Source organism: Novosphingobium sp. SG720 (genome assembly GCF_012275365.1).
In the GTDB taxonomy this organism is placed as follows: Bacteria; Pseudomonadota; Alphaproteobacteria; order Sphingomonadales; family Sphingomonadaceae; genus Novosphingobium; species Novosphingobium rhizosphaerae.
The window spans coordinates 1,189,537-1,302,736 of the sequence record NZ_JAAZQN010000001.1; the positions used below are offsets into that span (position 1 = coordinate 1,189,537).

General features: G+C 65.8%; 102 protein-coding genes and 5 tRNA genes (1 of these 107 cut by a window edge). 75 read left to right on the top strand and 32 right to left on the bottom strand.

Going from position 1 to position 113,200, the window contains the following annotated elements; genetic code table 11:
- The 4 genes in view from trpD to FHW94_RS05400 are tightly spaced (at most 10 nt apart) and all read right to left on the bottom strand, a layout consistent with a single transcriptional unit that may run on beyond the window.
- Positions 1-136, bottom strand: the start of a protein-coding gene (trpD, locus tag FHW94_RS05385) for an anthranilate phosphoribosyltransferase (RefSeq protein ID WP_168554678.1). 860 nt of this gene lie to the left of the window's left edge; only the first 136 of its 996 coding nucleotides appear in the window; its start codon is at positions 134-136; the stop codon falls past the left edge of the window.
- A complete protein-coding gene (locus FHW94_RS05390; RefSeq protein ID WP_168554679.1) occupies positions 133-717 on the bottom strand; it encodes an aminodeoxychorismate/anthranilate synthase component II in 585 nt (194 codons plus the stop codon). The genes trpD and FHW94_RS05390 overlap by 4 nt, the downstream gene beginning before the upstream one ends.
- A gap of 10 nt (positions 718-727) precedes the next feature.
- Positions 728-2,275 (bottom strand): anthranilate synthase component I, encoded by a 1,548-nt coding sequence (gene trpE, locus FHW94_RS05395; protein ID WP_168555490.1) that lies wholly within the window; start codon positions 2,273-2,275, stop codon positions 728-730.
- A 4-nt stretch (positions 2,276-2,279) separates the two neighbouring features.
- On the bottom strand, positions 2,280-4,223 hold the full coding sequence (locus FHW94_RS05400; RefSeq protein ID WP_168554680.1) for a peptidylprolyl isomerase: 1,944 nt from the start codon (positions 4,221-4,223) through the stop codon (positions 2,280-2,282).
- A gap of 277 nt (positions 4,224-4,500) precedes the next feature.
- On the opposite strand from FHW94_RS05400, the gene tpiA reads away from it, so the two are divergent.
- The 3 genes from tpiA (at position 4,501) to FHW94_RS05415 (ending at position 7,578) form a co-directional block, all read left to right on the top strand.
- Positions 4,501-5,271 carry a triose-phosphate isomerase gene (gene tpiA / locus FHW94_RS05405; RefSeq protein ID WP_168554681.1) on the top strand — a complete coding sequence of 257 codons (771 nt, stop codon included), beginning with the start codon at positions 4,501-4,503 and terminating at the stop codon, positions 5,269-5,271.
- Positions 5,272-5,346: 75 nt separating this feature from the next.
- Entirely contained in the window at positions 5,347-5,742 is a 396-nt protein-coding gene (gene secG / locus FHW94_RS05410; RefSeq protein ID WP_168554682.1) for a preprotein translocase subunit SecG, read from the top strand.
- A 204-nt stretch (positions 5,743-5,946) separates the two neighbouring features.
- Positions 5,947-7,578, top strand: coding sequence for a CTP synthase (locus tag FHW94_RS05415; RefSeq protein WP_168554683.1), 1,632 nt, complete (start codon positions 5,947-5,949; stop codon positions 7,576-7,578).
- Positions 7,579-7,775: 197 nt separating this feature from the next.
- Here FHW94_RS05415 and FHW94_RS05420 read toward each other — a convergent pair whose 3' ends face one another.
- Complete coding sequence (locus FHW94_RS05420; RefSeq protein WP_168554684.1) at positions 7,776-8,240, bottom strand: Hsp20 family protein; 465 nt, start codon at positions 8,238-8,240, stop codon at positions 7,776-7,778.
- Between the two features lie 170 nt (positions 8,241-8,410).
- On the opposite strand from FHW94_RS05420, the gene grxC reads away from it, so the two are divergent.
- The 4 genes from grxC to FHW94_RS05440 all read left to right on the top strand — a co-directional run bounded on the left by grxC (position 8,411) and on the right by FHW94_RS05440 (position 10,174).
- Positions 8,411-8,686 (top strand): glutaredoxin 3, encoded by a 276-nt coding sequence (grxC, locus tag FHW94_RS05425; protein ID WP_179504576.1) that lies wholly within the window; start codon positions 8,411-8,413, stop codon positions 8,684-8,686.
- A complete protein-coding gene (locus FHW94_RS05430; protein WP_168554686.1) occupies positions 8,683-9,537 on the top strand; it encodes a carbon-nitrogen hydrolase family protein in 855 nt (284 codons plus the stop codon). Before grxC ends, FHW94_RS05430 begins: the two co-directional genes overlap by 4 nt.
- The gene (locus FHW94_RS05435) at positions 9,534-10,043 is read left to right on the top strand and encodes a DUF1178 family protein (protein ID WP_168554687.1); all 510 of its coding nucleotides are present in this window, start codon (positions 9,534-9,536) and stop codon (positions 10,041-10,043) included. Before FHW94_RS05430 ends, FHW94_RS05435 begins: the two co-directional genes overlap by 4 nt.
- 54 nt (positions 10,044-10,097) lie before the next feature.
- A tRNA-Arg gene (locus FHW94_RS05440) sits at positions 10,098-10,174 on the top strand.
- A 101-nt stretch (positions 10,175-10,275) separates the two neighbouring features.
- On the opposite strand, the gene FHW94_RS05445 is transcribed toward FHW94_RS05440, so the two are convergent.
- The 3 genes from FHW94_RS05445 to FHW94_RS05455 all read right to left on the bottom strand — a co-directional run bounded on the left by FHW94_RS05445 (position 10,276) and on the right by FHW94_RS05455 (position 12,926).
- Positions 10,276-11,172 carry a histone deacetylase gene (locus FHW94_RS05445; RefSeq protein WP_168554688.1) on the bottom strand — a complete coding sequence of 299 codons (897 nt, stop codon included), beginning with the start codon at positions 11,170-11,172 and terminating at the stop codon, positions 10,276-10,278.
- A gap of 104 nt (positions 11,173-11,276) precedes the next feature.
- Positions 11,277-11,711, bottom strand: a complete 435-nt coding sequence (locus FHW94_RS05450; RefSeq protein WP_168554689.1) for a GNAT family N-acetyltransferase — start codon at positions 11,709-11,711, stop codon at positions 11,277-11,279.
- A gap of 72 nt (positions 11,712-11,783) precedes the next feature.
- Positions 11,784-12,926 (bottom strand): FAD-dependent monooxygenase, encoded by a 1,143-nt coding sequence (locus tag FHW94_RS05455; protein WP_246865891.1) that lies wholly within the window; start codon positions 12,924-12,926, stop codon positions 11,784-11,786.
- 162 nt (positions 12,927-13,088) lie between these two features.
- Here FHW94_RS05455 and FHW94_RS05460 point away from each other — a divergent pair, with 162 nt between their 5' ends.
- From FHW94_RS05460 to FHW94_RS05470, 3 genes are all read left to right on the top strand, one after another.
- Entirely contained in the window at positions 13,089-15,578 is a 2,490-nt protein-coding gene (locus FHW94_RS05460; RefSeq protein WP_246865892.1) for a TonB-dependent receptor, read from the top strand.
- Between the two features lie 112 nt (positions 15,579-15,690).
- Entirely contained in the window at positions 15,691-16,608 is a 918-nt protein-coding gene (locus FHW94_RS05465) for an NAD-dependent epimerase/dehydratase family protein (protein WP_168554691.1), read from the top strand.
- 45 nt (positions 16,609-16,653) lie between these two features.
- Positions 16,654-17,667, top strand: coding sequence for a LysR family transcriptional regulator (locus FHW94_RS05470; protein WP_168554692.1), 1,014 nt, complete (start codon positions 16,654-16,656; stop codon positions 17,665-17,667).
- Between the two features lie 39 nt (positions 17,668-17,706).
- On the opposite strand, the gene FHW94_RS05475 is transcribed toward FHW94_RS05470, so the two are convergent.
- The gene (locus tag FHW94_RS05475) at positions 17,707-18,171 is read right to left on the bottom strand and encodes a helix-turn-helix domain-containing protein (RefSeq protein ID WP_168554693.1); all 465 of its coding nucleotides are present in this window, start codon (positions 18,169-18,171) and stop codon (positions 17,707-17,709) included.
- A 105-nt stretch (positions 18,172-18,276) separates the two neighbouring features.
- On the opposite strand from FHW94_RS05475, the gene FHW94_RS05480 reads away from it, so the two are divergent.
- The 6 genes from FHW94_RS05480 to FHW94_RS05505 all read left to right on the top strand — a co-directional run bounded on the left by FHW94_RS05480 (position 18,277) and on the right by FHW94_RS05505 (position 24,464).
- Positions 18,277-19,089 (top strand): SDR family oxidoreductase, encoded by an 813-nt coding sequence (locus tag FHW94_RS05480; protein WP_168554694.1) that lies wholly within the window; start codon positions 18,277-18,279, stop codon positions 19,087-19,089.
- A complete protein-coding gene (locus tag FHW94_RS05485) occupies positions 19,086-20,672 on the top strand; it encodes an NAD(P)/FAD-dependent oxidoreductase (RefSeq protein ID WP_168554695.1) in 1,587 nt (528 codons plus the stop codon). The genes FHW94_RS05480 and FHW94_RS05485 overlap by 4 nt, the downstream gene beginning before the upstream one ends.
- A complete protein-coding gene (locus FHW94_RS05490; protein WP_246865893.1) occupies positions 20,669-20,911 on the top strand; it encodes a hypothetical protein in 243 nt (80 codons plus the stop codon). The genes FHW94_RS05485 and FHW94_RS05490 overlap by 4 nt, the downstream gene beginning before the upstream one ends.
- Positions 20,912-21,046: 135 nt before the next feature.
- Positions 21,047-22,084, top strand: coding sequence for a VOC family protein (locus FHW94_RS05495; RefSeq protein WP_168554696.1), 1,038 nt, complete (start codon positions 21,047-21,049; stop codon positions 22,082-22,084).
- A 14-nt stretch (positions 22,085-22,098) separates the two neighbouring features.
- Positions 22,099-23,229 carry an FAD-dependent oxidoreductase gene (locus FHW94_RS05500; protein WP_168554697.1) on the top strand — a complete coding sequence of 377 codons (1,131 nt, stop codon included), beginning with the start codon at positions 22,099-22,101 and terminating at the stop codon, positions 23,227-23,229.
- A gap of 164 nt (positions 23,230-23,393) precedes the next feature.
- Positions 23,394-24,464, top strand: coding sequence for a VOC family protein (locus FHW94_RS05505; RefSeq protein ID WP_246865894.1), 1,071 nt, complete (start codon positions 23,394-23,396; stop codon positions 24,462-24,464).
- 116 nt (positions 24,465-24,580) lie between these two features.
- Here the strand turns inward: FHW94_RS05505 and FHW94_RS05510 are convergent, their stop codons facing one another.
- Entirely contained in the window at positions 24,581-24,988 is a 408-nt protein-coding gene (locus FHW94_RS05510) for a VOC family protein (RefSeq protein WP_168554699.1), read from the bottom strand.
- 5 nt (positions 24,989-24,993) lie between these two features.
- Complete coding sequence (locus tag FHW94_RS05515; protein ID WP_168554700.1) at positions 24,994-26,145, bottom strand: alpha/beta hydrolase; 1,152 nt, start codon at positions 26,143-26,145, stop codon at positions 24,994-24,996.
- A 357-nt stretch (positions 26,146-26,502) separates the two neighbouring features.
- On the opposite strand from FHW94_RS05515, the gene FHW94_RS05520 reads away from it, so the two are divergent.
- The 3 genes from FHW94_RS05520 to FHW94_RS05530 are packed head-to-tail and all read left to right on the top strand — an operon-like array spanning position 26,503 to position 28,753.
- A complete protein-coding gene (locus FHW94_RS05520) occupies positions 26,503-27,459 on the top strand; it encodes a fumarylacetoacetate hydrolase family protein (RefSeq protein WP_168555493.1) in 957 nt (318 codons plus the stop codon).
- A complete protein-coding gene (locus tag FHW94_RS05525) occupies positions 27,456-27,989 on the top strand; it encodes a cupin domain-containing protein (protein WP_168554701.1) in 534 nt (177 codons plus the stop codon). The genes FHW94_RS05520 and FHW94_RS05525 overlap by 4 nt, the downstream gene beginning before the upstream one ends.
- 11 nt (positions 27,990-28,000) lie before the next feature.
- The gene (locus FHW94_RS05530) at positions 28,001-28,753 is read left to right on the top strand and encodes an SDR family oxidoreductase (protein ID WP_168554702.1); all 753 of its coding nucleotides are present in this window, start codon (positions 28,001-28,003) and stop codon (positions 28,751-28,753) included.
- Between the two features lie 4 nt (positions 28,754-28,757).
- Here FHW94_RS05530 and FHW94_RS05535 read toward each other — a convergent pair whose 3' ends face one another.
- From FHW94_RS05535 to FHW94_RS05545, 3 genes are read right to left on the bottom strand one after another with little or no spacing between them, the layout of a single operon-like run.
- Complete coding sequence (locus FHW94_RS05535) at positions 28,758-29,426, bottom strand: hypothetical protein (RefSeq protein WP_168554703.1); 669 nt, start codon at positions 29,424-29,426, stop codon at positions 28,758-28,760.
- Positions 29,420-30,019 carry a TadE/TadG family type IV pilus assembly protein gene (locus FHW94_RS05540; RefSeq protein WP_168554704.1) on the bottom strand — a complete coding sequence of 200 codons (600 nt, stop codon included), beginning with the start codon at positions 30,017-30,019 and terminating at the stop codon, positions 29,420-29,422. The genes FHW94_RS05535 and FHW94_RS05540 overlap by 7 nt, the downstream gene beginning before the upstream one ends.
- Complete coding sequence (locus FHW94_RS05545; protein ID WP_168554705.1) at positions 30,019-32,031, bottom strand: TadE/TadG family type IV pilus assembly protein; 2,013 nt, start codon at positions 32,029-32,031, stop codon at positions 30,019-30,021. The genes FHW94_RS05540 and FHW94_RS05545 overlap by 1 nt, the downstream gene beginning before the upstream one ends.
- A 316-nt stretch (positions 32,032-32,347) precedes the next feature.
- Here FHW94_RS05545 and FHW94_RS05550 point away from each other — a divergent pair, with 316 nt between their 5' ends.
- The 3 genes from FHW94_RS05550 (at position 32,348) to folE (ending at position 35,022) form a co-directional block, all read left to right on the top strand.
- Positions 32,348-32,677, top strand: coding sequence for a septum formation initiator family protein (locus FHW94_RS05550; RefSeq protein ID WP_168554706.1), 330 nt, complete (start codon positions 32,348-32,350; stop codon positions 32,675-32,677).
- 175 nt (positions 32,678-32,852) lie between these two features.
- Positions 32,853-34,349 carry a phospholipase D-like domain-containing protein gene (locus tag FHW94_RS05555; RefSeq protein WP_349237441.1) on the top strand — a complete coding sequence of 499 codons (1,497 nt, stop codon included), beginning with the start codon at positions 32,853-32,855 and terminating at the stop codon, positions 34,347-34,349.
- 46 nt (positions 34,350-34,395) lie between these two features.
- Complete coding sequence (folE, locus tag FHW94_RS05560) at positions 34,396-35,022, top strand: GTP cyclohydrolase I FolE (RefSeq protein WP_168554707.1); 627 nt, start codon at positions 34,396-34,398, stop codon at positions 35,020-35,022.
- A 52-nt stretch (positions 35,023-35,074) separates the two neighbouring features.
- Here folE and FHW94_RS05565 read toward each other — a convergent pair whose 3' ends face one another.
- Positions 35,075-35,554: a peroxiredoxin gene (locus FHW94_RS05565; RefSeq protein ID WP_168554708.1), complete on the bottom strand. Its 480-nt coding sequence runs from the start codon at positions 35,552-35,554 to the stop codon at positions 35,075-35,077.
- Between the two features lie 218 nt (positions 35,555-35,772).
- Here FHW94_RS05565 and FHW94_RS05570 point away from each other — a divergent pair, with 218 nt between their 5' ends.
- The 9 genes from FHW94_RS05570 (at position 35,773) to trxA (ending at position 49,473) form a co-directional block, all read left to right on the top strand.
- Positions 35,773-36,297: an S-adenosyl-L-homocysteine hydrolase gene (locus FHW94_RS05570; RefSeq protein ID WP_168554709.1), complete on the top strand. Its 525-nt coding sequence runs from the start codon at positions 35,773-35,775 to the stop codon at positions 36,295-36,297.
- 145 nt (positions 36,298-36,442) lie between these two features.
- Positions 36,443-37,849, top strand: a complete 1,407-nt coding sequence (ahcY, locus tag FHW94_RS05575; RefSeq protein WP_168554710.1) for an adenosylhomocysteinase — start codon at positions 36,443-36,445, stop codon at positions 37,847-37,849.
- 145 nt (positions 37,850-37,994) lie between these two features.
- Complete coding sequence (locus tag FHW94_RS05580; protein ID WP_168554711.1) at positions 37,995-40,355, top strand: PAS domain-containing sensor histidine kinase; 2,361 nt, start codon at positions 37,995-37,997, stop codon at positions 40,353-40,355.
- Between the two features lie 58 nt (positions 40,356-40,413).
- Positions 40,414-40,860 (top strand): tRNA (adenosine(37)-N6)-threonylcarbamoyltransferase complex ATPase subunit type 1 TsaE, encoded by a 447-nt coding sequence (gene tsaE, locus FHW94_RS05585; RefSeq protein WP_168554712.1) that lies wholly within the window; start codon positions 40,414-40,416, stop codon positions 40,858-40,860.
- Entirely contained in the window at positions 40,857-41,849 is a 993-nt protein-coding gene (locus FHW94_RS05590) for a phosphotransferase (protein WP_168554713.1), read from the top strand. Before tsaE ends, FHW94_RS05590 begins: the two co-directional genes overlap by 4 nt.
- Entirely contained in the window at positions 41,846-42,580 is a 735-nt protein-coding gene (locus FHW94_RS05595) for a nucleotidyltransferase family protein (protein WP_168554714.1), read from the top strand. Before FHW94_RS05590 ends, FHW94_RS05595 begins: the two co-directional genes overlap by 4 nt.
- A gap of 13 nt (positions 42,581-42,593) precedes the next feature.
- On the top strand, positions 42,594-45,602 hold the full coding sequence (gene addB, locus FHW94_RS05600) for a double-strand break repair protein AddB (protein WP_168554715.1): 3,009 nt from the start codon (positions 42,594-42,596) through the stop codon (positions 45,600-45,602).
- Positions 45,572-49,051, top strand: a complete 3,480-nt coding sequence (gene addA, locus FHW94_RS05605) for a double-strand break repair helicase AddA (protein ID WP_168554716.1) — start codon at positions 45,572-45,574, stop codon at positions 49,049-49,051. The genes addB and addA overlap by 31 nt, the downstream gene beginning before the upstream one ends.
- Positions 49,052-49,152: 101 nt before the next feature.
- Positions 49,153-49,473 (top strand): thioredoxin, encoded by a 321-nt coding sequence (gene trxA / locus FHW94_RS05610; RefSeq protein ID WP_168554717.1) that lies wholly within the window; start codon positions 49,153-49,155, stop codon positions 49,471-49,473.
- A 119-nt stretch (positions 49,474-49,592) separates the two neighbouring features.
- Here trxA and FHW94_RS05615 read toward each other — a convergent pair whose 3' ends face one another.
- Genes FHW94_RS05615 through argJ form a run of 3 tightly spaced genes read right to left on the bottom strand, consistent with a single transcriptional unit; the run spans position 49,593 to position 52,236 of the window.
- Positions 49,593-50,402 (bottom strand): inositol monophosphatase family protein, encoded by an 810-nt coding sequence (locus FHW94_RS05615; RefSeq protein WP_168554718.1) that lies wholly within the window; start codon positions 50,400-50,402, stop codon positions 49,593-49,595.
- Positions 50,399-51,004: a glutathione S-transferase gene (locus FHW94_RS05620; protein ID WP_168554719.1), complete on the bottom strand. Its 606-nt coding sequence runs from the start codon at positions 51,002-51,004 to the stop codon at positions 50,399-50,401. The genes FHW94_RS05615 and FHW94_RS05620 overlap by 4 nt, the downstream gene beginning before the upstream one ends.
- Before the next feature lie 5 nt (positions 51,005-51,009).
- Positions 51,010-52,236, bottom strand: coding sequence for a bifunctional glutamate N-acetyltransferase/amino-acid acetyltransferase ArgJ (gene argJ, locus FHW94_RS05625; RefSeq protein WP_168554720.1), 1,227 nt, complete (start codon positions 52,234-52,236; stop codon positions 51,010-51,012).
- A 127-nt stretch (positions 52,237-52,363) separates the two neighbouring features.
- Here argJ and FHW94_RS05630 point away from each other — a divergent pair, with 127 nt between their 5' ends.
- The 4 genes from FHW94_RS05630 to FHW94_RS05645 all read left to right on the top strand — a co-directional run bounded on the left by FHW94_RS05630 (position 52,364) and on the right by FHW94_RS05645 (position 56,460).
- The gene (locus FHW94_RS05630) at positions 52,364-52,981 is read left to right on the top strand and encodes an energy transducer TonB (RefSeq protein WP_168554721.1); all 618 of its coding nucleotides are present in this window, start codon (positions 52,364-52,366) and stop codon (positions 52,979-52,981) included.
- Between the two features lie 65 nt (positions 52,982-53,046).
- Positions 53,047-53,313 (top strand): hypothetical protein, encoded by a 267-nt coding sequence (locus FHW94_RS05635; protein WP_168554722.1) that lies wholly within the window; start codon positions 53,047-53,049, stop codon positions 53,311-53,313.
- 132 nt (positions 53,314-53,445) lie between these two features.
- Positions 53,446-56,178, top strand: a complete 2,733-nt coding sequence (gene secA / locus FHW94_RS05640) for a preprotein translocase subunit SecA (protein ID WP_168554723.1) — start codon at positions 53,446-53,448, stop codon at positions 56,176-56,178.
- An 81-nt stretch (positions 56,179-56,259) separates the two neighbouring features.
- Positions 56,260-56,460 carry a hypothetical protein gene (locus FHW94_RS05645; protein WP_110760943.1) on the top strand — a complete coding sequence of 67 codons (201 nt, stop codon included), beginning with the start codon at positions 56,260-56,262 and terminating at the stop codon, positions 56,458-56,460.
- A 52-nt stretch (positions 56,461-56,512) separates the two neighbouring features.
- Here FHW94_RS05645 and FHW94_RS05650 read toward each other — a convergent pair whose 3' ends face one another.
- Both FHW94_RS05650 and FHW94_RS05655 read right to left on the bottom strand, forming a co-directional pair.
- Complete coding sequence (locus tag FHW94_RS05650; RefSeq protein ID WP_349237442.1) at positions 56,513-58,543, bottom strand: M13 family metallopeptidase; 2,031 nt, start codon at positions 58,541-58,543, stop codon at positions 56,513-56,515.
- Positions 58,544-58,667: 124 nt separating this feature from the next.
- Positions 58,668-59,075 (bottom strand): low affinity iron permease family protein, encoded by a 408-nt coding sequence (locus tag FHW94_RS05655; RefSeq protein ID WP_168554724.1) that lies wholly within the window; start codon positions 59,073-59,075, stop codon positions 58,668-58,670.
- A gap of 513 nt (positions 59,076-59,588) precedes the next feature.
- Between FHW94_RS05655 and FHW94_RS05660 the strand changes: the two genes are divergently transcribed.
- From FHW94_RS05660 to FHW94_RS05705, 10 genes are all read left to right on the top strand, one after another.
- Positions 59,589-62,015, top strand: a complete 2,427-nt coding sequence (locus FHW94_RS05660) for a TonB-dependent receptor (protein ID WP_168554725.1) — start codon at positions 59,589-59,591, stop codon at positions 62,013-62,015.
- A gap of 2 nt (positions 62,016-62,017) precedes the next feature.
- Positions 62,018-63,403: an LLM class flavin-dependent oxidoreductase gene (locus FHW94_RS05665; RefSeq protein ID WP_246865895.1), complete on the top strand. Its 1,386-nt coding sequence runs from the start codon at positions 62,018-62,020 to the stop codon at positions 63,401-63,403.
- A complete protein-coding gene (locus FHW94_RS05670; protein ID WP_168554726.1) occupies positions 63,400-64,839 on the top strand; it encodes an MFS transporter in 1,440 nt (479 codons plus the stop codon). Before FHW94_RS05665 ends, FHW94_RS05670 begins: the two co-directional genes overlap by 4 nt.
- Positions 64,840-65,238: 399 nt before the next feature.
- Entirely contained in the window at positions 65,239-66,204 is a 966-nt protein-coding gene (locus tag FHW94_RS05675) for a TauD/TfdA family dioxygenase (protein WP_168554727.1), read from the top strand.
- 84 nt (positions 66,205-66,288) lie between these two features.
- Positions 66,289-66,963 (top strand): glutathione binding-like protein, encoded by a 675-nt coding sequence (locus FHW94_RS05680; RefSeq protein WP_168554728.1) that lies wholly within the window; start codon positions 66,289-66,291, stop codon positions 66,961-66,963.
- Positions 66,960-67,811, top strand: a complete 852-nt coding sequence (locus FHW94_RS05685; RefSeq protein WP_168554729.1) for a TauD/TfdA family dioxygenase — start codon at positions 66,960-66,962, stop codon at positions 67,809-67,811. The genes FHW94_RS05680 and FHW94_RS05685 overlap by 4 nt, the downstream gene beginning before the upstream one ends.
- Before the next feature lie 142 nt (positions 67,812-67,953).
- Positions 67,954-68,030 (top strand) — tRNA-Pro (locus FHW94_RS05690).
- Positions 68,031-68,149: 119 nt separating this feature from the next.
- On the top strand, positions 68,150-69,115 hold the full coding sequence (gene thyA / locus FHW94_RS05695) for a thymidylate synthase (RefSeq protein WP_168554730.1): 966 nt from the start codon (positions 68,150-68,152) through the stop codon (positions 69,113-69,115).
- A gap of 118 nt (positions 69,116-69,233) precedes the next feature.
- Positions 69,234-69,310, top strand: a tRNA-Asp gene (locus tag FHW94_RS05700).
- 132 nt (positions 69,311-69,442) lie between these two features.
- Positions 69,443-69,519, top strand: a tRNA-Asp gene (locus FHW94_RS05705).
- Between the two features lie 88 nt (positions 69,520-69,607).
- Here FHW94_RS05705 and FHW94_RS23175 read toward each other — a convergent pair.
- The 4 genes from FHW94_RS23175 to FHW94_RS05725 form a co-directional block, all read right to left on the bottom strand.
- A complete protein-coding gene (locus tag FHW94_RS23175) occupies positions 69,608-69,844 on the bottom strand; it encodes a DUF2842 domain-containing protein (RefSeq protein WP_349237443.1) in 237 nt (78 codons plus the stop codon).
- A gap of 1 nt (position 69,845) precedes the next feature.
- Positions 69,846-70,466, bottom strand: a complete 621-nt coding sequence (locus tag FHW94_RS05715) for a 5-formyltetrahydrofolate cyclo-ligase (protein WP_168554732.1) — start codon at positions 70,464-70,466, stop codon at positions 69,846-69,848.
- A gap of 156 nt (positions 70,467-70,622) precedes the next feature.
- Positions 70,623-70,973 (bottom strand): cell division protein ZapA, encoded by a 351-nt coding sequence (locus FHW94_RS05720; RefSeq protein WP_246865896.1) that lies wholly within the window; start codon positions 70,971-70,973, stop codon positions 70,623-70,625.
- A 55-nt stretch (positions 70,974-71,028) separates the two neighbouring features.
- Entirely contained in the window at positions 71,029-71,304 is a 276-nt protein-coding gene (locus tag FHW94_RS05725; RefSeq protein WP_168554733.1) for a hypothetical protein, read from the bottom strand.
- Between the two features lie 248 nt (positions 71,305-71,552).
- On the opposite strand from FHW94_RS05725, the gene tkt reads away from it, so the two are divergent.
- The 4 genes from tkt to FHW94_RS05745 all read left to right on the top strand — a co-directional run bounded on the left by tkt (position 71,553) and on the right by FHW94_RS05745 (position 76,943).
- Entirely contained in the window at positions 71,553-73,520 is a 1,968-nt protein-coding gene (tkt, locus tag FHW94_RS05730) for a transketolase (RefSeq protein ID WP_168554734.1), read from the top strand.
- 68 nt (positions 73,521-73,588) lie between these two features.
- Entirely contained in the window at positions 73,589-74,596 is a 1,008-nt protein-coding gene (gene gap, locus FHW94_RS05735) for a type I glyceraldehyde-3-phosphate dehydrogenase (protein ID WP_168554735.1), read from the top strand.
- A gap of 93 nt (positions 74,597-74,689) precedes the next feature.
- Entirely contained in the window at positions 74,690-75,886 is a 1,197-nt protein-coding gene (locus tag FHW94_RS05740; RefSeq protein WP_168554736.1) for a phosphoglycerate kinase, read from the top strand.
- A gap of 154 nt (positions 75,887-76,040) precedes the next feature.
- Positions 76,041-76,943 (top strand): fructose bisphosphate aldolase, encoded by a 903-nt coding sequence (locus tag FHW94_RS05745; RefSeq protein ID WP_168554737.1) that lies wholly within the window; start codon positions 76,041-76,043, stop codon positions 76,941-76,943.
- Here FHW94_RS05745 and FHW94_RS05750 read toward each other — a convergent pair.
- Positions 76,933-77,295: a hypothetical protein gene (locus tag FHW94_RS05750; RefSeq protein WP_168554738.1), complete on the bottom strand. Its 363-nt coding sequence runs from the start codon at positions 77,293-77,295 to the stop codon at positions 76,933-76,935. The genes FHW94_RS05745 and FHW94_RS05750 overlap by 11 nt on opposite strands.
- 91 nt (positions 77,296-77,386) lie before the next feature.
- Here FHW94_RS05750 and thiE point away from each other — a divergent pair, with 91 nt between their 5' ends.
- The 3 genes from thiE to FHW94_RS05765 all read left to right on the top strand — a co-directional run bounded on the left by thiE (position 77,387) and on the right by FHW94_RS05765 (position 81,362).
- Positions 77,387-78,085, top strand: coding sequence for a thiamine phosphate synthase (gene thiE, locus FHW94_RS05755; RefSeq protein WP_168554739.1), 699 nt, complete (start codon positions 77,387-77,389; stop codon positions 78,083-78,085).
- A gap of 122 nt (positions 78,086-78,207) precedes the next feature.
- On the top strand, positions 78,208-79,317 hold the full coding sequence (locus FHW94_RS05760) for a L,D-transpeptidase (RefSeq protein WP_168554740.1): 1,110 nt from the start codon (positions 78,208-78,210) through the stop codon (positions 79,315-79,317).
- Between the two features lie 83 nt (positions 79,318-79,400).
- Positions 79,401-81,362, top strand: a complete 1,962-nt coding sequence (locus FHW94_RS05765) for an oligopeptide transporter, OPT family (protein WP_349237444.1) — start codon at positions 79,401-79,403, stop codon at positions 81,360-81,362.
- 4 nt (positions 81,363-81,366) lie between these two features.
- Here FHW94_RS05765 and FHW94_RS05770 read toward each other — a convergent pair whose 3' ends face one another.
- The gene (locus tag FHW94_RS05770; RefSeq protein ID WP_168554742.1) at positions 81,367-81,771 is read right to left on the bottom strand and encodes a hypothetical protein; all 405 of its coding nucleotides are present in this window, start codon (positions 81,769-81,771) and stop codon (positions 81,367-81,369) included.
- Between the two features lie 136 nt (positions 81,772-81,907).
- Here FHW94_RS05770 and efp point away from each other — a divergent pair, with 136 nt between their 5' ends.
- From efp to FHW94_RS05835, 13 genes are all read left to right on the top strand, one after another.
- Positions 81,908-82,471: an elongation factor P gene (gene efp, locus FHW94_RS05775; RefSeq protein WP_054131025.1), complete on the top strand. Its 564-nt coding sequence runs from the start codon at positions 81,908-81,910 to the stop codon at positions 82,469-82,471.
- A 4-nt stretch (positions 82,472-82,475) separates the two neighbouring features.
- Entirely contained in the window at positions 82,476-83,294 is an 819-nt protein-coding gene (locus FHW94_RS05780) for an inositol monophosphatase family protein (RefSeq protein ID WP_168554743.1), read from the top strand.
- Positions 83,295-83,397: 103 nt separating this feature from the next.
- Positions 83,398-83,481, top strand: a tRNA-Leu gene (locus FHW94_RS05785).
- A gap of 37 nt (positions 83,482-83,518) precedes the next feature.
- Positions 83,519-85,309 carry a chloride channel protein gene (locus FHW94_RS05790; RefSeq protein ID WP_168554744.1) on the top strand — a complete coding sequence of 597 codons (1,791 nt, stop codon included), beginning with the start codon at positions 83,519-83,521 and terminating at the stop codon, positions 85,307-85,309.
- Positions 85,310-85,367: 58 nt separating this feature from the next.
- On the top strand, positions 85,368-86,735 hold the full coding sequence (gene radA, locus FHW94_RS05795) for a DNA repair protein RadA (RefSeq protein ID WP_168554745.1): 1,368 nt from the start codon (positions 85,368-85,370) through the stop codon (positions 86,733-86,735).
- A gap of 10 nt (positions 86,736-86,745) precedes the next feature.
- Complete coding sequence (locus tag FHW94_RS05800) at positions 86,746-87,360, top strand: CvpA family protein (protein ID WP_168554746.1); 615 nt, start codon at positions 86,746-86,748, stop codon at positions 87,358-87,360.
- Between the two features lie 3 nt (positions 87,361-87,363).
- Positions 87,364-87,795 (top strand): iron-sulfur cluster assembly scaffold protein, encoded by a 432-nt coding sequence (locus FHW94_RS05805; RefSeq protein WP_168554747.1) that lies wholly within the window; start codon positions 87,364-87,366, stop codon positions 87,793-87,795.
- Positions 87,796-87,834: 39 nt separating this feature from the next.
- Positions 87,835-89,442, top strand: a complete 1,608-nt coding sequence (locus FHW94_RS05810) for an MFS transporter (RefSeq protein WP_168554748.1) — start codon at positions 87,835-87,837, stop codon at positions 89,440-89,442.
- Between the two features lie 42 nt (positions 89,443-89,484).
- A complete protein-coding gene (locus FHW94_RS05815; RefSeq protein WP_246865897.1) occupies positions 89,485-90,564 on the top strand; it encodes an alanine racemase in 1,080 nt (359 codons plus the stop codon).
- Positions 90,565-90,654: 90 nt separating this feature from the next.
- Positions 90,655-91,236 (top strand): polyhydroxyalkanoate synthesis repressor PhaR, encoded by a 582-nt coding sequence (gene phaR, locus FHW94_RS05820; RefSeq protein WP_168554749.1) that lies wholly within the window; start codon positions 90,655-90,657, stop codon positions 91,234-91,236.
- Positions 91,237-91,451: 215 nt separating this feature from the next.
- On the top strand, positions 91,452-92,999 hold the full coding sequence (proS, locus tag FHW94_RS05825; protein ID WP_168554750.1) for a proline--tRNA ligase: 1,548 nt from the start codon (positions 91,452-91,454) through the stop codon (positions 92,997-92,999).
- 144 nt (positions 93,000-93,143) lie between these two features.
- Complete coding sequence (locus FHW94_RS05830; RefSeq protein WP_168555499.1) at positions 93,144-94,460, top strand: M28 family peptidase; 1,317 nt, start codon at positions 93,144-93,146, stop codon at positions 94,458-94,460.
- Between the two features lie 29 nt (positions 94,461-94,489).
- Entirely contained in the window at positions 94,490-95,071 is a 582-nt protein-coding gene (locus FHW94_RS05835) for a DUF805 domain-containing protein (RefSeq protein ID WP_168554751.1), read from the top strand.
- Here the strand turns inward: FHW94_RS05835 and FHW94_RS05840 are convergent, their stop codons facing one another.
- Positions 95,072-95,839, bottom strand: a complete 768-nt coding sequence (locus FHW94_RS05840; protein ID WP_168554752.1) for a class I SAM-dependent methyltransferase — start codon at positions 95,837-95,839, stop codon at positions 95,072-95,074.
- A gap of 80 nt (positions 95,840-95,919) precedes the next feature.
- On the opposite strand from FHW94_RS05840, the gene FHW94_RS05845 reads away from it, so the two are divergent.
- Both FHW94_RS05845 and FHW94_RS05850 read left to right on the top strand, forming a co-directional pair.
- Positions 95,920-96,681: a helix-turn-helix transcriptional regulator gene (locus FHW94_RS05845; RefSeq protein WP_168554753.1), complete on the top strand. Its 762-nt coding sequence runs from the start codon at positions 95,920-95,922 to the stop codon at positions 96,679-96,681.
- A gap of 153 nt (positions 96,682-96,834) precedes the next feature.
- Positions 96,835-99,129 (top strand): VacB/RNase II family 3'-5' exoribonuclease, encoded by a 2,295-nt coding sequence (locus FHW94_RS05850; protein ID WP_168554754.1) that lies wholly within the window; start codon positions 96,835-96,837, stop codon positions 99,127-99,129.
- Between the two features lie 118 nt (positions 99,130-99,247).
- Here the strand turns inward: FHW94_RS05850 and FHW94_RS05855 are convergent, their stop codons facing one another.
- The gene (locus tag FHW94_RS05855; RefSeq protein WP_168554755.1) at positions 99,248-99,709 is read right to left on the bottom strand and encodes a universal stress protein; all 462 of its coding nucleotides are present in this window, start codon (positions 99,707-99,709) and stop codon (positions 99,248-99,250) included.
- Between the two features lie 268 nt (positions 99,710-99,977).
- Here FHW94_RS05855 and FHW94_RS05860 point away from each other — a divergent pair, with 268 nt between their 5' ends.
- The 6 genes from FHW94_RS05860 (at position 99,978) to FHW94_RS05885 (ending at position 107,832) form a co-directional block, all read left to right on the top strand.
- Positions 99,978-101,276 (top strand): pyruvate dehydrogenase complex dihydrolipoamide acetyltransferase, encoded by a 1,299-nt coding sequence (locus tag FHW94_RS05860; protein ID WP_168554756.1) that lies wholly within the window; start codon positions 99,978-99,980, stop codon positions 101,274-101,276.
- Positions 101,273-101,647, top strand: a complete 375-nt coding sequence (locus FHW94_RS05865; RefSeq protein WP_168554757.1) for an acyl-CoA thioesterase — start codon at positions 101,273-101,275, stop codon at positions 101,645-101,647. The genes FHW94_RS05860 and FHW94_RS05865 overlap by 4 nt, the downstream gene beginning before the upstream one ends.
- A gap of 12 nt (positions 101,648-101,659) precedes the next feature.
- Entirely contained in the window at positions 101,660-103,072 is a 1,413-nt protein-coding gene (gene lpdA, locus FHW94_RS05870; RefSeq protein ID WP_168554758.1) for a dihydrolipoyl dehydrogenase, read from the top strand.
- Between the two features lie 117 nt (positions 103,073-103,189).
- Positions 103,190-104,359 carry an NAD(P)/FAD-dependent oxidoreductase gene (locus tag FHW94_RS05875; RefSeq protein ID WP_168554759.1) on the top strand — a complete coding sequence of 390 codons (1,170 nt, stop codon included), beginning with the start codon at positions 103,190-103,192 and terminating at the stop codon, positions 104,357-104,359.
- A gap of 180 nt (positions 104,360-104,539) precedes the next feature.
- Positions 104,540-105,994, top strand: a complete 1,455-nt coding sequence (locus FHW94_RS23555) for a M10 family metallopeptidase (protein WP_168554760.1) — start codon at positions 104,540-104,542, stop codon at positions 105,992-105,994.
- A gap of 116 nt (positions 105,995-106,110) precedes the next feature.
- Positions 106,111-107,832, top strand: coding sequence for a M10 family metallopeptidase (locus FHW94_RS05885; RefSeq protein WP_168554761.1), 1,722 nt, complete (start codon positions 106,111-106,113; stop codon positions 107,830-107,832).
- Positions 107,833-107,844: 12 nt separating this feature from the next.
- Here FHW94_RS05885 and FHW94_RS05890 read toward each other — a convergent pair whose 3' ends face one another.
- The gene (locus FHW94_RS05890) at positions 107,845-108,108 is read right to left on the bottom strand and encodes a hypothetical protein (RefSeq protein ID WP_168554762.1); all 264 of its coding nucleotides are present in this window, start codon (positions 108,106-108,108) and stop codon (positions 107,845-107,847) included.
- Here FHW94_RS05890 and FHW94_RS05895 point away from each other — a divergent pair.
- Positions 108,088-110,004, top strand: coding sequence for an FIST N-terminal domain-containing protein (locus FHW94_RS05895; RefSeq protein ID WP_168554763.1), 1,917 nt, complete (start codon positions 108,088-108,090; stop codon positions 110,002-110,004). The genes FHW94_RS05890 and FHW94_RS05895 overlap by 21 nt on opposite strands.
- A 1-nt stretch (position 110,005) precedes the next feature.
- Here the strand turns inward: FHW94_RS05895 and FHW94_RS05900 are convergent, their stop codons facing one another.
- The 3 genes from FHW94_RS05900 to FHW94_RS05910 form a co-directional block, all read right to left on the bottom strand.
- Positions 110,006-110,299 (bottom strand): hypothetical protein, encoded by a 294-nt coding sequence (locus FHW94_RS05900; protein ID WP_168554764.1) that lies wholly within the window; start codon positions 110,297-110,299, stop codon positions 110,006-110,008.
- Between the two features lie 160 nt (positions 110,300-110,459).
- Entirely contained in the window at positions 110,460-111,098 is a 639-nt protein-coding gene (locus FHW94_RS05905; RefSeq protein WP_168554765.1) for a CoA transferase subunit B, read from the bottom strand.
- Entirely contained in the window at positions 111,098-111,808 is a 711-nt protein-coding gene (locus FHW94_RS05910) for a CoA transferase subunit A (protein ID WP_168554766.1), read from the bottom strand. Before FHW94_RS05910 ends, FHW94_RS05905 begins: the two co-directional genes overlap by 1 nt.
- A gap of 106 nt (positions 111,809-111,914) precedes the next feature.
- On the opposite strand from FHW94_RS05910, the gene FHW94_RS05915 reads away from it, so the two are divergent.
- The gene (locus tag FHW94_RS05915) at positions 111,915-112,784 is read left to right on the top strand and encodes a LysR family transcriptional regulator (protein ID WP_168554767.1); all 870 of its coding nucleotides are present in this window, start codon (positions 111,915-111,917) and stop codon (positions 112,782-112,784) included.
- The last annotated feature ends 416 nt before the right edge of the window (positions 112,785-113,200 follow it).

A 113,200-nucleotide genomic window follows, 5' to 3' on the forward strand; every position in this document is an offset into this window, starting at 1 on the left:
CGCCGCGATCGGACAGCGCGACAAGGAAGGCGATGGTGGCATCGTCGTCCACTTTGCCATCGAGAATGGCGGCAAAGGCGGCCTGCGCTTCGTCTTGCGGCAGCGGGGTTTCCGCCACCTGCGGCAGCAGGCTCATGCCGGCATCCGCACGTTCACCCCGCACAGCGCCAGGAAATTGGCAATCAGCGCGTGGCCATGTTCGGTAGCGATGCTTTCGGGATGGAACTGCACGCCATGGATCGGCAGGCTGGCATGGCGAAAGCCCATGGTGTGGCCATCATCCGAGCGCGCATTGACCACCAGGCATTCGGGCACGTCTTCGACCACCAGCGAGTGATAGCGCGTGGCGGTGAACGGCGAGGGCAGCCCGGCAAACACGCCGGTGCCATCGTGGGTAACGGGCGAAGTCTTGCCGTGCATCAGCCCGCCGCGCACGACCTTGCCGCCGAAATATTGCCCGATCGACTGGTGGCCCAGGCACACGCCGAGCAACGGCACGCCCGCCTGCGCCGCCGCGCCGACGAGATCGAGGCTGACGCCCGCCTCGTTGGGCGTGCAGGGGCCGGGCGAGAGCAGGAAGCCCTTGGCGCCGCTGGCCAATGCCTCGGCCGCGGTGAGCGCATCGTTGCGCACCACGTTCACCTGCGCGCCCAGTTCCATCAGGTAGTGGACCAGGTTCCAGGTGAAGCTGTCGTAATTGTCGATGACGAGGATCATGGCCTAATCCCTATTGCCCGAACGCCGGTTCGGCGGCGACGCGGATGGCTTCGCGTGCGGCGGCGAAGAGGGCGCCGGACTTGTGCTCGCATTCGCGCTGTTCGGCCGCCGGGTCGCTGTCGGCGACGATGCCGGCGCCGGCTTGAACATGCATCACGCCATCCTTGAGCACGGCGGTGCGCAGGACGATGCAGCTATCGACCGAGCCATCTGGCGCGAAATAGCCCACGCCGCCGGCATAGGCGCCGCGCGTTTCGGGCTCGAGTTCGGCAATGATCTCGCACGCACGGACCTTGGGCGCGCCGCTGACGGTGCCGGCGGGGAAGCCGGCGAGCAGGGCATCGACCGAGTCGGCGCGCTTGGTATCAAGCTGGCCGACCACGTTGGAGACGATGTGCATCACGTGGCTATAGCGCTCGATCGTGTAGCTTTCGGTGACTTTGACGGTGCCGGCGGCGGCCACGCGGCCCACGTCGTTGCGGCCAAGGTCAAGCAGCATGAGATGCTCGGCGCGTTCCTTGGGATCGGCCAGCAGGCTTTCCTCGTTGGCGCGGTCTTCGGCCGGGGTGGCGCCGCGCGGGCGCGTGCCGGCGATGGGGCGGATGGTCACTTCGCCATCGCGGATACGCACCAGGATTTCCGGGCTGGAGCCGATCAGGGCAAAGCCGGGCAGATCGAGGAAATAGAGGAACGGCGAAGGGTTGATCCGGCGCAGCGCGCGATAGAGCGCCATTGGCGGCAGGGGGAACGGCGCGGTGAAGCGCTGCGCCAGCACGACCTGGAAGATATCGCCGGCAGTGATGTAGTCACGCGCGCGGGCGACCATCTGGCCATAGCGTTCGGGTGCCATCTGCGGTTCGCGCACCAGATCGACCGGCTCAGGCAGGCGCAGATCGGCCGGCAGCGGGCCGTGCAGGCGGGCAAGCGCGGCATCAATCCGGTCGGCCGCGCGGGCCAGCACCACCTCGGGCGTGCCTTCACCGGCCCAGACCGGTGCCACGGCGGTGAGTTCGTCGGTCAGCCGGTCGAACACCAGCAGCACGGTGGGGCGGACGAACAGCATGTCGGGCAATTCGAGCGCGCTTTGTTCGGCACGCGGCAATTTTTCCACCAGGCCGATGGTTTCATAGCCGAAATAGCCCACTAGGCAGGCGAGCGTGGGCGGCAGGCCTTCCGGCACGTCGATCCGGCAGCGTTCGACCAGCGCGCGCAGTTCTGCAAGGCTGTTGCCGGGCAGCGCGGCAAAGGTCTCGCGGTCGGTCTGCCAAGTGGTGTTGACCTCGGCCGCGGGACCAGTGGCGCGGAACACCAGGTCGGGATCGAGCCCGACCAGGCTGTAGCGCCCGCGCACTTCGCCACCTTGCACCGATTCCAGCAGGAAATCGCCGCGTTCGGGCACGAACAGCTTGCGCGCGGCGCTCACCGGGGTTTCGCTGTCGGCAATCAGCTTGCGCCAGACCAGCGCCGGCTTTCCGGCCGCCAGCGCGGCGAGGGCCGCCGCGCTGTTTTCGGGCTGGGCGCCGGTGGGCGGCGCGGGACGCGACAAGGTCTGGGTCATGGTCTTACTGGGCACCGACAAGCTTGGCATTGAGCGCACGCAGCGCGGTTTCATTGCGGGAAACGCCCACGCTCTTGCGGATCGCGAGGCGCAGTTCCTCGGCGAGCTCGCGGCCCATGTCGAGGCCGAACTGCTTGCCCGCCTGGCCCAGGAAGGGATCGCCGGCCGGGATCGTGCCGGGCGTCACGTTCTTGAGCGCGATGACATAGAAGCCGGCCTTGTTCGGCGCTTCGAGCGGCTTGGACGTGCCCTTGGACATGGCGAAGAGCAGCACCAGCGGCGGCGGCAGCTGGCGTCCGCTCTGTTGCATGGCGGCCAGCTGTTCGCGGGTGATGCTCACCGGCTGGGCCGGGGGCAGCGTCACGCCCAGGGCCTTGAGCGCATCGGCCAGCGAAGCACCCTTGGCCATGGCATCAAGCACCTTGGTCGACGCTTCCTTGGCCTTGGCCACGCCCTGTTCGGTGGCGAAATCACGCGCGACCTGGTCCTTGATCTGCGCCAGCGGAGCAGGGGATGCCGGGGTGATCTGGCCAACGTCATAAATCGCGATGCGCTTGCCATCGGCCAGCGGGGTCACCTGGCCTTCGCCTTCGTGTTCCATGGCAAAGGCACCCTGGAGCAGTGCGGCGACATCGGCGGGTGCCTTTTGCCCTGCTTGGCCGAACACGGTGCCATCGGCGGTCAGCGCGGGCGTGGTGGCCAGCGTCAGCCCCTGGGCCTTGGCCACGTCGGCGAGGCCGGTGTGGTTTTCGAATTCTTCTTCCAGGCGGGTCGACAGGTCGAGCAGCGCGGCGTGGCGCTTTTCCACCGTCAGATCGGCCACGATTTCGGACCGGGCCTGCTCCAGCGTCTTGCCGGGCTTCTTGACCACGGCATCGACGCGGATCACGTGCCAGCCAAGGCCGCTCTTTGCCGGGGTGGCGACTTTGCCCTGGGCCGCGGCAAACACGGCATCGGCCACGGCGGCAGACGTCTGCCCAGCTAGCTTGTCACGCGTAAGATCGGCGATCTTGCTGGCGGCAAGGCCCTGGGCACGGGCGGCGGCCTCGATGCTGGTGCCACCGGCCACTTGCGCGGCAAGCGCCTGCGCGGCGGCCTGGGTCGGCACGACGACCTGGGTCACGGTGCGCGTCTCGCTGGGCGCATAACTATCGGCCTTGGCCTTGTAGCGGGCGGCGATATCCGCGTCGCTGGGGGCGGGCACATTGGCCAGCGTGGCTTCGTCGATCACGGCATAGCGCACGGTGCGGCGCTCGGGCTGCTGGTAGCGCGCGGCGTTGGCCTTGTAATAGCCGGCCAGCACGTCATCCGAAGGCTTGTCCTTGCTCGCAAAGGCCAGGCTGGGCAGGAAGGCGATGTCGCCGTCGCGCTTTTCCTTGAGCATGGCGGCATAGCGCGCGGTGGCCGAAGCGGGCAGCGCCGTGCCGACGGAAACCGGCGAGAGCACCTGGCGCACGATCAGGCTTTGCGTGATCGACTTGCGCACGGCCGCGTCGGTCAAGCCGCGCTGGGCCAGGAACGCGCGATAGACCGCATCGCTGAACTTGCCATCCGGGCCCTGGAACGCCGGCTGCTTGGCGATTTCGCTGTCGACCAGGCGGTCGGACACGCCCATGCCAGAGCGCGCGGCCCATTCCTGCAGCGCGGCGCGGTCGGCCAGGCCGGTGAGCGCATCATTGAGCACGCCCTGGGCCAGAAACTGTTTCATCGTCAGCGTCGGGTTCTGCTCCCGTTCCTGATCGAAGGCAGTAGTGATGGTCTTTTCCAGCTCTGCCACGGCCACCTGGCTGCGGCCGACAGTGGCCGCCGCTTCGCCGCCGCCGGTCTGGCCGACGCGAAGGCCGGTCACGTCGGCGCCGGCAAAGGCCAGGGCAAGGAGACCGATGAACACCAGGGCGAAAAGCGCGCCGATGCGGGAATGGATCAGTTTACGAAACAGCGAGAGCATGGGATGCGATCAAATCCGCCATATATCTTGGTTGGCCTGCCTTAGGAGGCTTGCGCCGATCCCGCAATGCCTGTGGCGGGTGCCGGGGCGGGGCGTTTGGCCTGCCCAGCGCACGGCACTTCATCGCGCGGGCCTTGCGCTGGCGGGCCAATTGCAGGCAAGGGGATTGCAAGGAATCGGGATTCTGCAATCCGCCCGCCGGCAGGTGCCGTGCCGGCAGGGGCGGATTTGCCAGCACCCGGTCACGGGGCAAACAGCACGAGGGACAAGGCCTGCCATGGCACAACGACCATACATCGTCGGGAACTGGAAGATGAACGGAAGCCGGGCCATGATGGCCGAGGCCCGCGCAATCGACCGGGCCGCGGCGCGCCATCCCCAGGTGGATATCGCGCTGGCCCCGCCCTTTCCGCTGATCGGCCTGCTGCGCGAAGCGGTGACCGGCATCGGCGTGGGCGGCCAGGATTGCCATACCCAGGCCAAGGGGGCTCACACTGGTGACGTTTCGGCCGCGATGCTGGCCGATATCGGCGCCGACTTCGTGATTCTGGGCCATAGCGAGCGCCGCCGCGACCATGGTGAAAGCGATGCCCTGGTGCGTGCCAAGGCCGATGCCGCCCTGGCCGCCGGGCTGGGCGTGATCATCTGCGTGGGCGAAACCCTGGAAGAACGCGACAGCGGCCGGGCCGAGGCCGTGGTTGCCGGGCAAGTCGATGGCTCGCTGCCGACGGGCGACGCCGCGCTGGAAGCGGCCAATGCCGGCAAGCTCGCCGTCGCCTATGAACCCGTCTGGGCGATCGGCACCGGCCGCGTGGCCGACGTGGAAGACGTGGTGGCGATGCACGCGGCCGTGCGGGCGCGCCTGGTGGCGGCCTATGGCGAGGCCGGCAGCCGCCCGCGCATCCTGTATGGCGGTTCGGTCAACGCCGGGAACGCCGCGGCGCTCCTGGCCGCGCCCGAAGTGGGCGGCGCCCTGGTGGGCGGCGCAAGCCTGACTGCCGATGCCTTTCTGCCGATCGTGGCAGCCGCCGGCGCGGGCGAGGGCTGAGAGTCGGGAAATCGGCCCCTTGCGCAAGGGGCCGGCGCGCCCTAAGTGCGCCGCAACAGTTTCAGGCGGAACCTCATGTCGCTCTTTATCTTCCTCACCGTCATCCAGGCGCTTGTCGCAGCAGCGCTGGTCGGCGTGATTCTCATCCAGAAGTCCGAAGGCGGCGGCCTTGGCGTGGGCGGCAGCCCGGCCGGCTTCATGTCGGCCCGTGGCGCGGCTGATTTCCTCACCCGCATGACCTCGATTCTCGCCGCGCTGTTCGTGGGGCTGAGCATCGTGCTGGCGGCCATGGCGGTGAACACCGGTGGCACGCGCAGCCTCGACACCTCGTTGCAGCGCACGGCCGATCCGCTGGCCGGGCAAAGCCAGCAAGGTGGGGCACAGCAGCCCGCGGCCCCGGCCGCTGATCCTTCGGCGGCGGCCGCTCCGGCTGCACCGGCCGATCCTTTGGGCGGCGCCGCCAAGCAGTAACACCGTGCAAGCATGAAGCCAGGCGTTCCCGCCGCACAGGCGGGGGCGCCGGTTTTGTTTTTGCGCACCCATTTCGTGACGTTCCCCGCGCCCGCAGGTGGCACGGGGACGGCCACGGTTCGTCTCGCGCTTGTGGATTGCCATGCCATTCGGCGTCGGTTCCGCTTGCGCTCCTGTCCCTTCTGACGCTAAGGCCCAACTCCCATGGCGCGGTACATTTTTATCACCGGCGGCGTGGTCTCCTCGCTCGGCAAAGGTCTCATGGCGGCAAGCCTCGCGGCGTTGCTCCAGGCTCGTGGCTATCGGGTGCGGATCCGCAAGTTCGACCCCTATCTCAACGTCGATCCGGGCACGATGAGCCCCTATCAGCACGGCGAAGTCTTCGTGACCGACGATGGCGCCGAGACCGACCTCGACCTTGGGCACTACGAGCGCTTTACCGGGGTTTCGGCCCGCCAGGCCGACAACATCACCTCGGGCCGCATCTATCGCGACATCATCGCCAAGGAGCGCCGCGGCGATTACCTGGGCGCGACCGTGCAGGTGATCCCGCACGTGACCGACGCAATCAAGGACTTCGCCCAGACCGAGACCGAAGACCTCGATTTCGTGCTGTGCGAAATCGGCGGCACGGTGGGCGACATCGAAGGCCTGCCGTTCATCGAGGCGCTGCGCCAGCTGCACAACGAGCTGGACCGCGACCAGACCTGCTTCGTCCACGTCACGCTGGTGCCCTATATCGCGGCGGCGGGCGAGCTTAAGACCAAGCCCACGCAGCACTCCGTGCGCGAGCTGACTGGCCTTGGCATCCAGCCCGACATCCTGCTGTGCCGCTGCGAAAAGCCGCTGCCCGAGGGCGAGCGCGCCAAGATCGCGCAGTTCTGCAACGTGCGCAAATCGGCGGTGATCCCCGCGCTCGACGCCAGCAGCATCTATGCCGTGCCCTTGCAGTACCATGCCGAGGGGCTGGACGCGGAAGTGCTGCGCCACTTCGGCATGACCGCGCCCGAACCGAACCTGGCGGTGTGGGACGATATCGTCGATCGCTACCAGAACCCGGAAGGCGAAGTGACCATCGGCGTGGTCGGCAAGTATGTCGGCCTGCAGGACGCCTACAAGTCGCTCAACGAAGCGCTGGCGCATGGCGGCATGGCCAACCGCGTCAAGGTCAACGTGCGCTGGATCGACGCCGAACTGTTCGAGCGCGAAGACAGCGAGATCGCCGCCCATCTCGAGCCGATGCACGGCATCCTGGTGCCCGGCGGCTTTGGCGAGCGCGGCTCGGAAGGCAAGATCGCCAGCGTGCGCTTTGCCCGTGAGCGCGGCGTGCCGTTCTTCGGCATTTGCCTGGGCATGCAGATGGCCTGCATCGAAGGTGCGCGCAACACGGCCGGGATTGCCGAGGCTTCGTCCACCGAGTTCGGCCCGACCAAGGAGCCGGTGGTGGGCATCATCACCGAATGGATGACCGCCGAAGGCCTGGAAAAGCGCGAGGCTGGCGGCGACCTGGGCGGCACGATGCGGCTCGGCGCCTATGAAGCGCACCTGGCCGGCAACAGCCACGTATCGAGCATCTATGATGCCACCACGATCAGCGAACGCCACCGCCACCGTTATGAAGTGAACGTCGCCTATCGCGATGCGCTGGAGCAGGGCGGCCTGCGCTTTTCCGGCATGTCGCCCGATGGACTGCTGCCCGAGATCGTCGAGCGACCGGACCATCCGTTCTTCATCGGCGTGCAGTTCCATCCCGAACTGAAGAGCCGCCCGTTCGATCCGCACCCGCTGTTCAAGGGCTTCATCGCGGCGGCTGTGAAGCAGGCACGGCTGGTTTGATTTTCTAGATTTGCGTTAGGGTTCGCACCACCCCCTGACCCCCTCCTCTGAAGAGGAGGGGGAGCAAGACAGGAGAAGCCCCATCCTCTTCAGAGGAGGTGGTTGGGGGTGGTGGAACCCTTGCGCCACGCGCGCAGAAAAAAGGGGCGCTGGCCCCATATGGCCAGCGCCCCTTCGTGTGTCAGGCTGTCAGTGGATCAGGCGGCCGCGCTGGCGTCGCCACCGTCTACCACCGAAAGCGCCTTCTGGTTGCCGATCAGCACCTTCTTGGGCTTCATCGCTTCGGGCACTTCACGCACCAGGTCGATGGTCAGAAGGCCATCGGCAAGGTCGGCCGCGCTCACCCGCACGAAATCGGCGAGTTCGAAGCGGCGTTCGAAGCTGCGGTTGGCGATGCCAAGATGCAGGTACTGCTTGTCGGCCAGATCGGCCTTGCTGCCCTTGACCACCAGCAGGTTCTGCTGCGCGGTGATATCGAGTTCCTCCGGCTTGAACCCGGCGACGGCCAGCGTGATGCGATAGGCATCGTCGCCCTGGCGCTCGATATTGAAGGGCGGATAGTTGTCACCAGCATTCGCGCGGGCCTGGCGTTCGAGCAGGTCGAACAGGCGATCGAAGCCCACGGTGGTGCGGCGATAGGGGGTGAAATCGAAACGGTTCATGGCAATATCCTCTTGTCGAGCAATCTGCACGTGCCCCGGCCCGGGAAACTCCGGCGCTGGAGCGGGTTGAAAGTGATGCGCCCGGCTTGCGGCGCGCCTCACGAACAACCATGTGTGGGCTGCGTCGCGCATTTCAAGGCCCCCATTTCACCATTTCAAGCGGAGCGAGCATGAGCCAGAGCCCAACCCCCAAGGTCGAAATCTACACCAAGTGGGGCTGCCCCTATTGCGTGCGTGCCAAGGCCCTGCTCGACGCCAAGGGCGTTGCCTATGAAGAGCATGACGTGACCATGGGCGGCCCGAAGCGCGCCGAAATGCTGGAGCGCGCGCCCGGCGCCGCCACGGTGCCGCAGGTCTTCGTCAACGACCAGGCGCTGGGCGGTTCCGACGATATCCACGCCCTCGATCGCGCCGGCAAGCTCGACGCGCTGCTCGGCCTCGCATGAGCGAAGCGGTAAAAGTCGCCCTGTTGCAGATGACCAGCGGGATCGACCCGCTGGCCAATGCCGCCACCATCGCCGATGCCGTGGCGCGCGCGGCGGGGGAGGGGGCGGCGATGCTGTTTACGCCCGAGATGGCCGGCCTGATCGATCGCGATCGCGCGCGCGCCGCGCCGCATATCGTGCCCGAAGAGGCCAACCCCGTGCTTGCTGCCGCGCGCGAGGCGGCGGCACGCCATGGTATCTGGGTGCACCTTGGCTCGCTGGCGGTGAAGCCCGATGGCGCCGCCGGCGCTTCGGGTGATGGGCGATCGGCCAACCGCGCTTTCGTGATCGACGCGGCTGGTGACATCGCCGCGCGGTACGACAAGATGCACATGTTCGACGTGGACCTCGCCACGGGCGAAAGCTGGCGCGAATCGGCCGCCTATCGACCGGGCGAGGCCGTGGTGACGGTGGCAACGCCGGTGGGGCGGCTGGGCCTGGCGATCTGTTACGATATCCGTTTTCCCGCTCTGTTCGAGGCACTGGGCCAGGCGGGCTGCGATTGCATCGCGATTCCCGCCGCGTTTACCGTGCCCACGGGCAAGGCGCACTGGCACCTGATGCAGCGCGCCCGCGCCGTGGAAGCGAGCGCTTTCGTCATTTCCGCCGCGCAGACCGGCCGGCATGAAGACGGGCGCGAAACCTATGGCCACAGCCTGGTGGTCGATCCGTGGGGCGATGTGGTGCTCGACATGGGGGCCGACGCCGGCCTGGGCTTTGCCAAAATCGATCCGGCGCGCACCGCGGCCGTGCGGCAGCAACTGCCGAGCCTTGCCAACAAGCGGCCCGTGCCCATATCGCACGCGTCATGATTGTCTTCGATCTGCAATGCACCGGCGGCCAGCACCGCTTCGAAGGATGGTTTGCCTCGTCCCGCGACTATGCACAGCAGCAGGAACGCGGGCTGGTTACCTGCCCGGTGTGCGGCAGCGACGACGTGGTCAAGGCAGTGATGGCCCCGGCCGTGGGACGCAAGGGCAATCAGGCGCCCGCCATGCCTACGGCCGCGCCCGCGCAGAGCGCTGCGCCGGGCGGGGCAGCGGCACCAAAGACCGCGCCAGCCGCACCACCCCCATTGCCGCCCGAAGCAGTGGCCATGCTGCGCGCCGTCGCGCTGGCCCAGGCCGAGGCGATCAAGAGTTCGACCTGGGTGGGCGATTCGTTCGCCCAGGATGCCCGCGCCATGCATTATGGCGACAAGGATGTTGCCCCCATCCATGGCCAGGCAACGCCCGAGGAAGCGCGCGATTTGCTGGACGAAGGCATTGCCATCGCGCCGCTGCTGATCCCGGTGGCGCCGCCTGGCGAAGTCAACTGAACCGGGCCAAACGCACATTGCCTTGCCGCCACCACGCCCTTAAGAGAGGCGCGGGCGCCCGTAGCTCAGCAGGATAGAGCACCAGATTCCTAATCTGGGGGCCATGGGTTCGAATCCCGTCGGGCGCACCAACAAAATGCCCGGTCTCGTAGAGGCCGGGTTTTTTGTTGATGGGTCACTGGCAGGATTGGAAGTTCGAGCCGGCGCGCAGCGGCGGCAACCGCTGGCGGGTTCAGCCAATCAGGGCACCGAGAGTGAGAATCGTGCGGGCGTGGCGGCGGGCCACGGCCTGGCGGTCTGCGCCGTAACCGCCGCCCAGCGTGCTGGCGAGGGGGATACCGCGCCGCCAGGCTTGCGAGGCGACGAAGCGGTCGCGCGCGGCAAGGCCTTCGTCGGTGAGGGCAAGGCGGCCCAGGCGGTCGTCCGCATGGGCATCGACGCCCCCCTGGAGCAGGATGAGGTCGGGGGCAAAATCGTCGAGCACCGGCACGAGGGCGCTGTTCAGGGCTTCGAGATAGTCGGCGTCGCCGGTCTGGTCGGGCAGGGCCACGTCGAGCGAGGAGCGCGCCTTGCGGGTGGGGAAGTTCTTTTCGGCGTGGAGCGAGAGGGTAAAGATGTCCTGGCGCCCGGCGGTGAGCATGGCGGTGCCATCGCCCTGGTGCACGTCGAGATCGAGAATCAGGATGCGCGCCACGTCGCCTTCCGCGATCAGCCGGTTGGCGGCCACGGCCAGATCGTTGAACACGCAATATCCCGCGCCGCTCTCGGCCAGGGCATGGTGGCTGCCGCCAGCGCTGTTGGCGGCATAGCCGTGGCGCAAAGCCAGCTTGGCCGCCAGCCAGGTGCCACCGGGCGACAACTGCGACCGGCGCGCGATCGGCGGATCGATGGGGAAGCCGATGCGGCGCTGCTTTTCGGGCGGGACGGCGCAGGCCAGCACTTCCCGGACATAGGCCGGATCGTGCACCGCTTCGAGCCAGGCGGGCGGCATGATCTCCGGCGCGTGGACCGTCATCGGCGTGCCGCTTGCGTGCAGTGCCTGCATCACCAGCGCGTATTTGTCGTGCGCAAAAGTGCCAGGCCGATCGGCATGCACGACATAGCCGGGATGATGGACGACATGCAGCATGCCGGCCGCGTTACCGGCCCTGGTCGCGCGGGTCGAGCCGTCTTGCCCCAGTGGGCAGGCGCCGAACCCAGACCGGCCCACCGCGAGCGCTTTGCATCACACGCTCAGGCAGCAAGGGGTGCCAGCGGTTTCTGCAGGAAAAAGCGGCTTTGCCCGCGCGGGTGGTCTGCCAGGGTGCCGAACACGGCAAAGCCGAGCTTTTCGTAAAAGCCGCGTGCCTGGAAGGCATAGGTATCGAGCCAGATGCCGGCGCACCCGTGCGTGCGGGCAAGGGCTTCGGCCCGCGCCATCAGGGCTTCGCCATGGCCCTGGCCGCGATGGCTTGCGGGCACGGCGAGGAGTTCGATGAACAGCCAGTCGTAGGCGATCTTGCCCCACAGGCCGCCCAGTTCGGCGCCATCGGCATCGGTCAGCAGCAGCGCGACCGGGACGAGGCCGGGGTCGCCCCCTTCGCGCAGGTTATAGGCGCGCAAAGGGGCAAGGATGGCTTCGCGCTGCGCGTCGGTGGGGTGGGCGGCGTGGGTGATAGTAAGCGTCATGGCGCCGTTCTTGGCCGCAAACCGCGCGGGCGGCAACGGACAAGGCTGGCGCCACGAGCGGCGTTGGGCGGTTCAGAACGGCTGGTTGAGCCGGTCGAGCGCGCCTTCCAGGATATGGGCATGCTCGGCCGGGCTGCCATGGGCAAGTTGCAGGCGGCCCACCGCGATCGAGCTGTCGATCACGTCCTGGCAGCGCGGATAGCGGCGTTCCTGATAGGCATGCAGGCCGGCAGCCACGTCTGCCCCGGCGCGGGCGAGTTCCTCGGCCAGGACGATGCCGCTTTCCACCGCCATGCCCGCGCCCGAGGCGAGATGCGGAGTGGTGGCGTGGACGGCATCGCCGAGCAGGACGACGCGACCGGTGTACCACGGGCGCGGCTGGAGCGCGGCGGCAAGCGGGCGATAGTTGATCCAGTCCGCCGGGGTCATCGTATCGCGAATCCAGCCGGCATGGCCGCCGAAATCGGCCAGCAGGGCCTTGAGATCGTCGAACAGTTCCTGCTCGGTACGGAAGGTTTCGCGCTCTTCATGCGCGGTGAGCATCCACATGTAGATGCTGTCGGGGCTGCATGGCGTGATGCCGCAGGGGTTTTCGTGCCCGAGGTAGAATTCGCCCATGTCGAGCGTGGGCGGCTTGCGCATCGAGATGCGCCAGCAGCCCTGGCCGGTGGGCAGGGCGGGAGCCATGTGGGGGAATGCCAGGGTGCGCATGTGCGAGAAAACGCTGTCAGCGCCCACCACCAGGTCATAACGCCCGGCGCTGCCGTCGGAAAACGTGACATCCACGCCATCGCCGCTTTCCGTGAGGTTGCTGACCGTCAGGCCCAGGCGCACCGGGATGGCCAGTTCGCGCACGCGGCCCTGCATGATCTTGTGCAGCACCGGGCGCATGATGCCCCCGGTGGCCGGCAGGCCTTCCTCGATCACCGGCTCGTCCAGATCCTTGATATGCGCGCCGTCAAAGCGGAACAGCCGGGTCTTGTTGGTGATTGCGCCCTGCGCCTTGATCTGGTCGAGCAGCCCCAGGCGGCGATAGGCCCGCAAGGTTGGCCCGGTAATGGTGATGCCCGCGCCATAGACGCGCCATTGCGGGTCCAGGTCGATCAGTTCGACCGACACGCCGCGTTCTGCCAAGGCGATGGCTGCGGCCATGCCGCCGATGCCGCCGCCAACGATCAGCGTCTTGGTGACGCCGGTGATGTTCTCCCGTTCCATGCCGTCATGGCTAGAGCGCAGCGCGAAGGACGCAAATCCGAAGCATGGATAGGCGCCCATCCACACAATCGGTAAGACGGGCCGGCATGATTGCCTTACGTGACGCCCCATGAGGTTTGCCGCGCCAAAGATGCGCGGAAATGCTCCGGGGAGGACTTGTACATGACAAAGATGCGCGCATGCGCCGGCTTTTCGGTTTCCGTTCTGGCTCTGGCCGTGGCTGCAACAGCGGCACGGGCACAGGACGCAGCGCAGCCGGTGGCACCCCAGCAAGCCACGCAGGGCGCCGCGAGCGGCGATACCGGCCTGGGCGAGATCGTGGTGACGGCACAGCGCAAATCGGAAAGCATCCAGAAGGCGGCGATCGCGATCGATGCCGTTTCCGGCAACGACCTGATGCAGCGCGGCGTGACCAACGCCCAGGATATCACCAAGCAGGTTCCAGCGATCAGCGTGACCAATGGCGGCGGATCGAACACCTCGATCTTCCTGCGCGGCGTGGGCAACGTGACCAACAGCTCGTACAACGATCCGGCCGTCACGCCCAGCTATGACGGCGTGGTGCTGGGCCGTGCGGCGGGCGCATTCTCGGCCGCGTTCTACGATCTCCAGCGGGTCGAAGTGCTCAAGGGACCGCAGGGCATTCTCTATGGTCGCAACGCCACGGGCGGTGCCGTCAACATCATCCCGGCGCGCCCGGAACTGGGCAAGAACGGGATGGGCTTCAACCTGTCTTATGGCAATTACGACGCGGTCAACGTCGATGGCCACGTCAACCTGGCGCTGGGCGACAGCACGGCGCTGCGCGTCGCCGGCACCCGCCAATACCACAAGGGCTATAACCGTGATGGTTCGGACGATCTGGATCGCAGCGGGGTGCGTGCGCAACTGCTGTTCGAACCGAGTTCGGATTTCAGCCTGCGCCTGGGCGCGGACTGGACCAAGGTGGGCGGCGTCGGCACGGGCAGCAGCTATGTCGGCTCGTTCGATCCCAGCTACAATTTCATCCCCGCCGGTTTCGATACCAGCGAAGGCCTCAACACCAAGGCCGCCAATGCCTGGCGCCAGCAGCAGCTGGCGGCGCCGGGCTTCGGCTTCCTGAACGCGATGAACCGGCAGCAGTCGATCGACTTCACCTATTGGGGGGTGAATGCAGAGCTGAACTGGAACACCGGCCTGGGCAAGCTGACGATCATTCCGGCCTATCGCAAATCCAGCGGGGAAAGCTATTTCTATGGCCCCGCGTTCAACACTGCCTATGCCAACGAAACCGACAACCAGTTCAGCCTGGAAACCCGCCTGTCGGGAAGCAAGGGCATGGTGGACTATGTGCTGGGCGGGTTCTTCTTTGACGAAAAGATCAAGTCGGTCAGCGAGTACAACCAGGAATTCGTGCTGCCGATCCAGTCATACACGCACAAGACCACGAGCTGGGCGCTGTTCGGCCAGTTGACCGCCCATGTGACCGACCGGCTGCGCCTGGTGGGTGGTGCGCGCTACACGCACGACCACAAGGACATGAACGGGATGATCAACAATTTCATCACGTTCTGCGGCGGTGCCCCCGATGGCGTGGCGCCCGAACTGATCACGCCGCCAGCTTCGTTCGCCTATGGCTGCGCCAGCCCCAGCGCCTTGCCGCGCTACCCCAACCTGCTCAGCACCGGGGCGACGGTCGACTGGCTCAAGTCCAACGGCTGGATCTCGTCCAGCGCCACCGACCAGGCGAACGTGCAACTTTTCGACCTGACCACCGGCAAGGGGCAGATCCTCAAGACCTACAATCCGGTGGTGGCGCAGGGCAGCTATTCGCGCGTGACGTGGAAGGGCGCGGTGGAATTCGACGTGGGGCCGCGCTCGCTGCTCTATGCTTCGGCCGAAAGCGGCTATCGCGCCGGCGGGTTCCAGCTGGCCGAGGGGCGCCCCAGCTACAAGCCGGAATTCATCACGGCCTATACCATCGGTTCCAAGAACCGCTTTTTCGACAATCGCGTCCAGCTGAACCTGGAAGGCTTCCTGTGGAAGTACAAGGACCAGCAGATCACCTATTTCACCTACGATACGTCGGGCACGGTGATCAATTCCAACGAGAATGCCGGCCGTTCGACCATCAAGGGTTTTGACATCGACGCCATGGTGCGCCCGTTTGCCGGCACTACGCTGACCGGCAAGGTGCAATACCTCGATGCCAAGTACAACGACCTGCACCTCTATACCGCCGCCCCGCGCGACAACATCGGTTGCCCTTATACCTATACGGGGGCTTCGGCCGGTGGCGCGCCGGTCAAGGATTTCAACTGCTCGGGCAAGCCGCTGCTGTTTGCGCCCAAGTGGACGGTGAACCTGGGCGCGGAGCAGGTGGTGCCGGTGGGCCAGGAACTGGAACTGGTGGGCAACGTCAACACCGCCTGGCGCGCCGACCAGTGGGGCGCGTTCGAATACCTCGATTTCGAGCACATTCGCGCCTATTGGACCACCGACCTCGCGCTCACCCTGCGCAAGGCCGATGGCGGCTGGTCGCTCGGCGGCTTTGTCAGCAATCTGGAGAACAAGCGCCGGGTGGCAATGCCGCAGCTTTCGCCGATCGGCATGGCCGTTTCGCACTATGGCGCGCCGCGCACCTACGGCGTGCGGTTTTCGGCGAACTTCTGATCCGCAAGGCTGCATCGCATTTCCGGGCGCCGGGGGCCACACTGGCCCACGGCGCCCGTCTACCGTTATCCGTTTGACCGCGTTATCCTTCCGCACGAGGAGTTGCCATCCCATGACCATTCTCATCACCGGTGCCGGTGGCTTCGTTGGCCGCGAAATCGTTGCGCGCTTGCTGGCACAGGGACGGGGCGTGGTGGCCATGGACACCGTGCCCGACGGCATTCCCGCCGGCGCGCGGGTGGTGGCGGGTGACCTGGGCGATGCGGCGGTGCGTGCAGCGGCGCTGGGCGAGGGGGTGAGCGCGATCATTCACCTGGCCACGGTGCCGGGCGGCGCGGCAGAAGCCGATCCGGCCGCTTCGCGGCGGATCAACATCGATGCCATGTACGATCTTCTGCTGGAAGCGACCGCGTTGGGCCGGCCGCGCTTTGTCTATGCCAGCTCGATCGCGGTCTATGGCGATCCGCTGCCCGCGCGGGTGGACGATGCCACGCCGCTCAGCCCCAAGATGATCTATGGCGCGCACAAGGCGATGATGGAGCATGCCGTCGCGCTGTTTGCCAATCGCGGCGCGATCGAGGGCGTGACGGTGCGGCTGCCCGGTATCCTGGCGCGGCCCAAGGGGCCATCGGGCATGAAAAGTGCCTTCATGTCCAACCTGTTCCACGCGCTCAAGGCCGGGGAAGCGTTTGTCTGCCCGGTTTCGGCCGGCGCGACCATCTGGGCGCAATCGGTGGCGGCCTGTGCCGACAATTTCCTGCACGCACTGGCGCTCGATACCGCGCTGCTGCCGCCCACTTATGCCGTGACATTGCCGGCATTGCGGGTGACGATGGGCGATCTGACCGCCGAAGTGGCGCGGCAATGCGGCGTTCGCGCCGATCTGGTCAGCTATGCGCCCGATGCTGCGCTGGAAGCGGCGTTCGGGGCACAGCCGCCGCTGGAAACGCCTGCGGCAGAGCGGGCAGGCTTTGCCCATGACGGTGATATTGCTAGACTGGTGGAAAGCGCGTTGGCGACACTGGCCTGACACAACAAGAAAACGGGCCGCCAACGCCGGGAAGAGGAACAAGCCATGCGTTTCCAACGACTGGATCTCAATCTGCTGGCGGCGCTTGACGTGCTGATGCAGGAAAAGAGCGTGAGCCTGGCGGCCGACCGGCTGTGCCTGTCGCAATCGGCCACGTCGAGCGCCCTGGGCCGCCTGCGCGAGTATTTCGGTGACGAACTGCTGGTGATGAAGGGCCGCTCAATGGTCCTGACCGCGCGGGCTGAGGAACTGATCGAGCCGGTGCGCGCCGTGCTCGACCAGATCCGCACGACCATTGCCATTGCCCCGCCATTCGATCCGGCAACGTCGGATCGGCAAGTGCGGATCATGGCTTCGGACTATTCGACGCAAGTGCTGCTGGCGGGGGCTTTGGCCGAACTGGCCGAGCGGGCGCCGGGCATGCGCTTTGAAATCCAGCCGATGGGAGACAATCCGGTCGACGTGCTGGAGCGCGGGCAGATCGACCTGCTCCTGACCATCGACCTGGCGATCAGCGCCGATCATCCCAGCCAGTTGTTGTTCGAAGACGATTACGTGGTGGTGGGCGACGCGGCCAATCCGGCCCTGCACGGCGAGATGACGCGCGAGCGCTATTTCGAACTGGGCCATGTCACCGCGCGCTTTGGCAAGACGCGCACGCCGGCGTTCGATGACTGGTTCGTGCGGCGGCAAAAGACGCAGCGGCGGATCGAAGTGATCGCGCCATGCTTCCTTTCGCTTCCTGGGCTGGTGGTGGGAACCCGCCGCGTGGCAACGATGCACCGCCGCCTGGCGCGCCAGATGGTCAAGACCCAGCCGCTGGTGATGCGCGAACTGCCGTTCGACATGCCGACCATCCGCGAAGCAGTCCAATGGCACATTTCCAACAACAACGACCGCCCGTTGCGCTGGGTGGTGGAGCAACTGGCTGCTTTCGCCAACGACGGCGAGCAGTGCGACAGCAGCAACGTGGTGCCGATCGCCGAATTGCGCCGCGATGAAATGGCCATGGAATTCCAGCAGAAGCACGGGCACCTGGCGAGCAAGCCAAACGCCTGAGCGGCGAGGGCAGGCGTTCACGCAGGCGCCGCGGTCGCCTCAATCCTCGTCGCGCGTGTCGAACGCGGCGCGCGCGCCCGCAATGGCGGGGCCGCGCGCATTGACCCAGTCGATCAAGGCGCGCACCTGGCCGGCGAGATCGTGGCCCAGCGGCGTGAGCGCATAGGACACGCGCGGTGGCACGTCGGCCGTGACGTGGCGCTCCACAAAGCCATCGCGTTCCAGCGCGCGCAGCTTGAGCGTGAGCACGCGCTGTGAAATCGCCTGCTCTGCTGATAGTTGCGAAAGCGCACGGCGCAAGTCGGCATGGCGCCAGGTGCCGATCATCAGCACTTGCAGGATAAGCGCGGTCCAGCGATCGCCCATCATGGCCATGACCGCACGCGTGGGATCGGATCGCTGCGTGCCGTGGGCGGCCATGTCGGCTGCCAGGGCGATCAGGCCGGGGCGCAACGCGGCGGGAAAACGGGCGGTTTCCACTGTCACCTCAAGATCGCGTCCCATGGCCGGCCCTTCATGCCGGGACGGGCACAAAAATGTGCCTTCTTCCGGTTTGATGCATGACGATTAAGACCATCCCCAACACGACGAGACAAGGGGAGAGAACACGTGTCTGTGGATGCAATCCGCATGGACGGCAAGGTTGCGATCGTCACCGGCGGGGCCGGCGGCATTGGCGCAGCGACGGCCCGCCTGCTCACCGCCCGCGGCGCCCGCGTGGCGATTGCCGACATCGCCTTTGATCGCGTACGCGAACTGGCCGATGCGATCGATGGCGCGCTGGCGATCCACCTCGATCTGGAACGCGAGGACAGCGTGGAGGCGATGATCGCCGACACCGTGAAAGCATTCGGCCGGATCGACGTGCTGCACAACAATGCTGCACTGCTCGGCCCCGATATTGCGCAAAACGACGGCGACGTGGAGCACATGGCCACGGCATTGTGGGACCGCACCTTTGCCGTCAACGTGCGCGGCACGATGATCGGCTGCCGCGCCGCGCTGCCCCACCTGCGCGCCACGCGCGGGAATATCGTCAACACCGTCAGCAACCTGGCGTTGCAGGGCCACATGATCCAGGCCGCCTATTCCAGCAGCAAGGCCGCGATCATCCAGATGACGCGCGCGATTGCCGCCAGCCATGGCGTGCACGGGGTGCGTTGCAACGCGGTGGCGCCGGGCATGACAATGACGCCGGCATTGCGCGAAGCCTTTCCCCCGGCGCTGCGCAAGGTGGTGGAAGACGAAACCCTGCGCGACCGCCTGGGCGCGCCGGAAGACATCGCCGAGGCGGTGGCGTTCCTGGCGAGCGATGCGGCGCGCAACATCACGGGACAGGTGCTGGTGGCCGATGGTGGTGGCGCCAGCCACGTGCCCGGCCTGGCCGGTTTCCGCGCCTTCTTTTCGGGAGAACACGCATGAGCCAATACGACATCGTGGTGATGGGCGGCGGGCATAACGGCCTGACCGCAGCAGCCTACATGGCCAAGGCCGGCAAGAAAGTGCTGGTGCTGGAGAGGAAGCCGCACTTTGGCGGCGGCGTTTCCACGCGTGAGTTGATCCAGCCCGGCTTCTGGCATGACGAGCACTCCAACGTGCACATCATGATCCAGGGCAATCCGATGCTGCGCGAAGACGAACTGGGCCTGCTCGGCCGGTTCGGCCTTGAATACATCTATCCCGAACTGCCGCACGCCTCGATCTGGGAAGATGGCACGATCGTGCGGTCGTGGAAGGATCTTGATCGCACCTGCGAGGAAATCGCCAGCTTCAGCCCGCGCGATGCCGAGGCCTATCGCAAGTTTGCCCGCGCCAGCATGGCAGCCCTGCCCATGTTCATGGGCGGCCTTTATGCCCCGCCGTTCCCGATGGGCGCCTTCGTGGCGATGATGGACCAGTCCGACGAAGGGCGCTTCCTGCTCGATGTGATGAGCCGCAGCGCGCTCGACGTGGTCAACCAGTATTTCGAAAGCGACCTATTGCGCCTGCACATCGTGCGCATGGTCACCGAGAACCTGCAGATGCCCGATGAACTGGGCACCGGGATGGGCGCGTTCCTGATGCCGGGCATCATCCACACCTATGGCTGTTCGATGCCCAAGGGTGGATCGGGCCAGCTCTCCAAGGCCTTGGTGCGCGCGATCGAGCATTTCGGTGGCGAAGTGCGCTGCGGCGTGGAAGTGAAGCGCGTGCTGGTCTCTTCGGGCAAGGCGCTGGGCCTGGAAACCAGCGAGGGCGAAACTTTCATGGCGCGCGACGGGGTGATCGGTGCGATCCACCCGCACGTGCTGCGCAAGTTCGTGGCGGAAACCCCCGAACCCGTGCTGGAGCGCGCCGAGCGGGTGACGCAGTCGACCTTCTCGATCAATCTCACGCATCTCACGCTCAAGGAGCGGCTCAAGCTCAAGGTTGGCAACGACACCAACGCGATGATGACCGAGCTGATGGATTTCTACACCATCCGCGACATGCTGCTGGAATACGACAAGTTGCGCCGGGGTTTGACCGCGCCGCGCCTGATCGCCGGGGGCGACAACACCATTTTCGATCCCAGCCGGGCGCCTGCCGGGGCAGGGGTGTTCTATGGCGTCAACTTTGCGCCCTATGACTTGTTCGATGGCGGCCCGGCCGCCTGGGACGCGCGCAAGGAAGAAGTCGCCGATGCGGCCCTGGCGCAATATCGCAAGTTCTATTCCAACCTGACGGATGACAACATCACCGGTCGCCTGATCCGTTCGCCGATCGATCACGAGCGCGACAGCCCGGCCAGCTTCGTCAAGGGAGACATCCACGGCTGCGCTCCGTTCATGTACCAGTCGGTGGCGCACCGGCCCACGCCCGACCTCGGCTCTTTCCGGGTGCCGGGCATCGAAAGCCTCTATCTGGTGGGGCCTTTCATGCATCCGGGCGGCGGCGTGTTCGGTGCCGGCCGCGCCACGGCGATCCAGATGATGGACGACATGGGGATCGATTACGACAAGGTTTGCGGGAGGGACGTGCAATGAATGCTGCAGTGAACGCCGCCAAGAAGCCGCCGCAGATGCGGGTGCTCGACGCCAGCGACAAGGAGCTGATGACCGTGCGCAAGATCGAGCGCGACGGCAATGCCCTGGTCATTCGCGGCAAGATCTTCGGGGCCATGCCGATGGTGGCCAAGCTGACCCCGGCAGAAGCACGCGCCGCGCTCAGGCTGCTCGATGCGCGCACCATCTGGTTCCTGTTGACCCTGCTGTTCCGCAAATGAGGGATCGGCCGCTGGTATCGATTTTGGTGATGCCAGCGGTCGATTTAATCCATGCGATCGAATTGCGGTGGATCAACAAAACCGCCGCGCCACCTCCGCATCATCCGGTCATGAACCAAAGGGAGATGTGCGGATATGGCGATTACCGGAATTCGGCGGCTGGTGTTCCTGGTCGATGACCTTGAGGCCACGAGCCGCTTTTTCGCAGACTATGGACTGAAGCCACAATCGGCCGATGCCCATGGTGCCCGGTTCGAAGTGCTGAACGGGGCGCAAGTGCATCTCTTGCGCCGGGGGCATCCTGATCTGCCCAAGGGCAGCGTGCAGACCGGCATCGGCGTGCACGAATGCGTGTGGAGCGTGGATACGCCAGAGGCGCTCGCCGCGCTGACCGCCGACCTGGCGCGTGACCACGAGCTGACCGTGGATGCGCAGGGCGTGGTCCATTTCGTCACGCCGTTCGGCCAGGCCATCGGCCTGCAAGCGTGGCAGCCGCGCCCCGTGTTCGGCGCGCCCAGCCCGGCCAACACGCCGGGCCACATCGGCCGGCTCAACCAGCCGCGCAAGTGGCTGGCCCGCGCCTGCCCCAAGCGCATCCACCATTGCGTGTGGACGTTCTCCGATGTGCAGGAAGCGCTGGAATACTATCGCGACCGGCTCGGCTTTCGTCTCACCGACGTCCAGAAGGGCTTTGGCGTCTATATGCGCGCCGACGGCGCCTATGAACATCACAACATCTTCATCGCCAATGCCCATGCCGGGATGCCTGGCTTCGACGGCACGCTGAAGTTTCACCACGCCAATTTCGAAGTGGAAGACATCGACGAGATGATGGTGGGCAAGAACCATCTCGATCGGCTGGGCTATCGCTTCGAGGGCGGATGGGGGCTGGGCCGCCACCGCCTGACCAGCGCGGCGTTCCTCTACCTGCGCGTGCCCGAACTGGGCGGGGAGATGGAATATGGCGCCGATTGCGATTGCGTCGATGACAGCTGGAAAGTGCGGGTGTGGGACGGCGCCTTTGGCACGCTGATCTTCATGCACGATCTGCCGCAGTGGCTGATGGCCGATCCGCGCTGGGACGTGGCCTATGCCACGGCTGAACAGCTGCGTTACCTGCCTGCCGACCCCAAGCCGGTGGCGGCCGAAAACCTGGCCGAAGCGGCCGAATGAGGGAGAGGGGAACCATGGCACAAGCACGGAAGATTTGCGTGATCGGCGGCGGTGTGGCGGGTCTTGCCGTCGCCATCGGCCTGCACCAGCGCGGCATCGCGGTAGAGGTGGCAGAGCGCGACAAGGACTGGCGCGTCTATCACGTGGGCATCATCGTCCAGGCCAATTTCGTTCGCGCGCTCAATGCCCTGGGCGTGGGCGAGGCGGCGATGCAGGCCGGCTATGCCTATCGCGGCGCGCGCTTCCTCGACAGTACGGGCGTGGTCCTGGCCGAACTGCCGGGTGAAACCGCGGTCGATGGCCTGCCGTCGGACCTCGGCCTCACCCGCCCGGCGCTGCACAAGGTCTTGACCGACAAGGTGCGCGAACTGGGCATCCCGGTTAAGCTGGGGGTGACGTTCACATCGATCGAGGACGCCGGCGATCATGTTGACGTGGCGTTCAGCGACGGCAGCACGGGGCGCTATGACCTGGTCATCGGCGCCGATGGCAACTATTCGGCGGTGCGCGGGGTGCTGTGGCCCGAAGCCCGGCCGCAATACACCGGACAGGGCGTGTGGCGCTACAACGTGCCGCGCCCGGCCGGCCTCGAATGGTCCGACATCTATATCGGCGATCCCAGGAACGGCTATAACGGCAAAGCCGGCTATTGCCCGCTTACGCCCACCGAAATGTACATCTTCGCGGTGGTGGAAGAACGCGGCAATCCGCGCTTTGCGCCGGAAACCCTGGCCGATGAACTGCGCAAGCGGCTGGCCGGCTATGGCGGGCTGCTGGGCGAGGCGGCACGGCATGTCACCGATCCCAAGCTGGTGGTCTATCGCCCGCTCGAAGCCTGCATCATGCCCGATCCCTGGTACAAGGGCCGCGTGGTGTTGATCGGCGATGCGGCCCATTCGGCCACGCCGCACCTGGGCCAGGGCGCAGCCATGGCGGTGGAAGACGCGGTCGTGCTGGCCGAGGAACTGGCCGGCAAGGATACCGATGCGGCGCTGCGCGCCTTCATGGACCGCCGTTTCGAGCGGGCCAGGCTGGTCGGCACCTCGTCGATCCAGCTGGGCGAATGGGAAATGCATCCCGAACAGGCCGGCGATCCGGTGGAAGTGACCGACCGCATCCGCCGGAAGCTGGCCGAACCGGTCTGATCCGGGTTGCCCAAAGGTGCGCGCGCTCTTTCCCCGGCCTTCTCTCCCGTCCGGGGCGGGGCGCGCGCCCCCATCTGCAAAACAGATAGCGACCATCCTGTGCAATGCGTTTTCGCGCCGCGCCCCGCGCGATCATAACTCCCCTTCAAATGTGGGGAGAATCCATGACAATTCTGGGTGTCGAAAGCGTGGTGTTCGGGGTGGCGGATGTTGCCGAACACGCCCGGTTCTGGGCCGATTTCGGCCTGAGTGCGGAAAGCACCAGCGCGCAGGAGGTGGTGTTTCGCCTGCCTTCGGGCAGCCGCCTGATCGTGCTGGCGCATGGCGATGCGCGCCTGCCTTCGCCCGATCCGTTTCCGGGAGACGGGCTGAAGGAAACCGTGTGGGGCGTGGATACCCCGGAAAACCTGGAGCGCATTGCGGCGAGCCTGGCGAGTGAAGTGGCGGTAACGCGCGACGCGGATGGCACCGTGCATTGCGTGTGCCCGGATGGCCAGCCGATCGCCCTGCGCGTCTGGGCCAAGCGGCCGGTCGTTTCCGAAGCCAGCCCGGTCAACACGCCGAGCAGCTATCCGCGCTTCAACCAGCACCGCATCTGGCGCCACAAGGCGATTCCCAAGACCATCAACCACGTGGTGTTCTTTTCGCCCGATTATGTCGGCAGCTTCGAATTCTACGAGCGCCACCTGGGCTTCCGCTATGTCGACCACACGCGCGGCACCGGCATCTTTGCCCGCGCCGCCGGCACGTTCGAGCATCACTCGATCTTCTGGGTGAACTGCGACCTGCCGATCGCCCCCGATCACTTCAAGTTCATGCACATCGCCTTTGGCATGGACGATATCGACGAAGTGATGCTGGGCGCCAACCTGATGGAAAAGAAGGGCTGGAAGAACCAGTCGATGAATTCGAGCGGCGGCATCTCGCGCCACCGCATCTCAAGCGCGATCTATTACTATTGCGATATGCCCGGCCATGCGGGCGAGGCTGAATACCACGCCGATACCGATTATCTCGACGACAACTGGGTGCCGCGCGCCTGGGATTTCCGCTTCGGTTCCTTGCTGTGGGCCAACAATGCCCCGCCGATCTTCCGTGGCGACAACATTCCCTGGGACATGCAGTTCGACGCCGACCGCAAGAGCTTCGAACCCTTTCGCAAAAGCAAGCCGGGCAAGTTGCCGGTCACCGGCAAGCTGGCCGAGATCACCCAGGACGACGAGCACGCGATCTGAATTTGGGGGAGGGCGCTTGCCGCCCTCCGACACGGTCAGGGCGAACGGGGCATGGAGATTTTCTCCGGTTCCGTTCGCCCTGAGCTTGCCCAGGCCTCTTGCGCGCCAGTCCCCCGTCAGTCTGCGGCTTCTTCCACGAATTCGATCAGGTTGCCCGCGCAATCGCGAATGAAGCAGCCCTTGCCGAACGCTTCGCGCACCACGAAAGCCACGTCGGCGCCCTTCTGTTCCATTTCCGCAAGAAACACCTCCAGATCAAGCACGCGAAAGGCCACGTGCTTGTTGCCGTGGGTTTTCACGTCACGCGGGGGATGGCGGCGGTCTTCAGGGAGCGGCGCGGCGCCTTCCACTTCGAAAATCTCGAACCGCAGCGGCCCCTTGCGCACCATGGCGGCGTGCGAGCGGGCCGCCTCGATATAGAAGCGGCGCTCAAGCTCGAAACCCAGGACGCGGCCATACCAGGCGATCGCCTCGTCCAGGCTTGGCACGGAAACGCCGCCGTGGTGAAAGGTGAAGTCAGCCATGGCCGTCAACCCATTTCAGCAAACGTCTGCGCGCACCAATCGGCGATGTAGTCGCGCATGCCGGTGCCGTTGTCGGCGCCGCAATGCTCCACTTCGAAATCGGCCTTGGTGAACATGCGCAAGTGGCGCTTGGGGCTGTTGACCGCCTGGTCATAGGAAAGCTGCGCGTTGAACGCCGGGATCTGGCGGTCGTTTTCGCCATGGGTGATCAGGAACGGCACCTTGATCTTCTCTACCTGCCCATCAAGCGTGATCTGGTCGGCATAGTCGAGGAACGCGTCGCGATCGTCGAAGCCGAAGACCCATTGCACGTGGTCCCAATAGTGCGGCACGGGGTTTTCGCCCTCGTTCTTCACGCGCTCGCGCTGGCGCTGGCCCCATACGTGGTTGGCGCCCATCACCGCGCACAGCGCATAGCGGGGATCGTTGGCGGCGATGCGCGGCGCGTGATAGCCGCCGAACGAGAGGCCGAAAATGCCGATCTTGGAATGGATCACGTCGCTGCGCGTAAGCAGGTAATCGAATGCCGGGCTGCCCCAGCGTTCGGCGTCGAACACGGCGGGCAGGTTGCGCTTGCGGATCGCCTCGCCGGTGCCGGGCTGGTCCACGAACAGGGTGTTCATGCCGCGCTCCAGGTTCGACAGCCCATGGCCGGCCATGTTGACCTGTTCCTTCATGGAATCGAGGCCGTTGACCGAAACCAGCGTGGGGCGAGGCGTGCCGCTGCCGTCGTGCACGAAGATCGCGGTATAGGCGGTGCCTTCGTAGGGGATTTCGACCTTGTCGACATGCAGCCCGCGCAAGGCGCTGCCCTTGTGGTACAGGTCCAGGCCCTTGTCATAGGCGGCCCAGCGCGGGGCATAGTCGCGGCTCTGCATGCGTTCGGCAGCCAGGTAATAACCGCTCGCGCGCAAGTACTTGGCCCCGGCTGAAAGGGTGAAACCTTCGGCCAGATCGGCATCGGCATTGTGCGTGACCTGGTCGGCAACGGCGATCCAACTATCGAACAAGAGCGCCGATCCGGCGTCCGCCCCGGCCTTGGCGGCCTCGCGCACCGGGCGGCAGGCCTCGTCGATCTCGCCATGGTTGCCGCCGCATACCAGCGCCAGGTTGGTCGCCAGGTTCCACACATAGTTGCCGGAGAAAGGCTCGAACATCGTTGTCTGTCCTTTGGAAAAATCAGTCTGGGGTGCAGCCGGCATCGCGGATGCGGCCCGCTCCCTTGATCGCGGCGCGCGCTTGGCAGGCGGGAGGCACGGCTTTGCGCGGCAGGCCCGCAACCGGGGCCTTAAGGCCGCACCGGTGCCTGCCGGCACGCATTGTGGGCCGATGGGCCATGTGTGAAATCTCCCTGGCACTGCCGTTTTGCGGCGGTTTGGCATGGGGGGCAGGGCGCGACCATCGCATCTTGTCGATAGCTGCCTATCGACGCAAAGCCGTTGCCCGAAGCGCGGGCGGAAGGCATCACGCTGCCCGACATAATCTGGTTGTGACGATCTGGGAGAATGAACGGCATGCGTCTGGCAACGCTCGATGCGAGCGCGCAAACCGGCAAGCGCGACGGTGTGCTGGTGGTGGTTTCGCCCGATGGCGCGCGCTTTGCGCCAGCGCCCGTGGCCACTTTGCAGGAAGCGCTGGAAAATTGGGGCAGCGTGGGGCCGCGCCTGGCCGCGATTGGGGAATTTCCCGAAGCGCTTGATCCCGCCCGCCTGGCTGCTCCCTTGCCGCGCGCCTGGCAGTGGCTCGATGGCTCGGCCTTTGCCAGCCATGGTGACCTGATGGACAAGGTCTTGGGCGTGGTGCCGGAAAAAACCGGCAAGCCGTTGATGTACCAGGGCGTATCGGACTGGTTCTATGGCCCGAACCAAGACGTGCGTTTCCCCTCCGAAGAATTCGGCATCGATTTCGAGGGTGAGTTCGGGGTGATCGTCGATGCGGTGCCGATGGGCACCAGCGCTGCCGATGCCATGGCCCACATCAAGCTGGTGGTGCAGATCAACGACTGGTCGCTGCGCAAGCTGGCCGGCCCCGAAATGAAGACCGGGTTCGGCTGGGTCCAGGCCAAGCCGCCTTGCACGATGGCGCCCTTTGCCGTCACGCCCGACGAACTGGGCACGGCGTGGCACAACGGCAGGGTCTGCGCCGATCTGCTGGTCGACTGGAACGGCCAGCGCTTTGGCGCGGCGAACGGCGCACCGATGGGGCACGGCTTCCACGAACTGGTGGCCCATGCGGCGGCCACGCGCGATCTGGTGGCCGGCACGGTGATCGGTTCGGGCACCGTATCGAACGAAAACTTCCGCGAAGTGGGCTCGTCGTGCATCGCCGAACGCCGCGGGATCGAGATCGTGGACGAAGGCGCGCCGCGCACCGATTTCATGAAATTCGGCGACAGCGTGCGCATGGAAGGGCGTTTGCCCGATGGGCGCAGCCCGTTTGGCGTGATCGAACAGAAAGTGGTGAAGGCATGAGCGAGGTGATTTCCGACAGCGGGCTGGTCTCTGATAGTGGTTTGCCGGCCGTGCAGCGCGTGGTGACCGGGCACGACGAAAACGGCCGCGCGGTGTTCAAGAGCGAGGACGTGAGCCCGACGAAGATGATCCCGTCGGGCGATGCGGCCATGCTGTTGATCTGGACCACTGCGACCGTGCCGGCCGACAACAACGACGAGACCGATGGCCGCGCGCGCGAAGCCGGGGTCACGCTGGAAGGTGGCTCGGTCATCCGCATCGTCGATATGCTGCCGGGCCAGGCCAGCCCGTTCCACCGCACCAATTCGATCGACTACGGCATCGTGCTGGACGGCGAGATCGAACTGGAACTGGATGATGGCGCCAAGACCACGATCCGCCAGGGCGGCATCATCGTGCAGCGCGGCACCAACCACCTGTGGCGCAACACCAGCGACAAGGTTTGCCGCATCGCGTTCGTGCTGATCGAGGCGCCCGCCTATCTGCACCAAGGCAAGCCGCTGGATGAAGACCGGCCCGAGCACAAGTGAGCGCTGCGCGAGTGAGCGACCCGTTCCGCCTGGATGGCAAGGTGGGGCTGGTGACCGGCTCCACCCGTGGCATCGGCCGCGCCATTGCCGAGGCGATGATCACGGCCGGTGCGCGGGTGACGATTTCCAGCGAGGATGCTGCTGATACTGCAGCCGTGGCGGCGGAACTGGGCATGCCCGGCGTGCCCTGCGATGTGACCGATGCCGCTGCGATCGAGCGCTTGGTGGAAGCCACCGCCGCACCCGATGGCGGGTTGGACATCGTGGTGTGCAACGCCGGGATCACTGGGCGGCCCGGCGGTTTTGCCGATATCGCCATGGACGATTACGACCGGGTGATGGCGATCAACTTGCGCAGCCAGGTGGTGCTGGCCCGCGCCGCGCGGCCGCATCTGCGCGCCGGCGGCAGCCTGGTGCTGATTTCCAGCCTTTCGGCGCTGCGCGGCAATGGCGCGATCAGCGCCTATGCCCTGGCCAAGGCCGGGGTATCGCAACTGGCGCGCAACCTGGCGGTGGAATGGGGGCCGCACGGGCTGCGCTGCAACGCCATCGCCCCTGGCTTCATCGCCACCGAACTGTCGCGCCCCCTGCTGGAAAACCAAGCGTTCATGGCGCGGCGGATGCAGATGACCCCGCTGCGCCGCCCTGGGACGCCTGCCGAAGTGGCCGGCGCGGCGGTGTTCCTGGCATCGTCCGCAGCCGGTTTCATCACCGGGCAGACGCTGGTGGTGGATGGCGGCACGCTGATCACCGACGGCAGTTGAATGCTCAGCAGGTTGCCGCCGTGACCGTGGGCGCCGGGTTGTAGATCTTCGTCAAGTCGCGATCGTCGCGGACATACATGGCCGCTTCCTTGCGGATGACGGTGGTCTTGAAGATCGTGCCGAAGAACAGCGGCTGATATTTGTATGCCACCTCCACGAACATGATCGCATAGGGGCTTTCCACGGTAATGACGTGGCCGGTCTGGCCCATGCCGGCAAACGAGGTGCCCGTGGCGCCCGTGCCTTGCACGCCATAGCGCGAGACATAGGCGGTGTTGCCCCAGCAGCGCTGCCACTGGATCCATTGTCCGCCCGAACTGTTGGTCTGCAGGCTGGAAAGGATCACGCGGCCATTGTCGGCGAAATCGAGATCGCCGACCGAGATGCTGGCGCCGGTGAACACCTGGTTGACATCGTATTCGCGGAACATCGGCGCGCCGCCAACCACCGATTGCTTGGCGCGCGACGCGTTGTCGGCCACCGCGATCGCCAACTGGTTGAGGCGCACGTGGAGGATCGCGAGATTGACCATTTCCATCGATCCCAGCGACAGGACCATCAGGAACGGCAGGCTGACGCCCAGTTCCACCACGGTAACCGCGCTGGTATCGCGGCGCAGGCGTTGCAGCAGGCGCCCGATGGGCATGTGCCGGAGGGACAGGCGCTTCAGCATATCTTGGTGACCGTGCGGGTGGTTTGGGTGGCGAACGGCTGGTTGCGCATGATCGTGCTGGAACTGGCATGCATCGTGGATGGCAGGCCCAGCATCGAGGAAAAGCCGAACAGCGGCGCGTAGCTGACGGTGACGGTGTAGACGACCACGTCGTTGGCGCCGCCCAGGCCGGTCGCGCCCATGTCGGAATCCCACACGCCGTTGCCATTGGCGTCGTTGAAGCATTCGCCCAGGTCGTACTGCCCGTTCTTGTTGGTGTCGGTGAAGTCTTCCGGTTGGCCGACATTGGTGAAATCGGTGTAGTTTTCACGGTTGAATGCGACCGTGGCCCAGGGGATCACATGGTGGATGCGCGCGGTCACCTGGCTGTCGATGGTGCTGGAGGTGGTCTGCGCGCTTTGCATCGACGAGGCGCGCCCGGCAGCGTTGATCGTGCCGACCAGGACTGTCTGCAGATAATAGGACATGCCCAGTTCGATCAGCACCGCCATGATCATCAGCAGCAGCGGTGCGGCCAGGGCGAATTCCAGCGCCGTTACCCCTTGCGCATCGCGCCGCAACCGGCGGGCCATATGCACGAGCGCGCGCCGCATCACTTGTTCAACCGCAAGTCGGCCACCTGGCCGGCGATGTACTGGAACGTGGTGGTCAGCGTCGTGGTGTTCGAGGCGTAGAACGCCTTGTCGGTGGTGGTGGCGCAGCTTTGCATCGGGGTGGTGAGAGTCTGGCCAAAGCCGATTACCCAGATGGTGTAGCCCATGCTCTTGGCCAGGGTGCAGGCGGCGAGGAAGCGGTTGTTGTGATAGTTGACCAGGTTCGCAGCCGTGGTCGACGTCGGCGCGTCACGCCCATCATACTGCGTCACGCCCCAGGCGGTGTAGTTGGCCGGATAGTTTTCCATCGTGCCGTCGGTCATGAAGATGATGTGGCGGCTGACCGAGGGCAGATCGCCCGCGTTGACGTTGCTGGCAAAGATGCCGTTGGGATTGCCCAGCCGCGCGCCCCAGATCATGCCGATGTCGTGATAGGTGCCGCCGTTGGCCACCAGGCTGTTGACGTACGTGTTGAGCCAAGTGGGGACAGTGTTGGGCGCGGTGGTATCGACCGTGGTGAACAGGCTCATCGGCTGGGGGCAATAGCCGGTCTGGTTGGACATCGCCGTCGAGGTGTTGAGCGGCATGGAATAGCCGTTGAGATAGAATTCCAGACTTTCTAGGTAGGGCTTCCACCGCGTGGCATCGTTGGTGGGCGCACTGGTGACGTCCATGTCATAGGCACCGCTGGGAATGGGCGACATCGAGAGCTGGTTGACGGTGTTGCGCTCTTCCAGGCAGCCGCTCCACGTGTAGTTCGTGGTGGTGATATTGCCCACCGTGCCCGTGGCTGAGGTGCCCGTGGCCAGGTCGCGCAGGTTGTAGTAAGGATTGGAAGACGACGGCTGGACCGAAACGTAGCTGGCGCTCGACGCGTTGCTGCCGGTGTAGAGCGTGATCCCCGTGGCCAGCGCGGTGGCGCCAAAACCCTTGAAAGCCGACACGTTGACCGTGCTTTGCGTGTAGCGATAGGACGTGGCGAGATAGCGCGTCTGGTACGTGGTGGTCGTGACCGACTTGTTGCGCACGCAGGTGCCAAGGGCGGACGTGCCGCTGCCCGACTTTTTCGTCCACGAATTATAGGAATAGGTCGTCGTCGTCACATTCGACGGCGCGGTCCCGCTGGTCACCGGCGAACCTGCCGAACCGCTGGGATAAGTGTTGCTGCCATAATTGGTGCAGTTGGCCGACGTGATGTTGGAGCCGTAAGTCTCGGTCGTTACCGTGGGTGACCCGGTGGTGCCGATGTACGTGGGCGACGTGCTGAACTGCACCAGCTTGGTGATATAGGGCGAACTGTCGACGAAATAGCTGCTTGGCATGGCGCCGGATGTCAGCAGGTTCGATGCGTTGACCGTCATGGCATAGGGCACGAAGCCGAAGCGAATGCGCGTGTTGGTCTTGTCGGTCACGGCGGTGGCGACGGTCGTGTAGAACGACTTGATCGCGTTGCGCAGGCCCACGATCTTGGAATCCGAGCCGCTGACGCAATTGCTGCCCGAGGTATTGCAGGCCATCGAACCCGTCGTGTCGAGCACGAACATGACGTCGGCGTTGGCCATCTGCAATTCGGCGCTGCACTGCACGGACAGCGGGATGCTGGTATAGCCCATCAGCTTCATCAGCGTGGTCGGCATCGTCGTGCTGGCCGTGGCCGTGACGTGGCCGGTGGTGTCCGCCGTGCTGGTGAAAACGGCAGTCGAGCTGTCGGTGGCGTTTTCATTGATGTTGAAATTGAACATCTTGTTGGCCTTGGCCTGCTCGGTCGAACCATAGGTTCCCGAAGCCGCCATGGCCTTGCGCCCGGCCAGCACGCCGGCGTCGCAGGCGTTTTGCAGGCTGGTCTTGGTGAGATAGGCGCGCGACATGTCGGTGCCCAGGCCCGCCAGCGTGATCACCATGAACGCCGTGAGCGTCACGATCGCCAAGGCATTGCCGGCGCGATCGGCGGCCAGGCGGCCGAGGAAACCCGGCGCACGGCGTTTGTGGCCTTGGCCGCGAAGGAGTCCCAAGCGTTGACGCAACCACCCGAAACGCATGATCGAAACCCGAACCTTCCGTTGCCGTGGCGCATCCACGCACCACACCCCGGCTCGATCATGCATCGGCAAGTGCTGCCGACCGGTTAATGTCTCGCGAAATTTTCCAACGCATTGCTACGCAGTGGCGCGCGATCGGCAGGCGCCACGGCCGCTGTGGTGGTTAACGCGCCCTCTGCCAACGGCCTGGCGCAGGGATCATACGTATTGGCCGAATTGCCCGCATTTCTGCGGTTTTTCTGCCGCACCGCGCTTGCAATGGGCCGACAAATGTGATTCTCCTTGGATCATGAAGCGGCGTCGCCCCAATCTCAAGTTGCCCCGCAACAGCGTGACGGAGTCCCTGGCTCTGGTGGCGCTGCTGCTGATGGGTGCCTGGGCGGTGGCGGGGCCCAGCGGCCTGCTGGCGTGGAGCGAGAATGCCCACGTGCTGGAACAGCGCCAGCACGAAGTGGCGCAATTGACGGCCGAGCGCGATCGCCTGCAAAACCGCGTCAACCTGCTCGATCCGCGCCATGCCGATCCTGACCTGGTGGGCGAACTGCTGCGGTCGGACCTCAACGTTGCGCATCCCGACGAACTGGTCATTCCGCGCCAGGAAGCCGTGCCGAACCAATAGGTTCAGACCCCGAAAAGAGCGCTGCAACAATCATTTTCGCACTGCGGAACCAGTGGGGCCTCCCGGCGTTTGCGCCGGTATGAATGCATCAGAGGGGCCAAGCGATCCCGCGCCCGGCACGCCACAGTCCGTTCCCGCCGATATGGCCGATGGGGAGGGCAAGGGGGAAGGTAGCGTGGAGGAGGGCGTCTGGCGCTATGCCCGTGCCACGCGCGCCCACGCGGTGGTCGACGCGGCGGATTACTTTGCCCTGATGCGCGATGCGATGCTGGCAGCACGCCAGCGCATCCACCTGATCGGCTGGGATTTCGACACCCGTATCCTGATCGGCGATGGGCGGCGCTGGTGGAACCTGCCGCGCAAGCGCGTGGCGCCGGCCCGGCTGGGCGCCTTCGTGGTGTGGCTGGCCAACCGCCGCAAGGGGTTGGAAGTCCTGGTGCTGAAATGGAATTTCGGCGCGCTCAAGGCCTTGCTGCGTGGATCGATGGTGTTCGACCTGATCCGCTGGTGGCGCCATCCGCGCATCGGCTACAAGCTGGATTCCGCCCATCCGCTGGGGTGCAGCCACCATCAGAAGATCGCCGTCATCGATGATCGCTTTGCCGTGTGCGGCGGGATCGACATGGCCGGCGATCGCTGGGACACGCGCGCCCATCTCGACAATGATCCCCGGCGGCGGCGGCCGGGCGGCAAGCCCTATGGCCCCTGGCACGATTGCACCATGCTGTTGGAAGGGCCGGTGGCCGCCACGCTTGGCGAATTCGGGCGTACGCGCTGGCACCAGGCCGGTGGGCGTGCGCTGGAGCCATGTGCGCCCCAGGCCGAAAGCGCATGGCCCAACGGCATCATCGCGCAGTTCACCGATGTGGAAGTGGGCATCGCCCGCACGCGGTCTCCCTATGGCAACATTGCCGAGGTGCGCGAGGTCGAGGCGCTGTTTTGCCGCCAGATCGCCGCGGCACGCCAGTTCATCTACATCGAAAACCAGTACTTCGCCTCGCGCCGGGTAGCCGAGGCGCTGGCCGCGCGGCTGGAAGCGCCCGAGCCGCCCGAAGTGGTGCTGGTCATGCCCCAGGCCTCGGACGGATGGCTGGAACAGGCGGCGATGGACCTGGCGCGGGTGACGCTGTTCGAAGCGGTGAAAAGCCATGACGTGGCAGACCGCTTTTCGATCTGGCACCCGTTCACCAAGGGTGGCACGCCGATCTACGTGCATGCCAAGCTGATGATCGTGGATGACACCGTGCTGCGCATCGGTTCGGCCAACATGAACAATCGCTCGCTGGGGCTGGACAGCGAGTGCGACGTGTTCATCGATGCTGCGCGGCCCGGCAACGCCCACGCCCAGCCCGCCATCCGCGCGCTGCGGCATTCGTTGTTGGCAGAGCATTGCGGACTGGCGATAGAGCGGGTAGCGGCGGCCTTGGCCGATGCTGGCGGGATGGCCGCGCTGGCGGTTGAGTCGGCCAAGGGAGGCGGGCGGCACTTGCGGCCTTTCGCGCCCCGGCCATTGACCGAGGCCGAACTGGCCCTGGCCGATTCCGAAGCGCTCGATCCCGAGCGGCCCGAGGAGATGCTGGCGTTCTACCGCCGCGGGCGCCTGTGGCGCGGCGGCCTGGGCAGGCGGCTGGCGCATTTTCGGGCGCGGCACGGCGGCGCGGCAAAGCGTTGAGGCCTGGACGAACCAGGGCTGGCCACGAATTGAGGATAGCACGACCATGACCAACCTGCCCGGCTGCGGCCACGACCATGGGGACGACGAAGACACCGCGCGCGGCAAAGTGCCGGTGCCGCCCCACGTGCAAGCGGCCATCCGCACGCTGATCGAATGGGCAGGGGATGATCCCACGCGCGAAGGGCTGATCGACACGCCCAAGCGCGTGGCGCGCGCCTGGCTGGAATATTGCCAGGGCTATACCGAAGACCCGTCGGTGCACCTGACGCGCACTTTTTCGGAAGTGGGCGGCTATGACGAGATCGTGGTGCTCAAGGACATTCCGTTCCAGTCGCACTGCGAGCACCACATGGCGCCGATCACCGGCAAGGCTTCGATCGCCTATCTGCCGCAGAACCGCGTGGTGGGCATTTCCAAGCTGGCGCGGGTGCTGCACGGCTATGCCCGCCGCTTGCAGATCCAGGAGCGGCTGACCGCCGAAGTGGCGCAGTGCATCTGGGACCATCTCCATCCCCAGGGCGTGGCCGTGGTGATCGAGGCGCAGCATGGCTGCATGACCGGGCGCGGCGTGCGCACGCCGGGCGTGGGCATGGTGACGAGCCGGCTGCTGGGCTGCTTCCTGGCAGATTCGCGCAGCCGCAAGGAAGTGATGAGCCTGATGGGCTATTGACGCCCGCCTTGGCGCCGGCCCCTCGCATGGCGAAGGGCCGGTACGCTTTGGATCAAAGCTGTTCGAGCAGGTATTCGGCCGAACTGACCTTGAAATCGCCCGGCGCTTCGACGTGGAGCTGTTCGACCACGCCATCGTTGATGACGGCGGCAAAGCGCTGGCCACGCAGGCCCAGGCCAAAGCCGGTGCCATCCAGGGTAAGACCCAGCGCCTTGGCGAAATCGCCGTTGCCATCGGCCAGCATGGTCACGTCGGGCGAACCGGACGCCTGGCCCCAGGCCTTCATCACGAAGGGATCGTTGACCGCGGTGCAGGCGATCTCGTCGATGCCCTTGGCCTTGAGTTCTTCCGCCTTGTCGACATAGCCAGGCAGGTGGCGGGCCGAGCAGGTGGGCGTGAAGGCGCCCGGCACCGAGAACAGCGCCACGCGCTTGCCCTTGAAATAGTCTGCGGCCTGAACCGCTTCGGGGCCGTCCTGCGTGGCCTTGACCAGCTTCACATCGGGCAGGGTTTCGCCAACCGTGATCGTCATCCCCAAGTTCCTTTCATGTCGCGCGCGCCATCAGGGCGCGGCAGCCACGCGGGATATAGGGGGCGGGCAGGGCCGTGCAACCGCCGCGCACGGCAAGACCGGTGAATTTTAGGGCGTGGTGAATTTCGCTTTACCGCGCCTGTTGAAGGCCGGGTAAAGTCTGCCTGTCAAATCTGCGTATGGGCAAATGGTGTGCGCATACCCAAGGAGTGGGGACCATGAGGTATCTCGCCAAGGGGTGCTGCGCCGCGTTGGCGTTGGCCGCCCAGATTGCCGCCTTTGTCGCCCCGGCTCACGCCGGTGCCTGCTGGACCGAGCGGACGATGCCCGCAGCGGCGCTGCGTCAGCTCGATGTCATGTTGATGGTCGGGTCTTTGCAATGCCGCACCGGCGCCGATGATTATCGTGCCGAATACGATCGCTTCCTGTCGCGCCATCGCGCCTATCTGGGCGGGGCCAACCACCGCATTCTCGACGAGTTTTCTGCGCGCCTGGGGCCGCTTGCGGCGATGGACGCGCTCGATCATGCCAGCGTGCGCATGGCCAACCACTATGGCATCCGCCGTACGTATGGCTGCCATGAACTCAAACTGGTTGCCGCCGCGCTGGCCAATGGCCCGGATGAAGAGCTTGATCATGCGGCCGATGTGCTGGTCGGCCCGGAACTGGAGGATGGCGGGTGCCCTGGTGCCGGCGTGGCCGTGGCCGCTGCCGCGCCGGTGGCGATCCCCGGCAATCGATAAGCGGCACTCGGTAGAAATGCCGATATAAAGACATCTTTATATTAACGTTGCCCTGCGCACAGGGACCCGCTAAGAGCGGCCCATCAGCGGCTTGCCTCCTGGCGGGTCTTTTGCGTGAAAACGCCCATTTATACGGAGATGCCTCGTGGCCAGCGCGCTCGAAGCGAACAAGGACTATGTCATCGCCGATCTCGGCCTGGCCGATTTCGGCCGCGCGGAAATCGCCATTGCCGAAACCGAAATGCCCGGCCTCATGGCGCTGCGGCAGGAATTTGGCGCGGCGCAGCCCTTGAAGGGCGCGCGCATCACCGGCTCGCTGCACATGACGATCCAGACCGCCGTGCTGATCGAGACGCTGGTTGCCCTGGGTGCCGACGTGCGCTGGGCTACCTGCAACATCTTTTCGACGCAGGACCACGCTGCTGCCGCGATCGCCGCTGCCGGCATTCCGGTGTTCGCCGTGAAGGGCGAAAGCCTGGCCGATTACTGGGACTATGTCGGCCGCATCTTTGACTGGGGCGATGACACCGCCAACCTGATCCTGGACGATGGCGGCGATGCCACGATGTTTGCGCTGTGGGGCGCGCGCGTGGAAGCGGGCGAAGACCTGTTCGAGCCCAGCAACGCCGAGGAAATCGAATTCTGCCGTGCGCTCAAGGCCTTCCTCAAGGCAAAGCCCGGCTACCTGACGCAGAGCGTCAAGGCCATCAAGGGCGTTTCGGAAGAAACCACCACCGGCGTGCACCGCCTGTATCAGATCGCCAAGGACGGCAAGCTGCCGTTCCCCGCGATCAACGTGAACGATTCCGTCACCAAGTCGAAGTTCGACAACCTCTATGGCTGCAAGGAATCGCTGGTCGACGCGATCCGCCGCGCCACCGACGTGATGCTCGCCGGCAAGGTCGCCTGCGTCGCCGGCTTTGGCGACGTGGGCAAGGGTTCGGCCGCCTCGCTGCGCAACGGCGGCGCGCGCGTTATGGTCACCGAAGTCGATCCGATCTGCGCGCTGCAGGCGGCGATGGAAGGCTATGAAGTGGTGACGATGGAAGAAGCCGTCACCCGCGCTGACATCTTCGTGACCGCGACCGGCAACGAAGACGTGATCACCGCCGAGCACATGAAGGCGATGAAGCCAATGAGCATCGTGTGCAACATCGGCCACTTCGACAGCGAAATCCAGATTTCGGCCTTGTCGAACTACAAGTGGAATGAAGTGAAGCCGGGCACCGACCTGGTCGAATTCCCCGATGGCAAGCAGATCATCATCCTGGCCAAGGGCCGCCTGGTCAACCTGGGTTGCGCCACCGGCCACCCCAGCTTCGTGATGAGCGCCAGCTTCACCAACCAGACGCTGGCCCAGATCGAGCTGTTCACCAAGAGCGAGCAGTACAAGAACGACGTCTATGTGCTGCCCAAGCACCTGGACGAAAAGGTGGCCGCGCTGCACCTGGAAAAGTTGGGCGTGAAGCTGACCAAGCTGAGCGAAAAGCAGGCGAGCTACATCGGCGTGACCCCGCAGGGGCCGTTCAAGCCGGATCACTATCGCTACTGATCGGCCGATTTGCGGTTTTGGTTGCAAGCGCCCTGCATCCCCAGTGGATGCGGGGCGTTTTGCTGCGCGGTGATTGCGCGGGATCGGGCGAAATTGACGGGCTTCCCGGTTGTATTTCGGCCGGTTGCGGCCTAGCCATGGGGCGATGCTGTCCCATTCGCCCGCTGGTGTTGCCGTGACCGTTGCCGTGGCGCTGCTGCTGGCAGCCTGGACTCTGGCCGCGGGCTGGGCGGTGTTGGCCGCAAGGGCACGCATGGCCCGCGCGCAAGGCGCTGAGCGGCTTGCGCGCAAGCTGACCCGCATGGTCGATGAAGCGCCGGCACTGCCCCTGCTGGTGCGGGCCGATGGGCGGATCGAGGGGGCTTCGCGCCTGGCTGGCTGGATGGGCCTGGACGCGATGCCGGGTTACCTGACCGAGCTGGACGGCGGGGACGAAGGGCGCGGGCTCGATCCCGAAAGCCTGGCCGCGCTGACCGAGGCGGTGCGCCATACCCAGAAGACCGGCGCGCCGCTGTCGCTCTCGGTGGTGCCGCGCGGGGGCGTGACCGCGCTGACCGTGCGCGGCAGCCTGGCCGATCCGCAGATCGCGCCGGGCGGTGCGGCGCTGCTGTGGTTCTTCGACGCGACCGAAAGCGTTGCGGAAATCCGCGCGTTGCGGGCCGAGGCGGAGCAGGCCCATGCCGATTTTTCGGGCCTGGCCGGTCTGATCGAGGCTGCGCCCCTGCCGATGTGGTTTCGCGACGCGGCCATGCGCCTGCGCCTGGTCAACACCGCCTATGTCCGCGCGGTGGGCGCGGCCAGCGCGGCCGAAGTGGTGGACAACGGCATCGAACTGGTCGAGCCGGTGGAGGGCCTGAGCGCCGCGCACATCGCTGCCGATGTCTTTGCCCAGCGCCGTCCGACCGAGCGCGTGGTTTCCGCCACCGTCAACGGCCAGCGCCGCACCCTGCGCGTCAGCGACCTGCCCATCGCGGGCGAGGGGGTGGCCGGCTATGCCGTGGATATCGAGCAGATGGAGGAATTGACCCGCCAATTCCGCCGCTTCCGCGATGCCCAGCGGCAAATGCTCGATACGCTCTCGGCCGCGATTGCGCAGTTCGATGCGGGCCGAAATCTGGTCTTTGCCAACCAGCCGTTCCTGCGCATCTTTGGCATCAGCCCGAACTGGGTGAACGACACGCCGCCCTTCGACCGCGTGCTCGACCGCCTGCGCGATGGCGGAAAACTGCCCGAAGTGCGCGATTTTCCCGAATGGCGGCGCGAGCGGCAGGCCTGGTTCCTGGCGCGCGAACCGCGCGAGGAACCCTGGCACCTGCACGATGGCACGCATCTGCGCGTGGTGGGCCAGCCGATGCCAGATGGCGGGCTGCTGCTGATCTTCGAAGATCAGACCGAGCAGTTGCAGCTTTCGGCTACGCGCGACACCCTGCTGCGCACGCGCACCGCCACGTTCGACAACCTGTTCGAATCGCTCGCCGTGTTCGGGCCGGACAGCCGCCTGCAATTGTGGAACCGCCGCTTCACCCACGATTGGGGCCTGGACGAGGAATTCCTCGGCACCCATCCGCGCGCCGACCTGCTGCTCACGCGGCTGGCCGGATCGCTCAAGCGGCCCGCGCAAGTGGGCACGATCGGGCAGGTGATCCAGGCCGCCACGCTGGAACGCAAGCAGACCAGCGGGCGCCTGGCGCTGGCCGATGGGCGCCATCTGGAATTTGCTGGGGTGCCGCTGCCCGATGGCAACGGCCTTTTGACGGTGCTGGACATCACGGATTCGCAAAAGGCCGAATCCGCGCTGCGCGAACGCAATGCTGCCCTGATCGAGGCAGACGCGGTGAAGACGCGGTTCATCGCCAACATGAGCTATGAATTCCGCAATCCGCTCAACTCCATCGGCGGCTTTGCCGAAATGCTGCAAAGCGGGCTGGCCGGCGAATTGACCCCGCAGGCGCGCGATTATGTCGCCGCGATCCTCTCCTCGGTGGAGCGGCTGGGCGAGCAGATCGAGAACGTGCTCGACCTCTCGCAAAGCGAGGCGGGCATGCTACCGCTGGCGCGCGACCCGGTGGACGTGTTCCCCCTGCTGGCCGACGTGGTGCGCGAGCGGGCCGACAAGATCAGTGCGGCGGGTCTGGCGCTCGATCTGCGGGGCAGCCAGGCGGTGGGCAAAGTGACCGGGGACGTGCGCCGGTTGCGCCGCGTGTTCGGGCAGTTGATCGACAATGCCATTGCCGCCACGCCCACCGGCGGGCGCATCCTGGTCGAATGCACCCGGCGCGCGCACGATCTGCGCGTGGTGATTTCCGACAACGGCCGGGGCATGGATGCCGCCGCGCTCGCCCGGGCGATGGAAGGGCTGAAAATGGCTGCCGATGGCCGCACGGCCGAACGGCGCCAGGGCCTGGGCCTGCCGCTGGTGCGCCAGTTGATCGACGCGCATGGCGGCCAGTTCGAATTGCTGTCCGAACCCGGCGCCGGTACCAGTGCAATCGTGACTTTGCCTTGATTTCTTCGCCACCTGCGGACTTGATCCGGGGGCCCGCTTCTCTTTATCGCCACGCCCGATGACCACCATTCCGCTTCCCGACATTGCCGCCACCCAGGCCCTGGCCACCCGCATCGCCGCGCGATTGCGCCCCGGCGACGTTCTCGCCCTGGAAGGCACGCTGGGCGTGGGCAAGACCACACTGGCGCGCGAACTCCTGCGCGCGCTGGGACACGAGGGCGAGGTGCCATCGCCCAGCTTCACCATCATCGAAACCTATGATCCGCCAGCGGTTCGCCTGCCAGTGGTCCACGCCGATTTCTATCGCCTGGAAGACCCGGCAGAGGCCGAGGAAATCGGGCTGGACGATTATCGCCATGGCGCGGTGCTGATCGCCGAATGGCCCGATCATGCCGGCGGTTTCGGGCACGAGGCCGATTGCCTGACGCTGCGCCTGGAAATCGCGGAAAACGGGCGGCAGGCCATTGTCTTGCCCGGCAAGGGATGGTTAGAGCGGCTGCCATGACCAGCAATCTTCCTGCCGGAATCGATGCGTTCCTGGCCCGTGCGGGCTGGGCAGGCGCCCAAATCGACCCCTTGCCGGGCGATGCCTCGTTCCGCCGCTATTTCCGCGTGCGGCGTGGCGACCAGGCCGCCATGCTGATGCACGCGCCGCCGCCGCAGGAAGACCCGCAGCCATTCCTGCGCGCGGCACGCTGGCTCGACGGCAATGGCCTGCGCGCGCCGCAGATCCTGGCGGAGGAAGCGGGCGAGGGCTGGGTCTTGCTGGAAGACTTTGGCGACACGCGCATGCGCGAATATGTCGATGCCTGGCCGCAGGACGAAGACACCGTCTATCGCGCCGCGATCGACACGCTGGTGCAACTGGCCAAGCTGCCCGCCGGGCCGTTCACCGCCTATGGCATGGCCGAATACTTGCGCGAAGTGCGCCTGTTCATCGATTGGTTCTGCCCGGCGCGCGGCCTCTATGTCGATGGCGCGGGCTGGCAGGCGGCGTGGGAACAAGTGCTGGCGCCCCTGCTGCCGGCGCAGCGCCCCGGCGTGACCGTGCTGCGCGATTATCATGCGGAAAACATCATGCTTCTGGGCGGGCTGGATGCGCAGGGCCTGCTCGATTTCCAGGACGCGTTGACCGGGCATCCGGCCTATGACCTTGTTTCCTTGTTGCAGGACGCGCGGCGCGAGGTTTCGCCCGAACTGGAAGCGCGCATGTTCGATTACTATGTACACAAGGCGCAGCCGCAGGGCGATTTCCTGGCCGACTATGCGCGGCTGGGCGCGCAGCGCAACACCAAGATCGTGGGGATTTTCGTGCGCCTGTGGAAGCGCGACGGCAAGCCGCGCTATCTCGATTACATCCCCCGCGTCTGGGCCATGCTGGAGCGCGATCTGGCGCATCCCGCGCTCGCCCCGGTGGCGGCGTGGTTCGATACCAATATTCCGGCCGACTTGCGCGATCCGGCCGGGCGCCTGGGCGGGAGCTTTGCCGTATGAGCCGCGATCCCCGCAAACCGCTGGTGTCCGACACCGCGATGGTGCTGGCCGCCGGGATCGGCAAGCGCATGCGCCCGCTCACCGTTACCCGGCCCAAGCCGCTGGTGCGCGTGGCGGGCAAGGCGTTGATCGACCACGCGCTCGACAAGCTGGCCGAAGCCGGCGTGACCCGCGCCGTGGTCAACGTGCATTACCTGGCGGACCAGCTGGAAGCCCATGTCCTGGCGCGCGAGGTGCCCAAGGTGCAGGTTTCCGACGAGCGCGAGACGCTGCTGGAAACCGGGGGCGGGCTGGTCAAGGCGCTGCCGCTGATCGACCGTGACACCTTCTTCTGCCTCAACAGCGACAACATCTGGCTTGATGGCCCGCGCAACGCCTTTGCCGCGCTCAGCGATTTCTGGGACGAGAGCCGGATGGACGCGCTGCTGCTGCTGGTCAGCCATGCCCAGGCGTTCAACTACACCGGCATGGGCGATTTCCACATCGACCAGATGGGCGTGATCTCCCGCCGCAAGCCCGCGCGCGTCGCGCCCTATATCTTCACCGGCATCCAGATCGTGTCGCGGCGCCTGCTGCGCGATGCGCCCGAAGGCAGCTTTTCCACCGGCCGCCTGTGGGACCGTGCGATTGCCGAAGGGCGGCTCTATGGCTTGCCGCACACCGGCCTGTGGTATGAAGTGGGGGCGCCCGAGATGATCGCCCCCACGCAAGAAGCGTTGACGCATTTCTGATGGCCAGCATCGGATGACCGCGAAGACCCGGCCCAGCGTTTACAGCATCGCCGCACACCGGGGCTTTGCCGACGCGCTGGTGGCCGGGCTTATCCCTCGCTATCGCGAGGACACGTTCGGATTGGCGCGGCTGACACTGCTGTTGCCCAGCCAGCGTGCGGTGCGGGGCCTTACCGAGGCGTTCATTCGCGCGTCGGGCGGCGGCTTGCTGCTGCCGCGCATGGCGGTGGTGGGCGATCTCGATCTGGACGAGACGCTGGGGGCACTGCTCGATCCGCTGGGTGGCGGGGCAGTGGCGCCGCCGGCCTGCGATCCCGTGTTGCGGCTGTTGCGGATCGCAGAAATCTTGCGCGAGGAATTGGCTGCGCAAGGCATCGAGCGGGGCGAGGCAGGCCTCTTGCGCCAGGCGCGCAGCCTGGCGCAGTCGCTCGATCGGCTGGCGGCGGAGGAAGTGTCGCCCGAGCAGTTGTTGACCATCGACATGCTGCCCGAACTGGCCGAGCACTGGCAAGACAGCCTGCGCCTGTTCGCCCGGGTGCAGGTGCGCTGGCAGTTCGAACTGGACGAGCGCGGGCAGGTGGATGCCCCGGTGCGCCGCAACCTGCTGCTGGCCCATGCCGCGCAGAGCTGGCGTGCCAATCCGCCGCCCGGCCCGGTGATTGCCGCTGGTGTGACCTCCGCCGCGCCGGCGATCGCGCGCTTGCTGCGCACCGTGGCCGATCTGCCGCAAGGCGCGGTGGTGCTGCTCGATCTCGATCTGGCGCTGGAAGCCGAGGTGTGGGATGCGCTGGGCCAGGCCGGTGCCAGCGAGGAGCCGGGCGGCCCACCATTCGGCCGGGGCGACCAGGTCACCCATCCGCAGTATCACTTGAAGCTGTTGCTGCATCGCATGGGCCTGGCGCGCGAGGAAGTGCGGCCGTGGCATCGCGCGGGGATCGCGGCGGCCCCCCCGGCGCGCAGTCGGGCGATTTCCAATCTGTTCCTGCCGCCCGAGGCGAGCACGGCCTGGGTCAAGTTGCCGGCGGCGGACCGGCGTCTTGCCGGCGTGCGCCTGATGCACAGCGCGCATCCCGAAGAAGAGGCGCAGGCGATTGCCGTGCTGGTGCGCGAAGGGCTGGCCGTGCCGGAGCGGCGCGTGGCGGTGGTCACGCCCGATCGCGCCCTGGCGCAGCGCGTGATTGCGCATCTCGGCCGCTGGAACATTGCGGCGGACGATACCGCCGGCCGCCCGCTGCCGCAGACCGTGGCAGGGCGCCTGCTGCTGCAACTCGCGCAGGCCTGGGCCGAACGCGCCGCGCCGGTGGCGCTGCTGGCGCTGTTGGGCCATCCGCTGGTCATGGGGGGGGAGCCGCGTGCGGGCTGGCTGGAACGCGTGCGCCAGCTTGACTTCGTGCTGCGCGGGCCGCGACTGGGGCCAGGGCTGGAGCCGATCCGCGATGCGGTGCGCGCGAAGGAAAAGCGCTTTCCCGGTCTTTCCGCCTGGTGGGACGAGGTGGAACTGTTGCTCGCCCCGCTGCTGGCCGGGCACGATGCCCTGCCGCTGGCCGCCACGCTCACTTTGCTGGCCGAGATGGCCGAGGCGTTGTGTGGGTCGGCGCTCTGGGCCAATGCCGATGGCCGCTGCCTGGCGCAGTTCGTGGAACAATGGCGCGATGCGGCAGCGCAGGCCGGAGAGCAGACAGGCGGCTTCCCGGTCGATCCCGCGCAAGTGCCCGCCCTGCTGCGCGACGCGATGGACGAGGTTTCGGTGCGCCCGCCTTATGGCGGCCATCCGCGCCTGGCGATCTATGGCCTGCTCGAAGCACGGATGAGCCGGGCGGACCTGGTGATCTGCGCCGGCATGACCGAGGGGACATGGCCCGCCGCGCCTGCGCCCGATCCGCTGCTGGCGCCAGCGGTCTTGCGCACATTGGGCATTCCCGGCGCCGATTTCCGCATTGGTCTGGCTGCGCACGACCTCGCCGCCATGCTCGGCGCGCCCGAAGTGGTCTTGAGCTTTGCCGAGCGTGATGCGGCGGGGCCGGCGATCCCCTCGCGCTTTCTGTTGCGCATCCGCGCGATGCTGGGCGAAGAGGGCGTGGCGTGGGAGCGCGAGGCGGTGAACCTGGCCCAGGCGCTCGACGCCGCGCCCCAGGCACCCGCCTATCCGCGCCCGCGGCCGATGCCATCGCCGCAGCAGCGCCGGGTGGACATTGCCGTGACCGCGCTCGACCGCCTGCGGTCAGACCCCTATCAGTTCTATGCCTCCGCCATCCTGGGCCTCAGAAGGCTCGACCCACCCGACGCCGATCCCACCCCTGCGTGGCGCGGTACGGCGGTGCACGTCATTCTGGAAGAGTGGCACCAGGCCGGCGCGCCGCCGGGTGAACTGGTGCCGCTGGCCGAGCGCAAGCTGGCCGAAATGAGCGCGCACCCGTTCATGCGCAGCCTGTGGCGTCCGCGCCTGACTGCCGCGCTGGCCTGGATCGAGGCGGAGCAGGAGCGCTTGCTCGACGAAGGCCGCGCGGTCGCCGCGTTCGAATGCTGGGGCGATACGACCGTCGATGGCATCCGCATTTTCGGCCGCGCCGACCGGATCGACCGCTTGCCCGATGGCACGCTGGCCGTGGTCGATTACAAGACCGGCACGCCGCCATCGGGGCGCATGGTGCAGGAAGGCTTTGCCCTGCAACTGGGGCTGATCGGCCTGATCGCGCAAGCCGGTGGCTTCAAGGACAAGCAGGGCCGCGTGACCGTGGAGGGCGAGCCGACCAGGTTCGAATACTGGTCCCTGGCGCGCAACCGCGAGCGCGGCTTTGGCTATTGCGAGGAGCCGATCCTGGAGGGGCGCAAGAAATCGGGCATCCCGCGCGAGGATTTCCTGCCCGAAACCCGCCGCTTCCTGGCCGAGGCAATTGCCCGCTGGATTCTGGGCAACGAACCTTTCGTCGCGCGGCTGAACCCTGATCTGCCCAGCTATGCCGATTACGACCAGTTGATGCGGCTGGAAGAATGGCAGGGCCGGGGAGGGAACGCCGAGTGAGCAAGGTCTATCCCCTGCAAGGCAACCAGGCCCGCGCCGTGGCGCCGCACCGCACGGTGTGGCTCAGCGCCTCGGCCGGCACGGGCAAGACCCAGGTGCTCTCGGCACGCGTGCTGCGGCTCTTGCTGCAGGACGGGGTGGAGCCGGAAAACATCCTGTGCCTGACCTTTACCAAGGCGGGCGCCGCGGAAATGGCCACCCGCGTCAACGATGTCTTGGCGCGCTGGGTGCGGCTCGATGATCTGGCGCTGTTCCGCGAACTGGAGGCGATCGGCGCCGACGGCCGGCCCGAAACGCTGGAGCGGGCGCGCAGCCGCTTTGCCGCCGTGCTCGATTGCCCGGGCGGGGGCCTGCGGATCGAGACGATCCACGCCTTTTCGCAATGGCTGCTGTCGGCCTTTCCGGTGGAATCCGGCCTTCTGCCCGGCACCCGCGCGATGGAAGACCGCGACCGCGAGCTGCTGGTGCGCGAAGTTCTGGCGCAGATGCTGGTGGAGGCTGAGGAAAGCGGCGAGGAACGCCTGCTCGATGCCCTGGCCGACATGGCGCTGCGCATGGACCAAGGCGCGGTCATCGGCTTCCTGCTGCGCTGCGCCAAGGCGATCGACCTGTGGCAGGAGCCCGGCGCCTGGCGCCCGCCGCTGCGCCCGCGCATCAACCAGCTGCTGGGCTTGGCCGCCGATGAAGACGGCAGCGGCGTGGCCGAACTCTGTGCCGACGACGCGTTCGATATCGCCTCTGTCCGCCGCTGCATGGCCGCCAACGCGGCCTGGAATACCAAGAGCGGCATCGATGCCGCCAACATGATGGGCGATTGGCTGGCGGCCAACCCGCAGGCGCGCCTCGCCGGACTGGACGACTTTGCCAAGCTGTTCATGACCGCCAAGGGCGAGGCCAAATCCACCCGCAATCTCGACAAGCACGAGCCGGCCTATGGCGAATACCAGGCCCGCGTGATCGCCGGGCTTGCCGCCGTGCGCGACCGCATCGCGCTGGTGAACCTTGCCGCGCTGCTCGATCCCGCGCTCACCGTGGGGCGCCGCTTTGCCTTGGCCTGGGAAGCCGCCAAGGCGCGCGAAGGCTTCATCGATTTCGACGACCAGATCCGCACCGCCGCCGCGCTGCTCACCGAGCGGACCACGGCGGACTGGATCCGCTACAAGCTGGACCGCCGGTTCGACCATGTGCTGGTGGACGAAGCGCAGGACACCAACGAGGCGCAATGGCGCATCGTGCTCGACGGACTGGTGCAGGACTTTTTCTCCGGCCAGGGGCAAAGCCAGCGCGACCCGCGCACGCTGTTCGTGGTGGGCGATTACAAGCAGGCGATTTTCCGCTTCCAGGGCACCAGCCCCGAAAACTTTGCCAAGGCGCGAGGCCGCGTGCAGCGCGAACTGGCCGGCCTTGCCCAGGCGATGGACGAGCCGGAGCGCGAACTGCTCTCGCTGGGGCTGGGGCAATCCTATCGCACCGCCATGCCGATCCTGGCGTTTGTCGATCGCGCGATTGCGGCCATCGGCCCCGATCGCTTTGGCCTGCCCGAAGCGCCCGAACCCCATGTGGGCGACATGCGCCCCGGCCTGGTGCGGCTGTGGCGCCCGGTGGGCGATCTTTCGGGAGCCGAGGACGATCTGCCCGAAGCCGGCGACGAGGGCGGCGAGAACTGGCTGTCGCGCCCCGATCGCGACCTGGCCGACCGGCTGGCGCGGCAGGTGCGCGAATGGCTCGATACCGGCTTCCCGTTGCACAAGGGCAAGCCGCGCAATGCCAGCGCCGGCGACGTGATGATCCTGGTGCGCAAGCGCAAGGATCTGGCTGGGCTGATCGTTGCGCGGCTGCATGCGCGCGGGGTGCCGGTGGCCGGGGTGGACCGCTTGCGCCTGGGCGCGCCGCTGGCGGTGAAGGACCTGATGGCGGCCCTGCGCTTCTGCGCGCAGCCGCTCGATGACTTGAACCTGGCCAACCTGCTGGTTTCCCCGCTGATCGGATGGAGCCAGGAAGACCTGCTGGCGCGCGGCTACCGCAAGGATGGCGTGCGGCTGTGGACGCACTTGCTGCACAACCGGGAGCCGGGCACCGTGCAGACGGTGGAGCAATTGCTCGACCTGTTGCGCCGCGCCGATTTCGAGCCGCCGGCGCAATTGCTGCACTGGCTGCTGGTGGGGCCCTGGGCCGCGCGGTTCAAGCTGGTGGCGCGGCTGGGGCGCGAGGCGAACGACCCGATCGATGAACTGCTCAATGCCGCCATGGCCTATGCGAGCGGGCAGGTGCCGAGCCTGGTGGGCTTCCTGCAATGGTTCGACAGCGGCGATGGCGAGTTGAAGCGCGAGGCGGGGCAGGCCGCCGATCTGGTGCGGGTGATGACCGTGCACGGATCGAAAGGCCTGCAAGCGCCCATCGTGATCCTGGCCGATGCTGCCGACGATCCCGATGCGTCGATGGCGCGCGGGGCCGAACTGGTGGAACAGGGACCCGGCCAGCGCGCGCGCGCGGTGCCGCTGCCGGCCTTGCGCAAGGAAGAAAAAGGCGCGCCGATCCGCGCGGCGGAGGAAAAGGCGGCGCTGGAAGAGCGGGCCGAGCATTGGCGCCTGCTTTATGTGGCGCTCACCCGTGCGGAAGAGGCGCTGTTCATTGCCGGGGCCTGGCCGCCCTCGTGCAAGGAATTGCCGGCCGACAGCTGGTATGCGCGGCTGGCGCCGCTGTTTGGCGAAGAGGAAGGCTGGACGCCCGACGCGATCTGGAATGGCGCGCGCGATATCGGCGCGCTGGGGGCGCCGGTGGCCGATGCCGGGCGGGCCGCGCAAACCGTGGCTTTGCCGTTGCTGCCGCCATGGCTGACCACGGCGATCGGACCCGAACCGCGTCCGCCGCGCCCGCTGGCGCCGTCCTCTCTGGGCGAGGACGAGGCCCCTGATCCGCCGACACGGCCCGGACCTGGCGCGATGCAGGCGGCGCGACGCGGCACCCTGATTCACAAGCTGATCGAGCGATTGCCCGCCGTGGCGCATGGCGAACGCGCGGAAGCCGCGCTGGCCTGGCTGGCACGGCAAGGGGCGGAATTCGATGTCGCCGCGCACGAAGAGATGTTGCGCGCCGCGCTGGCCGTGCTCGACCATCCCGATTGGCAGGCCGTGTTCGGCCCTGGCTCGCTGGCCGAGGTGCCGCTGGCTGCGGTGGTGGAAGGGCGCGTGGTTTCCGGCACGATCGACCGCTTGCTGATCACGCCTACCCAAGTGCTGATCGTGGATTTCAAGACAGCGCGGCGCCCGCCGGAGTCATTGGCCCAGGTGCCGTTGGCCTATCTGCGCCAGATGGCCGCCTATGCCGCCGCGCTCGCCGCGATCCACCCCGATCGCGCGGTGGAAGCCGCGCTGCTTTATACCCACGCGCCGCACCTGATCGCCATTCCGCCGCAGGTTCTGGCGCTGCACCGCCCGCAGCCGGCATAGCTTTGCAAGGGACCAGCGCAGCAAACCTTTCGCGCCTTGCCGGTTGCCAAGCCGCCTGCGCATCCTAGATACCGTCTCAACTGATCAACGGAGTTTCGTTCATGTCCACCAAAGCCGTCACCGACGCCAGCTTCTCTGCCGAAGTCCTCCAGTCCGACAAGCCCGTGCTGGTGGATTTCTGGGCCGACTGGTGTGGCCCGTGCAAGATGATCGCCCCGGCGCTGGAAGAGATCGCCGAGGAACTGGGTGACAAGGTGACCATCGCGAAGGTGGACATCATGGAAAACACCAACACTGCCAGCGATTTCGGCGTGCAGTCGATCCCGCTGCTGATCCTGTTCAAGGATGGCAAGCCAGTCGCGCAGAAGCTGGGCGCCGCGCCCAAGAGCCAGCTCAAGGGTTGGCTGGAAAGCGTTCTGTAAGAGGCTTGTGGCGCGCGCTTGCGCCCTTCGACAGGCTCAGGGCGAACGGAAGTGGGGAAGATTACCTCAAAATCCCGTTCGGGCTGAGCTTGTCGAAGCCCCTTGCAGTCAAGCGCACGTTACAAGCCCGCAAGCCGCTCCGCCATGGCATCGAACAAGGCCGGGCTGCTGGCCGCGACCAGGCCTTTTTGCCCCACCTGATCGACGCGATAGGGCCGGCCATCGGGCCGTGCAGCCTTGCCGCCGGCTTCGTTGACGAACAAGACGCCGGCCGCATGATCCCACGCGAGCGTGCGCTCGAAAATCGAGACATCGTTTACGCCGAGCACCAGGCGGGGGTATTGTTCCGCGGCGCAGCGCGGGATATCTACTACGCTATAGTGCGGCAGGATGTGCTGGCGCATTGCCTCGCGCTGGGCCATGTCCATGAAGACGGTGGAAATCGCGGCCACGGGCGGCACTTGCCCGGTGGCCTGCGCGCGCACCGGCGTGCCGTTCACAAAGGCGCCACGCCCTTTTTGCGCGGTGCAGAGGCGGCCTGACAGCACATCGTAGATCCAGCCCGCCACGCATTCGCCATGTTCGGCGAGCGCGATCAGCACGCCGAACGGCGGCTTGCCGGCGGCGAAATTGTTGGTGCCGTCCAGCGGATCGATGATCCAGCACAGCCCATCGCCCAGCCGGTCGAGCAAGGCGGGATCGGCATGGGCGGCTTCTTCCCCCACGATCGTCGCCTCCGGCAGCAGGTGCGCCAGGCCTTCGCTCAGCAGCCGTTCGGCGTGGGTGTCGGCTACGGTCACCACGTCGTCGGCGGCCTTGGCGGTCACGTCGTCATCGGCCAGTTGGCGATAGCGCGGGGCAATGGCTTCCTGCGCCACGCGGGCGATCAGGGTGCCCACGGCGGCGTCAAGCTCTGCGGTCCAGCTCATGTGAATGGAACCGCCGCGATTTCCTGAAAGCCGGGGCGGGTGCGCAGGCGATCCATCCAGGCTTCCACGTGGGGCAGCGCAGGCCGTTCGATCGGTAGGCTGAACCACGTGTGGGCATATGTGCCCATCGGAATGTCGGCCACGCCGAATGCCTCGCCGGATAGGAACGGCTGCCGGGCCAATTGCGCGTCCAGCATGGCCATGAGATCAGCGCAGGCAGCGGCAGACTTGGCCACCACCGGATCGTTGCCATCCTTGCCGCCGCGCACGCAGCCCAGGAACGCGTCGCGCTGGGCATCGGCATAGAGGAATTGCCAGTCCATCCACTGGTCCCCCTGCGCGCGTGCCGCCGGATCGGCAGGCCAAAGCTGCGGGGCATGGGCGGCAAACAGATAGCGCAGGATCGCGTTGGATTCCCACACCACCACGCCGTCATCCTCGATCATCGGCACCAGGCGATTGGGATTTTTGGCCAGGTAGTCGCTCGAATAGCCGAACGACCCGCCCATATCGCGGCGCTCGAAATCCAGGCCGCACTCACGCGCGCCCCAGACTACCTTCTTTACGTTGTGCGAATTGATCCGCCCCCAGATGACCAGCATGGCGTTCAGCTCCGGTAGTCGGCGTTGATCGAGATGTAGCCATGCGTCAGATCGCAGGTCCACACCGTGGCGCGGCCCTGGCCAAGGCCCAGGTCCACCTCGATGGAAATTTCGCGGCCCTTGAGATGCGCCGCCACCGGCGCTTCGTCATAGTCGGCCAGCGGCTGGCCGTCCCTGGCCGCCCAGGTGCCGCCAAAGCCGATCGACAGGCGGTCGCGGTCGGCCGGTTCACCGGCCTTGCCCACGGCCATGACCACGCGGCCCCAGTTGGCGTCTTCCCCCGCGATCGCGGTCTTCACCAGCGGCGAATTGGCAATGGCCAGGCCCACGCGGCGCGCGCTTTCGTCCGAAACCGCGCCGGAAACGGCCACGGCGATGAATTTCTGCGCGCCTTCGCCATCCTTGACCACCAGATGCGCAAGGTCGCGGCACACTTGCTCCAGCGCGGCAGCAAAGGCTTCGCCGCCCACGCTATCCAGGCTGGTCAGTGGCGCGTTGCCCGCCTTGCCGGTGGCAAAGGCCAGCACGGTGTCGCTGGTGGATGTGTCGCTATCGACCGTGATGCACGAGAACGTGCGCTTGTTCGCGGCCGACAGGCATTCCTGCAGGAATGCGGGCGAAACCGCTGCATCGGTAAAGACATAGCCCAGCATCGTCGCCATGTCGGGCGCGATCATGCCCGAACCCTTGATGATCGCGCTGAGCGTCACGGTCTTGTCGCCCACGATGGCCGTGGCGGTGGCGCCCTTGGCAAAAGTATCGGTGGTGCCGATGGTATTTGCCGCCTCTTGCCAGGTGCAGGGCGGGGCCAGCAGCGCGGCCTCGATCCCCGCGCGGGCCTTGTCCTTGGGCAGGGGCACGCCGATCACGCCGGTGGAGGAGACGAAGACCGCTTCGCGCGCGCAGCCCAGATGCGCGGAAACCTGGTCCATGATTGCTTCGACCGCCTCGCGTCCGCGATAGCCGGTGAAGGCATTGGAATTGCCGGCGTTGACCACCAGCGCGCGCGCCGTCCCTTGCGCCACGTTCTGCCGGCCCAGTTCCACTTCGGAAGAGCAGCACACGTTGCGGGTGAACACGCCGGCCACGGCCGTGCCTTCGTCCAGCTCCACATAAGTGAGGTCGCAGCGACCCCAGTCCTTGTACCCGGCGCGGGCCACGCGCGGGGTGACGCCGGCAATCGCGGGCAGGGCGGGGAAGGGCGAGGCGAGCGGGGAAACGGCGTCTGACATGGCCGCGTTCCCTAGCGATTCGGCTGCGCCGCGTCCATGGCTCAGCTTGCGCCAAAGCGGTGGTGCGCATGGTTGACCCTGGCGCGGGCAATCGGCATCACCGGGAGCGGTAAGAGGGGGAGCACCAATGACTTTTGCACCGCGCAACCTTGCCTGGCTGGGCCTGACGGCGGGATGCGCCATGGCAGCGCCGGCGGTGGCCCGCGCGCCGGCGATCGTTCCGGCTCACCCGCTCGGCAATCCGGGCGATTGGGTGACTCCGAACGACTATCCCGCTCGCGCCTTGCGCAATGGCGAAAACGGAACCGTGGGATTCGCGCTCAGCTACGATGCCCAAGGCAAAGTCACGGCGTGCGAAGTCACCGCCAGCAGTGGATCGGCCGATCTTGACGAGGTCACCTGCCAATCGCTGATGGCCCGCGCCGGCTTCAAGCCGGGCACGAAAGGCGGCAAGCCCGAGGGGGGCGTCTATCGCAGCTCGGTGCGCTGGCAAATCCCCGAAGACGCCGACGATGTGCCCGTGCCGGGCAGCATATCGTTATCCTACACGATCAACGCCGATGGCCATGTCTCGGATTGCGTGGGCATCGATGAAAAGGGCGTGCAAAATCCGATTCCGGCGGGCAGCGGTCCGCCGGCCTGCGCCAGTGGCGCGTTGTTGAAGCCGGCGAAGGACGCCAGCGGCAAGCCGGTGAGCAAGCGCGTGACGCTGATTTTCACCACCAAGGTGGACGACGTACCCTGAGCTTTGCGCGCAAATCTGCGGATTGCGCTTTACGCGCGGCGAGCCGTTCCCTATCTCCCGTCGTAATGCGCTTTCTGCTCGTCCTGTTTGCCCTGCTCAGCGGCCTTTCGCTGCCCGAGGTGGCCAATGCCACCACGCGCACCGAAGTGGCCGGTGCCGCGCAGGCCGGATTGGCCGTGGCCCCGGTGGCCGCGCATTGCGTGGTGCAGGCCGCCCGCGTGCGTGCCGCGCGTCCGGCTTTCGATGTGGCGCAACACGCTGCATCCGCCCCGCTGGCGCCGCTGGTGCTGGCCCACGTAGCGACCCTGCGCTGCGACCGCGCGCGCGAATAAGCGCCGCATTGCCCGCTTTTTGCCGGGCACCAATCCGTGATTTTCGCGTTGCCGGCCCCATGCACGCATGCTGCGCGCGGCACAAGCCAGGCCCCTTTGGCCACACCCATTTGCACAACAGGAAACACCGCCATGTTCGGCGCCCTTGCCAAGTCCATTTTCGGTTCGTCCAACGATCGCTATGTCAAGTCGCTCGACAAGCAGGTGAAGAAGATCGCCGCTTTCGAGGCCGAGATGCAGGCGATGAGCGATGAGCAGCTTGCCGCCCAGACGGTGAAGTTCCGCGCCGCGCTCGAAGCGGGCGCCAGCCTTGACGATCTGCTGCCCGAAGCCTTTGCCACCGTGCGCGAAGCATCGGTGCGGACCATGGGCATGCGCCATTTCGACGTGCAGATGATCGGCGGCATGGTGCTGCACCGGGGCGAGATCGCCGAAATGCGCACCGGCGAGGGCAAGACCCTGGTGGCGACGCTGGCGGTCTATCTCAACGCACTGGAAAGCAAGGGCGTTCACGTGGTGACCGTGAACGACTACCTGGCTAAGCGTGACGCCGAAACGATGGGCGTGCTTTACAAGTTCCTGGGCCTGACCGTGGGCGTGATCGTGCCCAACCTCAACGAGTACGAGCGGCGCCAGGCCTATGAAGCCGACATTACGTATGCCACCAACAATGAGTTGGGCTTCGATTACCTGCGCGACAACATGAAGCACGAACGCTCGCAGATGGTGCAGCGTCCCTTCAATTACGCCATCGTCGACGAAGTGGACTCGATCCTGATCGACGAGGCGCGCACGCCGCTGATCATCTCGGGTCCCACCGACGACAAGAGCGATCTCTATCTCTCGGTCGATGCGGTGGTGAAGACCATCGATCCCAAGCACTACGAAGCCGACGAGAAGACCAAGAGCATCACCCTGACCGAAGACGGCGTGGAATGGGTGGAGCGCGCGCTGGAGGATGCCGGGCTGCTGGTCGGCACCAACCTCTATGACATGGAAAACACCATGGTGGTCCACCACTTGGACCAGGCGCTGAAGGCCAATGTCATGTTCAAGCGTGACATCGACTACATCGTCAAGGACGGCAAGGTGGTGATCATCGACGAGTTCACCGGCCGCATGATGGATGGCCGGCGCTGGTCCAACGGCTTGCACCAGGCGGTGGAAGCCAAGGAAGGCGTGCGGATCGAGCCTGAAAACCAGACCATGGCCTCGATCACGTTCCAGAACTACTTCCGCATGTATCCCAAGCTTTCGGGGATGACCGGGACGGCCGCGACCGAGGCGACCGAGTTCTTCGAAATCTACAAGATGAACGTGGTGACCATTCCCACCAACGTGCCGGTCATGCGCATCGACGAGGAAGACGAGTTCTACAAGAACACCACCGACAAGTTTGCCGCCATCGCACGCCTGATCCGCGAAAAGAACGAGATCGGCCAGCCCGTGCTGGTCGGCACCGTGTCGATCGAGAAGTCGGAACTGCTGAGCGAGTTTCTCAACCGCGAGGGGGTCAAGCACGCGGTGCTCAACGCCCGCTTCCACGAGATGGAAGCCCACATCGTGGCCCAGGCCGGCCGCCTGGGCGCGGTGACCATCGCCACCAACATGGCCGGCCGCGGGACCGACATCAAGCTGGGCGGCAACCTCGAATTCCGCATCGACGATGAACTGCGCGATGTGCCCGAAGGGCCCGAGCGCGATGCCGCGATCGCCCGCATGTCGGCCGAGATCGAGGCGGAGAAGGCGCAGGTGCTGGCTGCCGGCGGCCTGTGCGTGATCGGCACGGAACGGCACGAAAGCCGCCGCATCGACAACCAGCTGCGCGGCCGTTCGGGCCGCCAGGGTGACCCGGGCCTGTCGAAGTTCTACCTGTGCCTGGAAGACGATCTGCTGCGCATCTTCGGGCCGGACACGCTGTTTTCGCGCATGATGAATTCCAACCTGGCCGATGGCGAGGCGATCGGATCGAAGTGGCTGTCCAAGGCCATCGAGACCGCACAGAAGAAGGTTGAGGCGCGCAACTACGACATCCGCAAGCAGGTCGTCGAATACGACGACGTTATGAACGACCAGCGCAAGGTGATCTACGAGCAGCGCGCCGACATCATGGATGCCGACGCGGTGGACGACGTGGTGGTGGACATGCGCCACGACACGATCAATGCCATGGTCGGCGATGCCTGCCCGCCGGGGTCCTATCCCGAGCAGTGGAACGTGGCCGGCCTCAAGGAACGCGTGGCCGACGTGCTGGGCCTGACCCCGCCGATCGACGATTGGCTGGAAGAAGACGCGGTGGAAGCGGAATTGATCAGCGAGCGCCTGATCGCGCTGGCCGATGCGCACATGGCCGCCAAGCTCGACACCGTGGACCGTGCTTCGTGGGGTAACCTCGAAAAGTCGATCCTGCTCGAGCGGCTTGACCACCATTGGAAGGAGCACTTGGCCACGCTCGACGCGCTGCGCCAGGTGGTGTTCCTGCGTGCCTATGCACAAAAGACCCCGATCAACGAATACAAGCAGGAAGCCTTCGGCCTGTTTGAAAAGATGCTCGACGCGATCCGCGAGGACGTGACCCGCATCCTGATGATCAGCGAAATCCGCATGCAGCCGATGGAAGATTTCCAGCTGCCCGAACTGCCCGATTTCCTCACCAGCCACATCGATCCGTTCACCGGCGAAAACGACGCGCAACCGCAAGTGCCGGGCGCCGCGGCAATGCTCGGCGCCCTGGGCGGGGCGCAGGCGAGCGCGCCGGTGGCGGCGGGCGAAGACCCATATGCCGGGCAGGGCATCAGCCGCAACGCCCCGTGCCCCTGCGGCTCGGGCCAGAAGTACAAGCACTGCCACGGGCTCGCGGCCTGATCGCCAGCCCTGCCGACTATTCCAGCCCCGGCCAGCCCACGCGCCGGCCGGGGCTTTCTATTGCAATCCAAGGAGCCCGTTGTGGACAAGACTATCAAGCTCACGCTGAGCGAGGATGAAGGCGAAATGATCGTGGACGCGCTGGAGGTGGACCTGGAAGGCTACCTTGAATCCGCCAAGGAAGCGCGCGGCAACAACAACCGGGCCGACGTGGAAACCTTCACCGAAGCGGCCGAGCGCATCAGCAAGCTGATCGCCAAGATCCGCGCCAAGCTGGACTGATCACCCACAAAAAAGCCCCCTCCTGAAGAGGGGGCTTTCTTTTTCCGTCAGTTCACCACAGCTTGGCGCGCTTGTCGGCGGGGATGTACATCGCATCACCCGGCTTGACGCCAAAGGCCTGGTACCATGCCTCGATATTGGGCAGCGGGCCCAGGATGCGGAAGCGGGCCGGGCTGTGCGGGTCGGTCGTCACCTGGTTGCGCAGTGCATCCATGCGCTGGTTGGCGCGCCAGGCCTGGGCGAACGAGAGGAAGAAGCGCTGGTCGCCGGTCAGCCCGCCGATCACCGGCGCAGGCTTGCCGCGCAGCGACTTGTGATACGCGTCGAGCGCCACCTGCAAGCCGGCAAGATCGGCGATGTTTTCGCCCATGGTCAGCTTGGGATTGATGAACGCGCCAGGCGCGGCTTCGAACCGCGCATATTCGTCGCCAAACACTTTCGCTTCGGCTTCGAACCGCTGCGCATCCTGCGGCGTCCACCAATCGGCGATGGCGCCCTTGGCGTCGATCTTGCGGCCCTGGTCGTCAAAGCTGTGGCTGATTTCGTGGCCGATGATCGCGCCCGTTGCGCCATAGTTTACCGCGTCATCCGCGCGCGGATCGAACAGCGGCGGCTGCAGGATGCCGGCCGGAAACACGATCTGCAGCTTGGCCCCGCCGTTGTAGGCGTTCACCGTCTGCGGGTTCATGCCCCATTTCTTGCGATCGACCGGCTTGCCCAGGTCTTCCTTGGCATAATCGGCGTTGAAGCGGGCCGCGCGCACGACATTGCCGTAAAGATCATCGGGCTTGATCGTCAGCGCCGAATAGTCGCGCCACTTGTCGGGATAGCCCACCATCACGTCGATCCGCGCCAGCTTGGCCAGCGCGGCCTGCTTGGTTGGCTCGCTCATCCACGGATTGGCCTGGATACGGGTTTCGAAGGCGGCGCGCAGATTGGCCACCAGCGCCTGCATCCGCGCCTTCGATTGGGGCGGGAAATACTTGGCGACATAAGCCTGGCCGGCTGCTTCGCCCAATTGGCTGTTGACCAGTTCCAGCCCGCGCTTCCACCGGGGCTTGATCTGGGCAACGCCGGTCAAGGTGCGGGAGAAGGCAAAGCGGCTGTCGACCATCGCCTTGGTGAGGAAGGGCGAGGCCTGGTCGGCGACATGGAATGCCTGCCACAGCTTGAGCGTTTCGAGCGGGGTTTGCGCATAGAGCGCGGCAATGTCGCGGATCGCGGTGTTTTCGCGCACGATGATGCGCGGTTGCGGGGCAACGCCCGCGCCGTCGAAATAGGCTGCCCAGTCCAGCCCCGGCGCATAGCCGGCAAGCTGCGCCGACGACATCGGGTTGTTGGTGGCGCTGCGATCGCGGCGGCGGGCAATATCCCAGCTCAGCGTGGCGATCTGGGTTTCGAACGCCATGATCTTGCTGGCCGCATCGGCGGGCTGGGGTACGCCCAGGGTTTGCAGGGTGCGGGTGATATAGGCGACATAGGCTTCGCGCTGCGGCGCGAATGCGGGCTTGAGGTAATAGTCCCGCTCGGGCAGGCCCAGGCCGCCCTGGCCGAGTGAAAGGACATTGAGCCCGGCATTGGCCGTATCGGGCCCCACGCCATAATCGATCATGCTGATGCCGAAGGTGCCTTGGGCCGCGCCCATATAGCGGGCAAAGGCGGCCTTGTCGGGCTGGGCCATCACTTTGGCCACATCGGCCTGAAGCGGCGCGATCCCGCGCTGTTCGACCGCGGCTTCATTCATGAAGCTGGCATAGAGCGCGCCGACCTGGCTGTCTGCTGGCATGCCGGCCACCAGGTCTTTCATCTGGGCCTGCACCTGCTCGTCGATCAGGGCCAGCGTGCCGATGTTGGGCCGATCATCCGGGATCGGCGTGCGCGCTTTCCATTTGCCGTTGGCATACGTGTCGAAATCGTCGCCCGGCTTGACCGAAAGATCGCGGCCGGAAAGATCGACACCCCACCCACCGATTGCTCCCTTCGCCACCGGGGCGGCGGCGGGCCTGGCTGCGGGCGCCGCCAGTGCCGGCTGCAGCGCTGCCACCATGGCCGTGGAAGCGAGAACCATTATCCGCAATGTCACAGTGCCATTATCCTTGCTCTATCCGCATGTTGCAGCCAACCTAGCCCAAGGCGGTTTCATCTGAAAGTGTCTGATGGTGTCGATGCCATTGAAATAAGGGCAGGTCTTCGCAATCACCACCGCTTCATCGGCGGCGCAGCAGCACTTCCACGCTCTGTTCCACGCTGGCCTGCTTGGTGTCGCAGCCGCTTTCCTGTTCCAGCGCGGTGCGGATATCGGAAATCTTGCTGTCGGACAGGTGCTCGATCCCGATGAAATCGCCGCGTGCGCCGTCCAGCGCGCGGATCAGTTCGTCCAGCTTGGCCTGCATCGCCGCCGCATCGCGGTTCTGGGCGTTCTGGATCACGAAGACCATCAGGAACGTGACGATGGTGGTGCCGGTGTTGATCACCAGCTGCCAGGTGTCGGACCAGGCGAAGATGGGTCCCGATATGGCCCAGACGAGAATGATCAGGGTGGCCAGGGCAAAACTCGCCGGTTGGCCGGCCAGCGCAGAGATGCGGTTGGCAAATGCGGTAAAGAGCCGGTCCATGGCGCAGGTTCTTTCTGAAAGGATTGCTGTTTTGTGTCTGAACCGCCGGGCAAAGGCGGTGGTTCCCGAAAGGGCAGGGAACCGGTTCCAGCAACCAGGCTTTTGGTGCGCCCAAGAATTGCTTTGCCACGCGAACCTATCACGGTTGCTTGACGGTCAAAACTCTATCAAATAAATAGAGATCAAGACGCAGCGGGCTGGCCCCACGCTGTGCCGGCCCGCGAGGGCCGCGTCGTGGGCCCGCGGCTTTTGATCGGGAAGCAGCTTGCTCCGCGTTACCAACGGCTAAAGCGCGCGAACGCTGGGGCGACATCGCCAGGCTTCGTGTTCCCCGCTGTTTCAGGGGTTATACGATGCAATGCCAATCATAAGATCATAACAAGCGCCGCACGCCCCGCACCCTGCCAGGGAAGGGCCCGCGCGCAAACCCACATCCAGATTTTCCAATGGCTGCGCGGCGTTGCCGTGCGCGGCACGCTTGCTTGCGCGGCCTGTCCATGAGGGACCTGTTTCATGTCGATTTCGTTTGCCACCCGCCCGGCCACGGGCCTGGGCGCGCTGCTGCTTGCCTCCACCGCGCTCGCGCTGCCCGGCCTTGCCCACGCGGCTGATAGCGCCGCGTCCGCCGCAGCCGAACAGGCGCCCGCGCCCACGGCTGACCCTGCCAGCCCCGATGTGACCGACGCCAGCGCCATCACCGTCACGGCGCGTCACCGCGAGGAAAAGCTGCAGAACGTGCCGCTGGCCATTTCCGCGATTTCGGGTGCTGAACTGACCACCAAGCGGATCGAGCGGGTCAGCGAGTTCGCCCTGCGCGTGCCCAATTTCAGCGCGCTGCAACAGAACACCCGCGTCTCGGGCCTCTACATCCGTGGCCTGGGCGGCAATGCCAGCAACGATGGCGCCGAAGGCGGCGTGGGCCTGATCGTCGACAACGTGTTCTTCACCCACGTCGGCTTTTCCTGGCTCGATTTCGTCGATCTGGAAAACATCCAGGTGGTGCGCGGGCCGCAGGGCACGCTGCTGGGCAAGAACACCACGATCGGCGCGGTGATCGTCCAGACCGCCAAGCCCAAGTTCGAACCGTCCTATACCCTCCAGGCCACCTACGGGAATTACGATGCGGTGCAGGTGCGCGCCAACGCCACCGGGCCGATCATCGCCGACAAGCTGGCCTATCGCCTGACCTTTGCCGAAAGCAAGGGCGGCGGCTGGAACACCAACGCCTACAATGGCGCCAAGCTGCTCGACAACAATCGCTGGTCAGTGCGCGGGCAACTGCTGTTCACGCCCACGTCCAACTTCTCCTCGCGCCTGATTGCCGAGCATTACGAGACGAACGAATACAACAACTTCTATCCGCCGGTGGCAGACGTTACGCAGAACCTGAACCTGAACGGCACGGTCAATTCGGCGCGCACCGGCAGCTGGACGGCCAAGCTGGCGCGGTTTGGCTACACCCCCAATCTCAATGGCCCCTACAACGCCAATCTCAACAACCAGGACCGCCTGGTGGCCAACACCGATGGCGTTTCGAACGAGATCAACTGGGATCTGGGTGGCGTCAACCTGACCGGCGTGACCGCGTGGCGCCGGCTCTATTTCCGCCCCTACAACGACAGCGACTATAGCCCGCTGGACATTTATCGTGCGGGCTATGACGTTGACGTCAATCAGTATTCGCAGGAAATCCGGCTGGCCTCGGACAAGGGCAGCACGATCGACTGGCAGGTGGGCGCCTATTACCTGCACGAAAAGCTTCGCAGCAACCTGCGCACGATCTTCGGGTCCGATGCTTCCACCTTCTTCCTCGCCTCGGGCGTGCCGTCCTCCTACCTCAACGGGCTGGAATACGATCGCGACGGGCACCTGACGATCGACAGCATCGCCGGGTTCGGCCAGGTGACCGCGCACGTGACCTCCACGTTCTCGATCACCGGCGGCGTGCGCTATAACTGGGAAAAGAAGCAGGTGAACGTCGCCGGCTATGCCCTCAACGTCAGCAGCCTCAATCCCGCAGGCGCCACCTTGCGCACGGCCTTGCTCAATAATCTGGGCGGCACCACGGGCGCAGCGGCAGGCGCCTATACGCTCGACAACGAAGTCAGCCGTGGCTCGGTCGCCTGGCTGATCAACCCGGCCTGGCAGATCACGCCGGGCGTGCTGCTCTACGCTTCGGCTAGCCATGGCGAGAAGTCGGGCGCGGCCAACACGTCGGCCACGGCGGCCCAGGCGGCGCTGGTGATCACCCGTCCGGAAAAGTCCACCGATTTCGAGGCCGGCATCAAGACCAGCCTGGCCGGCGGCAAGGCGACGATCAACCTCAACTTCTACAACAACACCATCACCGATTATCAGGGCACCCGCGTTGACCAGACCAACGCCTCGTTCGGGACTTACCTTGCCAATGTGGGCAAGGTGCGCCTGCGCGGTTTCGAGCTGGAAACCACCTATCGCCCGGTGCCGGCCTTGGGCCTGAATGCCAACGTCGCCTATAACGACGCGAAATACCTCGATTATGCCGATGCCCCGGCACCGCTGGAATTCCAGGTGGCCAATGGCGGCGCGGCCGTCCCGCTTTCGCTCACCGGCTACCAGGTGGCCGGCGCGGCCAAGTGGACGGTGCAGGGCGGGATCGATCTCGACCAGCCGATCGGGGGCGAGTGGAACCTCACCGGCTATGCCAACACCAGCTGGAAAAGCCGGATCGCTTATATCAATCCGCGCTCGATCTATGGCTGGCAGGCCCCCGTCGCGATCACCAACGTCGGGCTGGGCCTGCGCACGCAGGACAACCGCTGGCAGCTGCAGGCCTGGGCCAAGAACGTGACCAACGAACGCTATGCGGTGTCCTATGGCGCGGCGAGCGCCTCGGCCCCGGTGATCGAGGTCTATGGCAACCCCCGCACGTTCGGCGGCACCATCACGCGGACGTTCTGATCATGAGCCAGGAAACCGTGGCGGAACAGCCGGCGGGGCGCCGCATGAAACTGGGCGCGTTCCTGTTCGGCGTGGGGCACCATGCCGCCGCCTGGCGGCATCCCGATGTCGATCCGCGCGCGCCGTTCCGTTTCGAATATTGGCGCGATCTGGCCCAGAAGGCCGAACGCGCCAAGTTCGACGCGGTGTTCCTGGCCGACAACGTGGCGCTGTTCGGCACCACGCCCGAGGCGATCAGCTATACCCCGCCGGTCTATACCGGCGAGCCGCTGACCCTGCTTTCGGCGCTGGCCACCCACACCAGCCACATCGGCCTGATCGCCACGGTTTCCACCACCTATATGCCGCCCTACCATGTGGCGCGCAAATTCGCCGCGCTCGACCAGCTTTCAGGCGGTCGGGCGGGGTGGAACCTCGTCACGTCGGGCAGCGACGCCGAAGCGGCCAATTTCGGGCTGGACCACCAGCTGGCCCATGACGCCCGCTATGCGATCGCGGCCGAGCACGTAGAGGTCGTCAAGCGGCTGTGGGACAGCTTTGCCGACGATGCGATCCTGGCGGACAAGGCCAGCGGGCGGTTCTACGATCCCGCGCGGCTGCGCCGGGTGGACCACGTGGGCGATCACTTCCGCGTGGCGGGTCCGCTGCAGACCGGGCGCCCGCCGCAGGGCCATCCTGTCATCGTGCAGGCCGGATCGTCCGAAGATGGCCAGGCCCTGGCCGCCGCGACGGCCGAAGTGGTCTTCACCGCGCAACAGAGCCGGGCCGCGGCGCGCGCCTTTGCCCAGGGGCTGAAAGACAAGGCGCAGGCGCTGGGCAGGCCGCGCGACAGCCTGGTGGTGATGCCGGGCGTGACCATCTACGTTGCCCCCACGCGCGAAGAAGCCGAAGCCAAGTTGGCCCGGCTGCATGCGTTCGTCGATGTGGCCGGCGCGCTCGCCTCGATCCGCACCTTCCTCGATTGGGACCTGACGACGGTCGATCTCGACGCGCCGCGGCCACCGCCGCCTTTCACCCAAGGATGGCAGAGCCGGCAGAAACTGTTTTACGACCTCGCAGTGGAGCAGGGCCTTTCGGTTCGCCAGCTCGTCTCGCGCATGTCGGCGGCGCGCGGGCACCTGGTCCTGGTGGGCACGCCAGCAGAGATCGTCGACGAATTGCAGGCCTGGTTCGAGGACGGCGCCGCCGACGGGTTCAACATCCTGGCGCCGATCTTCCCGCACGGCCTGGATGACGTGATCGAGCTGGTTCTCCCCGAACTGCGCCGGCGCGGCCTGTTCCGCACCGAATATGAAGGCTCGACCTTGCGCGCAAACCTGGGCCTGGCCCGGCCCGATGCCGGGTTTGCTGCGCCGCTTTCCCCCGAAACAAAGGAACTTGTGGCATGAGCACGCTTGCCCTCTATGCCGCCGGCCGCGCTCCGGCTGCCGCTGCGCCAGCCAGGCTCGGTCCGGCGCGGCTGATCGCCTTTTCCAGCCTGGGCATGCCGCTCGCGGCCGTGGAAGTGCCGCTCAGCACGTATGTCCCGCCGCTCTATGCCAGCGCGTTCGGTTTTTCGCTGGGCACGGTGGGCGTGATTTTCCTGCTTGCGCGGCTGTGGGACGCGGTGATCGATCCGGCCATCGGGCTGCTGTCCGATCGCACGCGCAGCCGCTGGGGGCGTCGCCGCCCATGGATCGCGGGCGGCGCGGCGATCTTTGCGCTTGGCGCGGTGCCGGTGTTCCTGCCGCCGGCCTGGTTTGGGCCTTTGGCGCTCTCGGCCGCGCTGTTCGTGCTCTATCTCGGTTATTCGATGATGGCCACGCCACTGGCCGCCTGGATGGGGGAGCTTTCGGGCGCCTATCATGAGCGCACCCGCATCACCACTTATGGCCAGGCGCTGACTTGCGTGGCGCTCTTGCTGGCCCTGGTCCTGCCCAGCCTGCTGGTCACCCGGCTGGCCGGGCAGCCGCGGCTGGAACTGGCGGCGATGGGCGCGATGGTCTTTGCCCTGCTGCTGTTCACGCTGCCGCTCGGCATTCGCGCCTTGCCTGAGCCCCCGCCGCCGGCCGGCGTGCAGGAGCCGGTGCGGGTGTGGCACACGCTGCGCCTGGTGTTTGGCGAAGGCATGCTGCTGCGCGTGCTGGCGTCGAACTTTTCGGTACGCCTGGCGCAAGGGGTGCGCACCGCGCTCTTCGTGTTCTTCATCAGCTTTTACATCGGCAAGCCGGCCTGGGCCCCGGGCCTGTTTCTGCTGCAATACGTGTTCGGCATCTTTGCCTGCCCGCTGTGGCTGGCGATCGGCCGCCGCGTGGGCAAGGAGCGCGCCGCGGTTGCCGGCGAACTGACGCAAGTGGCGATCAACCTGGCCTTGCTGGCGCTCGCCCCCGGATCGGTCGCGCTGCTCCTCGTGCTCACCATCGCCCAGGGCCTGGCGCAGGGATCGGGCAATCTCATGCTGCGTTCGATCGTGGCGGACGTGGCCGATTACCATCGCCTGCGCACCGGGGACGATCGCATCGGCCTGTTCTTTTCGGTCTTCTCGCTATCCGACAAGGCCGGCGTGGCGCTTGCCATCGGGGTGGCGCTGCCGCTGGCCGCCTGGATCGGCTTCGATCCGCGCGGCACCAATCCGCCCGCCGTGCTCGAGCATCTCAAGTGGCTGTTCGCGCTGGGCCCGGCCCTGGGGCACATCCTGTCGGCGGCAGTGATCAACGGCTTTCCGCTCGACGAGCGCCGCCATGGCGATGTTCGCCGCCAACTGGCCGCGCGCGATGCCGCCGGCCTGGTTTCCGATGCCAGCCGCGATCGCTGGCTGGCGCAAGCCGATCGCGCTGCGGATTGATAATTCCGCTTGGGGGCGGCCACGCAAATCTTGTTCTCGCTCGCCTTGCATGGAAAATGTCAATTGATAGAGTAGAGATAGTTCGCAAACGCCTTTTCCCCGGCCAGGAAAAGGGGGCCTCACCGCCCGAACCGGCTCGCGGCATTTGATGGGAAGCAGCTTGCTCCGCGTGATCAACCGCTAAAGCGCGCGAATGCTGGGGCGACATCGCCAGGCTTCGTGATCCCTCCACCAAGTCGAGGTGATACGATGCACAAGACCAATCGAATGTGTTGATCCGCATGCGCTTTTTGCAGCGCTGCCGAATCTGCCCGATCTCTGTTTCCCGATCGTTGTCCCATGTTTGCGCGCACCGGCTCGATGCCGGCTGATGCCGCCCGCTTCACAAGGAACCTGCCCATGGCCACCATCGTTGCCAGCTATCCCAATGCCAAGGATCCGTCCTCGCCGCTCGATATTCGCTCCGTGGGTGGCCGCATCGGCGCCGAAATCCACGGGCTGGCGCTGTCGGGCGATCTCGACGCCGGCACCGTCCAGGCCATCGAGGCCGCACTCGTGCGGCACAAGGTCTTGTTCTTCCGCGGCCAGCAGCATCTCGACAATGCCGAGCACGAGGCGCTGACCGCCCTGTTCGGCGATCCGGTGGCCCATCCCACCGTGCCCGTCGCCGAAGGCTCGAAGTACCTGCTCGAACTCGACAGCAAGGAAGGCTACGCCGCTTCCTCGTGGCACACCGACGTCACGTTCCTGGCCGCCTATCCCAAGGCTTCGATCCTGCGCGGCATCACCATTCCCGAGGCGGGCGGCGACACGCTGTGGGCCAATGGCGAAACCGCCTATGAAGGCCTGCCCGAACCGTTGCGCCAGTTGGTCAACAACCTCTGGGCGGTGCACAGCAACGATTACGACTATGCCGCCACCCTCGCCGCAGCGGGGGTTTCCGAAACGGCGCAGGAAACCGCCAAGGAGCGCACGCTCTACCACAAGTCGGTCTTCGCCTCGACGGTCTACGAAACCGAACATCCGGTGGTGCGTGTCCACCCCGTCAGCGGGCAGCGCAGCCTGCTGCTGGGCCATTTCGTCAAGCGCTTCGTGGGCTTGAGCGAGGCGGATTCGGCGCGTCTGTTCAACATCCTGCAGGATCACATCACCAAGCCGGAAAACACCGTGCGCTGGCGCTGGCAGCCTGGCGACGTGGCCTTCTGGGACAACCGCAGCACGCAGCACCGCGCGATCGCCGATTTCGGCCTGCAGCGCCGGACATTGCGCCGTGCCACGGTTGCTGGCGACGTGCCGGTGGGCATCGACGGGCGCCAGAGCCGCACCACGCGCCAGGAACGCGCCGCCAGCGGCCAGCCGGCCTAAGGCGCGCCAGCGTTTGATCGATCGGCGGGGAGGGGGCTTGGCGGCCCGCTCCCCGCTCGTGCATTTTCAGGGATACCCGTTTCGATGCAATTGCTTGCCTCGCCTGGCGCAACCAGCCTGCCGGCCCATGTGATCATCCGCGAACTCGATCTGCCGGTGGCGGTCCAACTGTTGCGGTTGGGGCCGGGAGGTGATGACCTTGCCGCGCGCACCCCTTACGGCCGCATCCCCGCCCTGGTGCTCGACGATGGCACGGTGATTGGCGAAAATTCGGCGATCCTGCCGTTCCTGGCCGATCAGCGGCCCGGCACCAGCCTGTTCGCGCCCGCCGGCAGTGTGGAGCGCGCGCTGATCCAGTCGTGGATCGGCTATATCAACAGCGAGATCCACGGCGCCACGCAGCGCGTGGGCAATCGTCCGCATCTCTATTCCGACGATCCGGCCGCACATGAGGGTATCCGCCTGGCTGCGCGGCGCCGCCTGCGCGAGGCATACCAGCCGATCGAGGATCATCTCGCCCAGGCCGACTGGCTGGTGGGCGGTCGGTTCACCATTGCCGATGCCTATCTGGGCGTCTTTGCCAGCTATGTCCCGCATTTTGGCCCGGCGCTGGCCGATCTTCCCGCCCTGTCGGCTTTTTCCGCCCGGTTCGAGGCGCTGCCCGCCGTTCAGGCAGCGCGCGCAGTCGAAGGCCCCCTGCCGTTCCGTCCTGGCGCCGCCGCGCCGCAACCTACCGTTTCCAACGAGGTGACCGCATGACACTCGAAATTCGCAAGCATGGGCGCGTCGGCGCCGAAATCCTGGGCGTCGATCTCGCCAGCCCGCTGCCAGAGACCGATCTTGCCGCAATCCGCGCCGCCTTTGCCGATCATGGCGTGATCTTCTTCCGCGATCAGCAGATCACCGAGGAGCAGCACATCGCCTTTGCGCAGAGTTGGGGCCCGATCAACATCAACCGCTTTTTTGCCGCCCATCCGCGCTATCCCGAAATCGCGCTGGTGGTGAAAGAGCCCGATCAGCAACACAACATCGGCGGCGGCTGGCACACCGACCATTCCTATGACTTTGCCCCGGCGCTCGGTTCGATCCTGGTGGCGCGCGAATTGCCGCCGCAGGGCGGGGCGACCGCGTTTGCCTCGATGACCGCGGCCTATGATGGCTTGCCGCCGGCGCTCAAGGCGCAAGTCGATGAACTCCAGGCGGTCCATTCCGCCCGCCACGTGTTCGGCAGCAAGGCGGCAGCCTATGAATCATTGCAGGACACGCGCAGCGATGGCCGCATCGGCAATGCCACTGCGGCCGACGTGCTGGATGATCCGGTGCACCCGGTGGTGATCACCCATCCGCTCAGCGGCAAGCGCGCGCTCTATGTAAACCCCAGTTTCACGGTGCGCGTGCTGGGCCTCTCGGACGAAGCCTCCGCCGATCTGCTGGCCACGCTCTATGAGCATGCCAAGCGGCCTGAATTCCAGGAAGACTTCCACTGGCGCCCCGGCTCGATCGCGTTCTGGGACAACCGGTCCACCTGGCACTATGCCTACAACGACTACCACGGCCACCGCCGCGAAATGCACCGCATCACCATTGAAGGCGTATCTTTGTCTTGACGGGAACGGGCTAAGATGTTGATTTCCAAAAGATTCACTCAAACTGTTGATAAGTTTTTGAATGAAGGCTTGCGCACCCGAAATCGCCCGCATATAGGGCGGCCCTGCCCAGCGGGGACGGCCTAGCCCGAACCGCTCCGGTCGGGGAGTAGCTCAGCCTGGTAGAGCACTGTCTTCGGGAGGCAGGGGCCGGAGGTTCGAATCCTCTCTCCCCGACCACTTATTCTTCCTGTTATGCAGGGCGATGAAAAAGCCGGCGCCATGCCGGCTTTTTTCGTTTCCAGCATCGTATCGCGCCCCGATTTGACCTTTGCGCTGGCGCACCTAAGGCTGAGGCTATGACCAGCCTGACCGAATCCCGCACCGACCACTTTGAATGGCAATACCTTGACCTGATGCGCCAGATCTGGACGCAGGGGGACGAGCGCATGGATCGCACTGGCGTTGGCACCCGCGCGGTGTTCGGGGCGCAGTTGCGGTTCGATCTGTCGGATGGGCGGGTGCCGCTGCTGTCGACCAAGCGGGTGTTCTGGAAAACCGCCACGCGCGAATTCCTGTGGTTCCTGACCGGCGACACCAATATTCGCGCGTTGTGCGCGCAAGGGGTGGAAATCTGGACCGACTGGCCGCTCGATCGCTATCGCCGTGAAACGGGCGAGGCGATCAGCAGGGCCGATTTTTCGGCACGGGTCGTGGCCGATGCCGCTTTTGCCGCGCAATGGGGCGATCTTGGCCCCGTCTATGGCAAGCAATGGGTCGATTGGCCGGTCTATGAGCCGGTGGGGCAGAACGGGGACGGGGGCGTGCTCTATCGCCGCCGCGACCAGGGCGTGAACCAGGTGGCAGACGTGGTCGATAGCCTGCGCAGCAATCCGGGCAGCCGGCGCCACATCGTGGAAGGGTGGAACGTGGCCGAGCTGGACGCGATGGCGCTGCCGCCGTGTCACAAGACCTATCAGTTCCATGTATCGGGCAATCGCCTGTCTTGCGTGCTCTATCAGCGCAGCTGCGACGTGGTGCTGGGCCTGCCTTTCAACCTGTGGGGCGCGGCGCTGTTCGTGCACATGCTGGCCCAGCAGTGCGATCTGGAGGCGGGCGAGCTCGTGTGGATGGGCGGAGATACCCACCTCTATCTCAACCATGCCGACCTGATCTCGGCGCAGTTGCAGCGCGTGCCCAGTGGTGAAGCGCCGCGGCTGGTGATCCGGCGCCGGCCCGAATCGATCTTTGCCTATGCGATCGAGGATTTCGCCGTGGAAGGCTATCATCCCCAGGGTCACCTGGCCGCGCCAGTGGCGGTTTGATCGCCCGATGTTTGTTGGCGCAGGCGTAAATTTCCACAGCTTGCTGCGAAAATTCTGCATGACCCTTTGTTGACACCCGCCGCCGCCCGGCATAGAGGCGCCTCACCCCAAGGGAACTGCGGGTGTAGCTCAGTTGGTTAGAGTGCCGGCCTGTCACGCCGGAGGTCGCGGGTTCGAGCCCCGTCACTCGCGCCATTCCCTTGGGTAAGGTATTGTTGGTCAATGAAAACCTTGCTCGAACAAGGTTTTATCGCCAGGGCCGGAAGCGGCAGTTTGGCAGTTGACAGGCAAGACCGGGCGCCTTAGAGGCGCAAACCCCAAGGGTACGCGGGTGTAGCTCAGTTGGTTAGAGTGCCGGCCTGTCACGCCGGAGGTCGCGGGTTCGAGCCCCGTCACTCGCGCCACTTGGTGGTTTTAAAAAGGCTTCCTGCGGGAAGCCTTTTTTGTTTGCGGTGTCCGTATTTGCGCTGCGTTAGGCGGTGTGCCTGGGGCTCAGCCCCAGCGGCCGGTTTCCATCCAGATCAGCAAGCGGCGCAGCGGCAGCAGCCATGCCGTGCCCAGCACCAGATAGAGCGGCACTTGCGCCAGCACCGGTAAGCCGCCGATGCGATCGCCCAGGCTCATCACAATGGCGCCATAGATCGCCAGCGCCGCCAGCAGCGCCAGGATACCCACCGGCTTGCGCCAAGTGGGCGGCGGCGGCGGGTTGAAGTGGGGGCGGCGCTCCACCTCAAAATGGCCCGTAAAGGCGCGTGGGCGTGACCACGGCGCGCAGGGGAATATCATGCGCTTGCCGGGGCAGCTCGTCCACGCACTGTGCGTCCCAGGCCATGCCGATCGGCACGGCGTCTGGATGGGCTTCAAGCCAGCGATCGTAATGGCCGCCACCCTGGCCCAGCCGCTGTCCTTGTGCGGTGAAGCCCACCAGCGGCACGAACAGCACATCGGGCTTGATTTCCGGCGCATCGGCGGCCGGTTGTCGCACGCCCCACGGATCGGGTTCCAGCACTTCATCGAGCGGGGGCACCAGCCACTGGCGAAACTGCATCGGTGCGGCCCGATCGGCAAACCAGGGCAGGGCGACGGCATGGCCGGCTTCATGGAAAAACGTGGCATAGCTCGCGGCGGGCGCTTCCCACGGGCTGGCGTTGTACAGCGCGATGGTGGAGGCGGGGGGTACCAGCGCGAGCAGCGGCGCGGGCGGGCGGCGAAACAGCAGCGCGCGCGTGCGCGGATCGAGCGCTTCCACATGGGCGCGGCGGCGCGCGCGCAGATCCTGGCGCAGCGCCTGCTTGGCGGCAATGGCTGCGCCGTCTTGGTCCGGGTATGGAGGGGGTGACGGGCCCACCATGGGTCGTTCTCCGGGAAAATCCTCTGACGCCTCAACGTCAGGTGGGGACCATGTGCCTGTGCCAGGGCCCAGGTAGGGACAGCCCCCTTGGATTTGCTTATAGCCTCAGGGATGTTTCATGCGGCGCGTGCCGGGCAGAACCCGTCACTGCGCAATCTAGGCATTCGTGGCGTCGGGCTCAAGGGGTGGCGCCAGTTTATGCGCCAGGTTTTCCACCCGCTCTGCCAACCGCGCCACGCGGGCGACCAGTTCGGGCGAGGGCGCCGCGGGCGGTGCCGGTTGTGGCGCCGGCGCTGGGCGGCTGTGCGCCTCGTGCAGTTCGTCGGCCAGCATGAGCGAGGCGAACAGCAGCATGCGCGCTTCGCCCTGGGTGGCGACGTTGCCCATGCGCCGCACGCGATCGTCGATCATGCGGCCAAGCATTTCCACGTGGGCCTCTTCGCCCGCAGCCACGGAAATGGTGAGCGACCGGCCACCAATCGTCAGAGTCACATTGGTCATCTGCATGGTCGTCGTCGTTCCCCCTGGCCTCTGGCCTTGGTGCTGCTGCCGCGCGTACCGGTTATTGCGGCAGGCTGGACAGCAACAGGTCCAGCTGCTGCAATTCCTCGGTCACGCGTTCGCGCAGCTTGCGGTGGCGCGATTTGAGCTCGGTGAGTTCGGCCTGGGCGGCCCGTTCTTCCTGCGCAGTGGCGGTGCCCTGTGCATCGGCCTGCTGACGCGCCACGACCTCTTCCAGCCGCGTCAGCGCCAGTTCCACCCGTTCGATCGCTGAAAAGAGATCGCCGTTTTCAACTGGCGCAGTGCCGTCTGCCGAATTGCCGTCCAAGATTGCCATGATTCTTGCGGTATCACACTGGCCGTTGGCTGCAAGTTCCCCTGTGTATAGATCAGGGTGCATAGATCGGGCCTACATGCGGTCTTGGCCGCAGATTGCGCTGTCAAACGCGGCTACCTGGCGTACCGGGCGATTTGTTCGGCCCCTTGTGCTTGACGCTGGCAAGCCGGGGAACCAAAGAGGCCGCGATTTCCCCGAATCAGACGCGCCCGTGCGCCGGGCGTGTGAGTAAGGACACCAACCCGAATATGACAAGCGATCCGACCGCGCTGGCACCCATGGCCAACGCGATCCGTGCGCTGGCGATGGACGCGGTCCAGGCAGCGGAATCCGGCCATCCTGGCATGCCGATGGGCATGGCAGACGTTGCCACGGTGTTGTGGTCGCGCTTTTTGAAGTTCGATCCCACCGCGCCCAAGTGGGCCGATCGCGATCGCTTCGTGCTGTCGGCGGGCCATGGCTCGATGCTGCTTTATGCGCTGCTCCACCTGTCGGGCTATCAACAGCCGACGATGGATGACATCCGCAATTTCCGCCAGCTCAACAGCCCTTGCGCCGGCCATCCGGAAAACTTCCTGCTGCCCGGCGTGGAATGCACCACCGGGCCGCTGGGCCAGGGCTTTGCCATGGCCGTGGGTATGGCGATGGCCGAACGCCACCTCAATGCCCAGTTCGGCGACGACCTGGTCGATCACCGCACCTGGGTGGTGGCCGGCGATGGCTGCCTGATGGAAGGCATCAACCACGAAGCGGTGGGCCTGGCCGGCACGCTGGGCCTTGGGCGCCTGGTCGTGTTGTGGGACAACAACAAGATCACCATCGACGGGGATACTTCGCTCTCGACCAGCGAAGATATCCTCGCCCGCTACCGCGCCAGCGGCTGGCACACCGAAGATTGCGACGGCCACGATTTCGCCGATATCGAGCGCGCGATTGCCGCCGCCATGGCCGACGATCGCCCCTCGCTCATCTCGTGCCGCACGGTGATCGGCAAGGGCGCGCCCAACAAGCAGGGCGGCCACAACGTCCACGGCGCGCCGCTGGGCAAGGACGAGATTGCCGCCGCGCGCGAATATCTCGGCTGGACGGCCGCGCCGTTCGAAATCCCCGCAGACATCCTCAGCCATTGGCGCGCCACGGGCGACGCTGGCCGCGATCTGCGCGCCGAATGGGAAGGGCGCCTGGCTGCCAACCCGCAAGGCACCGAACTGATGCGCCGCATGGCGGGCGAACTGCCCTCGGGCGAGGAAGCCGGCCTGGCCTTTGGCGAATGGCTGGGCAAGACCCAGAACATCGCCTCGCGCAAGGCGTCGGAACTCGCGCTTGAAGTGCTCACCCCGTTGGTGCCCGAAATGGTCGGCGGCTCGGCCGACCTGACCGGTTCCAACAACACCAAGACCAAGGCCACCACGCCGTTCGGCCCGGCCGACTATGCCGGCCGCTATGTCTATTACGGCATTCGCGAATTCGGCATGGCTGCGGCGATGAACGGCATGGCCTTGCATGGCGGGATTATCCCGTACGGCGGCACCTTCCTGGTCTTTGCCGACTACTGCCGCAATGCGATCCGCATGTCTGCGCTCCAGCATGCGCGGGTGATCTATGTGCTCACGCACGATTCCATCGGCCTGGGCGAGGATGGCCCCACGCACCAGCCGATCGAAACGGTGATGAGCCTGCGCATGATCCCCAATCTCCAGGTGTTCCGCCCGGCCGATGCGGTGGAAACCGCCGAATGCTGGAACCTGGCGCTGGCTTCGCCCACGACGCCGTCCGTCCTGGCGCTCACCCGCCAGAACCTGCCGCAGCTGCGCCACGATGGTGCGATGCTCAGCGCACAGGGCGCCTATCGCCTGGTTGCCGCCAGTGCCGCGCGCAAGGTCGTGCTGCTGGCCACCGGTTCGGAAGTGTCCATTGCGGTTGACGTGGCCAAGGCGCTGGAAGACAAGGGCATCGGCGCCGACGTCGTGTCGATGCCAAGCTGGGAACTGTTCGAAGCTCAGGACGAAGCCTACAAGGCAGACCTGATCCCGGCCGACGTGCTCAAGGTCTCGATCGAGGCGGGCACCACGTTCGGCTGGCAGAAGTATGTCGGCGATGGCCTGGCCATCGGCATCGACAGCTTCGGCGCTTCGGCCCCGGCCCCGGTGCTTTACGATCACTTCGGCCTGACCGCGGCCAAGATCGTGCCGCAAGTTCTCGAACGGCTCGGGTAATCGCCCGGGCCGCTCGGCCTCTCATCATGCCAATCCATTCGGTGTCTTCAATTCGAAGGAGTAAGACCATGGCGACCAAGGTTGCAATCAACGGTTTCGGGCGTATCGGCCGCAATGTGGCGCGTGCCATTCTCGAACGGCCCGACTGTGGCCTGGAACTGGTCGCCATCAACGACCTGGCCAGCGCCAAGGCCAATGCCCTGCTGTTCAAGCGTGACAGCGTGCATGGCGCCTATCCGGGCACTGTCGAAGTGGACGGCAACGACCTGGTGATCGACGGCAAGCGCATCAAGGTGACGGCCGAGCGTGACCCGGCCAAGCTGCCGCACGCCGAATTCGGCATCGACATCGCGCTCGAATGCACCGGCTTCTTCACCGATCGTGAAGGCGGCCTCAAGCACATCGAAGCCGGCGCCAAGCGCGTGCTGATCTCGGCCCCGGCCAAGAACGTCGATCTCACCGTCGTGTTCGGCGTGAACCACGACAAGCTGACCGCCGATCACCTGATCGTGTCGAATGCTTCGTGCACCACCAACTGCCTGGCGCCGTTTGCCAAGGTGCTCAACGATGCCATCGGCATCGAACGTGGCCTGATGACCACGGTGCACAGCTACACCAACGACCAAAAGATCCTGGACCAGATCCACTCCGACCCGCGCCGTTCGCGCGCCGCGGCGATGAGCATGATCCCCACCACCACCGGTGCCGCGCGCGCCGTGGGCGAAGTGCTGCCCGAACTCAAGGGCAAGCTCGATGGTTCGGCCATCCGCGTGCCGACCCCCAACGTCTCGGTGGTGGACCTCACGTTCCAGCCCAAGCGCGATACGACCAAGGAAGAAGTCAACGCGCTGCTCAAGGCAGCGGCCGAAGGCCCGCTCAAGGGCGTGCTGGCCTATAGCGAAGAACCGCTGGTCTCGATCGACTACAACCACGATGCCCATTCCTCGACCGTCGACAGCCTGGAAACGGCCGTGATCGATGGCAAGCTGGTGCGCGTGCTTTCGTGGTACGACAACGAATGGGGCTTCTCCAACCGCATGGTCGATACGGCCGGCGCGATGGGCAAGCTGATCTAATCGCCTGAAATGCGAAGGCCCGGCCCCGCGCGTCTGCTTTGAGAGCAGCGGCGGGTGCCGGGCCTTTTCCTTGTGGAACAGGGGTATAGCGCCATGACTTTCAAGACTCTCGATGATCTGGGCGATGTCGCCGGCAAGGCCGTGCTGGTGCGCGAGGATCTCAACGTGCCGATGGCCGACGGCCAGGTGACCGACGATACCCGCCTGCGCGCAGCTGTGCCGACGCTGACCGAACTGGCCGACAAGGGCGCCAAGGTGCTGATCCTGGCCCACTTCGGCCGCCCCAAGGGTGAACGCAGCGAAGCCAACTCGCTCCGCCAGGTCGTGCCCGCGCTGAGCCACGTGCTGGGCCGCCCGGTCGCTTTTATAGACGATTGCGCCGGCGAAGCGGCGGCTGCTGCGGTGGCTGCGCTCGACAACGGCACCATCGCCGTCCTGGAAAACACCCGCTTCCACAAGGGCGAGGAAAAGAACGACCCCGATCTGGTCGCGGCGATCGCCACGCTGGGCCAGGTCTATGTCAACGATGCCTTCTCGGCCGCGCACCGCGCCCATGCTTCCACCGAAGGCCTGGCCAAGGCCCTGCCGGCCTATGCCGGGCGCGCCATGCAGGCCGAACTCGAAGCGCTGGAAAAGGCGCTGGGCAAGCCGGTGAAGCCGGTCGCCGCCGTGGTTGGCGGGGCGAAGGTTTCGACCAAGCTCGACGTGCTCAAGCATCTGGTGTCCAAGGTCGATCACCTGATCATCGGTGGCGGCATGGCCAACACGTTCCTGGCCGCGCGCGGCGTGGACGTGGGCAAGTCGCTGTGCGAGCACGACCTGACCGGAACTGCCGAGGAAATCCTCGACAATGCCGACAAGGCCGGCTGCACCGTGCACCTGCCCTATGATGTCGTGCTGTCCAAGGAATTCGCGGCCAATCCGCCCAGCCTGCGCACCGCCAACGTGCACGAGGTGGGCGCCGACGAAATGATCCTCGACGTCGGCCCGGCAGCGGTCGAAGCGCTGGGCGACGTGCTCAAGACCTGCCGCACGCTGGTGTGGAACGGGCCGCTCGGCGCGTTCGAGATTGCCCCGTTCGATGCCGCCACGGTGGCCCTGGCCAAGACCGCAGCCGCGCTCACCAAGGAAGGCTCGCTGGTGTCGGTGGCCGGTGGCGGGGATACCGTCGCGGCGCTCAACCACGCTGGCGTGGCGGCAGATTTCTCTTATATCTCAACTGCTGGCGGCGCTTTCCTCGAATGGATGGAAGGCAAGGAACTGCCCGGCGTGGCCGCCCTGGAAGCCTGATCGCAACTTTTTTGCAGGCGCGTGTTGCAGTGCAGCGCGCGCCTGTTTATTGCGTGGATGTGCATAGGTATGCGCGGCCAGATTCGCCACCTGCCAGATAGCCCTTTCCACGGCGGCGCCTTGGCGTTGCTCACCCAGATCCACAGGACCGATCATGAACCACGCTGAAATGACCGAAAAGATGGCTGCCGGACATGGCTTTATCGCCGCGCTGGACCAGAGCGGCGGTTCGACGCCCAAGGCGCTCAAGGGCTATGGCGTGGAAGAAAGCGCCTATTCCAACGACGAGGAAATGTTCGGGCTGATCCACGAGATGCGCAGCCGCATCATTCGTTCGGCCGTGTTCAACGGCGACAAGGTGATCGGCGCGATCCTGTTCGAACGCACCATGGATGGCACGGTTGATGGCAAGCCCGTTCCCACCGCGCTGATCGAAAAGGGCGTGGTGCCGTTCATCAAGGTGGACAAGGGCCTGGAAGACGAAGCCAATGGCGTCCAGCTGATGAAGCCGTTGCCCGAGCTTGACGCGCTGGTGGCGCGGTCAAAGGCGCTGGGCGTGTTCGGCACCAAGGAACGCTCGGTGATCCACTCGGCCAATGCCGAGGGCATTGCCGCCGTGGTCAAGCAGCAGTTCGAGGTGGGCCTGCAGATCCTGGCCGGCGGCCTGATGCCGATCATCGAGCCTGAAGTGAACATCAAGAGCGAAACGCGCGAAGCCTGCGACACCATCCTGCGCGACGAGATCCTCAAGGCGCTCGATGCCCTGCCCGAAGGCACCCGCGTGATGCTCAAGCTGTCGCTGCCCAAGGTTCCGGGCACGTTCGATGCGCTGGTCGATCATCCGGCAGTCCTGCGCGTGGTCGCACTGTCGGGTGGCTATGCCCGTCCGGAAGCCTGCGTCGAACTGTCCAAGAACCGCGGCATCATCGCCAGCTTCAGCCGCGCGCTGCTCGAAGACCTGCGTTATCAGATGAGCGAAGCGGAATTCGACGCGGCGCTCGGTGGCGCTATCGACGAAATCTTTGCCGGCTCGACCCAGAAGCTGGTTACGGCCTGACCGCACTGAAATGAAACCGCCATGCGCCCGGCAGGATCCGCCTGTCGGTGCGCTTGGCGGGATCGGCGCTGTCCAGCACCACGCCCGCAGCGTCGGGCTTGCCCAGTTCCAGATTGCGCATGTCGCGTCCCACGCGCGCTTGCACGATCAGCCGGCCAGCCACGATGCAGCGGGCGTTTTCCGGGCAGCGACTGTCTTCCACCACGGCCAGCGGGCGCACGGTCAGCGCACCGACGCGCGTGGTTTCGCCCAGCCGCGCCATGCCATCGCTGCGCGGCTCCTGCGGCAGCGTGGCACAGGCGCCAATCGCGATCAGCGATAGCAGCGGCAAAAGCGGGGGCAGGGTCCTCATGGACCATGCAATGCGCTGCAACAGACGCGGTTCCCGGCCGTTTTGGCGCAAAAAGTGGACGCGCAAGGGCGAAACGGTTAGGGGCGGCGCCATGACCGACCTTGCCAGCCAGCTTTACCTGATTTCGCCGCTCGACGTGGGCGGCACCTTTGCCGATCGCCTGGCCCGTGCGCTCGACGGCGGGCCGGTGGCGGCGTTCCAGTTCCGCGTCAAGGATGTGGACGAGCACACGGCCGCCAAGCTTGCCGATCCGCTCCAGCGCATTTGCGCGGATCGCGACGTGGCGTTCATCGTCAACGATTCGATCAGCCTGGCCAAGCGTCTTGGCGCCGATGGCGTGCACCTGGGGCAGGACGATGGCAGCGCGGCCGACGCGCGCCAACGCCTGGGGCGCGACGTGCAGATCGGCGTGACGTGCAACAACAGCCGCCACCTGGCGATGGAAGCGGGCGAGGCGGGCGCCGATTACGTGGCGTTCGGCGCGTTTTTTCCCAGTGGCACCAAGGAAACCAAGCACCGCGCCGCGCCCGAACTGCTCGCCTGGTGGTCGGCCGTGTTCGAATTGCCCTGTGTTGCCATCGGCGGGATCACCCAGGAAAATTGCGCCCCGCTGGTAACCGCCGGCGCCGATTTCCTGGCCGTGAGCGGGGCAGTTTGGGCCAATGCCCAGGGGCTTGACGAAGCCGCCGCGGTGGCGGCTTTCGCACGCGCGATCGGCGATGCGCCGCCGCGCAGCACCGAAGGCCTGGGCGACGTTCGCGCGGATGACGCCGACGTCGAGGCGGACTGACCTGCGCGACCGCGTTTGCGCGGGAACCTGGGAACCATCGCGGAACGTGTTGATTGTGGCGTGGCAATGCCGCGCCACGCCTGCCGTCCTGCGGCCTGACTGACCCCTTGCACGGAGACCCGATGACACGCGAACGCCGGCTTGCCGCTTCCGCCTTGATTTCCCTCGCTGCCCTGGCCCTTGCCACTTCTGCCTGCAACCGTTCCGCGCCCGATACCGCGTCCAGCGACGCAGCGAGCGCCACAGCCGCGCTGCCCGGCGCCGACAGCATGGCGTCGAACGATGCCGGCCCCGGCGAGGCGGCGGGCATGCACGACGATCGGCCTCGTCCCGAAATGCAGGCCCAGGTCCTGCTCGAACGGGCCGGCTTTGCACCCAGCGTGATCGACGGCACGATCAACCCATCCACGCGCAACGCCCTGCGCGCGTTCCAGCAGGCCAATGACCTGCCCCAGACCGGGTTGCTCGACGATGCCACGCGCGCGATCCTGTCGCGCCAAAGCAATGTCCCCGCCACGCGCATGGTGACCATTCCGGCCAGCTTTGCCGCGGGCCCCTTTGCCCCGTTGCCGCACGATCCCGCCGCCCAGGCCAAGCTGCCCGCGCTTGGCTATGCCAGCCTCGATGAAAAGCTCGCGGAGCGGTTCCACACCACGCCCGAAGTGCTCCATGCGCTCAACCCCGGCGCGCCGCCGTTTGCCGCCGGGGCCAAGCTGCGCGTGCCCAATGTCGGGGCCGACGCGATCGATCCTGCACAAGTGGCCGATCCTGCCTGGCGCCAGACCCTGGCCGATCTTGGCGTGGGCACCGATGAACCGCATGCCGCCCGTATCGTGGTGAGCCGCAAGGCCGGCACGCTTTCGGTATATGATGGGCAGGGCGCGCTGGTCGCGCTGTTCACCGTCACCACCGGATCGGCGCACGATCCGCTGCCGCTGGGCAACTGGAAGATCTACGGTGTCGATCACAATCCCAAGTATCATTTCAATCCCGACTTGTTCTGGGACGTTTCCGATAAAAAGCCCGATGCCCTGTTGCCGTCTGGCCCCAACAGCCCGGTGGGCGTGGTGTGGATCGATCTGTCCAAGCCGCACTATGGCATCCACGGAACGCCCGAGCCGGCGATGATCGGCCACACCGAAAGCCATGGCTGTGTGCGCCTGACCAATTGGAACGCCGCGCGCCTGGCGCAGATGGTGAGCCAGGAAACCAAGGTGGAATTCGTTGCCTGAGCCTTGGGCCTGATCTTCCTTTTGCCGCCGCGCCGTGCCACACCGCGCGGTGGAGCCAGGTTGGCGGCAAGAAGGATGCAATGGTGGCAAGCGGTAGCAATCCCAGCGAATTGACGGCGCGCGAACTAACCTGGCGCGGTGTGGCGCTGGGCGCGGCGCTGACGGTGATCTTCACCGCGGCCAATGTCTATCTGGGCCTGCGTATCGGCCTTACGTTTGCCACCTCGATCCCCGCGGCGGTGATTTCCATGGCGATCCTGCGCCTCTTGCCGGGATCGACCATCCAGGAAAACAACATCGTTCAGACCATCGCCAGCTCGGCCGGCACGCTTTCGGCGATCGTCTTCGTGCTGCCGGGCCTGGTCATGGTGGGCTGGTGGACCGGGTTTCCCTATTGGCAATCGGTGGCGGTCATCGCCATCGGCGGCATTCTGGGGGTGATGTATTCGGTCCCGCTGCGCCGCGCGCTGGTGACCGGGTCAGACCTGCCCTATCCCGAAGGCGTCGCGGCGGCCGAAGTGCTCAAGGTGGGTGCGGGCGAGGGCGGCACCGAGGAAAACCGGCGCGGGCTGGCCGCGGTTGCCACCGGCACCGGGCTGTCCGTCGCTTATCCGCTGCTCGCCAAGCTGGGCCTGGTGGCCGAGGAAGCGAGCGGCGTGTTTCGCTTTGCCGGCGGCGCAACCACCGCGGGCGGCGGCCTTTCGCTGGCGCTGATCGGGGTGGGGCACCTGGTGGGCCTGGCCGTGGGCCTGGCAATCTTGACCGGCGTGATCATCGGCTTTGGCGTGCTGCTGCCGATCTACACTGCCGGCGGTCCGCCCGCAGGCACCGAACTGGCCGATTTCGTTTCGACCGTGTTTCGCGCCAAGATACGCTTCATCGGCGCCGGCACGATCGGCGTTGCCGCGATCTGGACTTTGCTGCGCGTGATCGGGCCGATCGTGCGGGGCATCGCCGGGGCGCTGGCGGCCAGCCGTGCCCGCGCGGCCGATGGCTATGCCGGCTTGGCGCTGACCGAGCGCGACCTGCCGATCGGGCTGGTTGGCGGCACCATCCTCGTGCTGATGGCGCCGATCGCCCTGCTGCTCGCCAATTTCGCCAGCAGCGGCCCCGTGGCCGAGCATCTGGGTACCACGCTGCTGGCAGCGGTAGCCTATGTCCTGGTGGCAGGTGTCGTGATCGCTTCGGTCTGCGGCTATATGGCCGGCCTGATCGGCGCTTCGAACAGCCCGATCTCGGGCGTGGGCATCCTTGCCGCGCTGGGCATTGCGCTTGTCCTGCTCGCGCTGTTCGGGCACCTGGCCGATCCCGCCGCAGGCAAGGCGCTGGTCGCGTTCGCACTGTTCGTCACCGCGCTGGTGTTTGGCGTGGCAACCATTTCCAACGACAACTTGCAAGACCTCAAGACCGGCGAACTCGTCGGCGCTACGCCTTGGCGGCAGCAGGTGGCGCTGGTGCTGGGCGTAGTATTCGGCGCGGTGGTGATCCCGCCGATCCTGACGCTGCTCAACGGTACGTTCGGCTTTGTCGGCGCGCCCGGTGCTGGCCCCAATGCGCTGGCCGCGCCCCAGGCCGCGCTGATTTCCGCGATTATCCAGGGCGTGCTGGGCCAGGGGCTCGATTGGAACCTCATCGCGCTCGGTGCGGCGATCGGCGCAGGCGCCATTGCCATCGACGAGGGTTTGCGCGCCACCGGCCGGGGCTCGTTGCCGCCGCTCGCCGTTGGCATGGGCATGTACCTGCCGATGCCCACCACCCTGCCGGTGGTGCTGGGCGCCGTGCTGGGCCATCTCTACAACCGCTGGGCCATGCGGCAGGCCGATCCTGCGCTGGCCGAGCGCATGGGCGTGCTGACTGCAACGGGCCTGATCGTGGGCGACGGGCTGTTCAACATTGCCTTTGCCGCCATCGTTGCCGGCAGCGGCAAGGCCGATGTGATGACCGTGCTGGCCAGCAATCCCTGGGCCATGCCGCTCGGGCTTGTCCTGTTCGGCGCTATCGTGGCCTTTGCCTATGCCCGCATGGCGCGGGGCGGGCGGGCCTGAACGCTCAGTTGGCGCCGTTCACCGTGGCTTCGGGTGCGTCGGCAAAGCCGCCACTGGCCGCGCCCTTGCGGGAACAGCGCACGCCCGTGCGCTTGCCATGGGCATCGAGCTGCAGGACCGTGTTGGGCCCTTGCGCTTCGTAGCTGTGCCCGTTGAGCGGGCCGGAAGTGAACACCATGGCCTTGCCCAGCAGCAGATAGGTGCCGCCGCCCTTGCCATCGGGCGTGCGATAGCTGGAATCGGGCGTGATGCGAAAACCTTCGCCCGGCACCTGGCGCGGCTGGGCCGCGGCGTCACCGGGGTATTCGCAGGTCCAGTGGCCATTGTGCAAGGTGCCAAGGTCGCCGCCGGGAGCGGCGCTGGCCGGGGTGGGGGCCAGCGATGCGGCCAGCATCAGGGTCATGGCCATGAGGGGGGCCGCCAGGGAAGCATTGCAAGCGCGCAGGGTCATGGCCGCAGGGGCTAGCATGCAACAGCGGCTTGAAGCAATCGGCCACCTCGGCTAAGGCGCGGCCTTTCCTACTTTGGTCAGGGCTCTTTCCATCATGAAGATCAGCGGCGTGGACATCCGTCCGGGCAACATCCTGGAATACGAAAAAGGCATCTGGAAAGTTGCCAAGACCCAGCACACCCAGCCCGGCAAGGGCGGCGCGTTCATGCAGGTCGAAATGAAGAACCTGATCGATGGCCGCAAGACCAACGTGCGCTTCCGCAGCGCCGACACGGTCGAGCGCGTGCGCCTCGATACCAAGGACTTCCAGTTCCTTTATGCCGAAGGCGAAGACCTGGTGTTCATGGACGTGGAAACCTACGACCAGATCACGCTGCCGAGCGATCTTCTGGGTGACGCCGCCGCGTTCCTCCAGGACGGCATGACCGTCCTGCTCGAAATGTACGACGAGCGCCCGATCTCCGTCGAACTGCCCGAAACCGTGGAAGCCACCATCGTCGAAGCCGATGCCGTGGTGAAGGGCCAGACCGCCTCTTCGTCCTACAAGCCGGCCGTGCTCGACAACGGCGTGCGCATCCTGGTGCCGCCGCACATCGAAAGCGGCACGCGCATCGTGGTGGACGTCTACGAGCGTTCCTACGTCGGCAAGGCGGGCTGATCCCATGGCGATTTCCGGTCTAGTCCGGGTGATGGAGCGTGCCGCGCGCAAGGCCGGCACGCGTCTGCGCCGCGATTTCGGCGAAGTCGAACACCTTCAGGTCAGCCGCAAGGGCCCGGCCGACTTCGTTTCGAAGGCGGACCAGGCTTCGGAACGCACGATCTACGAAGAACTGCGCGCCGCGCGCCCCGACTGGGGCTTCGTGATGGAAGAAGAAGGCGTTGTGGAAGGTGATCCCACCAAGCCGCGCTGGATCATCGATCCGCTCGATGGCACCACCAACTTCCTCCACGGCATCCCGCATTTCGCCATCTCGATCGCGGTGCAGGAAGCCGCCGCCGATGGTTCGGGTTGGGGCGACGTGATCGCCGGCATCGTCTACCAGCCGATGACCGACGAAAGCTTCTGGGCCGAAAAGTCCCGTGGCGCCTGGCTGCAGGATCGCCGCCTGCGCGTTTCGGCGCGCCGCAATCTCGATGATTCGGTCATTGCCACCGGCATTCCGTTCCTTGGCTATGGCGACATGGGCGAATGGACGCGGGTCTATCACGAAATCGGCATGCGCGTGGCCGGCATCCGCCGCTTCGGCGCCGCTTCGCTCGATCTCGCCTGGGTGGCGGCGGGCCGTTACGACGGGTTCTGGGAAAGCAATCTCAAGCCCTGGGACACGGCGGCCGGGTGCCTGCTCGTGCGCGAGGCGGGCGGCTTCGTTTCGGACTATCGCGGCCGTTCGCAGCCGATCTGCGATGAAACCGTGCTGGCCGCCAACGATGCGCTGCATTCGCGCCTGCACAAGCTGGTCGCCACCGCGCTCAAGAACTAAGGCCGGTGGCCACGCCGGCAAGGTGTGGATTTCCAACCGATCCGGTGTGTGCCGGGTTGAACCTTTTTGCCGGGGCCGCTAAAGCGCCCCGGCAAGCTGCAGTGCCCCTGTGGTGGAATGGTAGACGCGACCGACTCAAAATCGGTTGTCGAAAGACGTGCCCGTTCGAGTCGGGCCAGGGGCACCATTCCTTCCGGCCGAGTCCGACGATTGCGGGTTGACCGATGCCCCACTCCGGCCTTTTCCCACCCCGTCGCGGCTTTGCCCAGGCATTCACAACGCTGCTGATCAAGCTGGTCGTGCGCCTGCGCCGCCTGCTGCGCGAGCGCGAGGCGGCGTTCATCGTGCTCGCGGCGCTGGCTGGCGCGCTTGCCGGTCTTTCCACCAACGCGCTTGGTTTCCTTGCTCATGCGATGCAGCAGGTGTTCTATGGCCTGGAAGGCAACCGGCTGAGCGCGCTGGGCGAAATCCGCCATCCCTGGCGCCTGATGGCGCTGCCGCTGGGCGGGTTGGTGCTGGCGCTGTGGGCGCGCTGGCTGCGTCGGCGCAATCGCCCGCTGATCGACGTGGTAGAGGCCAATGCCCTGCATGGCGGGCGCATTCCGCCGGCCGATAACCTCATCATCGCCGGGCAGACGGTAATTTCCAACGGCGTAGGTGCTTCTGTGGGGCTGGAGGCAGCCTATGCCCAGATGGGCGGCGGCATGGCCAGCGTGCTGGGCCAGGCGATGAAGTTGCGCCGCAACGACTTGCGCACGCTGGTGGGCGCCGGGGCGGGTGCCGCCGTGGGGGCGGCGTTCAACGCCCCGCTGGCCGGGGCGTTCTATGCGTTTGAAATCGTCATCGGCTCGTTCGTGCCGGGGGCCGTGGCGCCGGTGATGGCTGCGGCCCTGGCGGCGGCGGGCATGTCGCGCCTGATGGGCAGCGAACCTTGGCTCATCGCCACCACCGCGGTGGGGCGCAGCCTCACGATCGAACATTACCTGGCCTATGGCGTGCTCGGCGTGGTCGCGGCCATGGTCGGCATCATGGTCATGCGCCTGGTTACGGCGGCGGAGCTGGCGCTGGGCCGCTTCAAGTGGCTGGCGCGCTGGCGCCCGATCCTGGGCGGATTGCTGCTCATCCCCCTGGCCTTGGTCACGCCGCAGTCGCTTTCGGCCGGGCACGGCGCCTTGCATCTCAATCTTGCGCTGCGGCCAGGTCTGGATTTCCTCGCCGTGGTGCTGTTGGCCAAAGTCGCCGCCTGCGTCGTCGCGCTGTCGAGCGGCTTTCGCGGCGGGTTGTTCTTCGCCTCGCTGTTCCTTGGTTCGGTGGTGGGGCAGGCCTTTTCGATCATCGCCGGGCAGCTTTTCCCCGGCCTCGCGCTCGATCCCACCGACGCGGCGCTTGTCGGCATGGCCGCGCTCAGCGTCTCGATCGTCGGCGGGCCGATGACGCTGGCCATGCTCATGCTCGAAATCACGCACGATTTCGCGCTGATGGGCGTGGTGCTGACCGCCGCGCTGGTTTCGGGCACGCTCACCCGCGAAGTGTTCGGCTATTCCTTCTCCACCTGGCGCCTCCACGTGCGCGGCAGCAACATTCGCGGGCCGCGCGACATCGGCTGGATGCTCAATCTTTCGGCCGGGCGGATCATGCGGCGCGATTGGGTTTCGATGCCCGAAGACCTGACCGTGGCCGAGTTCCGCACCCGCATGCCGCTCGGCTCGGCCAGCAAGGCGGTGCTCGTGGACGAGGCGGGCCATTATCGCGGGATCATGGCCACCGCTTCGGCCTACCGCCCTGATCTGACGCCCGAAACCCGGCTTCATGCGCTGGCAACGCTCACCGGCCTGACCCTTTCGCCAGCGGCCGATATCAAGGCCGTGCTCGCCCTGTTCGATGAACACGCCGCCGATGAAATCGCCGTGGTCGATGGCGTGGGCGTGGTGCAGGGCGTGATCACCGAACGCCACGCCCGCCGCCGCTATCTTGAGGAAGTCGAAGCGGCCCAGCGCTCGACGTTCAGCGAATGATGCCATATCGGCGTTACAGGCTGCTTGCGTTCCCGCTCTGTTCGCGTTAGCGCGGGGCATGGCCAAGCCCAAACGTCGTTATGTCTGCCAGGCCTGTGGCAGTGTCTCTCCGCGCTGGCAGGGGCAATGCCCCGATTGCGCCGAATGGAACACCCTGGCCGAAGAAGCGCCGCAGACGGTGTTTTCGGCCAAGCACGACCTGTCGAGTGGCGGGCGCGCGGTGCAGTTCGTTTCGCTCGATAGCCCCGTGGCCCTGCCGCAGCGGCGCAAGACCGGCCTTGCCGAATTCGATCGCGCGCTGGGCGGTGGGCTGGTGCCTGGCTCGGCCATCCTGATGGGCGGTGATCCCGGCATCGGTAAATCGACGCTGCTGTTGCAGACGGCCGCCTGCATCGCCAACGCGGGTGGTCTCGTGGTCTATATCAGCGGCGAAGAAGCGTCGGACCAGATCCGCCTGCGCGCCGATCGCCTGGGGCTGGGCAAGGCGCCGATCCGCCTCGCGTCCACCACGTCGGTGCGCGATATTCTCACCACGCTGGGCAGCATGGAGCCGCCCGCGCTGCTGGTGATCGATTCGATCCAGACGATGCATTCCGACCAGATCGAGGGCGCGCCCGGCACGGTGAGCCAGGTGCGCGGCTGCGCGTTCGAACTCATCCGCTATGCCAAGGAAAACGGCGTCGCGCTGGTCTTGGTCGGCCATGTCACCAAGGATGGCTCGATCGCCGGGCCGCGCGTGCTCGAACACATGGTCGACGTGGTGATGAGCTTCGAGGGCGAGCGCAGCCACCAGTACCGCATCCTGCGCGCGATCAAGAACCGCTTTGGCGCGGTGGACGAAATCGGCGTGTTCGCCATGGCTGGCGCCGGGCTGGAAGAAGTGGGCAACCCTTCGCTCCTGTTCCTCTCTGGCCGGGAAGAGCCGGTGCCGGGCAGCGCGGTGTTCCCCGCACTGGAAGGCACGCGGCCGGTGCTGGTGGAAATCCAGGCGCTCACCGTGCGCCTGGCCAGCGGGGCCACGCCGCGCCGCGCGGTGGTCGGATGGGATTCCGGGCGCCTGGCCATGTTGCTCGCCGTGCTCGAATCGCGGTGCGGCCTCAGCTTTTCCTCGGCCGAAGTCTATTTGAACGTGGCCGGCGGCTATCGCCTGACCGATCCCGCCGCCGATCTCGCCGTGGCCGCCGCGCTGGTTTCGGCACTGGCCGATCGCCCGCTGGCGGCGGGCTCCGCCTGGTTCGGCGAAGTGTCGCTGGCCGGCGAGGTGCGCCCTGTCGCCCATGCCGGCGTGCGCCTGCGCGAAGCGGCCAAGCTGGGCTTCAAGCAGTTGCACGGGCCCGACGGAGCAGGGGAAAAGGTGGAAGGCTTGCGCTATTCGCCGATCCGACTGCTGCCAAATCTCGTTGACCGGGTGATGAGCGGAGCCTAATCGGCAGGGAATGACCGGCTTCGATTATGTTGTCTTTCTGGTCGTCGCGGTCGGCGCGATCGGCGGTTTCTTTCGCGGCTTCGTGGAGGAAGTGCTCTCGCTTGCGGCGTGGTGCATCGTGCTGGTTGCCGTGCACTATGGCCTGGAGCCCTTGACGGCTGCGCTCAAGCCGCATCTCAAGACCGATACCGGCGCTGGCGTTCTTGCCTATGCCCTGCTGATGATCGTGCCCTGGGGCCTCATGCGCCTCATCGCGCGCAGGATGGGTGCGGCCAGCCGCGATTCGATGCTCGGGCCGATCGACCGGTTGCTCGGCTTCGGTTTCGGCGCGGTGAAGGGCGCCATTCTCATGGTCCTGGGCTTTGCCTTGGTTGTCTTTGCCTATGATGTGGTCTGGGGCGTAAAGGGCCGGCCGGAATGGATCACGGAGGCGCGCACGTACCCCTTCCTCAACGCGGCGAGCGAGGAACTCGTTTCGGTGATTGCCGAGCGGCGCGCCGCAGCGGCCGAGGCAGCCGACGACGATGCCGCCAATGCCGATGGGGATGCCCCGGCGCCCAAGCCCACCGCCCCGCACAAGAAGGCGCACCACCGCAAGCATCCCGCCACCAGCACGGCGGATTGATCGATGTCGGCCGCCGTTCTCTATACGCCCGAAGTGCTGGCCGCTGCCATGGGGCTGGCCCAATGGCCCTGGGACGAGAGCTTGCCCCTGGTGGGAGAGGCGCGCTCGCGCGCATGCGGCAGCACGCTCAGCCTCGGCCTGGCGCTGGATGGGGAAGGGCGCATCGTCCGGCTCGGCCTGCGCCCGCATGCCTGCGCGGTGGGCCAGGCGGCAGCCCATATCTTCGCAACGGCCGCGCAAGGCCGGACCCAGGCCGACGTGGCGGCCGTCCGTGCGGCCTTGTCGGCCTGGCTGGCGGGCGAGGGGGACGAGCCCGACTGGCCGGGCCTGGCGTTGCTGCGCAAGGCAAAGGACTATCCCGCCCGCCATGGCGCCATTCTCCTGGCATGGGATGCCGCACTGGCAGCGCTGGCGGAGCCGGCCAAGGCAGGCTAAGGCTGTCCCCGATAACGAACGCCGGGGGAATTTCACGTCATGAACACCACGCACGCGGAACCGACCGCGGCCGATATCCGGCTGGTCATCGCCGCCAGTAGCGCCGGCACCGTGTTCGAATGGTATGACTTCTTCATCTACGGCACGTTGGGCACGATCCTGTCCAAGGCCTTCTTTCCCACGGGCAATGCCACGCTGGAATTGCTGCTGTTCTGGCTGGTGTTTGCCGTTGGCTTCGGTTTCCGACCGCTGGGCGCGGTGCTGTTCGGCTTCCTGGGCGATCGGCTGGGGCGCAAGTACACGTTCCTTGCCACGGTCGCGCTGATGGGCGTGGCCACGGCCGGCGTGGGCCTGGTGCCCTCGGCGGCCAGCATCGGTTATGCCGCCCCCGCGCTCGTCATCGTGCTGCGCGTGGCGCAGGGGCTGGCGCTGGGCGGCGAATATGGCGGCGCGGCGGTCTATGTGGCCGAACACTGCGCGCCCGCGCGGCGCGGGTTTTTCACCAGCTTCATCCAGGCCGGCGTGGTCGGGGGCTTCATCCTCAGCCTGGTGGTGGTGCTCACCTGCAAGGCCGCCTTTGGGCCGGAACTGTGGGCGGCCTGGGCCTGGCGCGTGCCTTTCGTGCTCAGCCTGGTGCTGCTGGCGATTTCGCTCTGGATGCGCCTCAAGCTGTCGGAAAGCCCGGTGTTCCAGGCGATGAAGGCCGAAAACGAGCTGGCCGGCAATCCTTTCGTGGAAAGCCTGACCGCGCCGGGCAACAAGAAGCGGCTGTTCGTCGCGCTGTTCGGCATCGCCGCAGGGCTGACCGTGATCTGGTACACCGCCATGTTCAGCAGCCTCACGTTCCTGAAAACGGCGATGCGCATGAACGACACCGCGGCCGAGATCATCGTCGGGATCGCGGCGCTGTTCGGCGTCGCCACGTTCCTGCTCTTCGGGCACCTGTCCGACAAGGTGGGCCGCAAGGTCCCGATCGTGTGGGGCTATGTCGCCACGCTGGTGCTGCTGTTCCCGCTCTATTGGGGCATCGGCGCGCTGGCCAATCCGCATCTCGCTCGCCAGGCGCGCGAATTGCCGGTCGTCGTTTCCGGGCCCGATTGCCATTTCGATGCCTTTGCCACCGATCAGGCCAACCCGTGCGCCAAGCTGCTGTCCGACCTGACCGCCACCGGCGTGCCCTATCGCCTCGAACGTGCGCCCACGCTTACGCTTCATGCCGGGGCGGCGCGCCTGCCGCTCGAAGCCTATCCCTGGGCAGACAAGAAGGTGCGGGGCAAGGCGCTGGAAGCGCTCCTGGCCAAGGCCGGCTATGATCTGGCGCGGATCACGCCAACGCCCGGCAGGGCGGCGCTCGTGGTGCTGGTGCTGGTCGGGCTCATGGCGCTGTCCGGTGCCACGTATGGCCCGGTGGCGGCCGTGTTGTGCGAGATGTTCCCCCCGCGCATCCGCTATTCCTCGCTGTCCATTCCCTATCACATCGGCACCGGCTATTTCGGGGGCTTCCTGCCGTTTCTTTCCACACTGATCATCGCCAAGACGGGCGATCCCTATGCCGGCTTGTGGTACACCTGGGTTGTCGTGCTGGTGGCGCTCGTGGTTTCTGCCTGGGGCCTCAAAAGTGGGCTGCCGCAAGACGAAGTGGGCTGACCGGCCGCCTTTGCCATCTACGGAATCGATTTCGCCTTGTCCTTGCCTGACCCCTCCTTTGCTCGTCCCGTTGCCGCTTTCGCACCCTTGCCGCCAGCCGCGCTGCGGCTTGCTCTCGATGCCACGGCCCTGGCTGCCAACTGGCGCGCGCTTGATCGCATGAGCGGCGCGGCCAGCGCGGGCGCGGCGGTCAAGGCCGATGCCTATGGCCTGGGGGCCGCGCGCGTCGTTCCCGTGCTTGCGCAGGCGGGCTGCCGCGATTGGTTCGTGGCGCATTGGGGCGAAGTTCCCGACGTGCTGGCCCACGTGCCGCCCGCGTCGATCCATGTGCTGCACGGCCCGATGAACGCGGCTGACGTCGCCTATGCGCAGGCAACCGGGGTGACCCCGGTGCTCAATTCGCTGGCCCAGGTGCGCCGCTGGCGCGAGGCCGGGGGCGGGCGGTGCGACCTGATGGTCGATACCGGCATCAACCGGCTGGGCCTGCCGCTGGCCGATCTGGGCGATCCCGCGCTTGCCGGTCTCGATATCGACTGCTGCATTTCGCATCTTGCCAGTGCGGACGAGGACGTTGCGCAAAATGCGCAGCAACTGGCGCGGTTCCAGGCGGTGTGCGCCCAGATTCCGGCCCAGCGTTACAGCCTGGCCAACAGCGCCGGCATCGCGCTGGGCGCGCGCTGGCACGCCGATGTCACGCGGCCGGGCATTGCGCTTTACGGCGGCATTGTGCGCAGCGAACTGGCCGGCGTGATCGCGCAGGTTGCCCACCCGCAGGCCGCCGTGATTCAGCGACGCCAACTCCAGCCCGGCGATCTGGTGGGCTACAATGCCACGTTTACCGCCGACCGGCCGATTTGCGCCGCCGTGGTGGCGCTCGGCTATGCCGACGGGTACTTGCGCACCTGGTCGGGCAAGGGTGAATTTCGCTGGCGGGGCAGCACCTTGCCGGTGATTGGCCGCGTCTCGATGGATATGACCATTGTGGACGCAACAAGTGCACCCGATCTGGCCGAGGGCGATTGGCTGGACGTTGCCTATGATCTGCCAGAGGCTGCGAAAATCAGTGGCTTGTCCCAATATGAGCTGCTCACCCTGCTCGGACGGCGATTTTTGCGCGATTGAGGCATGCTTGCGTCTTGATTAACTCATATTGCGCCGCACATACTGCATCTGCTAATCGTATGTGACATTCCCAGCGGGGGTCCGATAAAAATGGCAAATCAGGCTAAGGACGGCGATACCGTCATCATCAAGAAATACGCCAACCGCCGTCTCTACAACACGCGGACATCCAGCTACATCACGCTCGACCACCTCGCGCAGATGGTGAAGGAAAACGTCGAGTTCAAAGTGATCGACGCCAAGAGCGGCGCGGATCTGACCCATTCGATCCTCACCCAGATCATCATGGAAGAGGAAGCGACGGGCGAGCAGATGCTGCCCACCAACTTCCTGCGCCAGCTCATCGCCATGTACGGCAATTCGATGCAGGCGCTGCTGCCCGGCTATCTGGAAGCCTCGATGGAGCATTTCCGCGAGAACCAGAACAAGCTGCGCAAGGCGATCGAGGATTCGATCGGCTCCAATCCGCTGGCCCAGATCGCCCAGCGCAACATGGAAATGTTCAAGGCCGCCGCCGCCGCCTTTGTGCCCGGTGCCACGGTGTCCGGCTCCACGGGGCGCGAAGACGACAAGCCGGCGAGCAGCAGCCCCGCCGGCAGCGACAGCGAGCTTTCGGAACTGCGCAAGCAGATGGCCGAGATGCAGAAGAAGCTGGAGCAACTGGGCAAGTAAGCACTTATTTGGAAAATGCGCGAATGCGCATTTTCCATGCGGCACCGGCCCGCTCCCCCACCCGACCTCCCAACGATAGTACCCTACGGGAGGTCGGGTGGGGGAGCGGGTCGGTGCCGCAAATCCGGCAAGCCCGGATTCCAAGCCGCTAAATTTCCCGGTGCGCGTGCATTGGGGCGTTGCCCCGATCCGCCGCACCGGCTAACCGGCAGGGCATGAACCAGCCCAAGATCAAGCACGCGCTGCCGATCACGCGCGACGAAGACTTTGCCCAGTGGTATCAGGCGGTGATCGCCGAGGCCGAGCTTGCCGAGGAATCCGGCGTGCGCGGCTGCATGGTGATCAAGCCTTGGGGCTATGGCATCTGGGAACGCATCCAGAAGCTGATGGACGCGCGCATCAAGGAAGCGGGCGTCGACAACTGCTATTTCCCGCTGTTCATCCCGCTGTCGTACTTCGCCAAGGAAGCCGACCACGTGGAGGGCTTTGCCAAGGAAATGGCCGTGGTCACGCACCATCGCCTGGTGGCCGATCCCAAGGGCGGGCTGATGCCCGATCCCGAAGCCAAGCTGGAAGAGCCGCTGGTGGTGCGTCCCACGTCGGAAACGGTGATCGGCGCGGCCATGGCGCGGTGGATCCAGTCGTGGCGCGATCTGCCGCTCTTGACCAACCAATGGGCCAATGTCGTGCGCTGGGAAATGCGCACCCGCATGTTCCTGCGCACCAGCGAATTCCTTTGGCAGGAAGGCCACACCGCCCATGCGGACGAGGCCGACGCCATGACCGAAACCCTGCGCGCGCTGGAAATGTACCGCAGTTTTGCGCAGGACGTGCTGGCCATGCCGGTGATCGCCGGGCCCAAGCCCGAAAACGAACGCTTCCCCGGCGCGGTCGAAACCTTTTCGATCGAAGCGATGATGCAGGATGGCAAGGCGCTCCAGGCCGGCACCTCGCATTATCTCGGCACCACGTTCTCGCAGGCCGCCGGCATCCGCTATCAGGACAAGGAAGGCCAGCAGGCGTTGTGCCACACCACCTCGTGGGGCGTGTCCACCCGCCTGATCGGCGGCGTGATCATGACGCACGGCGATGACGATGGCCTGCGCACCCCGCCGCAAGTGGCGCCGCACCAGATCGTGATCCTGCCGATGCTGCGCGACAACGATGGCGACGAAGCGCTGCTCGCCTATTGCGAAGACCTGCGCAAGGCGCTGGCCAGCCAGAGTGCGTTCGACGAAAAGGTCCGCGTGCTGCTCGACAAGCGGCCCGGCAAGGCCACGGCCAAGCGCTGGGCCTGGGTCAAGAAGGGCGTGCCGCTGATCCTGGAAATCGGCGGGCGCGATGCGGAAAACGGCCAGGTTTCGGCCGTGCGCCGCGACCGCCTGTGGCGCGAGGATGGCAAGGTCAATTTCGTCGGCCAAGCCAAGGAAGATTTCGTCGCCTCGGCCGTCGCCGAACTGGAAGCGATCCAGGCCGCGCTGTTTGCGCAAGCGGCCGCCCGCCGCGACGCGCAGATCGAACGCGGCGTGACCGATCTCGATGGCCTGGCGGCCTATTTTGCCGAAGACCGCAAGTTCCCCGGCTGGGTGGAACTGGGCTGGTCGCGCCCCACGGGCGAGGCGCTGGACAAAGTGGTGGAGCGGTTGAAGGCGCTCAAACTCACCATCCGCAACACCCCGCTCGATGCCCCGGCGCCCACCGGTATCTGCCCGTTCACGGGCGAACCGGCGGTTGAAACGATCTATATCGCCCGGGCTTATTGATCGGGTTATAAAATTGCCTCCCCCAGCCCCTCCCGCTTGCGGGAGGGGAGCCAGAGAAGAAAGCCCCCTCCCGCTTGCGGAAGGGGGTTGGGGGAGGGCATGTTCCCCCTTACCTCGCGCAATATATCGTTTACCCTGCGCGACATGACCCGCGCTCTTCTTGCCCTCCCGCTCTTGGCCCTGGCCCTGCCGCTCCACGCCCAGGAAGTCTCCCCACAGCGCCTCAAGGCCGACGTGGAAACCCTGGTCGGCTTCGGCACGCGGCACACCATGTCTTCGCCCACCGATCCCAAGCGCGGCATCGGCGCGGCGCGCGCCTGGGCCAAGGCGCAGTTCGAGGCGAGCAGCGCCGCCTGCGGCCAGTGCCTCGCCATCGTTACCCCCGAAACCACCGTCACCGGCGAACGCCTGCCCACGCCGACCAGGATCGTCGATGTCGTCGCGATCCAGCGCGGCAGCGAGCGCCCCAACGAAGTGGTGATCGTGGCCGGCCATATCGACAGCCGCGTCAGCGACGTGATGAACGCCACGGCCGATGCCCCCGGCGCCAACGACGATGGCTCGGGCACGGCGCTGGTGCTCGAAGCCGCTCGCGTGCTGTCAAAGCGAAAGTTTCCCACCACCATCGTCTATGCCGTGCTCAGCGGGGAAGAGCAGGGCCTCTATGGCGGCAAGTTGTTGGCCGAATATGCCAAGGCGCAAGGCTGGACAGTAAAAGCCATGTTCAACAACGACATCGTCGGCAATTCGCGCGGGTCTGACGGGCTGGTGGACGATACCCACGTGCGGGTGTTTTCCGAAGGCCCGCGCGGCGATGGCGATGCCGCGCTCGCCCGCGCGCAACGCGCCATCGGCGGGGAGAACGACAGCCCCTCGCGCAATTTGTCGCGCTGGCTGGCGGGCCTGTCCGATCCGGTCCGGACGGGCCTCGCCGTCCGCCAGGTCTGGCGCGCCGATCGCATGGGCCGGGGCGGCGATCACTTGCCGTTCGAGGCGCTGGGTTATCCCGCCGTGCGCTTTTCCGTCGCGGTGGAGAATTACGACCGCCAGCATCAGGATCTGCGCACCGAACAGGGCCGCGCTTATGGCGATACGATCGATGCCATGGACTTTGCCTACCTCGCCAAAGTGACGCGGCTCAACGTCGCCGGCCTTGCCGCGCTCGCCCGTGCGCCGCTGCCGCCAGTCGCCACGGTGAAAGCCGCGGTGCAAACTTTCACCGAGGTATCGTGGAAACCGGTGCCCGGCGCGGTGCGCTATGCCCTGTGGCAGCGCCGCACCGACGCACCGGGCTGGCCGGTCAAGCCCGTGCTGCAAACCACGCAGACCCAGGTAACTCTGCCCGGCGTGCGCGGCGATGACTGGTTCTTCGGCGTCAGCGCGATTGCCGCCGATGGCAGCGCAAGCCCGGTGGCCTCGGCCGTGCCGGGCGGCGGTTTCGAGCCGCAGGAACAACGCTGAATTGCGATAACCAGCCTTGGGAGAAGCCCATGCTTCACGCCATCAAACACGGATTGCGCAATCTCTTCAACCTCAAAGGCCGCGATGCGCGCCAGACGTTCTGGTATTACGCCTTGTTCCTGTTGCTGTTGCGCTGGATCGCCGGCACGCTCGCTGCCGTGCCGCTGATGCGCAGCACGATGACCACTGCGTTCGATGCGACGCGCAACAGTGCCGATCCCGATGCCACGGCCACCGCGGTCCAGGCGAATATCACCGCGGCCTTGCCCCACCTCATGGTGCTGGGCATCGTCATCGGGTTGATCTCCATGGCAATGCTGGTGGCCAGCCTCGTCCGCCGGCTGCACGATGCCAACCTTTCGGGCTGGTTCGTGCTGCTGCCCGGCGTGCCCTATCTGCTCGCCCTGGCAGCGGCGCCCTCGCAGGTTGCCCACACGATGGAGGTCATGCAGCGGGGCGCACATCAGCCGGGCGTGATGCTGCACGAAACCAACTGGTCGGTTGCCGCGTTGGGCTGGCTGGCCTTTGCGCTGTTGGTTGCACTGGCGGCGCGCCCGTCCACGCTCGGCGCCAATCGCTATGGCCCGCAGCCGTTGGACGGGCAGGTTTGATCAGGCCGCCTCTGCCTCGATCAGCAAGGTGTCGATGGTAAAGCTGCCATCGGCCTCGATCGCGAAGTGGTCCTGCACTTCGCGCGGAGCCTGGCTCTGAAGCTGGCGAATGGCGGTGGCCAGATCGGGCGGAGTGCCCATCCGCGCCGTCCATTGCGCAAAGTCCATGCGCAGGCGCCCCGGCGTGATCGCGGAAATCGCAAAGCCGGCCTGGCCCAGCGCGACGGTCCATTCGGCCAGGCTGTAATCGCGAACATGGCTCGCATCGCGCAGCAATTCCACCGCTTGCAGATGCGTGTCGCACAGCGCGCTGGCCGGCGCCACCACATCGGCAAACAGGGCCAGGCCGCGCGGTTGGCACACCCGCCGCGCCTGGGCCAGCCCGCGCGCCAGGCTGTTCCAGTGATGCGCGGAAAAGCGGCTGGCCACGGCATCGGCATGGCCATCGGCAAAGGGCAGCGTCTCGGCTGCACTCACGCAAGTAACCACGTTGGCCAAGGCGCGCCGCGCGCTTTCCGCCTCCACCGCCGCCAGCATGCGGGGCGAAAGATCGGTGGCGATCACCTCGCCACAGTGGGGCGCGGCGACATAGGCCACATGGCCGCCGCCGGTACCGATGTCGATCAGCTTCGCCGGGCGTCGCGCGGCCAGGGTCTCTCCCATGCGCAAGAGATCGGCGCCCTGGGCGTGAACGGCACTGGAAACATAGGCGGCGGCGCGGCTGCCGAACTGGGCATCGGCGTGATCATCGTGGCTGGGTCGGGTCATGGTCGTTCCTTTCGCGTCTCCGTGTGAACCGCGATTTACCCTGTTACAAGATTGGCACTTATCCTGTTATAAGCACTTCCATGACCGACACGAGACAGGAACTGGGCCGCTTCCTGCGCGCCTCGCGCGAACGCTGCCCGGCCGAAGGCAGCGGCCGGCGCCGCACCCCCGGCTTGCGACGCGAGGAACTGGCCATTCGCGCCGGCATCAGCACCACCTGGCTCGCCTGGCTGGAGCAGGGGCGCGAGGCGAACCCTTCACCGCACGCCCTCGCGCGCCTCGCCCGCGCGCTGGCGCTGTCGGTGGCAGAGCGTGCCTATCTGTTCGAGCTGGCGGGCCGGCTCGATCCCGAAGCGCCCATGGCGACAACGCTGGAAGAAGCGCCGGATTCGGTGCGCGTCCTGGTGGAATTCGCGCCGGGGCCGGCATACGGCCTCGATCGCACCTGGCGCGCCACCTGCTGGAATGCCGGGGCAGAGCGGTTGTTTCCCGGCTGGCTGGACGACATGGGGGAGCGCAACCTCTTGCGCTACATGTTCCTGCGGGCCGAAGCGCGGGCCATGCTGCCCGATTGGCACGAACGCGCGCGCCGCCTGATCGCCGAATTCCGCGCCGATCATGCCGGCCGCCATGCCGATCCGGTGAGCGAGCGGATCGTGGCCGACCTGCGCGTGGAAAGTCCTGATTTCGCCAGTCTGTGGGACGAGCAGGTGGTGCAGGGCCGGGAAGGCGGCCTGCGCCGCTTCGACCACCCGTGGGATGGGCATCTGGCCTTCCGCCAATTCACCTGGATTCCCGCCGATCGTCCCGATTGCAAGGTCGTCGTCCTGCATCCCGCCTAGAGCATTTCAAGGCAGGTGGAATCACCTGCCGACTCGGAAAATGCGGCAAATCAGAAGGCTGGAGCGCCGGCTTTGGCGCAGTCAAAGCCGATCGCGCTCCAAGCGCGCTGTGCAAGGTTGCGCTTTTTCGCCCAAGCGCCCACATGCGAGAAGATGGTCAAGACCAAATTTCCCCAGGGACTCCCTTCGCGCCAGCAGGTGCTCGATTTCATCGCCCAGAGCACGGAAGCGGCCGGCAAGCGCGAGATTGCCAAGGCTTTCGGCCTCAAGGGCACCGAGAAGATCGCGCTCAAGGCGCTTTTGAAAGACATGGCCGAAGAAGGCCTGATCGACGGCAACCGCACCGCGTTTCATGCCATGGGCGGCGTGCCCAAGGTGACCGTGCTGCGCGTGGTGGAAATCGACGAGGGCCATGTTCTGGCCATTCCCGATTCCTGGCAGCCCGATGACGCGAGCCCGCCGCCGCGCCTGCGCGTGATCGAGCCCAAGGGCAAGGCGCGCGATCGCCAGGCGGCGCTCAAGCCCGGTGACCGCGTGCTGGCGCGGACCGAGGAAGTGGGCGGCCCCGGCTCCGGCAAGTGGTTGGCCCACCCGATGAAGAAACTGCCGCAGCAAAGCGAGCAGGTCATGGGCGTGGTCGAGCTTGATGGCGTGGGCAAGGGCTGGCTCGCCCCCATCGACAAGCGCGAGCGCCATGCCGCGCCGATTTCCGATCTCGGGGGGGCGGAGGCGGGCCAATTGGTGCTGGCTGAACCGGCAGGCCGCTCGCCCCGTTCGGGCATGCGCGTCACCGCCGTACTGGGCGATCCGCTGGCGCCGCGCGCGTTCAGCCTGATCGCGATCCACAAGCACGGCATTCCCATGGCCTTCGCGCTCGAAGCACTGGACGAGGCCCAAGTTTCTGCCAAGCTGCCGCTCAGCCAGGATCGCCGCGAAGACTTGCGTGCCCTGCCGATCGTGGCGATCGACCCCAGCGACGCGCGCGACCACGACGATGCGATCTGGGCCGAGCCCGATGGCGAGGGCGGTTTCCGTGCGCTGGTCGCCATCGCCGACGTTAGCTTCTACGTGCGTCCCGGCGGGCAATTGGACCGCGATGCCCGCAAGCGCGGCAATTCGGTCTATTTCCCCGATCGCGTCGTGCCGATGCTGCCCGAAGTCTTGAGCGCCGATGTCTGCTCGCTCAAATCCGGCGCGGATCGTGCGGCCATGGCCTGCCACCTGCACATTGCCGCCGATGGGCGGATCACCGATTTCCGCTTCACCCGCGCGCTGGTGCGCATCCACGAAGTGATCGCCTATGAAGAGGCGCAGGCCCGCATCGACGAGGATCGGGCCGAGCCGCACCTGCAAAACCTGTGGGCCGCGTGGCGCCTGTTGGAAAAGGCGCGCTCGGATCGCAATCCGCTCGAACTCGAACTGCCCGAACGCCGCGTGATGCTCGACGAGGCGGGCCGCATCGCCCAGATCGCGCTGCGCGAGCGGCTCGACGCGCACCGTGTGGTCGAAGACTTCATGATCGCCGCCAACGTCGCGGCGGCCAAGGCGCTGGAAGCCAAGACTGCCCCGGTGGTCTATCGCATTCACGAGCCGCCGAGCCGGGAAAAGCTGCTGGCGCTCAAGGACTATCTCGCCACGTTCGATCGCAAGCTCTCGCTCGGCCAAGTGATCACGCCGGGCCTGTTCAACCGCATGCTCAAGGACGTGACCGACGAGGCGGAAAAGGCGCTGGTGATGGAAGCCGTGCTGCGCAGCCAGACCCAGGCCTTTTACGGCCCGCGCAACGCCGGCCACTTTGGCCTGGCGCTCGGCTCCTACGCGCACTTCACCTCGCCGATCCGCCGCTATGCCGACTTGCTCGTGCACCGCGCGCTGGTCGATGCCTATGGCCTGGAGCAGCCGCGCCCGGAAAGCCACGCCATTCCCGCCACATCCGGCCTGTCTGACCGTGATCGCGGCGATCTGGCCCGTGTGTCCGACGCGATCAGCGCCGCCGAACGCCGCGCGATGGAGGCCGAGCGCGAGACGATCGACCGCTATGTGGCGGCCTGGCTCTCCACCCGCGTGGGCGAAGTGTTCGACACGCGCATCACCGGCGTGCAGAAGTTCGGCCTGTTCGCCACGATCCTGGGGCTGGGCGGCGATGGCCTGGTGCCGGTGTCCACCCTGGGCGCCGAACGCTTCAACTATGACGAGAAGGCCCAGCGCCTGGTGGGCGAACTGAGTGGCGAGGAATTCGCCATGGGCATGATCATCAAGCTGCGCCTGGCCGAAGCCAACCCGCTCACTGGCGCATTGAAGTTCGAGCCGGTGGACGTGGCCGAGGGCATCCAGCGGATCGAGCGGCGCGGCAGCAAGCTGGACGTGAAGCCCAAGTTCCGCGGCAAGCACATGGTCGGCCAGCGCGGCCGCCCCGGCAACATCCGCCACCAGGGCAAGCGGCGCTAACCCCCTCCGACGGCCTGCGGCCGCCACCTCCCCCGGTGGGGGAGGATCTGGGTTGAATGATCCTCCCCCGCCGGGGGAGGTGGCAGGCCGAAGGCCTGACGGAGGGGGGCAGACCCCCTCAACTCACCGCGTCGATCGCCTCGTCGTCCACCCCGCCCGGCACGATCATCAGCACGCAGGGCAGGGTGCCGGCGGCCGCAGCAAAGTGGGCGATCAACGGCCCGGAATTGTCTTCCGCCGCGCCCAGCACGAGGGCAGACACTTCCGGATGTTCCTTGAGGTATTCGCGAACCACTTGCGGTCCGTTGCCCTGGCGTACGCTGATCAGCGGGGCCAGGCCGGATTCGCTCGCCAGGCTGCCGGCCGCGGCCGTGGCCAAGACTTCGGCGCGGTCGTGCGCTTCCTGCTCGATCGTGGCCTGGACCCCGGCAAAGGCGACGAATTCCTGGCGCGGCACCAGCGCCAGGATATGCACCCCGCCGCCCGTGCGCACCGCGCGCCTTGCAGCAAAGCGCAGCGCGCGGGCCGCTTCCTCGGTCTCGTCCATGATCACCAGATAGATGCGCTGCTGGTCTGGCATGTCGCTGGTCCGCCCCCCGTTTCGTGGCAAGTGGTACCGCGAATGCGCGGTTCTGGCAAATAGGCGAGGTGCACACCCATGGCAGTATACGTAAACTGCCTGCTTAAAAATCATGCCCCGTGCATGTCGCTAGAGGCTTGACCGAAGGTGCAAGGCTGGTGAAATGAGGTGGTGAAACGAAAATTCGATTTAACCCGAATTTTTGCCAAAAAACCAGTTTAGCAAACCGAATTGACACTTTTGTCAGCAAGGACACGGAAAACAGCCCATGCCCATCGCGATCAAGATGCCCGCCCTGTCCCCGACGATGGAAGAGGGCACGCTGGCCCGCTGGCTCGTCAAGGTTGGTGACAAGGTTGCCTCTGGCGACATCATGGCCGAAATCGAAACCGACAAGGCCACCATGGAATTCGAAGCCGTCGATGAAGGCACGATCGTGTCGATCGACGTGGCCGAAGGCAGCGAAGGCGTGAAAGTCGGCACCGTGATCGCCACGATCGCTGGTGAAGACGAAGATGCCAGCGCCCCGGCGCCCGCTGCTGCTGCGCCCGCGCCGGCCAAGGCTGCCGAAGCGGCACCGGCCCCCGCGGCCAGCGCGCCTGCTCCGGCTCCCGTTGCGGCCGCCGCTGCGCCGGCCGCCAAGGGTGACCGCGTGATCGCCACCCCGCTGGCCAAGCGCATCGCCGCCGAAAAGGGCATCGACCTGGCCAGCGTGAAGGGCAGCGGCCCCAACGGCCGCGTGACCAAGGCCGATGTGCTCGGCGCCAAGCCCGGTGCTGCCACCCCGGCGCCTGCCGCCGCTGCACCGGCTGCCGCGCCTGCTGCCGCCCCGGCGCCGGCGGCTGCACCCACCCCGGCTGCGGTGCCCGATTTCGGCATTCCTTACGAAGCGCAAAAGCTCAACAACGTGCGCAAGACCATCGCGCGCCGCCTCACCGAAGCCAAGCAGACCATCCCGCACATCTACCTTACCGTCGACGTGCGCCTCGATGCCCTGCTCAAGCTGCGCAGCCAGTTGAACGCCGCGCTCGAAGCGCAGGGCGTCAAGCTCTCGGTCAACGACCTCTTGATCAAGGCGCTGGCCAAGGCCCTGGTGCAGGTGCCCAAGTGCAACGTCAGCTTTGCCGGCGATGAACTGCGCAGCTTCACCCGCGTCGATGTGTCGGTGGCCGTGGCCGCGCCTTCGGGCCTGATCACGCCGATCATCAAGGATGCCGGGGCCAAGTCGATCTCGGCCATCGCCACCGAAATGAAGGCGCTGGCCGGCAAGGCCCGCGAAGGCAAGCTGCAGCCGCACGAATTCCAGGGCGGCACCGCTTCGCTGTCCAACCTCGGCATGTTCGGCATCAAGCAGTTCGAAGCCGTGATCAACCCGCCGCAGGGCATGATCCTGGCCGTGGGCGCGGGCGAACAGCGCCCCTACATCGTCGATGGCGCGCTGGGCGTGGCCACGGTGATGAGCGCCACGGGCAGCTTTGACCACCGCGCGATCGACGGGGCTGACGGCGCCGAACTGATGCAGGCCTTCAAGCAGATCGTGGAAAACCCGCTGGCGCTGGTGGCATGAGCGTCCAAAGCCGCGAACCGGCCATCCGCGTCACGGCCATGCCCGCCGATTGCAACGCCTATGGCGATATCTTCGGCGGCTGGTTGATGTCGTTGATGGACAATGCCGCCGGCCTGATCGCCGCCCGCCGCTGTCGCGGCCGGGCGGTGACCATCGCGCTCGATGGCATGCAGTTCGTCCAGCCGGTCAAGGTGGGGGACGAGGTTTCGGTCTATGGCGAGATCGAGAAGACCGGGCGCACCTCGATGACCATCGCCATCGAGGCATGGCGGCGCGAGCGGCACCGCGAGCAAGCCTCGATGGTCACCCAGGCCAAGTTCACGTTTGTTGCCGTTGACGGCACCGGCCGGCCCCGCCCGGTTGACGAATAAGGAGAATTCCAAGTGGCTGATCAATATGACGTGATCGTCCTCGGTTCGGGCCCCGGCGGCTATGTGGCGGCGATCCGCGCCGCGCAGCTGGGCCTCAAGACCGCGATTGTAGAGCGCGAGCTGCTCGGTGGCATCTGCCTCAACTGGGGCTGCATTCCCACCAAGGCGCTGCTGCGCTCGGCCGAAGTCTTCAACAACATGAAGCACGCGGCCAGCTATGGCCTGGCGGCGGACAATATCCGCGCCGACCTGGAAGCGGTGGTCAAGCGTTCGCGCGGCGTGGCCAAGCAGCTCAACCAGGGCGTGACCCACCTGATGAAGAAGAACAAGATCACCGTGCACATGGGCACGGGCGTCTTGAAAAGCGCTACCAGCGTGGAAGTGACCGGCGAGAAGGGCACCGAAACGATTTCGGCCAAGCACGTCATCGTCGCCACCGGCGCGCGCGCGCGTGACCTGCCCTTCGCCAAGGCCGACGGCAACCGCGTGTGGACCTATCGCCACGCGATGACGCCAAAGGAACTGCCAGCTAAGCTGCTGGTCATCGGCTCGGGCGCGATCGGCATCGAATTTGCCAGCTTCTACAATGATATGGGCGCCGAAGTCACTGTCGTTGAGATGATGGATCGCGTCGTGCCGGTGGAAGATGCCGATGTTTCGGCCTTCCTCGAAAAGGCGCTGACCAAGCAGGGTTTCAAGATCCTGACCGGCGCGGGCGTGGAAAGCCTGGCGGTGGGCGCCAATGGCGTGAAGGCCAAGATCAAGGCCAAGGACGGCAAGGTGGTGGAAGGCGATTACAGCCACGTGATCGTGGCCGTCGGCATCGTTCCCAACACCGAGAACATCGGCCTGGAAGCACTGGGCGTGAAGGCGGAGCGCGGCATCATTGCCATCGACGGCTATGGCCGCACCAATGTGAAGGGCCTGTGGGCCATCGGCGACGTGACGCCCGGCCCATGGCTGGCGCACAAGGCCAGCCATGAAGGCGTGATCGCCGCCGAAGCGATTGCCGCCGAACTGGGCAACAAGGACGTGCATCCGCACCCGATGGACCGCGCCAACATCCCGGGTTGCACATATTGCCACCCGCAGATCGCCAGCGTGGGCCTGACCGAGGCCAAGGCCAAGGAAGCCGGCTACACCGTGAAGGCGGGCACGTTCCCGTTCATCGGCAATGGCAAGGCCATCGCGCTGGGTGAGCCCGAAGGCTTCATCAAGACGGTGTTCGATGCCAAGACCGGCGAACTGCTGGGCGCACACATGATCGGTGCCGAAGTCACGGAAATGATCCAGGGCTTCGTCGTGGGCAAGACGCTGGAAACCACCGAGGCCGAACTGATGCACACGGTCTTCGCGCACCCGACGATGAGCGAAGCCATGCACGAATCCGTCCTCGCCGCCTACGGCCGCGCGCTGCACATCTAAGCGCCAACCAAAGCCCCCTCCCGCGTGCGGGAGGGGTTGGGGGAGGGCATGTTCCCAACAGAACGCCGCCCTCCCCACCCCTTGCCAAACCCCGGCCAATCCCCCACGGCCCCAGCCATGACGCACGACGTGATCATCCTGGGTGCCGGGGCTGCCGGCCTGTTCTGCGCGGCCACCGCGGCCGCGCGCGGGCGCCGTGTCCTGGTGCTCGATCACGCCGAAAAGCCGGGCAAGAAGATCCTGATTTCCGGCGGCGGGCGCTGCAATTTCACCAACCTGCACACCGCGCCCGACCGCTATCTTTCCGAAAACCCCCATTTCGCCCGCTCGGCGCTCAGCCGCTATACCCCGGCCGATTTCATCGCGCTGGTCGATGCCCATGGCATTGCCTGGCATGAAAAGACCCTGGGCCAGTTGTTCTGCGATGGCTCTGCGCGCCAGATCGTGGACATGCTGCTGGATGAATGCGCCAAGGGCGGCGCGCAGGTGCGCTGCAACAGCCCGATCCGCGCAGTGCGCCACGCCGATGGGCTGTTCCAGGTAGAGGCCGGGGAGGGCACCTTCGCCGCCCCCTCGCTGGTCATCGCCACGGGTGGCCCGGCCATTCCCAAGATCGGCGCGACCGGCTTTGCCTATGACCTGGCGCGGCAATTCGGCCTCAAGGTGGTGCAGCCGCGCCCGGCGCTGGTGCCGCTCACCCTGCCTGGCGAAGCGGCGCTGTTCCGCGAACTGTCGGGCATTGCCGCCCCGGTCGAGGCGGCCTGCGGAAAGGCCCGCTTTGCCGAAGCCGCGCTGTTCACCCATCGCGGCCTGTCCGGCCCGGCGATCCTCCAGGTTTCGTCCTATTGGCAGCGCGGCGAGGCGGTGCGCATCGATTTCCTGCCCGGCCGCACAGGCGATTGGCTGCTCGATGCCAAGCGCCAGCGCCCCCGCGCTGCCCTGCGCAGCGTGCTGGCAGAAGCGCTGCCCGAACGCCTGGCCACGGCCCTGGCCGAACAGATCGGCCTTTCCGCCGAAATGGGCAACTTGCCCGACAAGGCCCTGCGCGCCGCACAGGCACGGCTGCGCGCGTGGGAATTCATGCCCAATGGCAGCGAGGGCTTCGCCAAGGCCGAAGTGACCGCCGGCGGCATCAGCACGGCCGAACTTTCCCAAGCCACGATGGAAGCGCGCAAGGTGCCGGGCCTCTTTGCCATCGGCGAGGCGGTGGATGTCACCGGATGGCTGGGCGGCTATAACTTCCAGTGGGCCTGGGCCAGTGGCCACGCCGCCGGAATGGCCGCCTGATAGGCATAAGCCCGTATATCCCGGCCGCGTAACCGGCAAGATATTGCCGGATAACGGCGGGATAACGCCGGCTGGGTGCAAGTACCTGCCCTTAAAAATACCCGGTATTGAGGGTCTATATGGCCTGTTTGCCTTGGAAAGCCCGAAAGCGGGCGTTGCACGATCAAGGACAACACGCCCATGCCCAGCTATACCGACGCTTCGGTCGTTTCGACCTACAGTCTCACCGGCAGCAAGTATTTTGACTCGTTGCTTTATTCCAAGCCGGGCTTTCGGTCCAAGTGGTCAACCATGGTCGATGGCAAGACCGCCATTACCTACAGCTTCCCCTGGCTGGACGGTGTGTCCAGCAAGTTTGCCGGCAGCTATGGCACCGAACCGACCGCTGCTACGCATGGGGCGATGCCCAGCGGGCAGATCGCCAATATCCAGGCCGCGTTCCAGGCCTGGGCCAATGTTGCCAACATCACCTTCACCCAGGTGAGTGAAACCGACGCGGGCACCGTGGGCGATATCCGTATTGCGCAATCGTCCAGCGTCACGGGGCAATACTGGGGCTATTGCAAGATCGTGTCCAACGGCGCAGCCAACGCCCACGGCGATATCTGGATTTCCCCCACGTATGGCAGCGGCTCGTTTGCCGTGGGCACCTACAACTACATGGCGATGATGCACGAGATCGGCCACGCGCTGGGCCTGGATCACCCGTTCGAAGGCAACAAGATCCCTTCGGGTTTTGACGTGCGCAGCTACACGATCATGTCTTACACCGATCCCAAGAATGTGTGGTGGTACAACAGCAGTTCGGGGCAGACCGAATACCTGATCAAGTCGCCGATGGTCTATGATATCGCCGCGATCCAATCGATCTATGGCGCCAACACCGGATATAATGCTGGTGACACCACGTATACCTATTCGGCAACGGCCCCATTCTTTGCCGCGATCTGGGATGGCGCCGGCAACGACACGATCGATATCAGCGGCTTTTCCAAGGGCTGCCGTATCGATCTGCACGCCGGCACTTATTCCACCCTGGTGTTCGACAATCTGCAAACGCTGACCAACAACCTGGGCATCGCGTTCAATTGCACGATCGAAAACGCCACCGGCGGCAGCGGGGCAGACAAGCTGGTCGGCAACGACATTGCCAATGTGCTCAACGGGCGCGAGGGCGACGATACGCTGACCGGCAATGGCGGCAACGACACGCTCAATGGCGGCGCGGGCAAAGACGCCCTGCAGGGCGGCAACGACAATGACACGCTGATCGGTGCGGCCGGGCAAGATACCTTGACCGGCGGCGCCGGGGCCGATGCCTTCGTTTTTACCGCCATTTCCGACTTTGCCGGACTGACCATCACGACCTGCGATGCAATCACCGATTTCAGCAAGACTCAGAAGGACGTGATCAAGCTCAACCAGATCGATGCAATCAGCAGCACCGACAGCGTGGACGATCCGTTCACCTTCATCGGCACCGCCGCTTTCCACCGGGTTGCGGGCGAATTGCGCTATTCTACCGCTGGCAACATCACCACCATCCAGGGCGATGTGAACGGCGATGGCGTGGCCGATTTCTGGCTCAAGGTGGCGGGCAAGGTTGCCTTCGCCGCCACCGATTTCGTTCTCTGACAGGCTTAGTGCCGGGGTGGAGGCGCCCTCACGCCTCCACTTTGAACCTGTCGCTCGTCCCGTAACGCTGGCTGTCCGCCTAACAAGGCGGGCCATAGCTTATCGGGAACGCGCGCGTGGCAACCTATACCCAGGCATCGGCGGTCAAGACCTACAAACTCACTTCGGATTCGCGTTTCAACGCCTTGCTCCAGGCAGATCCGGCCTATCGCATGGCCTGGTCCACCGTGTCGGGCGGGAAGACGGTGGTATCGTACAGCTTCATCTGGGGCGGGGGCGTGGCGTCACAATTCGCCACCGGCTATGGCACGGAAATGACCGCGGCCACGGTCGGCGCGCTGCCATCTGGCGAATACGCCAACGTGGCGCTGGCGTTTCAGCAGTGGGCCAACGTCGCCAATCTCACGTTCAAGCAGGTGACGGAAACTGCCGCAGGCGCCGTGGGCGATATTCGCCTGGGCCTGTCCTCCCGCGTCGGGGATTCCTGGGGCTATACCAAGGTCAACGCCAATGGCACTGCCAACAGCCATGGCGATATCTGGATCAACCCACTCTATGGCAAGGATTCCTACGCCGTAAACACCTATAACTTCACTGCCCTGATGCACGAGATCGGCCATGCCCTGGGCCTGGCGCATCCTTCGGAAGGGAACATTATCCCGGCCGGCTACGATTATCGCAACTACACGATCATGTCCTACAACGATCCCTATGGCGTCTATGCCTACAATGCCGCCAAAGAGGATTTCGACTACATCATCCAGACGCCGATGGTCTATGATATCGCCGCGATCCAGGCGATCTACGGCGCCAACATGAGCTATCATGCGGGCGACAACAAATACGTCTATTCGCCGGACAGCCCGTTCTACGCCGCGATCTGGGACGCGGGCGGCAACGACCTGATCGACTTGCGCAAGTTCAAGCTCGATTGCTGGGTCGATCTTCACCCTGGCGCCTATTCCACCCTGAGTTTCACCAATGTCAGCGTGTCCAACAACCTGGGCATCGCCTACAACGTGACGATCGAGGATTGCTATGGCGGCGCGGGCAACGACACGCTGGTGGGGAACGAGGCGAACAACCGCCTCTATGGCTATGCCGGCAACGATCGCATCTATGGCTATGGAGGCAACGACAAATTGTCGGGCGGCAAGGGGGACGATATCCTCTCGGGCGGCGATGGCAACGACACGTTCCTGGCCGGCGACGATTTCGGCAACGATCGCTATGTCGGCGGGCCGGGGCTCGATCTGGTCACCTATGCCGGGGCCACGGCCGGGATCAGCGTCAATCTTGCCACCGGGATCGGGGATGGCACGGCCGCCGGGCTGGGCAAGGACACCATATCGGGCGTGGAACGCGTCACCGGATCAGCGCACGACGATACGCTTGCCGGTGACGCCAACGACAACATCCTGTCCGGCAATGGCGGCAACGATACCATCAGCGGCATGGGCGGCGCCGATACCTTGCGTGGCGGATCGGGGCAGGACGTGCTGACCGGCGGCGCCGGCGCCGATCGCTTCGTGTTCGAACGCGTGCTGGAATTTGCCGGCACCACCGCCGGCGCGTGCGACGTGATCACCGATTTCAAGCATGCCGAGGGCGACACGATCATCCTCTCGCCGATCGACGCCAACACCCTGACCAGCGCCGACGATGCCTTTGCCTTCATCGGCACGGCCGCGTTCCACCACGTTGCGGGCGAACTGCGCTATGCCATTACCGGCGGCAACACACTGATCACGGGCGATGTTAACGGCGATGGCGTGGCAGATTTCGCCCTGCTTCTGTCTGGCAGTGTCACCTTGGTGAAAGGCGATTTCGTGCTCTAGACGCCGATACGACTAAGCACTTTCCACCGGCACGCCCAACGCTTTGTTGGCCATGACAGGTCTAACCTGCCGTGAAGATGCCCGGAGAATATGATGTTTGGTTTGCGCAAAGCGTTCGGTGGCGATCAGCATGGCGGAAAGCCCATCCGGACCAGTGCATCGGCTCTCAACCTGCTGCCCCAGCCTGAAGAACCGCAACCCGACCCCCTCGCTGCCATTGCGCAGCCATCGATGCGCGTTGTGCGCAGCAACAGCATGCTGCACGGGATCGGCCATGAAACCTTTCGCTTTGGCGATGCGGCGGCAGGCCTGGTCATGGCCTATGTTTCTCCCCACGTCGATTTCCAGACGGTGGTGCAGCGATTGCGCCCGTTCTGCGCGCCCGCGCGGGTGGTAGCCGTTACCACGGCTGGCGAATTGTGTGGCGATGGGCAGGGGCCACTCTATTGCCCGGCCGACGGCACGTGGGACAACGTGGTGGTCCAAGTCTTCGGGCCAGACTTGTTCGCCGCCACCAGCATTCACGCCGTCCCGCTCGCCAATGAAGATATCCGCGCCGGTGTAGCGCGCAAGGTGCAGGACGAGCGGGTTGGCGAAATCGCCGGGCATCTTTCGCGCCTGTCCGTGCCCTTTCCCGTGCGCCACGATGATACCCTGGCGCTCACTTTGATCGACGGGCTTTCGGCCAGCGAAAACTTCTTCATGGAGGCGGTCTATCGCTGCGGCCGCTTTCCTTGCGTATTCATCGGCGGTTCGGCGGGCGGCAAGCTGGATTTCAAGGCCACCTGGCTGTTCGATGGCGAACGCTTCCTGCAAGACCACGCCGTGATCGTCTTTGCCAAAATGCGTCCGGACGCGGCCTTCGGCATCTTCAAGACGCAGAACTTCGTCGATACGGGTCGTAGCCTGATCATCATGGAAGCCTCTGCCGAAACGCGCAAAGTCACTTCGGTGGTAGAGCCCGGCTCGGTGGAGATCATGCCCGTGGTCGATGCCCTGTGCACGATGATGGGCTGCCAGCCGCACGATCTGGAACGGCGCCTGGCCGGGCACACTTTCGCGATACGCATGAACGACCAGTTGTTCGTGCGCTCGGTATCCGGCATCAATGTGGCCGCTGGCGAAGTGCATTTCTATTGCGATATCAACCCTGGTGACGAACTCCACTTGGTGGCCGCCACCGATTTTGCCGGTCAGACGCGGCGCGATCTCGAAGCGTTCCTGCGCGGCAAGCCGCATCCTGTGGGCGTACTCCTCAACGATTGCATCCTGCGCCGCCTGGGCAATGGGCCACAGCTCGGCGCGCTCGATGGGCTGTGGGGGGATGTGCCGGCGGCCGGCTTTTCCACTTTTGGCGAACTGCTGGGCATCAACGTCAACCAGACATTGACCGCCGTGGTGTTTTTCAAACCCACGCCGGGAGCGCCGATGGCAGAGCCCTTCGTAGAAAACTTCACCATCCACTATGCCCAGTTCGCGCGCTATTTCGTGGAGACGCGGCTCAACCAGCAGCGCCTGATCAACGGCTTGCGCCAGCAATTGCTAGGCCGCCTCACCGATTTCGTGATGAAGTCTGCGCGCCTGGCGCACGAATTGGACCAGGTCGCCAGCAGCACCGACGACGTGCGCCGCAATGTGGAGGCGATGCGCAGCGATATTGAGCAGCGGCTGACCGGGCTGGCGCACAGCGACGGGGAAGGGGTGCTCGACAACGAATTCGGCCACGTGGCCCAGGCCATGACGCAACTGCGGGAGATCGTCGAAGTGATCGACAAGATCAACATGCAGACCAACCTGCTCTCGCTCAACGCCGGGATCGAGGCGGCGCGGGCCGGAGAGGCCGGCCGCGCCTTTGCCATCGTCGCCAACGAAGTGCGCAGCCTGGCCAAGATGACCCGTACGACCCTGGATCAAAGCCGGGAATCGCTGGGCCAGGTCGATAGCTCGATGACGCGCCTGGGCGGCCACGTGGCAGAAACCGAAGCCAAGCTGGGCAACGCGCGCAGCGGGTTCGATGTGATTACCAGCAGCCTGGGCACGCTGTTCGCTTCGTTCTCGCGCATTGGCGATCTGCTCGGCTCGGTGGAGCAGATGGCCCGCCAGCAGACCAGCATGATGAGCCAGGTGGAAATGGAAATCGAGCGCTTGCGCCGCGTTGAAGGGCAGGGATGAATCAGATGTGGCGCAATACCGCGGTGGTCACCACGCGCGCTTCATGCCGGCTGGCGCGCAGCAGCGGGTGCGGGTCCATCCGCGCATAGAGGCCACCGGGCGGTGCGTATTGCGCGGCGTGCCCGGTCCATTGCATGGCCACCGCGCGCAGTTCGGGCACGATCACCATTTTGACCACGGCCAGCGTGGCCATCCACAGCGGAATCGATAGCAGGGTGGACCAGGCAAGGCACACTGCGGCCCTGCGGGGGCGGATCGCTCTGCGGAAGCGGGGGATGTTGACGTTCCAGACCATGACCAATCCCGATATTCAGCACTGGTCCCCGCGCCGATGGCTAAGCCCGCGCGCCTGACAGCTGGATGAATGTCCAAATTTTCATGTTCGGCCAAGGGCCGATGGACATTCAATCCTAGCGGCGTCGCCGCCCGCATGAACGGGCGGCGCGCGCATGCGGTCAGGCGGTCACGTAATGGGCCGTGGTCTTGGCCGCCACGTCCTCGGCGGTCACGCCCGGCGCCAGTTCCACCAGATGGAACGGGCTGTCGTGGTCGGGCCGCTGGAACACGGCAAGGTCGGTGATTACCATGTCCACCACGTTCTTGCCGGTCAGCGGCAGGGTGCATTCGGGAATGAACTTGGAACTGCCGTCCTTGGCGCAATGCTCCATCACCACGATGATGCGCTTCACGCCGGCCACGAGGTCCATGGCGCCACCCATGCCTTTGATCATCTTGCCTGGCACCATCCAGTTGGCGATGTCGCCGTCTTGCGAGACTTCCATCGCGCCCAGCACGGTGAGGTCGATGTGCCCGCCGCGGATCATGGCAAAGCTTTGCGCACTGTCGAAATAGGCGGTCTGCGGCAATTGGCTGATCGTCTGCTTGCCGGCGTTGATCAGGTCGGCGTCCACTTCGTCGTCAAAGGGGAAGGGGCCGATGCCCAGCATCCCGTTTTCCGATTGCAGCGTCACTTCCATGCCGGCGGGAATGTGATTGGCCACCAGCGTGGGAATGCCGATGCCCAGGTTCACATAGAAACCGTCTTGCAGTTCGCGCGCCGCGCGGGCGGCCATTTCATCACGAGTCCAGGGCATCAGGCGTTCTCCCGCGCACGGGTGGTGCGGAATTCGATCTTCTTGTCATAAGGCGCGCCCAGCACCAGCCGCTGGACATAGACGCCGGGCAGGTGGATGCCATCGGGATCGAGGCTGCCGGTCGGCACGATCTCTTCCACTTCCACCACGCAGACTTTGCCGCAGGTCGCGGCCGGCACGTTGAAATTGCGCGCGGTCTTGCGGAACACCACGTTGCCGCTCTCGTCGGCCTTCCATGCCTTCACCAGTGCCAGGTCGGCAAAGATCCCGCGTTCCAGGATATAGTCCTGCCCGTCGAAGGTCTTCACTTCCTTGCCTTCCGCCACCAGCGTGCCCACGCCCGTCTTGGTGTAGAAGCCGGGAATGCCAGCACCCCCGGCGCGCATGCGCTCGGCCAGCGTGCCCTGGGGACAGAATTCCACTTCCAGCTCGCCCGAAAGGTACTGGCGCTCGAATTCCTTGTTCTCGCCCACATAGGACGAGATCATCTTCTTCACCTGGCGCGTGCGCAGCAGCTTGCCGATGCCCTCGTTGTCGATCCCCGCGTTGTTGCTGGCAAAGGTCAGCCCCGTCACGCCGGATTCGCGCACCGCATCGATCAGCCGCTCAGGAATGCCGCAAAGGCCAAAGCCCCCGCAGGCGATCAGCAGGTCATCGCGCAGCAGCCCGTCCAGCGCGGCTGTGGCAGAGGGATAGATCTTGTTGGCCATCGGCACCTCTCCATTGATCGGAAGGGAATAGCCAAAACGATCCATCGAAACCAGCGATACGTTCTTATCTTTTATGATAAGAGGCGGATATGTTACATTGGCGTCCATGAAGCGCTTGGCCATCTATCATCTAGAAACCCTGCTGTGGATTGCCCGCCTGGGCACGTTCCGCGCCGCGGCCGAGCGGCTCAACACCACGCAGCCCGCCATTTCCGCCCGCGTGAAAGAGATCGAGGAGCAACTGGGCGTGGACCTGTTCCGCCGCGAAGGGCGCAACATGGTGCTCACCGCGCGGGGGCGGGCCTTGGTCGCCGATTTCGAGCCGCTCTGGGCCGGCTTCGAACGCGCGCTGTTCAAGGCGAGCGACTTTGCCGGCGCCACCGGCATCGTGCGCCTGGGCACCGGAGAAATCGCCGCCGCTTCTTGCCTTGCCACGTTCGTCGCGGCGGTGGAGCGGGACTTGCCCGGCGTCACCCTGGAAATCGAGGTGGACCTTACCGCCCGCATGCTCCAGCAATTGCTCGCCGGCACCAGCGACATGGTGTTCCTCGCCGGCCCGGTCGCCAGCCCCGGCGTACGCACCACCAGCTTGGGCAGCGTCGGCCTCGTCTGGGCCGCCAGCCAGGCCACTGCGCAGGCAGGCGGCTTCAAGCAACCGCTGCCCGTCTGGTCGATCCCTGAACACTCCCCCATCCACGGGATCATGCGCGAGTCCCTGGCCCAACACGGCATCACGCCCCCGGTCATCCGCACCTGCAACAACGTGCGCGCCCTGGTCGAAATCATCCGCGAAGGCACCGGTGCCGCGCTGCTTCCCGAAACGATGGTGCGCGGCGAGTTGGCGAGCGGAGCGCTGGTCTCGGTGCTGCCGGCGCCGAAGCGCCAGTTGCGCTTTGAGGCGGCGATTAGGAGTGCGGAGCGCGATCCACTGATTCTGGAACTGTTCCGCCGGGTCGGTGGGTTGCGGATCGACTAGCGCCCAACATTCCCTCCCCCAGCCCCTCCCGCAAGCGGGAGGGGAGCCGAAAAGAACAACCCAAAATTCCCCTCCCGCCTGCGGGAGGGGTTAGGGGAGGGCATGTGCGCAGCGCGCGAGGGAAGGTCCGGCAACGGCACAAAAAAATGGCCGACCTCCCACCTATGGGGCATGGTAATTAAGTATGCTGTCCCCGGAATTCGGGTTGGGTTGAGACCGGGAGCATTACTTCGCCGCTTTAGAACCCCAGATTCCACCGAGACGCTTTGGAAGAAAGAATTTCGGGACAAAATACCACCATATTGTCCATAACATGCAATCAATAATGGAAGGAGAGTAGAAAATATTCACCAATATGGGATTGTCTGCGAATCGCAGGTAATCGCCAATAATTTCTGCTGGAATGCTTTAAAATA

Excerpts from the sequence above, each read along its gene's own strand:
- FHW94_RS05685 (WP_168554729.1), top strand. The coding sequence starts at position 66,960 with ATGACACTCGAAATTCGCAAGCATGGGCGCGTCGGCGCCGAAATCCTG.
- FHW94_RS05595 (WP_168554714.1), top strand. The coding sequence starts at position 41,846 with ATGAGCCGCGATCCCCGCAAACCGCTGGTGTCCGACACCGCGATGGTG.
- FHW94_RS05465 (WP_168554691.1), top strand. The coding sequence starts at position 15,691 with ATGACCATTCTCATCACCGGTGCCGGTGGCTTCGTTGGCCGCGAAATC.
- FHW94_RS05620 (WP_168554719.1), bottom strand. The coding sequence starts at position 51,004 with ATGCTGGTCATCTGGGGGCGGATCAATTCGCACAACGTAAAGAAGGTA.
- FHW94_RS05415 (WP_168554683.1), top strand. The coding sequence starts at position 5,947 with ATGGCGCGGTACATTTTTATCACCGGCGGCGTGGTCTCCTCGCTCGGC.
- tsaE (WP_168554712.1), top strand. The coding sequence starts at position 40,414 with ATGACCACCATTCCGCTTCCCGACATTGCCGCCACCCAGGCCCTGGCC.
- FHW94_RS05630 (WP_168554721.1), top strand. The coding sequence starts at position 52,364 with ATGACTTTTGCACCGCGCAACCTTGCCTGGCTGGGCCTGACGGCGGGA.
- thyA (WP_168554730.1), top strand. The coding sequence starts at position 68,150 with ATGACCAGCCTGACCGAATCCCGCACCGACCACTTTGAATGGCAATAC.
- FHW94_RS05540 (WP_168554704.1), bottom strand. The coding sequence starts at position 30,019 with ATGCGGCGCGCGCTCGTGCATATGGCCCGCCGGTTGCGGCGCGATGCG.
- FHW94_RS05510 (WP_168554699.1), bottom strand. The coding sequence starts at position 24,988 with ATGGCTGACTTCACCTTTCACCACGGCGGCGTTTCCGTGCCAAGCCTG.
- FHW94_RS05520 (WP_168555493.1), top strand. The coding sequence starts at position 26,503 with ATGCGTCTGGCAACGCTCGATGCGAGCGCGCAAACCGGCAAGCGCGAC.
- FHW94_RS05420 (WP_168554684.1), bottom strand. The coding sequence starts at position 8,240 with ATGAACCGTTTCGATTTCACCCCCTATCGCCGCACCACCGTGGGCTTC.
- FHW94_RS05890 (WP_168554762.1), bottom strand. The coding sequence starts at position 108,108 with ATGGCCGATCCCGTGCAGCATGCTGTTGCTGCGCACAACGCGCATCGA.
- FHW94_RS05720 (WP_246865896.1), bottom strand. The coding sequence starts at position 70,973 with ATGCAGATGACCAATGTGACTCTGACGATTGGTGGCCGGTCGCTCACC.
- addA (WP_168554716.1), top strand. The coding sequence starts at position 45,572 with ATGGCAGGGCCGGGGAGGGAACGCCGAGTGAGCAAGGTCTATCCCCTG.
- FHW94_RS05515 (WP_168554700.1), bottom strand. The coding sequence starts at position 26,145 with ATGTTCGAGCCTTTCTCCGGCAACTATGTGTGGAACCTGGCGACCAAC.
- FHW94_RS05635 (WP_168554722.1), top strand. The coding sequence starts at position 53,047 with ATGCGCTTTCTGCTCGTCCTGTTTGCCCTGCTCAGCGGCCTTTCGCTG.
- phaR (WP_168554749.1), top strand. The coding sequence starts at position 90,655 with ATGGCAAATCAGGCTAAGGACGGCGATACCGTCATCATCAAGAAATAC.
- FHW94_RS05750 (WP_168554738.1), bottom strand. The coding sequence starts at position 77,295 with ATGAGGACCCTGCCCCCGCTTTTGCCGCTGCTATCGCTGATCGCGATT.
- tkt (WP_168554734.1), top strand. The coding sequence starts at position 71,553 with ATGACAAGCGATCCGACCGCGCTGGCACCCATGGCCAACGCGATCCGT.
- FHW94_RS05495 (WP_168554696.1), top strand. The coding sequence starts at position 21,047 with ATGGCGATTACCGGAATTCGGCGGCTGGTGTTCCTGGTCGATGACCTT.
- FHW94_RS05915 (WP_168554767.1), top strand. The coding sequence starts at position 111,915 with ATGAAGCGCTTGGCCATCTATCATCTAGAAACCCTGCTGTGGATTGCC.
- FHW94_RS05680 (WP_168554728.1), top strand. The coding sequence starts at position 66,289 with ATGCAATTGCTTGCCTCGCCTGGCGCAACCAGCCTGCCGGCCCATGTG.
- FHW94_RS05565 (WP_168554708.1), bottom strand. The coding sequence starts at position 35,554 with ATGACGATCACGGTTGGCGAAACCCTGCCCGATGTGAAGCTGGTCAAG.
- FHW94_RS05715 (WP_168554732.1), bottom strand. The coding sequence starts at position 70,466 with ATGGTGGGCCCGTCACCCCCTCCATACCCGGACCAAGACGGCGCAGCC.
- FHW94_RS05500 (WP_168554697.1), top strand. The coding sequence starts at position 22,099 with ATGGCACAAGCACGGAAGATTTGCGTGATCGGCGGCGGTGTGGCGGGT.
- FHW94_RS05900 (WP_168554764.1), bottom strand. The coding sequence starts at position 110,299 with ATGGTCTGGAACGTCAACATCCCCCGCTTCCGCAGAGCGATCCGCCCC.
- FHW94_RS05845 (WP_168554753.1), top strand. The coding sequence starts at position 95,920 with ATGACCGACACGAGACAGGAACTGGGCCGCTTCCTGCGCGCCTCGCGC.
- FHW94_RS05390 (WP_168554679.1), bottom strand. The coding sequence starts at position 717 with ATGATCCTCGTCATCGACAATTACGACAGCTTCACCTGGAACCTGGTC.
- thiE (WP_168554739.1), top strand. The coding sequence starts at position 77,387 with ATGACCGACCTTGCCAGCCAGCTTTACCTGATTTCGCCGCTCGACGTG.
- secA (WP_168554723.1), top strand. The coding sequence starts at position 53,446 with ATGTTCGGCGCCCTTGCCAAGTCCATTTTCGGTTCGTCCAACGATCGC.
- FHW94_RS05805 (WP_168554747.1), top strand. The coding sequence starts at position 87,364 with ATGTCGGCCGCCGTTCTCTATACGCCCGAAGTGCTGGCCGCTGCCATG.
- FHW94_RS05400 (WP_168554680.1), bottom strand. The coding sequence starts at position 4,223 with ATGCTCTCGCTGTTTCGTAAACTGATCCATTCCCGCATCGGCGCGCTT.
- efp (WP_054131025.1), top strand. The coding sequence starts at position 81,908 with ATGAAGATCAGCGGCGTGGACATCCGTCCGGGCAACATCCTGGAATAC.
- FHW94_RS05460 (WP_246865892.1), top strand. The coding sequence starts at position 13,089 with ATGACAAAGATGCGCGCATGCGCCGGCTTTTCGGTTTCCGTTCTGGCT.
- FHW94_RS05590 (WP_168554713.1), top strand. The coding sequence starts at position 40,857 with ATGACCAGCAATCTTCCTGCCGGAATCGATGCGTTCCTGGCCCGTGCG.
- FHW94_RS05790 (WP_168554744.1), top strand. The coding sequence starts at position 83,519 with ATGCCCCACTCCGGCCTTTTCCCACCCCGTCGCGGCTTTGCCCAGGCA.
- FHW94_RS05435 (WP_168554687.1), top strand. The coding sequence starts at position 9,534 with ATGATTGTCTTCGATCTGCAATGCACCGGCGGCCAGCACCGCTTCGAA.
- FHW94_RS05760 (WP_168554740.1), top strand. The coding sequence starts at position 78,208 with ATGACACGCGAACGCCGGCTTGCCGCTTCCGCCTTGATTTCCCTCGCT.
- FHW94_RS05835 (WP_168554751.1), top strand. The coding sequence starts at position 94,490 with ATGCTTCACGCCATCAAACACGGATTGCGCAATCTCTTCAACCTCAAA.
- FHW94_RS05615 (WP_168554718.1), bottom strand. The coding sequence starts at position 50,402 with ATGAGCTGGACCGCAGAGCTTGACGCCGCCGTGGGCACCCTGATCGCC.
- FHW94_RS05665 (WP_246865895.1), top strand. The coding sequence starts at position 62,018 with ATGAGCCAGGAAACCGTGGCGGAACAGCCGGCGGGGCGCCGCATGAAA.
- FHW94_RS23555 (WP_168554760.1), top strand. The coding sequence starts at position 104,540 with ATGCCCAGCTATACCGACGCTTCGGTCGTTTCGACCTACAGTCTCACC.
- FHW94_RS05860 (WP_168554756.1), top strand. The coding sequence starts at position 99,978 with ATGCCCATCGCGATCAAGATGCCCGCCCTGTCCCCGACGATGGAAGAG.
- FHW94_RS05525 (WP_168554701.1), top strand. The coding sequence starts at position 27,456 with ATGAGCGAGGTGATTTCCGACAGCGGGCTGGTCTCTGATAGTGGTTTG.
- FHW94_RS05535 (WP_168554703.1), bottom strand. The coding sequence starts at position 29,426 with ATGCTGAAGCGCCTGTCCCTCCGGCACATGCCCATCGGGCGCCTGCTG.
- folE (WP_168554707.1), top strand. The coding sequence starts at position 34,396 with ATGACCAACCTGCCCGGCTGCGGCCACGACCATGGGGACGACGAAGAC.
- FHW94_RS05745 (WP_168554737.1), top strand. The coding sequence starts at position 76,041 with ATGAACCACGCTGAAATGACCGAAAAGATGGCTGCCGGACATGGCTTT.
- FHW94_RS05450 (WP_168554689.1), bottom strand. The coding sequence starts at position 11,711 with ATGACGCTTACTATCACCCACGCCGCCCACCCCACCGACGCGCAGCGC.
- FHW94_RS05550 (WP_168554706.1), top strand. The coding sequence starts at position 32,348 with ATGAAGCGGCGTCGCCCCAATCTCAAGTTGCCCCGCAACAGCGTGACG.
- trxA (WP_168554717.1), top strand. The coding sequence starts at position 49,153 with ATGTCCACCAAAGCCGTCACCGACGCCAGCTTCTCTGCCGAAGTCCTC.
- FHW94_RS05740 (WP_168554736.1), top strand. The coding sequence starts at position 74,690 with ATGACTTTCAAGACTCTCGATGATCTGGGCGATGTCGCCGGCAAGGCC.
- tpiA (WP_168554681.1), top strand. The coding sequence starts at position 4,501 with ATGGCACAACGACCATACATCGTCGGGAACTGGAAGATGAACGGAAGC.
- FHW94_RS05445 (WP_168554688.1), bottom strand. The coding sequence starts at position 11,172 with ATGCTGCATGTCGTCCATCATCCCGGCTATGTCGTGCATGCCGATCGG.
- grxC (WP_179504576.1), top strand. The coding sequence starts at position 8,411 with ATGAGCCAGAGCCCAACCCCCAAGGTCGAAATCTACACCAAGTGGGGC.
- FHW94_RS05800 (WP_168554746.1), top strand. The coding sequence starts at position 86,746 with ATGACCGGCTTCGATTATGTTGTCTTTCTGGTCGTCGCGGTCGGCGCG.
- FHW94_RS05455 (WP_246865891.1), bottom strand. The coding sequence starts at position 12,926 with ATGGAACGGGAGAACATCACCGGCGTCACCAAGACGCTGATCGTTGGC.
- FHW94_RS05855 (WP_168554755.1), bottom strand. The coding sequence starts at position 99,709 with ATGCCAGACCAGCAGCGCATCTATCTGGTGATCATGGACGAGACCGAG.
- trpE (WP_168555490.1), bottom strand. The coding sequence starts at position 2,275 with ATGACCCAGACCTTGTCGCGTCCCGCGCCGCCCACCGGCGCCCAGCCC.
- FHW94_RS05660 (WP_168554725.1), top strand. The coding sequence starts at position 59,589 with ATGTCGATTTCGTTTGCCACCCGCCCGGCCACGGGCCTGGGCGCGCTG.
- FHW94_RS05505 (WP_246865894.1), top strand. The coding sequence starts at position 23,394 with ATGACAATTCTGGGTGTCGAAAGCGTGGTGTTCGGGGTGGCGGATGTT.
- gap (WP_168554735.1), top strand. The coding sequence starts at position 73,589 with ATGGCGACCAAGGTTGCAATCAACGGTTTCGGGCGTATCGGCCGCAAT.
- proS (WP_168554750.1), top strand. The coding sequence starts at position 91,452 with ATGAACCAGCCCAAGATCAAGCACGCGCTGCCGATCACGCGCGACGAA.
- FHW94_RS05470 (WP_168554692.1), top strand. The coding sequence starts at position 16,654 with ATGCGTTTCCAACGACTGGATCTCAATCTGCTGGCGGCGCTTGACGTG.
- FHW94_RS05810 (WP_168554748.1), top strand. The coding sequence starts at position 87,835 with ATGAACACCACGCACGCGGAACCGACCGCGGCCGATATCCGGCTGGTC.
- addB (WP_168554715.1), top strand. The coding sequence starts at position 42,594 with ATGACCGCGAAGACCCGGCCCAGCGTTTACAGCATCGCCGCACACCGG.
- FHW94_RS05770 (WP_168554742.1), bottom strand. The coding sequence starts at position 81,771 with ATGGCCATGACCCTGATGCTGGCCGCATCGCTGGCCCCCACCCCGGCC.
- FHW94_RS05475 (WP_168554693.1), bottom strand. The coding sequence starts at position 18,171 with ATGGGACGCGATCTTGAGGTGACAGTGGAAACCGCCCGTTTTCCCGCC.
- FHW94_RS05675 (WP_168554727.1), top strand. The coding sequence starts at position 65,239 with ATGGCCACCATCGTTGCCAGCTATCCCAATGCCAAGGATCCGTCCTCG.
- FHW94_RS05430 (WP_168554686.1), top strand. The coding sequence starts at position 8,683 with ATGAGCGAAGCGGTAAAAGTCGCCCTGTTGCAGATGACCAGCGGGATC.
- FHW94_RS05670 (WP_168554726.1), top strand. The coding sequence starts at position 63,400 with ATGAGCACGCTTGCCCTCTATGCCGCCGGCCGCGCTCCGGCTGCCGCT.
- FHW94_RS05655 (WP_168554724.1), bottom strand. The coding sequence starts at position 59,075 with ATGGACCGGCTCTTTACCGCATTTGCCAACCGCATCTCTGCGCTGGCC.
- FHW94_RS05875 (WP_168554759.1), top strand. The coding sequence starts at position 103,190 with ATGACGCACGACGTGATCATCCTGGGTGCCGGGGCTGCCGGCCTGTTC.
- FHW94_RS05910 (WP_168554766.1), bottom strand. The coding sequence starts at position 111,808 with ATGGCCAACAAGATCTATCCCTCTGCCACAGCCGCGCTGGACGGGCTG.
- FHW94_RS05905 (WP_168554765.1), bottom strand. The coding sequence starts at position 111,098 with ATGCCCTGGACTCGTGATGAAATGGCCGCCCGCGCGGCGCGCGAACTG.
- FHW94_RS05580 (WP_168554711.1), top strand. The coding sequence starts at position 37,995 with ATGCTGTCCCATTCGCCCGCTGGTGTTGCCGTGACCGTTGCCGTGGCG.
- secG (WP_168554682.1), top strand. The coding sequence starts at position 5,347 with ATGTCGCTCTTTATCTTCCTCACCGTCATCCAGGCGCTTGTCGCAGCA.
- FHW94_RS05830 (WP_168555499.1), top strand. The coding sequence starts at position 93,144 with ATGACCCGCGCTCTTCTTGCCCTCCCGCTCTTGGCCCTGGCCCTGCCG.
- FHW94_RS05840 (WP_168554752.1), bottom strand. The coding sequence starts at position 95,839 with ATGACCCGACCCAGCCACGATGATCACGCCGATGCCCAGTTCGGCAGC.
- radA (WP_168554745.1), top strand. The coding sequence starts at position 85,368 with ATGGCCAAGCCCAAACGTCGTTATGTCTGCCAGGCCTGTGGCAGTGTC.
- argJ (WP_168554720.1), bottom strand. The coding sequence starts at position 52,236 with ATGTCAGACGCCGTTTCCCCGCTCGCCTCGCCCTTCCCCGCCCTGCCC.
- FHW94_RS05490 (WP_246865893.1), top strand. The coding sequence starts at position 20,669 with ATGAATGCTGCAGTGAACGCCGCCAAGAAGCCGCCGCAGATGCGGGTG.
- FHW94_RS05725 (WP_168554733.1), bottom strand. The coding sequence starts at position 71,304 with ATGGCAATCTTGGACGGCAATTCGGCAGACGGCACTGCGCCAGTTGAA.
- FHW94_RS05570 (WP_168554709.1), top strand. The coding sequence starts at position 35,773 with ATGAGGTATCTCGCCAAGGGGTGCTGCGCCGCGTTGGCGTTGGCCGCC.
- FHW94_RS05850 (WP_168554754.1), top strand. The coding sequence starts at position 96,835 with ATGGTCAAGACCAAATTTCCCCAGGGACTCCCTTCGCGCCAGCAGGTG.
- FHW94_RS05865 (WP_168554757.1), top strand. The coding sequence starts at position 101,273 with ATGAGCGTCCAAAGCCGCGAACCGGCCATCCGCGTCACGGCCATGCCC.
- FHW94_RS05485 (WP_168554695.1), top strand. The coding sequence starts at position 19,086 with ATGAGCCAATACGACATCGTGGTGATGGGCGGCGGGCATAACGGCCTG.
- FHW94_RS05895 (WP_168554763.1), top strand. The coding sequence starts at position 108,088 with ATGCTGCACGGGATCGGCCATGAAACCTTTCGCTTTGGCGATGCGGCG.
- FHW94_RS05780 (WP_168554743.1), top strand. The coding sequence starts at position 82,476 with ATGGCGATTTCCGGTCTAGTCCGGGTGATGGAGCGTGCCGCGCGCAAG.